This is a genomic window from Microcoleus sp. T3_B1, from assembly GCF_036700445.1.
GTDB lineage: Bacteria > Cyanobacteriota > Cyanobacteriia > Cyanobacteriales > Microcoleaceae > Microcoleus.
Genome location: NZ_JAUBOX010000006.1, coordinates 1 through 110,067, shown reverse-complemented (window position 1 = coordinate 110,067; position 110,067 = coordinate 1). Strand labels below are relative to the sequence as shown.

Sequence of the window (110,067 nt, the reverse complement as noted above, 5' to 3'; positions counted from 1 at the left end):
GATTTTAGATTTTAGATTGAAGCATTGACTTGCGCGAGATGAATCCGGGGGCTTGTATCCTGGATGCTTTCGGTCAATCGATTTTAGATTTTAGATTTTAGATTTTAGATTGAAGCATTGACTTGCGCGAGATGAATCCGGGGGCTTGTATCCTGGATGCTTTCGGTCAAAATAACTTTTCGGGCGATCGACTAGCTTTTTGTTTTAATATTTTTTAATATTTAGGGAGACAAATCCTGTACCGAAATTTTGAGGTCAGTTCGCTTTGATATTGTTAACCCTGCTAATTTTTTCTCTGATTGTAAGTACAGCTTACACTAAGAATTTGCGCCGATCGGTCAAAAATGCGCCTCGAACCGACAGAAGTTCCGCGAGGCCCTCACCGGACTCCGCCGCACAGTTCCCTAAAGTTTCGGTAATCGTACCAGCATACAACGAGGCAGAGAATATTCGGGATTGCGCGATCGCCATTTTGGAGAGTACACCGCTGTCTGTGGACAACTTAGAGGTTTTAATTGTAGACGATCGATCGACAGACGACACCAAGGCGCTCGGGCAAACCCTGCAACAGCATCTCAACGACCCCCGCCTAAAAATATTAGCAGGTCAGCCGCGACCAACCAACCAATATTGGGCGGGCAAAAACTGGGCCTGCGCCCAAGCTGTTCAAATAGCAACCGGAGACTTCTTGTTATTTATCGATGCCGACGTGCGACTCAAACCAGGGGCGATCGAAACCGCTATCGCCACAGCCGAAACCGAGAAAATAGACTTGTTCACCTGTATGCCAGCGCTGGTTTGTGAGTGTTTTGCCGAGTGGTTAGTGCAGCCGATAATGTTCAATCACTTAGCAGTTTGCTTCGACTTCACCGCCGTCAACGACCCCTCGAAAACAGACAGTGCTTTTGCGGGTGGCCCGTTCATGTTATTTAGGCGATCGGGCTACGAAAAAATCGGTGGTCACGAAGCAGTTGCAAGCGAAATTGTGGAAGATGTGGAATTAGCTAGACGCATCAAACGTGCAAGTTTAAAGCTCGGACTTTATTCCGGGTCAAATTTGGCATCCGTGCGGATGTATCGGTCTTGGAACGCATTGTGGGAAGGCTGGACAAAGAATTTGTATCTCGGCGCTAACCGCAGTTGGGGCATGATGGTTTACATGGCTGCAATTATGTTTTTTCTTTATCCGATGCCGTGGTTGGCATTAGCTATTTTGCTGGCAAACGGGGACTTCGCAGAAATTCTGACAATCACCAATTACCAATTACCAATTACCAATTACCAATTGCCAATTACCTGGTTAACTATCTGTTTATCCGTAATCGTAATTTGGCAGCATTACACTTTGCGCCGCTTGGGTGCCGAGATTTCTGAATGTCCGACGAAATACTGGTGGTTGGGAGGTTTCGGAGGTGCGTTCGTGGCGGCGATGGCGATCGCCTCTGCGATTAAAACTGAAACCGGTTGGGGATGGACTTGGCGCGGTAGAACTTTGCAAATTAAGAGTTAATAGCACCAAGCTCAAATCATTCGTGACAACCGATCGTTTGTTGGTAAGATTTATTGAGAAATATGATTTTTATGAAGTCAAAGTCATGAATTTTATGAGTTGACTTTCATATCTGTTTATTTAATAATATTAATCAACATCCTCTTGCCTCCAATTGGAAGGAACCTCATGTCTGTTTACACTCTGAGTGATTTAAGTAATAACAATTCAGATTTGTTGCAAGGTGCTTCAAAACATAGCTGCCCGATCTGTAGCAGCGGCGCTCAAACCTCAGATTCGGGCGCCGAACGATCGGCCGCTCAAGCTTCCGCCTTCAGCAACTCTAACGAGATCGATGCTCTGCTGACAAGAAGTAGAGCAAACCCCGGACAGCCAGCCAAATGGAACGTCGCTCCCGGCGGCACCATCACCTACAGTTTTGTGACTGCTGACAGCGCGGCCAGTTATTTTGCATCTAGAAACGAAACCAATATTGAGGAAGTTAACGATCGCATCAAACAGAATGTCCGCCAAATCTTGCAGGACAATTATGCAACAGTCTTGCCGCTCAACTTTGTAGAAGTTCCAGACTCGGCCCAAAGCAACATCAGAATTATGTTTTCTGATGGGGTGGGTGCTGAGGGCTATGCCTACGCTTATGATCCAGATAATTTATTGCGCGGTGGCGCCATCCACCTCCAAAAAATCCATGAAAACGATCCGGCAAGAGCTTTTTCCTCAGAGCCAGGCAGTTACGGCCACTCGACTTTAATTCACGAAATCGCTCACGCGATGGGTTTGAAGCACCCTGGCAACTACAGCTTCAGCAGCGATCGAATAGACAACCCCGGACAGCCTCCGTATCTTCCGTTTGACAAGGACAACACCAGAAATACGATCATGTCCTACAATCCCCAATTATCCATATCTAGCACCTCCCGTAACAAAAATCCCCGGAGTTTGATGCCTTATGACATCCGGGCATTGCAGTATCTTTACGGCACCCGCAGCGACTTTAACGGTGACAATAATGTTTACAAATTCGACAGCACTAATTTCAATACCGTTCAAACTATCTGGGACGGCGGCGGCAGCAGCGATACTTTGGACTTTTCGGCACTGCCTGCCAACAACGTTTATTCTTTGAACATGAATCAGGGTAAGCCGCTCACGGCAAAGAGCGCTCTGGGAGATCAGAGCTACTATCTACAAACTTCGCAGGTGGCGCTAGGTAGTGATCTCGATCGGCTTTATACAACTGAAACCTTTGGCACGTACATTGCTTTTGGTGCGGATATCGAAAATCTGGTAGGTTCGCCCGGAAATGACCAGGTACTTGGAAATGAATTAGCTAACAGTATTCTAGGCAGTGCGGGGATCGACACGATTAGTGGGGGGCGGCAAAGCGATAGTTTGGACGGTGGCGAAGGCGGTGACTATATTTACGGCGACAAAGGCATGGACTTGTTAATTGGCGGGGGCGGGGGGGATTTGCTGCGGGGCGGTCGGGCAAACGATACTATTATCACCGGTGTCGGTGTCGATGGCATTGTGTTGGAGCCGGATGGGGGTACGGATACGATTGTTGATTTTGCTGATGGTGTGGATTGGTTAGTGTTAGTTGATGGTTTGACATTCGACCAACTGTCGATCGTACCTTCAGGCAACGATACTGAAATTCGGATCGGCAGCACCGGACAAGTCTTGGCGCTGTTACCGGGAATGGCGTTAAGTTCGATCGGGCAATCTGATTTTTTAATTAGTTCAAGTACGTTGTTTACCTCCCCCAATTCTTGAAGAAAGCAGGTATCTGTAGTATTCGGTTTTTACCTTTCTGCATAAACAAAAGCAGGTACGCGCTTGTAAGCAGGCGTGCCCGATCGCTTTTCAATCTCCGGGTGAAAAATCACATTAACTTCAGGATAAAACATCAAAGCAGCACCCTCACGAACCGCCCCGTAAATCACCTCGACATTTTCCATTTTCCCCACATTTCCCTGCACCGTAACCCGCTGATGTTCTTGCAAACCAGCGCTTTCTGCATCCGCGCGATTCATCAAAATGCAGTTGCGGTGCGGCATTCCCCGGTATTTGTCATCAATTTTGTAAACCACAGTATTGTGCTGAGAATAGCTGCGTCCCGTCATCAATGCCACAACAATACCCTGTGTTGATTCCGATACTCCAAACTCTTTCGCTTCCGGTAATTTCAGCTTAGGTAAAGGCGTGACAAACATCTTCGCTTTCCCAGACTCTGTAGGGAATTTAGGTTCTGTAAAAATGCGACCGCTGATGGTAAATTCCTCTTGTGTTTCATCAATTGTCGCCATCTTTTCATAGCCAGGAATAGTTTTAGCAATCAATTGGCGAACGTATTTTGTGTCTTGAAGTTTGCGCCACTCAACAGGGAAATCGCCGTGAATTCTGCTGGCTAATTCTGTCAAAAAATAAACTTCAGGAATCAAATCCGAATTTTGGAGATGAGTTTCGCCCTCATCATTTAAACGCACAAAGTTATTGCCAGATTCCACCGTTGTTTTGTGGGGGTTTTCAAAGCGATTCAGGACGGGGATCACAATTGTATTGTGCTTTGCCAATCCGTGAAAATGCCCTAAATTCGGTTTGGTTGCGAGGTAGATAACGGTTTCAACATTGCTTAAAGCCTGTTTTGCCTGCGTTGAATCTGGATTCGCCCCATACAAGTTGCCGCCCAGACATATCAGCGTATCGACTTTGCCTGCTTCTGCTGCTTCAATGAGCGATCGAGTGTCGTAGCCCTTAACAGGACTGAGGGGACGATTCAATAACTTTTCTAAAGCTTGTTGAATTTCTTTTTTCAGCTTCACAGTGACGCCCATAGAGCCGAATCCTTGGACGTTTGAGTGTCCTCTCACTGGCATTAATCCAGCCCCTTCTTTGCCGACATTTCCTGTCATTAAGGCAGTATTGGCAATGCTGAAAACGTTATCTACACCGTTATCCTGTTGGGTAATTCCCATCGCCCAACCGAATACAACTCGCTGGGACGTGCCAATAATTCTGGCTGCAGCCTCAATTTCGGCTTGGGAAACTCCGCAGGTTTTAGTAATAGTTTCCCAATCGGTTTCGCGGGCGTGCTGTACTACTGATTCCCAACCTTCTGTATGAGCTTGCAAATAGCTTTCGTCCAGCAAACCTTGTTCGATTACAGATTTTTGAATGCCGACAAAGAGCGCCGTATCGCTGCCGGGAATTGGTTGCAAGTATAGCGAGGAAATATCGGAACCGGGGATGAGCGACTTGACCGGAAATGCGGGAGAACCAAACTTGACTAACCCGATTTCCATCACCGGATTGATTACAATTATTTTACCGCCTTTGTCGCGAATTTTAATCAATTCGTTCATCAAGCGGGGATGGTTGTAGGAAGAATTGCTGCCCGCGAGCACGACGCAATCTGCTTCCTTCAAGTTTTCTAGACTCACTAACGAGGTGCGGGTGGCAAACATTTCGCTTAACCCGATTGTCGAGGGAGCGTGGCAGAGATCGGAACAATCTGCTAAGTTATTGGAACCCATCGCCCGCATCATCAATTGCAACAGAAAAGCAGCTTCGTTGGAAGAGCGACCGGAACTGTAAGATGCCACTCGTTCGGGGGTTTTGCGAAAGGCAGCTTCCGCAATTTGATAAACTTCTTGCCAAGAAATGCGATCGTAATGAGATGAACCAGCCCGCAAAATCATGGGAAAACTCAGCCTTCCCAACCTATCGGCTTCCATTGAAGTTAATTGCTGAAGTTGTGCAATACTCTGCTGTTCAAAAAATTGAGTTGAGATAGCAGGCTTGATTTCAGCGGAGATTGCTTCGACGCTTTTCATGCACCGCTGAAGTTTTTCGCCCTCTTCATTCGTAAAACCTCCTTTCTGCCCGCCAGTGCCCCAAGAACAGGACAAACAAGCACTTTTGTGCAGCAAAGTTTTCCAAAGTTTCGGCCCTTCCGGGGACAATGTATGTTCGGCCCAATATTCAATTACGGGTAAACCGCCACCTATCTCTGGTGTTTCCTCGTTTGTCTCGTTGAATGGCGGGATTGGTTGGACATTTGGGGAGTTGACATCCATGTGGTTTACCTCGGATTTTAATTGCTGGTTAATTCTGTGGGGAATTGCCAAAAAGGTTAAGCTTGTCAGTCGAATTCTAGCGCAATTTTACTGCCAACACCATTAGCCAGTAGATAGATTTGTTTAACCTATCGGTTGAGCAACTCGACAGGCAGACGGGATGGCCTATTGACAAAAAAAATGTATCTATTATAATAATTCATATACTCATATATAAACACTACAAAATGCTAGAAATACATAAAAGTTATGTAATCGACGAAAATCAGCAGCCGATTGCTGTTCAAATCCCCCTTGAACAATTTGAGAAAATCGAGGAGATTTTGGAAAACTATGGTCTGGCTAAACTTATAGAAGAAACTGAAGGTGATGAGAGATTATCAAAAGAACAAGCACTAAAGTATTATAACTCAATCAAACAAAATAATGTGGCAAGTTGAATATACAAATCGGTTCCTCAAAGAACTAGCTGCTTTACCTGCTGAAATTAGAAGTAGGATAGAACCTATAGTTTTTCAATTCTTAGAATCAGACAATCCCTTTGCATTAGGATATCTGGAAAAAATGAAAGGTTATCCAGATAAATATAAAATTCGTGTTGGTGACTACCGTATTGGACTCACAGTTGATGCACCGACAAAAACTTTAATTTGTCAGCGAGTAGCGCACCGCCGAGACATATACAGAATTTTTCCATAAAATTATGTTGATGAGAATTAGCAAAATATAATTATGTAGGGTGTGCAGCCCGCAACTTACCGCTGTCAATTTCACCGCTTCCCCTTATTTAGGGCTTGCTTCCCAAATCCAAGACAAAGCAGTCGATCGCCCTCAGCAACATTCGGGTCATTCTGCAAATAATCTCCCAACCATTCGCAACTCCGAGCAATGATATTATTCAGTTGCAAATTCTCCACAGGCCACAAAATTACACTTCTATCCCTGCTAGCAAAAGCCAGAGTTTTGCTGTCCGAACTAAAAGTAACGCTCAACACGCGATCGCTCGATTCCAAAGTCTTCGATAGCAGCGCCTTCTTGCCGTCAAAATCCCACAGCTTAACAGTATTTCCCCCACTCGCCGCCGCAATCAACTTGCCGTCGGGACTAAAACTCACGCTTTCTACAGTATCGCTGTGGTCGAGTTTTTCAGTTAAATTCGCCACCTTTCCATCAAACTCCCACAAGTAAACTTTTTTGTCAGCGCAAGCAGCAGCAATAGTCTTACCGTCGGGACTAAAACTCACATTTTTAACGCTGTCCTCGTGGTCGAGAGTTTTCATAATTTTCGCCGACGAACCGTTAAATTGCCACAGGTAAACTCTCTTTTCTCCCGTAATTTCAAAAGCCTTTTTCTTCCCGCTTGCCTTGTCCTCAGCAGCAGTAGCAGTAGCAATAGTTTTGCCGTCGGGACTGAAGCTAACACTAATTACTGGATTGCTGTGATCGAGTTTGGTCAACAAAGTTGCTTTAGAACCGTTCCAGCGCCAGATGTACAATTTGCGATCGGCACTAGCGGCGGCAATTATCTTTCCGTCTGGACTAAAACTCACGCTTTTAACAATGCCGCTGTGGCTGAGAGTATCTAACAGTTTGCCGTTTAAACTCCAGACTTTCACGGTTTTGTCATCGCTGGCAGAAGCAACAGTTTTATCATCAGGCGAAATGCTCACCCAGGTAACAGAATCTTTGTGACCTTCTAAGGTTTTGAATAAACTGCCGTCAGCCCGCCAAAGTCTCACTGTTTTGTCGCCGCTAGCAGAGGCAATTGTTTTACTGTCAGCACTAAAACTGACTTTGTAAACCCAGTCTCCGTGTCCCGATAAAATCTTATTCAGCGGAGTGCTGTCCGGTTTCCAAATTTTCACTATTTTGTCCTTACTTGCGGAAGCAATAGTGCCGTCCCCGCTGAAACTTACGGCCCTCACGTCGTCTTGATGTCCTCGAAAAGTGTTGAGCAAAGTGCCGCTGCGACTCCAAACTTTCACCGTATCGTCTGCACTGCCGGTGACAATTTGTTTGCCGTCGCGACTGAAACTCGCGCTGACAACTTCATCGTTGTGTCCTTTGAGAGTTCTGATTTCCTCACCGTTTCGGTTCCAAACTTTTGCTGTGGTGTCGGCACTTGCTGAGACGAGTTCTCGACTGTTTGGACTGAACTTAATGCTGTAAACAATGTCAGAATGTTTGGTTAATGTTTTGGGATTAATTTTAAATTTCTGCGTTTTACTTTCTCGGTTCCAAAGTTTGACAGTTTTGTCAACACTTGCTGAGGCAATTGTTTGGCCGTCGGGACTGAAACTGACGCTGAGTACCCAGTCTTTGTGTCCGGTTAAGGTTTGCAGCAATTTTTTGTTCGCAAGGTTCCAGATTTTGACGGTGTTGTCGTGACTGGCGGAAGCTAGGGTTTTGCCGTCGGGACTGAAACTGACGCTGGTGACGATATCGCGGTGGCCGGATAAAATACCTATCGCACTTTTGTCGTTATCTACTTGCCAAATTCTAATTGTACGATCGGCACAACCAGTAGCGATCGTTTTCCCATCAGGACTAAAACTAACACTCGTCACGCTATCCGGGTGATTGAAAGTTTTTAATAACTTACCTTCTTTGGTCCACAATTTAACCGTTTTATCAGCACTTGCCGAAGCAACGGAATTGCCGTCGGGGCTGACACTCACATCCAAAACAAACTTGGTGTGCTGCTCGAAACGGTTGCGTTCTTGCACCCCGGAAACTGCTTGTCTGAGTCTTTCTGCAATTTTAGTTTTAGTGTCTACAGGAAGCGCTGTACTTTTCAGAGAATCACGACCAATTTTGATACTATTTTCCAACACTCCTAATTGATTTTTTTCATTAGAAATCACTAAAGATTCCGAAGCCGAATTTAGGGCATCAGCCCGACTTCTTTCTGCTTCTTGCCGCGCGCTTTCTGCTAATTTTGCTTGCTCGAATGCCATCGCCGAACCACCTGCGAGTACAAGCAGTCCTAGAAGCGCCGCCCGCCATTGCCATCTCCGATTTTGGTAGTAAAGTTGAGCTTCCGCTTGGCGCTGTTTTTCTCTAGCTTCCGACAGCAAAGCATCTCGCTCTCTGTCTTTGCGAATTTGTTCAATTTCATCTCGGTTAATTTGATTTTGCTTTCGCAGTTCCTCGAACTCGGCCTTTTTATCTAATGCCTGCTGCTGGCGGATGAAGGTAACTAAATAGTCGTGAACGAGCTGGTAAAGCTCGGCCGGCAGTTCCGTCCACCGAAAAACCAAACCAGAGTTTACTAACAGTTCTAAGACTAAATCTAATTTGTCAGCTTCGGCAAATGTCGCTAAATTAGAGGCTAATTCGGCGCGGGTTTTTAGGGGACGGATCTCATCTTCATCTGTGAGCAAATACAAAACTCGGCGCGCCGCTACTTCATTTTCCGGGCCGCAATCTTTGATGACTTCTTCGAGAAACCTTTCGACTAATTTTTGTTGCGGATTGTTGCCAAGTTCCTGATATTGAGTTAAAGTTCTAATGTTCTCTTGTTGCAGTTGAGCGCCGACAAGTTGTAGTTCGATCGGGCGGACTTCTCCCAATTCTCCAGCTAAATCATTGACTAATTCTTCGATCAGCTCCGGTTCTAAGTAAAACTGCGCTCGCTCAGTTAAAGTGCGAATTACCGATCGCGCATCGACCAACGAAAAATTTCCCAAATAAAACAGAATGTTTTTGCTGAGAATGTCCTCTAAAATATCATTGTTAACGAATCCTGTCTGGTTTTTGGGTCGGGAAAATTCCAGCAAATAGTGCAGGTAATCTTCCCGCAAACACAGGACGACTTTTAAATATTTGATTTTTAAGCAGTCCCGCAAAAAATCAAAAAATCTCTGCCTTTGGGCTGGCTCTTTCCACACGAAAAAGAATTCTTCAAATTGGTCAAATATCAGAACCGTCACTAGATGTTCTGAATTTATTTCCAGCTCTTTGATAATTTTTTCGTATTCGTTCGCCTGTGGTTCTCTAATTAATTCTACTGGCTGTGACTGCTCCCTTCTCTCCTCATTATTCCCAGCCAAGTCGTCGTTAAATCCCGAAATAAGATTTTCTTGAACTGCGCCTGCTTCTACTGGAAAATCTACCGGAGCAGTTTCCGGTACTGCTTCGGAAAGTTCCGGCTCGAATATTTCAGCTTTCCCAGCAGATAACTGTCTGGTCAATTCCCGCGGCCAGTTGTTGTAAACTTGCAGCACGATCGGCAAAACAGTCCGCCTTTCTATTTTTTTTTGTTTGAGAGCTGGTACTAATCCCCCGGTGACAATTGAACTTTTGCCAACTCCCGACTGACCGTAAATTACTGTCAGTTTGTCTGGGGTATTGTTCATCCTATATATTAAGCGGTTGAGGTCTTGCTCTCTGCCGGAAGCAGTAATTTCGTCAGCAATAGTAGCAGCGTCGGCAACAGTTTCGGCGACGGAATTAACCGCTTCTCTGTGCGGCTGCAACTTTCCGGCTCCAATAAAAGCTCGGAACCGATACGTGTGTTCCACCGCTCGATAATCTTGCTTAATTTGAAATGCTTCGAGATATTCTCCCCGCTGAAAATAGAGCGATCGCAGCATTTCTAAAACCCGCAAATACAGTTGCGGGTTGTAGCACGCTTCGGTTTCCGAGCGAGCAAGCTCTAAATGCGCGATCGCCTCCTGTACCTCACCCAACTGACTCTGGGCCTCTGCTAAAATTAACAGATACAAGCCTAAATGCTGCGACTTTACAGGGGTTCCCTGTCCCGTCACTTCTAAATTTGAGTTGAGAACGTTTAGAGCCACTAAAGCCCATTCTTTCGCCCCTTGCCAGTTCTTTTGCTCTAAGGCTACTCTAGCCAAAAAGCCGTAATCTTGAGCCAAATTAACTGCTGAATTTTCCATATTTTCATGTAACATCCGAGCTTTGATAGCTAAATTCCAGAGTGCATCCCAATCTTCTAAATGCTGCAATACTTCGCCAAGTTGATTGATGAATATACCAACGGCATCCGGCCGCCCCGCGCGTTCTAAAACATCAATACATTCCTGAAAATAATTCTTAGCTTCCGTCCAGTAAGGACGGTTGCCGCTGCGGTGTTTTTCTGCTTGGAAGCGGTAGCAAAGACCGATGTGGAATAGCAGAATTCCCTCTAACATCGGTGCAGGGTGAACGGTAAATAACAAATCGCTAAATTGTGTTTTTGGCCCAATAAATGCTACTTGATGCTTCCAAAAATTGAGACTTTTTTGATACAATTCAATAGCTTCATGGATGCGGTGACAAGCATATTCGTGCCTACCGCGAATAAATTGCAAACTCGCTTCAATAGCTGGTTCTAACCTCATGTTGCAAGTTTGCAAGTCTTGGCTAGCCGACTCTAGTTCACTCAAAGAATTGGCTCCGAGAATGGCAGAATTAGTTAAACGCCAATTGCCACTTTCTAAAATGTTGGAAAAAATGCGATCGGCACTTTTGCCCAGGAAATCCACCAAGTCGTCGGGGCCAATCACAAATTCAACACTTGTCGTCCACGTTTCGATATCTGTTACTAACCGAATCAGTTTTTTTAAGATTTTGTCTGTCACCCACAGCACCACCGGGAAGGGAAAATTATTCCGAAATTCTTCCCTCACGTAGTTGGTAGAAGTCAGCAGTCGATCGATCGCACTTACCGATTCCAAGCCAAACACCATTAAAGCTGCCGGATGGCTGCAGGAAAGTTTGGTTTCTATCGTCGTGTAAAGAGTTTTGACAGATGGCGGGAGGACAATTTCTCGAATCTCGATATCAGACTCCTCCCGCAATTGCCGTACAATTTTTTCTCTCATAGCGCTGTAATTGCACCGTACCAAAATCAGCGAAAATTGCCCCTGAGACATTCTCAGAGTCCGGGTGAGAGTTTGCAGCGAACTTTTGTTTTGTTGTGCTGCGGTGTCTTGCTGGCAGTGCGAATTAATCATAATTATTTTTTGAAAAACTTTCTCAGGATAGGTGCTGTCAACTGCCGAAAAAAGGAAGTTCGGCAACGGATTATTTAACGGATGTAACGGATGGAAGTTCGGCAACGGATTATTTAACGGATGTAACGGGTGTAACGGATGGAAGGAATCGATCGCAGGGGGAAAGTGCAATTAAGAACTTCCTAACCGTTTTGGCGGTTGCTCTAACTAAGTTTACTTTTACCAGTTTTTACGTTTGCCAATCACAGCGAAGAATCACATGATTAATTTTATTTTTGCCCTTTTCGGCGATTTCCCATCACTGGGAACTATCAATTAGTTAAGTTGCTTTCAGCCTGCATACTTATTATTTTAGCCGATCGCATTAAAGCATACCCAAAAAAATACATACTCTGTTATTCGCATATTCCCAGCAAAATCAACCAAATTTTACTGAAATCTTGATAATTGCTTTAATTCTACCCAGCAAATGAGTCTTTGTTTGCGGGACTCCCAGCCATCGCCCAAATCGCACAAATCCGATTTAGTTATTCGCATATCCCAGAAATCCGGCATTCCCGGGTTGACTGGCCCCTGGCCGCACTGAGATAAACTATCGGCGGCGGCTCATCAATTACAGCTTGAAGATTTTTTGTCATAAATTTACTAATCTCCATATCTAAAGTAGCTGCAAATTCAGGTTCATCCCAATCCTCGCTTTCTTCAATGCTGATGGTTGTTGGTGGCCCAATATCAAAATCTAGCTCATCGCCAAAATCCGAAACTTTCTTAATTGGATCTATTTTCTGACTGGTATCAGTGGCAAAAGCTTGAGTTGTATTGGCTATTAGTACGATCGGCAGTGCTACTATGGCACTTATTGTTTGTCGCGCCGAGATTTTACTCATGGTATCCTCCTGATATAAACTCAACTTTGGTGCTGCTATACATTCAACTTCTGCGGCTACTTTAGAGCGCTGTCAGTCGATTTTAGATTTTAGGTTTTAGATTTACTCCACAGATGAATCTGAGAGCTTTAACTAGGGTCTAAAATTGTGGGATACTTACCACCCCTGTAGTTCGCAAGTATCCGTTTTTGAGCAGATTCATTAATTAATAGTCGCTTGCTTTTCCATAGGATATAACGTGATCTGTGACTCTTCGTGGCAAGTTTGCTTAACGGAGCATATCCGGTCAAGTGTTTGCCTTTGTATTTACTACGTGAAAACTCTTAAACAGTCAGGTTTTCCCGTTAAGTAATTCCCCAGCCTTTGCGAGTGTTCTCTCAGACTCAAAGCAAAGTGGGTGAAAAGTTCGATCGCACACCAGTTTTCGCACACCAGTTTTCGCACCCCCGCGCTGCCACCAGCAAGCTGATGTGACATACCACAGCCACCGGATACCTGTCAATACTTATATCTTAACATTTCTAAGTTTTTTCATAATTATCGTTACCAGGAAGAACCTGGTAACGCCGATGGCCGAGGGAGAGCCTCCAGCCAAGTCGAGAGGGCCCCTATTTCGTCAAGCCGTGTTCGAGAGCGAAGCGAACCAACTCAGTACGGCTGTTAGTACCCGTCTTGCTAAACAAACGGCTGACGTACTTTTCCACATTACGCACGCTAGTTTCCAAGCGGCGGGCAATTTCCTTATTCATCAAACCTTGAGCAACCAAATCCAAAACACTTTGTTCTCGCGGAGTCAAATCAATTTTAATCGGCGAAGGACTTTGGGCGATCGAACTCCGCCCACTCAGCAAAGACTCAATTCTCGCCATTTGGCTTGTCAAAGCAGCAATATCTGGACTTTCAGCACTTTCGCTCGTCTCCTTAGCAGCCGCGCGGCGGGCGAGCAAATTCGTTACTATTGCTACTAATTCGTCGGGATCGAAGGGCTTAGAAAGATAAGCATCGCAGCCTGCTTGATAGCCTTGAATGCGATCGCTCGTCATCCCCTTAGCCGTCAAAAACACCACCGGCAAAGCCTTATAGCGAGGATCTTCCCGCACTTGCTTGAGAAATTGATAACCGTCCACCTGGGGCATCATAATGTCTGAAATCACCAAATCGGGATTAGTCTGCTGCAAGAGTTCCCACCCATCCCGAGCATTACTGGCAACCTCAACCGCAAAATCGCTATCTTCCAAATAAGCTTGTACTGCTTCCCGCAAGCCCGGTTCATCGTCTACCAATAATAATCGTGCTGACATCTCTGTTACCTTCTTAATAGTGTAAATATTGTAGGTTGGGTTGAGGAACGAAACCCAAATCTTCATTTTAAATAAGGTGTTGGGTTTCGCCATCGCTCAACCCAACCTACAGAATAAAAACTTTAGCTCAAAACTCAAAACTATTGTCTTTTTTTCCCCTTAAACTTTTGAACGATCGGTCAAAATTTCATAGCCAGTTTCTGTCACCAACACAGTATGCTCAAACTGAGCAGACATAGCATTGTCAACGGTTACAGCAGTCCACTTGTCAGAAAGCGTCCGAGTGTACTTAGAACCCGCATTCAGAATCGGTTCGATCGCCAATGTCATGCCGGCTCGCAATTTCACGTTCGGCATTTCCCGCGTGCGGAAATTGAAAACCGACGGTTCCTCGTGCAAATTTCGCCCGACACCGTGGCCGGTAAACTCCTCAACGATGTTAAAACCGTTGCTTTTGACATGATCTTCGATCGCACCCGCCAGATCGAGCAAATAGGCTCCAGCCTTCACTTGTTCGATGCCTTTGTAGAGAGCTTCTTCTGCGACTCGGATTAATTTTGCCGATTCGGGAGTCACTTCCACAACTGCGATCGTAATGCAAGAATCGCCGTGAAAACCTTGGTAATATGCCCCCGTATCTACCTTGAGAACATCTCCGGCCCGAATTACTTTTTTGGCGCTGGGGATGCCGTGAACAACTTCGTTATTAATGCTAGAGCAAATCGATCCGGGAAAACCGTGATAGCCTTTAAAACTCGGAGTTGCCCCCATAGCACGGATGCGTTTTTCGGCATAAGCATCCAAATCAGCAGTAGTCATTCCCGGTTTCACCATTTGGGAAATTTCTTTGAGTACCGTTGCAACGATTTTCGCTGCCTGTCGCATAATTTCGATTTCGCGTTCCGACTTAATTTCAATGCCTCGACGCTGTTTTTTGACTTGGGGTGCTTGAGTTGGGCTAGAAAGCAGACTGCTAAAAATATTCATGAATTGATGGGCGGGTAATTTTGTACTTTGACGGCAGGTTGAAGCAAAAAAAACGGTAAATATCCAGTTTTTTGTGGAAAAACGGGTGTCTTGTTCCGAACTGTCGATCGCGTTTCCTTTTAGCTAGCTTAATATTTTTCTCAGTAATCAGCACGGGATTGGGGGTCAACAAAGCGGTTTTAACCGCCGATTCCCTTGGAAATCACCGAATAGCACTATTGTCAATCAGCCTTCACGGACGGGCTCTCCTGCCCAACCCCTACTCCCCACAATAAAATCTAATCTTTGTGGAACAGGCATCTTGCCTGTTCTTGAGCATCCTGCAAGATTTGAGTTGGATCGGGATTTCCGAGGATTCCTGTGAGGTTAGCAATTGCGGCAATTAACTTACTTATGTCAACTGGTTTAGATAAGTGCATCTGAAAACCCGCTTCCAGCGCTTGTTTGCGCTCTTCCTCTCTCGCGTAGGCCGTCAGAGCGATCGCAGGCATCTTTCCACCCCTGAGCACTTCCATTTCTCTCACGCGCGCGATCAACTCATAGCCGTCTGCTTCCGGCATTCCAATGTCGCTCAGCAGCACATCCGGCCAATAACTCTCCAGTGCAGCTAGAGCCCCGGCCACCGATGATGCCGATCGCACCATAGCTCCTTCCTGTTCGAGTAAAGCAATTAAAAACTCCCGCGTGTCATCGTCATCATCCACCACCAGCAATTGCAAATTAGCCAGAGTGGGGAGAACCTCTGTCGCGTTATTGAGGTGTGACCAATCATCGTCAGCAGCGAGGGCCTTCCTCTGTGCCACAGGTAAAGCCACCGTAAATTTCGCACCCGCGCCCGGATTATTCTCTGCATACACCTTACCGCCGTGCAGTTCCACCAAGTGACGGACGATCGCCAATCCCAGTCCCAAACCCCCGTAAGACCTAGTTGTGCTGCTATCAGCTTGGCGGAAGCGATCGAAAACATAAGGCAAAAAATCAGGAGCGATACCAATGCCGCTATCAATTATCTGAATTTGAGCCTCATCGCCAACAGACTCTAACCGCACCTGTACTTTACCCTCTTGCGGACTAAACTTAATCGCATTTGACAGCAAATTCCACACAATTTGCTGCAAGCGATCGGGATCGCCGATAACTTCACCTACATTTGGACTGCACGTTAATTCTATGACTATTGATTTTTCCTCAGTCAGCGGCTGCAAGGAATCTATTGCCAGCTTGATCGCAGATTCCAACCGAATCGGATGCTTATTTAAATTTAGTTTCCCCCGTAGAATCCGCGAAACATCTAAAATATCTTCAATGAGTTGCGCTTGAGATTTAGCATTGCGCTCAATTGTTTCTAGGGCTTTCTCAATAGTGTCTTGGTCAAATTTTTTGGAACGAAGCAGCCTAGACCAGCCGAGAATGGCATTTAAAGGAGTGCGGAGTTCGTGAGAGAGAATAGCTAGAAATTCATCCTTCATCTGGTTAGCTCTCTCCGCTTCTTGCCGCGCCACTTGTTCGCGGATTAGTCTCCCGCGTTCTTCCTCTGCTTGCTTGCGGTCTGTGACATCTCTAACCGTGCCCACGTGACCGATCAGTTTCCCAAAATCCGAAAACATTGGCGACGACTGCACGTGAACCCAACGCACACTTTCGCTACCAGCTAATCGAAACTCGTTAGAATATTCCTGGCTTTCTTTAATCCAAGCTAACCAATCTGCTACTACGCGGTCGCGATCTTCTGGATGAACTTCCCGCTGCCAAACCTCTACCAAGCTTTCGTCCAAAGCTAACCCGCAAATCGCTTGACAACGCGGGTTGATGTAAGTACAGCGGCCTTCAACGTCAGCTAAGTAAATTCCCAGCGGCGAACAAGCACACAAAGTGCGAAACCGCTCTTCACTTTTACTTAGTTCACTATTAACAGCAGCTAACTGTGTTGCTTGCTGTTTCACCTCGACTGTTTTTTGGAACAATTCCACAAATACCTGCACCTTCGAGGTCAATATTTCCGGTTCCAAGGGTTTGAACAGGTAATCCACCGCACCCAGAGAATAACCTTTAAACACGTGAGTGTCATTACTGCTGAATGCTGTGATAAAAATAATCGGAGTCGAGCGCGATCGATCTCTAGAGCGAATCAATGTTGCTGTCTCAAATCCATCCATTCCCGGCATCTGCACATCAAGCAAAATTACCGCAAAATCTTCATTAAGCAGACATCTCAGAGCCTCCGCGCCCGAATTAGCTTGTACTAGATGATAAGAGGGGCTGTTGAGGATAGCTTCTAAAGCTACCAAATTTTCTGGGCGATCGTCAACTAAAAGGACATTTACTCGATGGGGGGACTGCAGATTCATAAATTTTTTAATCTTTAATTCTTAGCAAGTTGACTAAACAGGGAGCGATTTTAGAGAGGGGTAAAATCCAGTCTACTTCAACATTTGCGATCGCCGACGCTGGCATGGTCGCGCATAGGGCCGAAGCCGGTTCCTCCACAAATGTCAATCCTCCCTCAGCTTTAATTTTTGCCAGCCCTTTACTGCCATCCGAATTAGCTCCCGTTAAAATTATGCCGATCGCTTTCTCCCCAAAGGCATCCGCAGCAGACTCAAACAGCACATCGATTGAGGGCCGCGCGTAGGAGACAGGGCCCTCAGTTGATAGTGCAAATGTAGGAGCTCCGCCATTGGGGATTGGGGATTTTGAATTATGGGTTGACTCCACTGCCACGCCCCCCCATTCTGTAAAGTCGTTTTCATGCAGGCTAAACTCCTCCTCAGAGGGCGATTCTATTAGCAAGTGATAGTCAGCAGGAGCCAAGTAAACCCGTCCCGGTGCGATCGGCTCTTTGTCTTGGGCCTCTGTGATTTGGAGAGAGCTTTGCTTTTGTAAAAAATAAGTAAGCCTATTCTGAGAACTCTTATGGCGGTGTTGGACAATAACTACAGGCAAAGGAAAGGTTGGTGGCAGATTTGCCAGCAGCACAGTCAGAGCCTCTAGCCCTCCCAAAGACGTGCCAACAACCACTATTTCAAAATTTTTTTTATTTAACTCTTCGGTAGATTTTATCACTACTTTCAATTGGTTCATAGTATTTTTCATAAGGTGTAAAAGTCAGAGACTCCTGATGTCCTAGTCCTAAAACCCCAAACATTCCCAGGCTCTCATAAAAAAGCTTGTGTACCCGCTCTTGGAGGTGTGAATTGAAATAAATCATCACATTACGGCATAAAATAACATTGAATTCATTAAAAGAATTATCCGTTGCTAGGTTGTGGTGAGCAAAGACAATATTATCTTTAAGTGAAGACCGAAAAATCGCATTTTCATAGGCAGCAGTGTAATACTCAGAAAACGCTTTCGTGCCCCCCGCTTGGTGGTAGAGTTGCGTATATTCTTGCATTTGTTTCAGCCGGAATATCCCTGTTTTTGCGGTTTTCAAAACTAATTCATTCATGTCCGTAGCGTAAATCCGACAACGGTCATACAGTCCTTCTTCTTGCAGCAAGATTGCCATAGAATAGACTTCTTCTCCCGTTGAACATCCAGCGTGCCAAATCCGAATAAAAGGATAAGTACGCAGCAGCGGCACCACTTTATTTCTGAAACTAATGTAAAAGCTGGGATCGCGAAACATCGCCGTTACATTGACAGAAATGTCCAGCAGTAAACGGTCTAGGTAAGCAGGATTGTGAAGTACCTTTTCCTGAAGTGCAGACACAGTGGTGAGCCGTTCCGAGCGAATAGTGTTCCAAATACGGCGCTTGAGAGAGGCAAGAGCATAATTGCGAAAATCAAATCCGTAATAGCGAAACATTCCCTCTAGTAAGAGTTGAATTTCGATTGTTTCAAGTTCATGGCTTTCGGACATTTGTAATTGGTAATTGGTTATTGGGCATTGTTGACTGTTCACTGTTGACTGTTCACTGTTGACTGTTGACTGTTAACTGTTGACTGTTAACTGTTGACTGTTCACTGTTGACTGTTCACTGTTGACGGTTGACTGTTGACTGTTCACTGTTCACTGTTCACTGTTGACTGTTGACTGTTCACTGTTAACTGCTGACTGCTGACTAATGACTGTTGACTAATGACTGTTGACTGTTGACTAATGACTAATGACAACTGCCAACTGACAACTGCCAACTGCCAACTGCCAACTGCCAACTGCCAACTGACAACTGCCAACTGACAACTGCCAACTGACAACTGCCAACAGTCAACTGCCAACTGACAACTGACTTCATTATCGATAAAGCCAGACACGCAGCAGCGAGAGCAACTGTTCCGTATCAACAGGTTTGGTAATATAGTCAGACGCACCAGCTTCGATACATTTTTCCCGATCGCCCTTCATAGCTTTCGCAGTAAGAGCAATCATTGGCAAGGAAGCAAATTGAGGCATTTTACGAATTGCTTGCATTGTTTCGTAACCGTCCATCTCTGGCATCATCACGTCCATCAACACAATATTTATGTCAGGCGTATTTTGCAATTTAGCAATGCCCTCTCTGCCATTCTCAGCATACTCAATTTGCATTTTATGGCGCTCCAACATACTTGTGAGGGCGAAAATATTCCGCATATCGTCGTCAACAATCAAGACTGTTTTGCCCGCGAGCGTCGAATCTGTTTGATACAATTGCTCTAGCATTTGGCGCTTCGGTTCCGGCAAATCTGCTTGGACTCGGTGCAAAAACAAAGCTGTTTCATCTAACAAACGTTCCGGCGATCGCACATCTTTAACAATGATTGTTTCCGCCATGCGCTTGAGTTGAGTTTCTTCGGCTTTCGTCAACTCTTTGCCCGTATAAATAATAATCGGCAGACTTTTTAAAATTGCATCTTGCTTGATTTGCTCGATCAGTTCAAAACCAGTCATATCTGGCAGTCCCAAATCGAGTACAACGCAGTCAAAATGCCCCGATCTTAAAGTTGCTAGCGCCTCTGCACCACTCCCCACAGCCGTTGTACAAACATCGTGATTGCCGATTAAATCCACAATGCCCAGACGCTGCGTTTCGTCGTCTTCCACGACTAGCAGATTCTTGACTCGCCGATCGACAAAACCCTTAATATCAGCCAAAGCTTTGCTCAAAGCTTCGCTGCTAACAGGTTTTTGCAAATAGGCGATCGCCCCTAACTGCAAACTGCGCTGCCGCCCTTCTTCAACTGATACAATGTGAACCGGAATGTGGCGCGTACTTGGGTCGTGCTTCAAGCGATCGAGCACTGTCCAGCCATCCATCACAGGCAAATTTAGATCCAGCATAATCGCAGTTGGCTTGAACTCTCGCGCCATCGCCAAACCGATATCGCTCCGCAAAGCCACCAAACCTTTAAAACCCTGTTCCTGCGCCATATCCAACAGAATCCGAGCGAAGTTTACATCATCCTCGACAATCAACAGCACGCGATCGTCACTCTCAATATTTTCTCGGTCATCAGCGATAATAGGTGATGGATAAGGGGCGATCGGCAAGTGGAAATTCGGCGCAGGAACTGCGGAAGAAATAGCAGCCGGCAATTGAGCCGTTTGCTTGCCCCTTCCCGATCCCGTATCCTTCATTATTCGCGATTCTTGGTAAGTTTGCGGCAGATAAAGCGTGAACTTACTACCCTCACCAGGGCGACTTGTCAATTTAATTTCTCCGCCTAACAGATTAGCGATTTCTCTACTAATTGACAAACCCAAACCCGTGCCCCCGTATTTGCGGCTAGTGCTACCATCAGCTTGTTGGAAAGCCTCAAAAATAACCCTGTGTTTTTCAGCAGAAATCCCAATCCCCGTATCGCTAACTGAGAAAGCCAAAACAGTAGGGGAACTCGTTAAACTTTCTATTTCTAAATTCCACCCTGCCCGCGCTACTTCGACACGCAATTTCACCTCGCCCCGTTCTGTAAACTTAAACGCATTAGAGAGAAGATTCTTCAAAACTTGTTGCAGCCGTTTAGCATCAGTATAGAGACCTTTTGGCAACCCAGCCTCAAGCTCTAATTGAAAACTCAACTTCTTATCCTGGGCGATTTGGCGGAAAGTTCGATCCAAATGATCTCGCAAGTCCGTAAACAACACTTGCTCAATTTCCACTGACATCGTGCCTGATTCAATCTTAGCGAGATCCAAGATGTCATTAATCAGCCCCAGCAAATCATTTCCCGCCGAGTAAATTGTGCGCGTGTATTCAACTTGCTTCAGAGTCAAATTGCCTTCAGTATTGTCAGAAAGCAATCGAGCGAGAATCAACAGCGAATTCAGCGGAGTTCGCAACTCGTGAGACATATTTGCCAGAAACTCCGACTTATACTTAGAAGTTAGAGCCAACTGTTCCGCTCTTTCTTCCAACAACCCCCTCGCCTGTTCGATATCTCGGTTTTTCCGCTCAACTTCCTTATTTTGCAGCGCTAGCAATTCAGCTTGTTCTTCTAATTCTTCATTCGTTTGTTGCAACTCTTCCTGCTGACTCTTCAACAGTTCCTCAGATGCGCGGAGCGACTGCGCTTGTTGTTCGAGACGCTTGTTAGTTTCCGTTAGTTCCTTTTGCTGAGTTTGCAACTCTTCTGCCAAAGACTGCGACTGTTTCAGCAACTCTTCCGTCCGCATACTCGCCGCAATTGTATTTAAGACAATGGCAATACTTTCTGTAAGTTGGTCGAGAAATGTCAAGTGTATTTCGCTGAATCGCCGGAACGAAGCTAACTCGATTACTGCCGTCACTTGTCCCTCAAAGAGTACGGGTAAAACCACGACATTCAACGGCGTAGATTCTCCCAGTCCCGATCCAATTTTAACGTAGTTTTCCGGCACCTCAGTCAACAGGATTCGTTCCTTTTCCAGGGCGCACTGTCCTACCAAACCTTCGCCTAAATGGAATCGGTTTCCTAACTGTTTGCGTTCGCGGTATGCGTAGGTACTTAACAGTTTGAGAAACGGATCGTGTTCCACAGCTTCCATCATAAAGAATACGCCATGCTGAGCCGAAACCAGCGGCGTCAATTCTGAGAGAATTAGTTTAGAAACAGTTTCTAAATCCCGCTGACCTTGTAGCATTCGAGTGAACTTAGCGAGGTTTGTTTTCAGCCAATCTTGCTCAGTATTCTTCTGCGTCGTCTCCCGGAGATTGGCAATCATCTGGTTAATGTTGTCCTTAACAATGGCAACTTCTCCTTCAGTGGCGACGGAAATTGACCTCGTTAAATCGCCTCTGGTAACAGCAATTGCCACTTCGGCGATCGCCCGCAGTTGAGTAGTCAAATTCGCCGCCAATTCATTCACATTATCCGTCAAATCTCGCCACGTCCCCGCCGCACCCGGAACCTTCGCCTGACCGCCCAATTTCCCTTCAATTCCCACTTCCCGCGCCACTGTAGTAACTTGATCGGCAAACGTCGCCAGCGTATCAATCATCTCGTTAATCGTATCTGCCAGAGTCGCAATTTCTCCCTTAGCTTCCAGCATTAATTTTCGCTTCAAATCACCATTCGCCACCGCCGTCACAACTTTAGCAATACCCCGCACTTGCGCGGTCAAATTGCCCGCCATCGAGTTTACATTGTCAGTTAAATCCTTCCACGTTCCCGCAACTCCTTTCACCTCAGCTTGACCGCCCAATTTACCCTCAGTTCCCACCTCCCGCGCCACCCGCGTTACCTCAGAAGCGAAGGAATTAAGCTGATCCACCATCACGTTAATAGTGTCTTTCAGTTCAAGAATTTCGCCTTTGACATCAACGGTAATTTTCTTGGATAAATCCCCATTTGCCACCGCTTTCGTCACTTCCGCAATATTCCGCACCTGTGCCGTCAAATTCCCCGCCATCAAGTTAACATTATCAGTTAAATCTTTCCAAGTTCCCCCTACACCCCGCACATAAGCTTGCACACCTAATTTACCTTCCGTTCCCACTTCCCTAGCAACTCTGGTTACTTCAGATGCGAAGGAACTCAACTGATCCACCATGATGTTAATCGTGTTTTTCAGTTCGAGAATTTCCCCTTTAACATCTACTGTAATTTTCTTAGACAAGTCGCCATTTGCCACAGCCGTTGTCACTTCCGCAATGTTACGGACTTGGGCGGTAAGATTACCCGCCATCGAGTTAACTGAATCCGTTAAATCTTTCCAGGTTCCGGCAACTCCTTTAACTTCAGCTTGCACGCCTAATTTCCCTTCGGTTCCCACTTCCCTAGCAACCCTGGTTACTTCCGAAGCGAAGGAATTTAATTGATCCACCATCGTGTTGACGGTGTTTTTTAACTCCAGAATTTCACCTTTAACATCTACAGTAATTTTCTTCGACAAGTCGCCATTAGCCACAGCCGTCGTAACAGCAGCAATATTCCGTACTTGCTCTGTCAAACTACCCGCCATAAAATTAACTGAATCCGTTAAATCCTTCCAAGTTCCTGCTACGCCTCGGACATCGGCTTGACCGCCGAGTTTACCTTCCGAACCCACTTCCCTAGCAACCCTGGTTACTTCAGATGCGAAGGAATTAAGCTGATCCACCATCACGTTAATGGTGTTTTTCAGTTCTAAAATTTCGCCTTTAACCTGTACCGTAATTTTTTTAGATAAGTCACCGTTAGCCACAGCCGTCGTCACCTCAGCAATGTTGCGGACTTGTGCTGTTAAATTGCCGGCCATTGAGTTAACTGAATCCGTTAAATCTTTCCAAGTTCCTGCAACTTCCTGCACTTCTGCTTGTACGCCTAATTTCCCTTCCGTTCCCACTTCCCTAGCCACCCTGGTTACTTCAGATGCGAAGGAATTTAACTGGTCAACCATCGTGTTGACGGTGTTTTTGAGTTCGAGAATTTCCCCTTTAACATCTACTGTAATTTTCTTAGATAAATCGCCCTTTGCCACAGCGGTTGTCACTTCAGCGATGTTCCGCACTTGTGCTGTCAAACTGCCTGCCATGAAGTTAACGCTATCCGTTAAATCCTTCCAAGTTCCGGCAACTCCTTTAACTTCTGCTTGACCGCCAAGTTTGCCTTCGGAACCTACTTCTCTCGCCACCCGCGTTACTTCAGATGCGAAGGAATTTAACTGATCCACCATGATGTTAATAGTGTTTTTTAACTCCAGAATTTCACCTTTAACATCTACTGTAATTTTTTTAGATAAGTCACCATTTGCCACAGCCGTCGTCACTTCCGCAATGTTCCGTACTTGTGCGGTAAGATTGCCGGCCATTGAGTTAACTGAATCCGTTAAATCTTTCCAGGTTCCGGCAACTCCCCGCACTTCAGCTTGCACCCCTAATTTCCCTTCCGTTCCTACTTCCCTAGCAACTCTGGTTACTTCCGATGCGAAGGAACTCAACTGATCCACCATGATGTTAATCGTGTTTTTCAGTTCGAGAATTTCCCCTTTAACATCTACTGTAATTTTTTTGGATAAATCGCCATTTGCCACAGCGGTTGTCACGTCAGCAATGTTACGGACTTGGGCTGTTAAATTCCCCGCCATCGAGTTAACTGAATCCGTTAAATCTTTCCAAGTTCCGGCAACTCCTTTAACTTCAGCTTGCACGCCTAATTTCCCTTCGGTTCCCACTTCCCTAGCTACCCGCGTTACTTCCGACGCAAAGGAGCTCAACTGGTCTACCATTGTGTTAACAATTTGCGCTGTTTGGAGGAATTCTCCTTTGAGGGGTCTGTCTTCTATTTCTAGGGCGATGGTTTGCGATAAATCTCCTTTTGCTACGGCGCGAATTACTCTGGCGGTTTCAGAGGTTGGTTGCACTAAATCTGTAATTAGGGTATTGACAGAGTTGACGCTAGCTGCCCATGACCCCTCGGCGCTGCCGATCGTCGCCCGCTGGGCGATTTTGCCTTCTTTACCGACAACTGTGCCGATGCGATCGAGTTCGGCCGCCATTCTCTCATTGAGTTCGATAATTTCGTTAAGTTCGTCAGCAATTTTCCCCGCTAGACCGGTCTGGTCTATGGGCATCCGAACTGAAAAGTCCCCTTTTTTGACGGCCACTAAGGTTCTGAGTAACTGTTTGGCATAACCATTATTGGAATTGGGGCTTGTTATCTGTGCAGTTGACATGACCGTTACCTTTGACGAGTTTGAAGGGGAAGGGGGGAAGATTTTTGAGATTATTGATATTATCCAACTAAAGCAGTGTCTGATTGCTTCTATTGAAAGATGGATGACAAATTGCTGTTTATCAGCTATTTTGTGACTGGTTATTTTATACGGGTTAGCAGGCTCTTCTTGGTAACGAGTTAATTGTCGGGTGTCAGGAACAGGCCCGAAAGCCTGTTCCACCCTGTGCCACAAAGAGTGAATTTTATTGTAGGGCGGGCAGGATGCCGGCGCTACAGATTACCAAGTGCGATTATTTCCAATTTTGCCACGAACTATTGAAAATAGAAGTACCCGGAAAGGCGATCGGATTAGCATTTTGTTGCAACCGCAACTGCAACACTTCCAAGTTTGGCTCGCGGGACGGCAATTCGTCCACTAATTCATAAGGTAGAATCCCCTTTTCTAGGGAAAAAGCAGCCGTAACTCCCGCCGCCACACCGGCAGACCATTCAAAAGAATGCACTCGATAAGCAGCGGCCGCTGTGTGACTAACAGCAATACTTTTACCCGCCACTAACATATTGTCAATTTTCTGAGGAATCATTGCCCGCAGCGGAATTTGGAAGGGATAAGCTTGCCCTTGACCTTTGCGAGTGCCTTCCCGTTCGGTATTTCCCGGTGCTTCCGGCGGACTGTTAGTCATGCAGGGGTGAAAGTCGATCGCATAATGACCGATACCCACAGAATCAGGATAAATCGTAGCGCGCGATCGCGATTTTGTATCCTCAACAGATTGACTTCCCACAGCCAAAGCCGGCGCATTCAAACCACCCACAGCCAACCACAACTTCCGATACTCTTCCTCCGACAAATTCTCGCGATAAAAATCAGCCGTAAAGTCAGTGCGAGACATATCAACTTCCCACACCGTAAAACCTTGAGGCTGATTGAAACTCGGCCGCCCAATAATACGCCGGCCCTCCCGCATATAAGGATATTTAGAAAGTCCGTGCACCGTCCCCATCGGCGAATCCAAACCGCTCAAAAAACGATTGTTTGGATTAGGCTTTTTGACTCCCTCTCCTAGCTGCGAGTCAGTAGTTCCTGTTACCAGCCAGTAGAAAAATCCTTTGGCATTTTCCTCTCCTCTTCGCAAAGTTTCCGTTCGCAAACCGCCCATCCATCCCCCCGGTTGCAGTTGACCGGACTCTTGCAACTGCTCGCGAGTGTAAATTAAATTATCTTGAGAATTGCCGGGACGATAGTCATTGCCCCAAGTCCAGTTTTGCATCGAAATATCCCCCGGATAAATCGGGTATTGCTTCGGGTCGGAAGGTCGCTTTTGATCCGGTCTCATGCTCCTGATTTGGCGGTAGCTGAAAACTAAGGGAAAGCTCGCCAATCTCTGCAATTCGTAACTGTAGTAAGGAGCGTATTGTTGATAAAAAGACGGGACTTGATGCTGCTGCGGTTCCTTCGTTGCTTCCATCGCAAAGGTGTAGGTAAAACCTTGAGTGCAGTAAGGGTCGCCGGTGGGGCTGGCTGAGGAAGGTTCGAGAGGGGAACGCGGGTCAATTCCGAGGCGGTAGGGAACATCGGCAAGTCCGATCAATTCGCCTGTTTCAGTGGCATCTACAACGTACCAATCAGCACCCCCCCTACTGCCAGAAAGGGAGGAACTTGTGGAATTCCCCCCCCTTCTGGGGTTAGGGGGGGTTCCAGATGCTTTAGGAATAAACCGAATAATAGTTTTGTTAAATCGCGGAGAATTTTCGTAGCGATAGGCATCTTCGATAGTCTGAGAAAGAGTTTCGGTGTTGATTGGCGGGGTGTTGGGGGCGGGTTTGTGTTGAATGGCGATCGCACTTTTAATTTGTTGACCACCAACCGTATTCCCCGCCACAGCAGGAGTAATTGCTAGTTCTTTAATAACTGTATTGGGAAACCATTTCAGCGTGCCTTTGCCTTTTCTAGCGGCATCCTGCAAGATGTTAAATAGAATTTTGTGACCGTCGTAGGGCATGAAACACGAATAGCTAACCCAACAGCCTCCGGGATTTAGCCGGCCGTAATGTTCCTTGATCCGCTCCCGCAATTCTAGGTAGCCACGGGGGTAAAATAAGAGCGATCGCTGAGTATCTCTTTCATCGAGTGCGGAAGTTCCCTGGGAGGAAATTTGACCGCCTACCCAGTCAGTAATTTCAGTGAGACAAACTGTGCGCCCTGCCAGCAAACCTTCGTAAGCGGTAGCAGCGCCTGCAAGCCCGCCGCCTGCTACTAGAATGTCGCAAGTTTCTGCATTGTCTGGATTGCGACCCGGTGCGGCAAATACTGGCGAAATGTTCCCAATCGCGGAAATTATGCCGAGGGTGAGGCTAAGGATCGATCGACCTTTGAGCCAAAATAGATACTGTCGAAGTTTCATCGGAGATTGTGGAATTAATTTTGACATAGCGCGAAAAACACTCATCCCATCTAAATGTTTATTTTGCAGTATACTGGTATTTCGCGGTGTTGTCAGGGAAAACTTTTTTAGAGAAGAGGCATTAATACCAGCAACAACTATTGAACAGCCGGATGAACATTATGCTCAAAATAGTCAAATTTTTTAGGTTATTTATTCCTTTTGAGAGTTTAACAATTACCACCAGTTTGACTTATTCGGAAGTTTTACGCAGGTTGGACGAAGTTGTTACTCCTCCAAAAGTTTTTAGAATAATTATACCCTTTGGGCCGCCACCTGCGAAACCCTATGAAGGAACGATTTCTGGCAAAACCTTCAAAATCAATCGCATCATCATCGGGAGACATTTATTGTTCCCAATTATACAAGGAGATATACATACTCAACAATTCGGTTGTTCCATCAAAATTAGGATGAGTTTACATAAAACAGTTATAGGACTTCTGATTCTTTGGCTGTGGACAACTGGCAGTATTGGAATGTTTGCTTTATTTGCTTGGTTAGTAGAACCATCCGTGGGAGCCATATTTTTACCAATCTTAGGAATGTTTATTGTTGGCTGGCTTTTGTGCTTGATTCCCTTTAAGAGAGAAGCAAAAGCAGCTACAAAATTTTTGTCTATTCTGTTAACCTAAAGTAATTCATTACGACAATATTTTAGCTGTATTATTAAAAGCAATCTGGCTTCATCTGCGCTAAAAAAAACTCAATTTTCCGGGATTACCCATGCGTCAAAACCAACTGAAACAAAAAATTAAACAAGGCGAAACAGTCCTCGGTTTATTTATGAACTGCGCTTATCCCGCATTCATAGAAATATGCGGTCACGCTGGATTCGACTTTGCGGTTATCGATATGGAACACGGGCCCCTGAACCCGCTTGCTGCTGAAGATTTGTGTCGCGCCGCCGACTGCACTGGAATTGCACCGATTATTCGCGTCCGCAAAAACGACGGGCCGCAAATTCAACGAGCTCTCGACATCGGCAGTGCAGGCGTTCAAGTACCTCAAATTGAAAGCAAAATCGATGCCGAAACCGCTGTCAAAAGCGCTAAATACAGTCCTCTGGGCACGCGAGGCCTTTCCTTCGCTACGCGGGCGGGACTTTACACCGCCGCAGGTACAAATATCACCGACAAACTCAACGAAGAATCCTTAGTTGTGATTCATGTCGAAGGCAAAGCTGGCATCGACAACCTGGCAGAAATTGTTACTGTGCCAGAGGTTGACGTGATTTTTCTGGGGCCTTACGATCTGTCGCAGTCGATCGGCATTCCCGGCCAAGTCCGCGATCCCCGCGTCATCGACATGATGCAGGAGGCAGTGCAAACCATCCGCAAAGCAGGCAAAGCCGCCGGTACTTTTGCCGAAAACCCCGAAATCGCCCAGCAGTGGATTGATGCTGGCGTTCAGTACGTCGCACTTGGGGTCGATGTTGCCGTTTTCCTGCGGGCCTGTCAGTCGCTGGTGAAAGCAGTCAATCGATTTTAGATTTTAGATTTTAGATTTTAGATTTTAGATTGGGGATTTTGGATTAAAAGAAGAACCAGCCCCGGATTCATCTTGCAAGCTTTACGATATCTTTGCAATTTTTGTAGTGTCTTTTACGACACATACAAAAAACCTGCGCTAGAGTAGAAGCATACACCTCCTCCCGGCAAAATTAGGGAGGGGAGCAAGGCTTCAGGGAGTAAAATCTATGAAAACCGTATTAGAATCCATTCATTTGGATTATGCTTTCATGTTTACTTTCAAAAAAGTAAACTCGATTAAGCTAGAAGGTTTCAAGGAATTTTTTGACGATATGCCTGTCGATCCGTATGTGAAAGGTAAGTATCGTTCGAGAAGATTATCGCGGTTTGCAGTCAACGGAAATGAGTTAGTTAAGTTACCTCACGGCTATTTGTTTCAAAGCAAAACATACAATCCGCTAGTGGGTGATATCAGGCGGGAATTTGCCGAATTGGACGATCGACTAATTGCCCTCGATAATTTCAAACAGATGATTTTTGCTTTTTTCGATTCCTGCAAAATTCACCCGGAAGCTGAAATCGGCATCCATCAAATCAGGACGACTTGTTCACCAAACAATTTCGGCAACCCCGCACCGGAAGGCATTCACCAAGACGGTACTGACTTTATCGGAATTTTCTCGGTGGACAGAACTAATATTGTAGGCGGGGAAACGCATTTGTACTTGGCTAAAAGAGAGAAGCCTGTTTTTAATAAAATTCTGCATCCGGGAGAATTGCTGTTAGTTAACGACCACGAGTTTTTCCACTTTACTACGCCGATTAAACCGGAATCTGAAGGAGTGGGAACCAGGGATGTCTTTGTGCTGACTTCTCCGAGTTTGCTTACCGATTGAGGATACAGTCTGGGACGAATAACCTAATGATGTAATACCAATTTAATGTGAAGTTGCACATATCTCGATCCCCCTCGCATACCCCCTACTCCCCCTGATTGTTGGGGAGTAGGGGTTGACTTTGAGAAGAATCTTGTCCCCCCCTTAGTAGGGGCGGTGCGACCCCTACTCCCCGTGCCCGCCCTCTTGGCTAGGGGGGATCGGATTCTATGCAACCTCATAAAAAATTGGTATAAGGTGCGCGCCGCGCACCTTACTCCGATTACCCATTACTGCATCCAACATATCGCCTTTTGGTTGCGCCCCCACCCATCTCGATCGTGGTTAATGCTTGGGAAAATCGATTCCTGAAATTGATATTCCTTCCATCTTCTCCACATATCGTCCTTGAGCCGCTACACACTCTGCCATTTTTTGAGCTTGTATGGGTTGACTCCTTCGATCGGGCGAGATACCTCTATACTCCCATGTACCGCGAATGTCGCCAGAGAATGCTTTTCCATTGTTTTTTAATACTAGCTCTGTGCCAGTTGCATCAATATAGTATTTCCCATTTTCAACAGACACGCTGCTAATTGTGATAGATTCGACTCCTTTGTAGGGATTTGCAGGGCCATCAACGATCTTGATGCAGATTCTATTGTTTTGATGTGCAATCTCTCTACGGGAGTTATTGAACATTGTTCCTTGAGCGTAGTAAGCTCCTGTGGGTAGAATTGTAGACCCTTGTGGATTACTTTGAGCAGATGACAATGATGAGTTTGACAGAAGGAGAGAACTAACAATTAGTGTTTCGATCGCCAAAAATTTCATTTGCAACAAAACTCCATTAAAATTGTTTTTTAAGATTCTACACGATCGCAGATGCTCTATAAACTTCTCTAGAGTTCTTGCAAAAGTCAAATTCACCGCCCGCAAGTCCCCCCTTATTAATGCCTCTAACAACTCACCGATAAATCTTATCGAAACTTCCGTTCAGATTCTTGAATCGGAACATCATTAATGCTAGCTTCACGTCTTCGCATTAACCCATTTTCTGCAAATTCCCACTGTTCATTACCATAGGCGCGATACCAGTAGCCAGAATCATCGTGCCACTCATACTCAAATCGAACAGAAATCCGATTTTCTGTAAAACTCCACAGTTCTTTCTTTAAACGGTAATCTAGTTCCTTTCCCCATTTTCGTCTTAAAAAAGCCTTGATTTGTTCCCGTCCGCTGAAGAATTCGGCACGGTTTCGCCACTGAGAATCTTCCGTATAAGCTAAGGCTACTCGTTCTGGATCGCGGGTATTCCAGGCATCTTCAGCAGCTTGAACTTTGGCTTTAGCCGTTTCCAACGTAAAGGGCGGTAGAGGTGGTTTAGTTTCCATCAGCTTTGTTTTTTGTGATTATAAAAGATTAGGTGCGGGATGCTCGCGCTACAGAGATAGTTTTGGGACTTTGATATCAATCCTCAGCATCGGGATCGATTCCCATTGCTCGCAGTCGCTCCGCTAACTGGGTAACTTTTCGCTCTGCTTGTTCGGCTCTTTCTCGTTCTTTCTCGGTTCGAGCCCGCTCAATTTCAACTTGTTCGGAGCCAGTTAACAGCAAATTCCCCTGCGAATCCCACCACCGCAGCCAAAGCAGTTCTTGATTTTGATAGCTTCCCTGCCACAGTCCCAATTCTACATCTAGTACAGGAATCGGATAGTGACCGCGTTCGTTTGGCTCCATCCTTCGATACCCAAAATCTATCAGGTGATAGACTTCTAAATTGCCAGTTCTCATTTCATAAATACCGTAGTAAGGGATGCGGATAATTCTCTCGTACACCCAAAACTTACCGGGTTTAGTTGTTGTACCGTCGGCCGCCACAGAAAGCGGAGTACGTGAAGCGAAGCTATCCCGAAGGGAATCGCGCTCTTCCTCTCCATTACCGCTAGCAAATTCTAAAGCATTGACATACTCACCGACCTGAAGGTACGGTGATTCTTAAGCCTCGCGACTTAAGTTTCTGCTTCTTCGCAACTGCCTCCACCCTCAAAGAGTTTTGGTCTTATGTTCGCTCCACAGACTAACCCCGCAAGCCCTGCGGTTTTTACGTGTCGAATACCAAACGGAATTCTTCGTAGGTTTGATTCTAGGGTTAGACTTCCATTGCCCTATCCTATGCATCCCGGTCTACCGATTTTGCTTCGCCGCCAGCACCTCGGGCTGAACTTCGCTCGTATAGGCTGTTTGATCCATCGTCTCGGGTGGGTCGTTGACCAATTACATTCTAATATAAAGCCGTCCTAAAAGGACGGGGTTTCTACCCAAATTTGTGATGAACGGAGCCATGTGTTCCCGCCAAAGTACATAAGAACGGCGAAAACCATCGAGTGTTGCGGGTACATTCGGCACGTAAAACCAATCCGGTGCTTCTGCACCTCGCTCTGGCGGGTCAGTTTCTCGCCAGTAAATGCCGCAATCTTGCCCGATCGCATATTGTCCGTCTGGATGCAGTCGCTCTACAACAGGCCCGATCGAATCTGTCAAAATGATGCTCTGGGGATGCTCCTGAAAATTTTTCACAAATGTACCGTCTTCGTCTGGCAATTGGTTATGGTCGGGGAATGCAGGAGGCAGACCTGTAGCAGTTATTGTCTCATTCATAGCCGTTTCCGTGCAGTTATTGTTCATTGTACTGCGAAATTTTATAGCAATCTGATTTGAAACTTTAGCTAATATTCGCTAATATAAAAAAGCATCCTAAAAGGTAAGTCAGATGGTTGTCGCAATTTCTAAAGCAGGATTGGGTACAGGTGCGGCTTTCCTCTCAAACGTGACATGGGAGACTCTGGAAAAGTTGGATGCAGATTTGGCGGAAACTGGGGCGCATTTAACTTATTTGGATGGGTGTTTAGAAATTATGGCTCCTTTTTCTGAGGAACATGAAGAATCTAGAAACACTTTAGATCAGCTTTTAGAGATTTATATGCGGACGAAGAACATTCGTTTCTACGGGCGCGGCAGTACAACTATCGGGATGAAGGAGTTAGGTGCACGGAAGGAACCAGATGAGTCTTATTGTTTGGGTACGCGCAAGTCGGTTCCAGATTTGGCGATCGAAATAACAGTGACGAGTGGTGGAATTGATACGCTGGAAATCTATCGTCGGGTGGGAGTGCAGGAGGTTTGGTTTTGGGAGGATGGGGTAATTTCGGTTTATTGCTTGCGTCCAACGGGGTATGAATTGGTGAGTAAGAGCGAACCTTTGCCGGAGTTGGATTTGCGATCGATCGAGTTTTATTCGCGGATGGCGGATCAATATGATGCGGTGAATGCTTTTATGCGATCGATGTAGAAGTTGAGAAGTGCTACTATATAAACTGATTGATGCAGGTGAAGTTACAAGACACAATAAAGCCCCCTTAAGAAAACCAAACACAACAACTGCTGGCATTCAAACAAGCTTTTAATTATAAATTGATTTCTATAGGGAGTTTTTTCATTTTAGCTCCTATTTATTTCTCAAATAGAGACAAGATGAGTTTTCACATTTAGTAGATGACGAAAGAAAGGCGAGGCTATATGTATTTAATCGCTTGTTCTATTGTTGTTGCAGTTAAATTGTTTTGACTGTTATAAACAAACAAGTAATTTTTTTGGTTTCCTTGGACAAAAAATCCATTAGGCTCACGTGTTGAAGGAACAATTCGGATTTTACCTTGGAGAACCGTAGGAAGAAGGATTTCATCTTCTGTTCCAAAGTTTTTGATGCCATCTCCTATTAACCGCGAGTTTAAGTTGGCAGCAAATGAATCTGGATCTCCAGCAATGCCTACAAGTATACTGCTACCGGAGCCAGTCAAAGTATCAGATCCAGATTCTGAAGCAAGCTCGGAATTACGAGGGGCTGTGCGACCTACTCCTATTACTTCACTGCCATTAGAATAAGCAGCAACGCTATCTTGTCTTGGAATCACAGGGGTAGGGGTGGGAGTCGGAGCCGGAGCGGGTGTAGGAGTAGGCGTTGGGCTTGGTGTGGGAGTTGGAGTAGTTATAGCTTGAAGAACTCCGTTTTCGACAGAAAAGTTACCGATTAAAACATCTCCTTCTGCAGGATTGTAGTCTGGAAGTTGATCTCCTGCTTTGACATTGAAAGTATCGCTGCCATTACTCCCGTAAAGAATGTTGATACCTTCACCACCAAATATGAAATCGTCACCTTTGCCACCGTAGATGGTATCGTTACCTTCACCGCCGTAAATTGTATCGTTACCTTGATCGCCGCGGAGAAAATCATCTCCACCACCACCATACAAGATATCGTTATCTTTGCCAGCGTAAATGGTATCGTTACCACCATTGCCAGAAAGGGTATCGTTACCTTGGACACCAAAAATGATTCCAGATTATTGAATTGCGTCATTGCCGTTGGTTCCAACAATAGCGCCTTTGAACTCACCGTCTTGGATAATAGTCATTGTCGTTGTTTCCTTTTTTTGTAAAATGCCAAAACACCAACTTTTGGGTGAGTTTTTCTTGTACCTTGTTGGTTTAAATAAAACTTTTACCTAAAAAGTTATCCTAACGAGTTTTTATGCTTTTGTCAAGAAGTAAAACAAAGACATCTTTAGAATAGGTCTTTTAGTAGTAGGGTGCGTCACCTTGCCATTTTTCACCAAAACGATCGATTATCGCAGGTGACACACCTTACTTTTGTTGGTAATCAAATTGCGCTCGCCCCTCCCCTACCATCTCCAGTAGCAGAAGAAGCGCGATCGTTTTATTTAATATAATTGACAAAACCCTCTCAAGTTTAGAGGTTCTCCCAATCACTAATATCAACTTTAGCCTGTCGCAAAATCTTAGCTAAAAAGTTGGCACTGATATCACCTTGATGAGGATTGGGGATGGTAATGCGAAGGTTATCTTTCAACATGAACTGATGCCTTTTTCCCGAATAGGGGCCGTCAAATCCCAGTTGTTTCAGATAATAAATTAAGTCTCGACGTTTGACGGGTTTTAAAGGAGGCATCAGGCAACTTCCTTGGTAACTGTAAGGTCGATATTATCAAGGACAGGTAAAGGAAGTTTCAGGGTGAGACTAAGTAAAATCCAGTCTTCCAATACCTCTTGCAATTCTTCTCGACAAGCTTCGAGACTTACAGCATTTGCATAGACTCCCTCACAGATAGGAATTTCTCCGTAGAAAGTCCCATCATCAGGGAAAATTTCATACTTAGCTTGCTTCATAGCAGCTTGGATGTATTTAGTTAACATATTAAAGCAATCTCCTTTAAGGTGACAAAACGAATTGGGATGATATCAAGCCAACCTTGATTAGCAATAGAGCCAAACAAAATTATGGCCTGTCCGTTGAGATTACGATCGATCAAAAAAATTATGCTTTAGCATCAAGTTTGGCCTTAGTCGCTCGAAGTTTTTCCCAAGCAGCTTCGGTTCCTGGTTTTGGTGGCATGGCGGCTATTCTGGCAATGAGATCGCGATTTTTTTCTTCATAATACAGCCGCAATTCTTCAGCTTCCTTAAGCACCATTTGATACTCAGCTTCAACATCAGCGCGATTTGCCTCAATATAAGCTAAAGCTGCGTTAATTTGTTCCTCTGTAAGGTCAAACAATCCCTTGATAAACTTAGGCGGATATTGAGCCGTCACATAGTCCATGATGTCGTAGATGGTGATGCGCGTACCTGCGATCGACAGTCCTCTTTCTGTACGGATGATAGCTGTTTGTTCGTCGGATATGCTTGTCATGCCATAACCTCCTCGAAGTTATTTCTATATTATAATAATTATCAAAAACCTTGCAACAATCATTAGTTTTTGGTTTGTTTCCTGTTTTAGTAACACGATCCAAAATCCAAGAAACCGGGTTTCTGCGATAATTACGCATCTTTACCGAGATTTTGAAAAGAAACCCGGTTTCTGACTCCCCACAGACTCCAAGAAACCGGGTTTCTGCGATAATTTACGCATCCTTACCGAGATTTTGAGAAGAAACCCGGTTTCTAACTCCCACGCGCCCCAAAATCCAAGAAACCGGGTTTCTGCGATCGTCTTGGAATTCTCACGCCCGATTTAGTGAAGAAACCCGGTTTCTAACTCCCACGCGATCGCCCAACTTCAACTAAACCCAGCTAACCACAGCGGAAGCATCAACAGCAACCCGACAGAAGTGATGGCGATGCTGCTAGCTAACAAATCGCGATCGAGCTCGTATACTTCTGCTAAAATCAGCACCGAAAGAGCTGTGGGCGTTCCCGACATCAACACCAACACGAACCTCGGATCGCCACTCAATCCGAAATAACTAGCACCCAATCCGATTAGCACCGGCACAATTACCACTTTTAACAGCGACGGGATTAACGCCAGTTCAAAACTTTCCCATTTCTTAATAGACCTCAGCCGGATGCCAACCAGCAGCAAAGCACTGGCAATTACCACCCAAACAGCAGTCTGCAATCCCGATTCCACTGTCTCGGGCAGGGGGATGTTTCTAGTATAAAAACCAATTAAAAATGCCCACAGAGCGGGAACTGTCAGCACGTCCCGGATCTGAGTCCACCAGTGATTTTTTTGCTCGGAGTTCCCAAAATAGCTAGCAATAAATACACCGAAACAATAAGTTCCAATAACATTGTTAGTGACGCTGTACAATACAGCCCAGTTGTTGTTATCGCTGCTGATGATAGACGGGGTGATTGCTAATCCAACAAAGCCCGTATTCCCTAACATCGCAGCTAGGAGAAAACTGCCTTGGCTCGATCGCTTCAGGGAATTAAAATTTAATAAAAATAAGTTCACCAGAGAATTTTTGCCCTGAAAATAGGGCTTTTGGATGTGGGCCGCACTCAGCCTACGCAATAATACCCAAGTCAGCCAAGCACAACTCGTACTCAGAAATAACACGAATATGGCGATCGCCGGCGTGAATCCCACAGCACCCGAAAAATCGCTCTGACGGGCTAAAACTAGAATTTGCAGCGGTATCCCAATCCAGAAAAGAAAGTGGCTCAGCAGCTTGGGAAAATCAACTGGGATGTACCGAAACAGCAGCAGTCCCAAGCCCGTCCAGATAACTAGAGGGGTATAAGCGTGAAATAAGGTTTCAACCATAAAAATTTAACTTGACAATTGGAAATGCCTTTATGTATTAATAGTAATGCTAAAGTCCGTTTAAGAAATGCGAATTATCGTTAGCGGAGCCCTCGAAGAGGATCGCACTTGCACGCTTTTTCGTCCTAGCGTGTTCGTAGCACTGCTGTGCCGAAAATTTCCGCCCAAATTCCCGCACCTTCCAGGACACAATCCTCAGACTGGCCGCCCCAAATGCTTGCAGCTTTTTGCCTTCCGATTCACCAAACCTCTGTTAATTTGACCAATGTGCGATCGAGTTATCTTGCCTTTTCCGAACAGATGTCCCACGTTTTCCTGCCGTTTCGCTCTAACGGAAATACGGCGACACTAAAGCTGCTAATGACTTGCACTCATTAATTCAATTTCAAAGCATTAACAGGCACCTCATCCCAAGAACTAACAGTCCGCAAGGTAGCAACCCAGCCCTGCTGTTTTTGCTCGGCCGTCAAATTCTTCTCAAAAGATTCGTGGCAATCCTTCGCTTGAGTCTCATCGCAACAAGCAATACAAGAATAAAGAATGCCCGACGGATCGATTTGCTCGTTTACCCAAATAATCACGATCTACTCTCCCAATTAACTTAACTATTATCTAAATTTTCCTATATTTTTGTCAATTAAGTAGGTAGGTATTAATTAACCCTAGTGCGGCATTTTAGGTTAACAGGCAAGATGCCTGTTCCACACACAGGCAAGATGCCTGTTCCACACACAGGCAAGATGCCTGTTCCACAACAGATGAATTTTTTGTGGGGAGTAGGGGTTGGGCTTCTAGCCCGCCCTGAATTACGCAAGATGCCGTTCCAAACACAGGCAAGATGCCTGTTCCACAACAGATGAATTTTGGGTGGGGCGTTGCTCCTAGCCCGCCCTGAATTACGCAAGATGCCTGTTCCACTAACTAACAGGCAAGATGCCTGTTCCACACATAGGCAAGATGCCTGTTCCACAACAGATGAATTTTGGGTGGGGAGTAGGGGTTGGGCACGCGAGCCCGCCTGAATTACTTCGATGCCAAAGTTGCCAAAGACTCGCCCGCAACCCGGCAAATCCGCCAGTCGGGCATCACATCAGCACCGATACGCTTGTAAAATCCGATCGCCAATTCATTCCAATCCAAAACGCTCCATTCCAAACGCCCGCAGCCCCTTTCTACTGTCAACTGCGCTAAATAAACTATCAAAGACTTGCCAATTCCCCGCCCTCGAAACTCAGGCACCACAAACAAATCTTCCAAATAAATTCCCGGCTGAGTCAAAAAAGTAGAATAATTGTAAAAAAACAGCGCCCAGCCCACAACTCGACTCTCGCACTCGGCTAAAATCGCTTCAACAAAAGGTCGATCGCCAAACAAATGATTCTCCAAATCAACCGCATTGCCCGTAACGGCATGAGATAATTTTTCGTACTCAGCTAAAGCTTTAATCAAATCAAACAGCACCGGCACGTCGGCGCGGGTAGCTGGACGCAAAATTACCTCAGAAGACATAAATAAGTAAGTAGTACGCGACAATCAACAATTAAAAATACCACATCAAGACATTTTTAATTTGTAATTTTTAATTAATTTTTTCCACATTAAACCAGCATATTTACGGTGGCCTCGGAGTGCCACCCCACAATAATTTTAAGATTTTTCAAAATGCCAACTCAATGTTTTTTACTTTATTTCAACCAGCCCTTCAATCGTTCCGTCACTTGAGGGCGACGCAGCTTTCGCATTGCCTTATTTTGAATTTGACGGACTCGTTCGCGGGACAAATTGAACAAACTGCTGACCTCTTCTAAAGTGTAAGGTTCGCCGGTCAGCAAACCGTAACGCATAGCAACAATCTCTTTTTCCCGCTCAGTCAAAATACTGTCCAACACCTCCAAAATATCTTGGCGCATCATCATCTCATTCATCTGAGCTTCGGGAGATTGCGTCGCGTTATCTTCGAGAACATCCAAAAGTTCCGAACTTTCTTCTGAGCCGATGCGGTGGTTGAGAGACAAAGATTGCCGACGTACTTGCTGGAGGTAGCGAAGCTGTTCGCAAGTAACTTGCATTTCTCTAGCAAGTTCAGTTTCACTTGGATTGCGTTGAAGAGAACGCTTCAAATCTCGATAAACTTTTTTGAGTTTATTTAACTGTTCGACAATGTGAACAGGCAAGCGAATCGTCCGCCCTTGATTGGCAATTGTCCGGGTAATTCCTTGGCGAATCCACCAATAGGCATAGGTAGAAAACTTGTAACCCTTCTCAGGATCGAACTTTTCGGCGGCTCGATTTAAACCCAAAGCTCCTTCCTGAATTAAATCGAGAAAAGGCACGCCCCGATTAAGATAGCGTTTGGCAATCGAAACCACCAAGCGCAAATTCGAGCTGATCATTTTCCGTTTCGCCGACTGACACTGGTGGCGAAGCTGTTGCAGTTGAGTTTCGCTTATCCCCAAAGCCGCAGCGAGTTCAGCTTTTGTCGGCACTCTGTCCAATTCCTGCTGCAAACGCTGTTCAAGTTCATCCAGGGCTACCAATTCTTGAACGCGGCGCGCCAACTCTACTTCTTCGGCTGCTGTCAGTAGAGGATACCGAGCCATTTCCTTGAACAAAGCTCCCACTGGATCGTCGGCAGACCAGTTGTTGTATGCTGACGATCGAGTTACCGTCGGACGATCGATCTCGGTGTCTTCATCTTCTGTGATCGCGAACGAGGCGTCGGGTGCCACCGCAAAACTGCCTAGGTCAGATTCTGCCATATCGTGCTTGGTGTCGGTGGAAGGATTTGAAAAGTATCCCTTAACTTTAACCAATTTAACCGGAAATTTCCGAAATCCATCTAGAAGCTCGTGACAGAAATTAGATGGCCCCAATTTTATACCTTTCTATTGAGTTCGAGCCAGTAAAGGAGCTGCTTGCAATAATTGCTGAGTATAAGGGTGCTGCGGATTAGTAAAAATATCCCTAGTCTTACCGATTTCAACAATTTTGCCAGCATTCATTACCGCAATACGATCGCAAAAAAATCTCGCCACCCACAAATCGTGCGTAATAAACAGATAAGTCAAATTAAATTCCTGCTTCAACTCCAACATCAGCTCTAAAACTTGAGTCTGCACGCTGGCATCCAGCATACTCACCGGTTCGTCGCAAATTATCAGTTGCGGCCGAGTAATCAAAGCGCGGGCGATCGAAACTCGCTGCTGTTGTCCTCCTGACAATTCCCCCGGATAGCGACGAAAGAAATCCTCCCCTGGACTTAAACCCACCCGTTCTAACATTTGGATTACTTGTTTTTTAGCTTCGCTGCCATTAGCTAATTTGTGAATAAACAAAGGGTCAGCAATACTTTGCCCGACAGTCATCATCGGATTCAGGCAAGCATGGGGGTCTTGAAAGATCATTTGCATTTCGCGGCGGTGCTTCCTCACAGCATCGCGGTTCAGGGCAGTTATATCTATTCCTTGAAATTCCACTTTGCCACCTGTCGCGGTAATTAGCTGCAAAATCGTGCGTGACAAGGTACTTTTGCCGCAGCCGGACTCCCCCACGAGCCCTAGGATTTCTCCCCGTTGTAGCTCTAAACTAACGCCATCTACGGCTTTTATTACCTGGCGATTCCTGGAAAACAACTGATCTAATAAATTGCTTTCTAAACTGTAGTGTTGCTGCAAATTGGTTACGGTCAAAAGAGGCGCATTTGTTGAGTTTGCAGTAACCGCTTCAGTCCTGATTTCCTCGAATGCTAACCCTTTGTCAGAATCGGCTTGAATGTGCAAAGCTGCTTTGAGGAGCGATCGAGTATATTCGTGCTGCGGCTTTTCAAAAACGTTTTGCACCGGCCCTGTTTCTACGACTTTACCGCCGTACATCACTGCAATGCGATCGCAATACTCAGCCACCATCGCCAAATCGTGAGAAATCAACAAAATAGCCGTTCCCCGTTCCTCACAAAGTCTGGTTAATTCCTGCAAAATCTGAGCAGCTACAGTTACGTCCAAACTTGTAGTCGGTTCGTCCGCCACAATTAATTTGGGATCGAGCAAAAGAGCCAAAGCAATTGCTACTCTTTGCCGCATTCCGCCACTAAATTCGTGGGGAAATTGCGACCAGCGAGACGCGGGAATTTTCACAGCTTCCAAAATGTCGATCGCCCGTTTCTTAGCTTGCTTGCGATCCAAATTCGGTCTGTGAGCTTGCAAAGTCTCGATGCAATGTTCTCCTACAGTCATCAAAGGATCGAGACGAGTCATCGGATCTTGAAAAATCAATGCTACAGCTTCGCCCCGAAACCGTCTCAGCCGCGAAGCATTCATATCAAACACCGACTCTCCAGCAAAACTAACTCGCCCCTCAATCAGCGTTGAATCCGGCAGCAACCGCATCGCCGCCCTTCCCAAAGTTGACTTACCGCACCCAGACTCCCCAACTAATCCGAGCTTTTCCCCCGGTTTCAGCGTCAGGGAAACCCCGTCAACGGCCCAACCAGATTGGCCTCGCCGCTGAGGATAAGCTACTCGCAGATTGTCAACGGAAAATAGAGAAGAGTCATTAGTCATTAGTCATTAGTCCTTAGTCAATCGATTTTAGATTTTAGATTTTGGATTTTAGATTAAAGAATTAAAGCATTAACCCCACGGATAAATTCGGGGGCTTGTATCCTGGACGTTTTCGGTCAGTAGTCAGTGGTCAGTGGTCAGTTGTTATTTGTTATTTAATGGTCAATATACTGGCTGTTAGTTGTTACTTCTTAGTGTTTCAGAGTTATTAGTTATGGGCAAGAGACTGCTCTGCTGTTTGTAAATACAAATAAAAATAGCTACAAACAAAGCTTTTATTAGTACATCATTCACCGAGCAACTGATAACTGACAACTGACAACTGACAACTAACAACTGACAACTGACAACCATCAACTGACTAAATTTCCTTTCGCTTCAACTCAGCTCTCCGCAGTATGTAAGTAGCGGCACAATCTGCGTGAGGATGGTCTGCTAAAACTTCCGCGAGTTCCAATACATATCCGGCGATATCCGGCCCCAGCTTCTCAGTCAGCACTTGACGTTCCCGAGAGGCGAGTTCTTGCACGCGGGCCTTAGCTTGCCAATTCGCAGAAAACATCTTGTCAATCTCGGTGTGGAATCCCAGACTTTCGAGAATGTCCCACTCGCCGTTATCGCACCAAATGCCTCCGCACAACATACAGCGCTCTATGTAAAAGGGCACTCTGCTGAAAGGAACTTTCGCCCGCGACAGATAGTGACCGTCTTCGGGACACAGCGCTGCTTTGCTGTCGTAGACAGAGGGGGTGAATTCTATGCCGAGAGTCCCTGTCGCATCAGGCTTGTCGGATTTGTTGTACCACTGGCTTTGCTCTTTTTGCCAAGCTTCGTATTCTCTGCCTGGAATCCAGATACCGTAACAGTTGGGACACCACTGCACGGACATACGACCGGCTAAGGTACCGCCATCTAAATTGGGATGTTTACATTTTGGACATTCCACCGCTTTATTTCTCCTTGCCTTATTAATTCCCTGTTAATTCAATTATTAATTCTGTATCTGGGCGGGCCCTGAAGAACCAGAATTTTTTTGCAGCAGCGCGCCACAGTAGCCAATTAGCGTGTTAAGCCGCGCGATCGCCCCAGTTTGCCTCGCCTTTGCTGTCGCTGGCTGGCGCGACGCTTGCAAAAACGTGACATCTGTCCCCAATAACCGCAGTTGCTTGTGAATTTCCGTCAAATAGGACTGCTCTGGGGGTGTTTCTGAGGCGTCTAAGTCATCGCTTTCGGCTCTCATAATTTGGTTTCCGAAAAATTGTTGCACTTTTCTGTATTCGATCGCCAGCGCGGCCCGATCCAGATTATCCTGTGCAGCAGTTCTTTGTAGTTGTTCTAGCGCTTGCTGTAATTCTTGGTAGCACTGGCGGCGGTCTTCGGACAATATCATGATTTTGTAAACAAATTTGTATTTATAATCTAAGTAGATACTTACTTAAGTTTGCTCATAGGGAGGGAAGCTGTGCGTTTTTGGAGCTATTCCCTGTTTTGTGAGAACTTTTTTTGATTTTCTGCCCTAACTCTACCCTTCTGGCTGCTGCTTTTAGTTTAGCGTTGCCGGTAAATGCCGATCGCCCGCAACCTCAACGGCTACCGCCAAAATATGCTTATTTTACCCGATTTTCCCCGATCGACAGACTGCGGCGGTGGCAGTGGTGTCACTATATTTTCCTACCTCCGAGGGGGGGCGACTCGGAATTAGATAGGTAGAGTTAACAGAAAAATCGACTATTTTTTTGAATTGCCAATTGTGGCATTCAAGTAGTTTAGTATAGCTAAACACATAATTTCGGCAATTCAACCAAAAACTGGCTTTTAACCATTTGTATTTCTAAGTTTTAAAGGTGTACCCCATGAACGCGAACACTCTGACTCCCTCTCCTTCGATCGATCCTGCTGTAGTTCCCGATTGGCTGCAAGAATGCCTGAATGCTCGATCGGAGCCTGATGGGGGCTCTAACCCGAATTGCTCGACTGACGACAGCTTAATTTGTCGGGCCTTTGAATTTGCCCGCGACTTGCACGAAGGACAATACCGCAAATCGGGAGAACCTTACATTTGCCATCCGGTAGCTGTCGCTGGAATACTCCGGTATATGGGCGGCAACAACGTCATGATTGCCGCCGGCTTCCTCCACGACATTGTTGAAGATACAGATATTACTCTCGAAGAAATAGAACAGCGGTTCGGCGCCGAAGTGCGACAGTTGGTTGAAGGTGTCACCAAGCTTTCTAAGTTTAATTTTTCCAGCAAAACAGAGCGCCTTGCGGAAAATTTCCGCCGAATGTTCCTAGCAATGGCTAAAGATATTCGCGTCATTGTGGTCAAACTGGCAGACAGGCTGCACAACATGAGGACTTTGGAGCATTTGTCCGAAGAAAAGCAACGCAGTATTGCCCTAGAAACCCGAGATATTTTTGCTCCCCTAGCAAACCGTTTGGGTATTGGCCGCTTTAAGTGGGAATTGGAAGATTTAGCGTTTAAATACCTGGAACCCGAAGCTTACCGCGAAATTCAGGAATTGGTGGCCGAGAAGCGAGCCGATCGAGAAACTCAACTCGCAGAAGTCACAGATAGTTTGCGAGAAAGGCTTGACAATTTAGGCATTAAATGCTATGAAGTTAGCGGCCGTCCCAAACATTTGTACGGGATTTACGGGAAGATGCAGCGCCGCCAAAAAGGGTTTAAGCAAGTATACGATATTGCGGCGGTGCGGATCATAGTAGAAACCAATGATGACTGTTATCGGGCTTTGGCGATCGTCCACGATTCTTTCCGCCCAATTCCCGGCCGCTTTAAAGATTATATCGGTTTACCAAAAGCCAACCGCTACCAATCTTTGCACACCGGAGTAATCGGAACCAGCGGCCGCCCCATCGAAGTGCAAATTCGCACCGTAGCAATGCACCACATTGCAGAATACGGCATTGCCGCGCACTGGAAATATAAAGAAACTGGCGGTTCTAACACAAAAGTCACCGGCGACGACGAAAAATTTACTTGGCTGCGACAACTCCTTGAATGGCAAAGCGACCTCAAAGACGATCGCGAATATTTACAAAGCATTAAGGACAACTTATTCGACGAAGATATTTACGTTTTTACTCCTAACGGAGACGTGATTGCTCTCAATAGCGGATCAACTCCCGTAGATTTTGCTTACCGCATTCACACAGAAATTGGCAATCACTGCACCGGTGCCAGAGTAAACGGGCGAATGGTAACACTAGACAAGGTTTTAAAGAACGGCGATATTGTAGAAATCTTGACCCAAAAAAATGGTCATCCGAGTTCCGACTGGCTGAATTTTGTCAAGACAAACGGAGCAAAAAACCGAATTCGCCAGTGGTTGAAGCGATCGCACAGAGATGAAAATCTCGCTCGCGGGCGGGAATTGCTGGAAAAAGAATTAGGTAAAAACGGCTTAGAATCTTTGCTGAAATCTGAACCCATGCAATCGGTGGCTCAGCGCTGCAACTACCACAGTGTCGAAGATTTAATCGCCGGTTTGGGCTATGGCGAAGTTACCCTAAATCTCGTAGTAAATCGACTGCGAGATTTAGTAAAAGTGCAGCAAAAAATTGAAGCGGCTCCTGCAGGAACCCACGAATTGCCCCAGCTAATACCTGCATCGACGGCACCGAAACCAGTACCGAGTTCGTCTCCGAGCAAATCGCCGATCGCAGGTGTAGAGGGATTGCTCTACCATTTATCCGGCTGTTGTTGTCCGATTCCTGGGGAATCAATTATTGGAGTTGTGACTCGCACCCGCGGAATTTCGATTCACCGACAAGGATGTTCAAATGTTGAGAACGTGCCTGGGGATCGCTTGGTTCCTGTGAGTTGGAATTCCAGCAACCGCAATGAATCTCGGCCCAACACTTATCCGGTTAACATTCAAATTGAAGCCCTCGATCGAGTGGGAGTTCTCAATGATGTTTTATCGCATTTGAAGGACAACCAAGTGAACGTCCGCAGCGCTCAAGTCAAAACCTACCCCGGATTGCCGGCCTTAATTGACTTGTGCATGGATATCCAGGATAAACAACAGTTCGAGCGCACTTGTATGCAAATTAAAAAGATGAGCGATATTTTGAATTTGCGGAGGCTGAGTGAAGGGAATTAGAAATTTAATTTAGCGGCTGGTGCGGGAAATTGGTAAGTAGTAATTGAAAACAAACTTTTCTCTTTAAACTCTTAACAATTCCCCAACTAGCCGCAGTCTGCTGTTACCAAGCAGTAAGAATTATTTACGAGAAATAAGTTAAAGCATGGATGACAGTCAGTTAGAAACTCTCCTCAAAGACATTGAATCCGATCGAGTAGAGCGCAAGGCCTCAATATCTGATAAAGGTAAACTCCGTCAGGCTATATGCGCTTTTGCCAACGACTTGCCAAACTACCAACAGCCAGGGGTACTATTTATAGGTGTTAATGATGATGGAAGCTGTGCCAATTTGAGCATCACCGATCAACTTTTACTAACCCTCTCGGATATGCGTTCAGATGGAAATATACTGCCTTTTCCCGCGATAACCGTGCAAAAGCGAACGCTTGCGGGATGCGAGTTAGTAGCAGTCATTGTAGAACCATCAGATGCACCCCCTGTCCGCTATGACGGGCGAATCTGGGTACGGGTGGGCCCCCGCCGCACTACTGCCACAGCCGAAGAAGAGCGCCGTCTCTCAGAAAAACGGCGTTCCAGAGATTTACCTTTTGATATTCAATCTTTGCCTTCCGGGACACTAGATGACTTAAATTTAACTTTATTTCAACAGGAATATCTACCTTCAACATTGCCTATTGACATATTAGAAGAAAATCAAAGAACCGTCGAACACCAATTAGCATCAGTAAGGTTTATTAGCACTTTACCGTCAATTCAGCCAACAAATTTAGGTATATTGGTAGTAGGAAAAGACCCCCGGCAATTGATACCTGGGGCTTATATTCAATTTTTGCGAATTGAGGGAACTGAGCTAACTGACCCCATTAAAGACCAGAAAGAAATTGCTGGGCCACTTTCTATGATGCTGAGAGTGTTAGATGAAATACTGCAATCTCATATCTCAGTAGCTTCTGATATTACCGCTCAGTCAGTGGAAATCCAGCAGCCAGATTACCCGTTAGTAGCATTGCAACAGCTTGCTAGAAATGCGCTCTTGCACCGCACCTATGAAGGGACGTATGCACCAGTAAGAATTACCTGGTTTAGCGATCGCATTGAAATTCAAAACCCCGGCGGGCCCTTTGGACAAGTTAATCGGCAAAATTTTGGTATGCCTGGAATCACTGACTACCGAAATCCAAATTTAGCAGAAGCCTTAAAAAATCTTGGTTATGTACAAAGGTTTGGAATTGGTATCGCCATAGCTCGCAATTCACTGCAAAAAAATGGCAGCCCACCACCGGAGTTTGTTGTCGAAGATGCTCATGTTTTAGTAATTATTAGGAGGCATCCGTGACAGTACCCATTATTGCTTTTTTCAATAATAAAGGTGGCGTCGGTAAAACTTCGCTAGTCTATCATTTAGCCTGGATGTATCGCAATTTAGGACTGCGGGTGCTAGCAGCAGATTTAGACCCCCAAGCCAATCTGACTGCTGCTTTTCTAGATGAAGAACGTTTAGAAGAATTGTGGGAAGGCAATAACCGACCTAACACAGTTTTTCGCTGCGTACAACCTTTAATTAGAGGAATTGGTGATATTGCTACTCCAGAAGTAGAGCAGATTGAAGAAAGATTGGGACTCTTGGTAGGAGATTTATTGCTCTCTGGATTTGAAGATGAGCTCTCAGCAGAATGGCCCGGGTGCACCGATCGCAAGGAGCGTTCTTTTCGGGTCATCTCTGCTTTTTGGCGACTCTTGCAAGAAGCAGCAACAGTTCATCAAGCTGATGTAGTTTTGACAGACATCGGCCCGAATTTAGGAGCGATTAACCGGGCCGCTTTGATTGCAGCTAACTATGTAGTAGTTCCTCTATCACCGGATTTATTCTCACTGCAAGGATTGAAAAATCTCGGCCCAACTCTCAGACGCTGGCGGCAAGAATGGCTAGAAAGATTAGAGAAAAATCCTGCCCCTGATTTAAAGCTTCCTCAAGGTCAAATGCAACCTGTTGGTTATATTGTCCTGCAACACTCGGTACGGCTAGACCGCCCAGTGAAAGCTTATCAGCGATGGATTGCACGGATTCCTAATATTTATCGGGAAGCTGTGCTCAATGAATCGGAAAATAGCACGCTTTCCATCGCTGAAGATCCTCACTGTTTAGCTTTGCTAAAACACAATCAGAGTCTGATGCCGCTTGCTCAAGAAGCCCATAAACCTATGTTCCACCTCAAACCTGCGGATGGGGCAATTGGTTCTCACGTCCAGGCCGTGCAAAGTGTTTACCTAGACTTTAAAAAGCTAGCTCATAAAATTGCTGAAACCGTAGAAATCCCAATACTTACCAATTTATAATTCCAACTTTTAAGTAAGCTGCTACGGATATAAAGTGAACTTTTAGGAGAGAAACTGCCGATTACTTTGCGCTAGGTGCGGGCTGGGAACCGCCCAACTTTTGCTGCAAAAACTCCCGCGCCACTTGTCCGGCTTCCTGCTGTTTCCCGTCAACTTGATAGTTTAGTTTACGCATATCTTCTTCGGAAATTTTCCCGCCCAATTCTGCGAACACTGGACGCAATTCCGGGTATTTTTCCAAAATTTGCGATCGCACAACCGGAACTGCTTCGTAGGGCGGGAAATAGTTCTTGTCATCTTTGAGCACTACTAAACCTAAACTTTGAATCAAACCATCCGTCGTATTACCAGCAATCACATCTACTTCTTTTTGTTGCAGCGCTTGATAAAGCAATCCTAACAGCAATTCCTTCGGTTGTTCTCGAAACTTAATCCCGTAAGTTTTAGCCAATCCGGGAAATCCATCTTCTCTCTCGTTAAATTCTGGGCCGAAACCAGCCCGGAGGTTAGGTGCAGCTTTCCCAAGTTGCGAGAGAGTTTGTAAATTGAGTTTTTTGGCATCGTCTCCCCGCACAATAATCGCAAAACTGTTATTAAATCCCAGCGGTTCCGTCCATTCTGCTTTAAACTGTTTGGGATATTCTTGTTTGAGGTAATCGAGGACTTTTTTGGGGTCAGAAATCGGTTTCTGTTTGAGCAGGTTGGCGTAAGCAGTCCCTGTGTATTCGACGTACAAGTCGATTTTACCTGCTGTTAGGGATTCATGGCAAAGCGAACCTCCGAGATTCAGTTCTCGTTCTACTTTGATATCTGTTTTAGCTTCGATGTGCTGTGCTAAAATTTCTGCGAGAATGGCTTGTTCGGTAAAGTCTTTCGAGCAGATAACAACTTGCTTTTCGGGCTTAGAGGTACATCCTGCTACTGCAAGCAAGCAAAGCAGCCAGCAGGAATAGAAAAAAAAATCGTTCTTAGATATTTTCATAAGCGAACTCCATTGTCATTTCCACAATTATTAGCTTCTAATTTATAGCATTTCTCAATGATTTGTAAAGGCCAGACCCCCGACTTGTTCAATAAGTCGAGGATCTAACACCGATCGCACTTTACCCAACTTCCGTTTTCCTGTTGTAACATTTATTTATAGACATGGAGGACAAAAAATGGTAATCAGCGTCAGCGATATTATCCAGCAGCAGCGGCAATTTTTTGCGACTGGGAAAACGAAAGATGTGGATTTTCGGATCGAACAACTGAAAAAACTTAAAAGTGCGATCGTTTCCAATCAATCACGGATTGTGGATGCTGTCAAGGCTGATTTGAACAGACCGGAGTACGAGGCTTATTTTGAAATTGCTGCGATCGCAGAAGTTAATTATGCCATCAAAAACGTTAAATCGTGGGCAAAGCCGAAAAAAGTGCCTACTTCGATCGATCAATTCCCAGCATCGGCCCGCATTTACCCAGAACCTTTGGGCGTTGTTTTAATCATCGGGCCTTGGAATTACCCATTTCAGCTAATGATATCACCCTTGGTCGGGGCGATCGCCGCCGGCAACTGCGCCATCCTCAAACCTTCAGAAATCGCCTCGCACACGTCGGCAGTTGTCGCCGACATGATTACCAAAACCTTCGATCCCGCCTATGTAGCGGCCGTCGAAGGAGGAGTCGAAATCAGCCAACAATTATTAGCCGAAAAATTCGACCACATCTTCTTTACAGGCGGCACAAAAATCGGTAGAATAGTCATGGAAGCCGCCGCCAAACACCTGACACCTGTGACATTAGAATTGGGCGGCAAAACTCCTTGCATTGTAGACTCAGATATTCAACTTGAATACACTGCTAAACGCATTGCGTGGGGCAAATTCATCAATGCCGGTCAAACTTGTATCGCTCCAGATTACCTGTTAGTTGATAAAAAAGTTAAACCCGATTTGATGCAGGCAATTAAAACAGCTATTCACGGATTTTACGGCGACGACCCGCAGAAAAGTCCCGACTATTCCCGAATTATCAATCAGCATCATTTAGGACGTTTGGCAGAGTTTATCAAAGACGGAGAAGTTGTCGTCGGCGGTCAAACAAACCCCGAAGATAAATATATTGCACCGACGGTTATCGACAAGGTTTCCTGGGATGCGCCTGTGATGAAGGATGAGATTTTCGGGCCGATTTTGCCAGTTTTGGAGTATGATGATTTCGGGGAGGCGATCGCCCAAATCAACGCCCGTCCCAAACCCCTAGCTTTGTATTTGTTCTCGAAGGATAAAGAGAAACAAGAGCGAGTTTTGCGGGAAACTTCTTCCGGCGGAGTTTGCATAAACGACACAGTTATGCAAGTCGGAGTAACAAGTTTACCTTTTGGCGGAGTTGGCGACAGCGGCATCGGCACCTATCACGGAAAAGCAAGTTTTGACACTTTTTCTCATCAAAAAAGCGTGCTGCAAAAGTCATTTTTACTTGACTTAAAATGGCGGTACGCTCCCTATCTAGGTAAGTTGGATTTGATTAAGAAAATTATCGGTTGAGCGATCGCACTTGCAGGGGCGGGTTCACTAACGTTTACAATATCAGCGAGATAGCCAAATCAACCCGCCCCTTCCTGATATTATCGGTTAAGCGATTCCACGGTGAACGATAATTTCCAGAAATTTTAAATGATTGCTCATCTGTTTTATGAACGATTTCGATCGCAATGTCTGCCTTGCACCATTCTCAAGAACAGGCTTTCCGGCCTGTTCCACAAAGAGTGAATTGGGAGCATTTCATATTTGTAAAAACACTTCTTCTTGCTCCTGACTTCTTCCTTCTGACTCTTTTCTCCTGACTCCTGACTCCTAACTCCAATTTCTAGCTTGACTGCTTTCATTGAGATGCTCCCAGTGAATTTCTTGTGGGGAGTAGGGGTTGGGCCTCCTACCCGCCCATAAAAAGCTTATTGAAAATGGTGCAAGATGTCCATCCTAAAGGACAGTTGCCGTTCAAAATAATTCAGATTAGAAATGTCTATAATATCTTTGATAATCCGATCGCTAAACAGCAATTTATGGAACCTTTAGCAAAAGAACGCTGTGCCGCCGGCAGCCCAAACTCTGCCCGCCTCACAGCTTACGAAATTGTCCAGCTAAAACCTCAAATTCCCGACTGGAATTTGATCGAAAAAAATGGCATTCCCAAAATAGAACGCACCTACGAATTCCCGGATTTCAAAAGTGCGATCGCCTTTACAAACAGCGTCGGCGAAGCAGCAGAAACTGAAGGACATCACCCCGCACTGTTAACCGAGTGGGGAAAAGTTACCGTTACTTGGTGGACTCACGAGATTTCTGGACTGCATCGCAATGACTTTATTATGGCGGCGAAAACCGATGCGATCGCCAATCAATTCCCAAAATAAAATCAGACTTATAGACCGATCGTAGTCTAAGAAAGCACCGCTCTGGGCACGGGTGAATGTTGATTGGCATTATTCAACAACTCCAGATTCAGTCGGTAGCCGACATTCCGTACAGTTTGAATCAGGCTCGGCTGTCGCGGGTCGATTTCGATTTTTTTACGCAGAGAGAGTACGTGAGTGTCGATCGTCCGGGGGTTATCAATAGCATCAGGCCAGGCCCGACGCAGCAAATCCGATCGCGACAGCGGCACTCCTCCAGCTTGAGCTAGCACGTACAGCAGGCTAAATTCCTGGGGAGTCAGCTCAATATGTTCGTCGTACAACCTGACTCGGCGCTGCACCAAATCAATTTTCAGCAGCCCGCACTCCAGCGTCGCCGGCGGTAGCATCGTGCGGTTGCGGCGCATCAGAGCTTCCACCCTGGCCATAAACTCTTGCATCCCAAAGGGTTTAGTCAGGTAATCGTCTGCCCCCGCCTTCAAACCTTCAACAATATCCGATTCCGAATTCCGCGCCGACAGCATCAAAATCAGCGACTGCTGCTGCTGTTGCAGCCAATGGCAAAATTCCAAACCGTCCCCATCCGGCAATTGGGCATCCAGAATGACTAGGGTTGGCTGGCGGCTGAAAAATATTTCCCTAGCGTGACTGATATCCGCTGACTGGTGCACCCAGTGACCGACTTGCTGTAGATGCCAGCCCAAGAGCGATCGCAGGTGCGGATTCCCTTCAACAATTGAAATACTTGCAGATTCCACAGAGGCGAGCTTCCCATATCACTAATTGCTACAAGGTTAACAGAGCTTTTGTCAAGCTTTTGTAACCATCGCTACTCAAGCATTAGCTGCGTTTAAAGCAGCGGACATATCTAGGGTACGAATTTTAAAGATTAGGTTAATTTGGCAGGGTCAGCCTGCAGAAAGGTGAAATCATTCTGGCGGTAAGCTTACAATGAAAATAAGACAGTGTAAAGCCGATCGATCCCATGCCCCAACCGCCTGCCAAAAGCGATCCCCCCGACCCAGCCCCCATTCCCAGGAGGTTGACAAATCGCGCAAGTGAAACTAGAATTCCTCCAACCGTTCGCTCGGTAGCCGGAACACTCAGCCACTTTGACCGTCAAATTCAGCCACATCCCGACTCCATTAAACGCACAGCGAATTATCTAGGTGCGCGCAAAAAGTCGAGCAACTGCATTGCAACGAGTGAAATTTTTTATGGAGGGTAGCCTGTTGAGCAGGGTAAAAAGTTTTATTTAGAAATAGCCTCAAGCTGAGCCACTCAGCATCAATCGAGGCCGTTCCTAAATCCCGCCGTCATTATACAAACCACAAAGGATTTCAAGCTCATACCATGCTACAAGACACCCAAACAATCCGGCACTACCAAAAACTCACCGACGCCCTCGTCGAAATGTGGAATAGAGGTTATCGCTTCGATGACCTGCGGCTTTACTTAGACGGCTATTTAGCAGCCCTGCGGCACTCCAACAGTTTGGAACCCTATCTGATTCACAGACTAGAGGAAGAAGCAGCCCGTTACATTCACGACCCCTCCAATTTTGCAATGCCACAGACACAGACACAGGCTGAATCAGACTACTATTAAATAGCAAATTCGGTTTGATAAACCCTTGATGATTTGGGAAGTGGGAATTGGGAATTGGGAATTGGGAATTGGGAATTGGCAATTTTAACTGGTTCCCGGCTCAGCCTCGGAACCGATGTCCACAGGCTCGGCCTCGCTTTGGGAGCCTAAAAATTCGATGCCTAGCCGACTGCATTGCGTTCCTAGGCTTTGCCTGGTAACGAATAATTAAGTAAATTAACTTAATTCAACGTAAAACGCGATTGCTGTTATTTCCCCGACTTCTTTAAGAAGTCGGGGAAATGTTTTTTCTGTCTAATTTAAGAAGCCAAAGCCACTTCTACAACTTCTTGCAATTGGCCCTTTTGATACATCTCGATCATAATATCCGAGCCACCAATAAACTCGCCGTTGATATAAACTTGGGGAATTGTCGGCCAGTTGGAATACTCTTTAACGCCTTGACGAATTTCCTGGTCTGCCAAAACATCAACAGTTTCGTAAGGCACTCCCAAAGTATTGAGAATTTGCACCACAGTATTAGAAAAACCACACTGGGGCATTAACTTATTGCCCTTCATAAACACCATGATTTTGTTTTGCTTAACCAACTCGTCAATTCTTTCATGTGCTGCTGTAGTCATGGTAGCTCCTAATATTGTTTGAAAATTTTTAAACGTTGACTGACGCAGAAATCGGGTTTTTTACGAAAATCTTTCGTTACAGCCATAGATTCCGGTTAAAAAACCCGGTTTCTTTGGTTTTTGTGCGTAAGTGCAGCAGTTGTATTTCAAGCAACTATTGACAGAAGCACAAACTTGTGATACCCAATTGCCGAGCAACAATTAAGCAACTTGACTTTTCGCTTCCCATTCTGCGGGAGTTAAGGTTTCCAAGCCCAAAGCGTGGATAGCTTCACTAGCCATTGCCTGTTTGAGAGCGCCGTAGACCATTTGGTGCTGCTGTACTCGGCTTTTTCCTTCAAAGGCTGCAGAGACGACTCTCGCCTGGTAGTGGTCACCGCCACCGGTCAAATCGTCAACTTGTATTTTAGCGTCGGGCAACCCTGCCTTAATCATTTCTGCTACTTGAGACGGTGTAACCATTGGTTTCTGTGATAAACGGCTGTAATTTAGATTTTAGTGGAACTATTTTGTCGATGAGCTCGGTTGACTGCTGGCAGGTCGGGGAAAGGGCGAATCCACAAAACCCAATTCCAGTAACTGCTGGTAAGCTTTCTTGCCCAAGTCGCGAGTTGGCTGCTGCGAGCGAATAATCTGAATCAGCAGGGGCACAGCCAGTTCCGGTTTATTTTGCGCCCGGTGTACCAACGCCAGCCGGTAGGTAGCTTCGTCGCGCATTTGGGCTGTTTCTACAGCTTTGGTGCGGTGGCTTTCGGCCAATCGGATGTCAATTCCGGCAAAACTGCTACCCAGTTGTTGGTAGAAGTTGGACAGTTGATTGAAAATTTGGCGGGATTCTTGGAGTTTTTGAGTAGCCAGTGCGTAATTCTGAGAGGAAATAGCACTGCTGGCTTCTGTCATCAAACGCTGACCTCCTGGGACGCTCAGCAGACTGCTGTCTTGCGTCAGAGGGCGAAGATTGTTGGGGTCTGTGGGGTCGTCGGCGGGCTCGACTTGGGGTTGGTTCTCTGGCCCAGAAGGTTGTTGTGCTTGGACTTGGATCGGTTGCAATAGGGTAAAAGCTGCGATCGCCCCGATCGTAATCCGGGCAGTGGAGCGAAGCCAACAAACAGTTCCAGAGTATACCATGAAATTACTTTGCGCCTGTGCGCTTTAAAAAAATATTTAGCTTGAGCCGATCTTACCATTGGCGATCGCAACCGGCTAAGTGTAAACCAAATTTGTTGAAATGTCAAAGGGTGCGATCGATTTTGGATTTTAGATTTTGGATTTTAGATTTTGGATTGAACAAGGAAATCGCGGGGGATTGGACAGATCCCGGCAATCTAGTCCGGGACGCAGAAACCGGGTTTTTTTTACCTAAATACTGCCTTTGAGACTTTAAAAATGGTGGAAAACCCGGTTTCAATGGTTTTGATGGGTAAGTCCCGATCTAATTCAACAATCGAACGCACCATGAATATGGCAATTGAAAGAACAGCTTACGGTCAACTGCTGGCTAAATCTCAGCCTAAGCCAATCCTGAACGAAGAAGATAATGATCTTGCCCTCGCAGAAGTCGATTTTCTGATGTCTAAAGAAGAATTAACAGTAGAAGAAGAAACTTTACTGAGTCTCTGGGGGCTGTTGATCGAAGAATACGAATCAAAATATTACCCAGATCCAGAAGTGACTCCCCGGGATGTTCTATTGCATTTCATCGAAGTTCGCGAACTCAAACAAGCCGATTTGGTGGGTGTGATTGGTTCCAAAGGAGTAGTCTCTGAGGTGGTTAATGGTAAACGGGCGATTAGCAAAGCCCAAGCTAAGGCGCTGGGAGAATTTTTTAATGTTAATCCTGGTGTGTTTATCTGACTGAGATGTTGCACCATTCTCGCTTAACAGGCAAGATGCCTGTTCCACAAAAGATAAATTTTCTTGTGGAACAGGCATCTTGCCTGTTCAGAAAAGGCTTATTGACAATGGTGCAAGATGTGAGTTTGAGGGATTGGCTGAATCATTGTTAATAAGCCTTTTACGGGCGGGCTAGAAGCCCAACCCTACTCCCCACAAGAAAATTCAGTCTTTGTGGAACAGGCATCCTGCCTGTTAAGCGAGAATATAGTAAGACTGGGTTAAAATTAAACAAAGGCATTTCTGATGACACAACCGATCGAACTTTCCGCAAATACCTTACAAAATTATCAAGGTATCGGAGTTCCCGATGAAAGTCTCCCACTGATTTTGCAGCGCGGCGGCGATGAATTGCTGCTGTCAAAAGCGGACGATCGCTTTACAGTCCGCCCCTCATCAACAGCATCAACCTCAAACGATTGGACTGCAACAACTGGGGCAAAATTCACCCGTCGCATCGGCCAAAGCAATCTCGAAGAATATCTCGTTGCGCCCTCTAGCCTAGAAGCAGCAATGCAAGCAGCCCGCGCCAGCGATGCCGTAGCTTTTGCCAGCCACGTCTATTGCCCCGCGAACAATCCGAGTACATTCTTTTACCTGACAGACCAAATTACAATTCAATTTGGCGAACAAGTAGACGAACAATCGCGAACTGCGATCGCCAATGCAGCAGCTTTAAAAATAGTCCGGCCAGTAGAAGGAATTCCCAACACTTTCGTCTGCGAAGTCACAAAACAAGCAACAGAAAACCCGATCAAAATTGCCAACCGCCTGACAAGATATCCAGAAGTTCTCGTAGCAGAACCCAACATTTTAGTAGAGACGCAGCAGCATTATACGCCCCGCGATCCGCTTTATCCCAAACAGTGGTATCTCAACAACAAAGGCGGCAAGGAACTTGTCGGCGGTGCTCAAATTTATGCAGAACCAGCTTGGAACATGACTCGCGGAGTTCGATCGATCGTAATTGCCATCGCCGACGATGCAGTTGACATCACCCACCCAGATTTTCAAGGCCAAGGCAAAATCGTCTCAGCCATCGATTTAAAAGAGGGCGACACTTCGCCGATGCCAGTCGCCGACTCAGACAACCACGGCACAAGTTGTGCCGGCGTCGCCGTTGCTGAAGAAAACGGCAAAGGCATTGTCGGCGTCGCCCCCGGATGCGCCCTGATGCCCATCCGTACCAGTGGTTTTCTCGATGACAATTCTGTCGAAAAAATATTTAATTGGGCGATCGAAAAAGGTGCCGCCGTCATTTCTTGCAGTTGGGGGCCTGCGGCAGTTTACTATCCCCTTTCCCTGCGGCAGAGTGCCGTTATCACCAAAGCAGCAACCCAAGGGCGGGGCGGCAGAGGCTGCGTTATTCTGTTCGCAGCGGGGAATGCCAACCGCCCAGTCAACGGTACTGTTAACGAGAAAGGCTGGCCCAACAACGTCGTGGAGGGTCAAACTAGATGGCTGGCAGGATTTGCCGTCCACCCCGACGTAATTGCCGTCAGCGCTTCCACTTCCCTCAACAAAAAAGCAGCTTACAGCAACTGGGGCACCAGCATCTCGGTTTGCGCCCCCAGCAACAACGCGCCGCCGGGAACTTGGTTGCCAGAAACCGGATATATCAGCACGCCGCCGGAGGTGACGCAGTATTTGCCCGGTTTGGGGGTGTTTACTGCCGATCGAGTGGGCGATCGGGGCTACGACTGGGGGGACTATACGGATACTTTTGGCGGTACTTCCAGCGCCACTCCAGTAGTCGCTGGCGTTGCAGGGTTGATACTTTCGGCTAACCCCCGTTTGACGGCGCGGGAAGTGCGGGGAATTCTCGAACAAACTGCTGAGAAAATTGTCGATCCCGATCCCGATCCCCAGTTGGGCAATCGCATGGGAAATTACGATCCTAACAACGGCCGCAGCGATTGGTTTGGTTACGGGAAAGTGAATGCTTTTAAAGCTGTGCAAGCTGCGGTGAGAAAGGGCGGCGGCAATCCGAATATCGGGGGTGCGGTGTTCAGTGATATTTCTGGACATTGGGCACAGAAGTTTATTGAAGCTTTGGCTGCGGCGAATATAGTTACCGGTTTTCCTGACGGTTCTTTTAGGCCTGATGAGAGTTTAAACCGTGCTCAATATGCGGCGCTGTTGGTGAGTGCGTTTAGTCCGATTCCCAGGGTGCCGGCTACAAATTTTATTGATGTTTCTGCTACTTTTTGGGCGAGAAGTGCGATCGAACGGGCAAATCGGGGGGGGTTTTTGGCGGGGTTTCCCGGCTTGAAGTTCGGCCCGAATCTGAATTTGACTAAGGCTGACGCGATCGTGTCTTTGGTTAACGGTTTGGAACTTAAGGGCGGCAATCCTGATTCTTTGAAAGTTTACACCGATCGCTCTCAAATTCCTAATTATGCTTTGAGTGCGATCGGCACAGCAACTGCTTTGAAGATTGTAGTTAATTATCCTTCCCGCGATTGGCTTTCGCCACTTCGGGACATTACCCGCGCTGAGATTTCGGTTTTGATTTACCAGACTTTGGTGGCAACTAATCGGGCAAAGGCGATCGATTCTCCTTACATTGTCTAATGGCAATAGGTTCGTATTGATTAGAATCGGCGGTTGAAACCGCTACTACACAAACAAAGTCCGCCTGCGCGGACTCAAGAAATAACAGGATTTATGTCGCTTGTAGTCGAGTCTAGAGCCCCTCGAATCCCCCTTAATAAGGAAAATTTTGACGACATTCTTGTCCCCCCCTTGTTAAGGGGGGTTAGGGGGGATCGAGAGGATTGTGACTCAATTCTTGTCCCCCCCTTGTTAAGGGGGGTTAGGGGGGATCGAGAGGATTGTGAATCAGACAGAAGATTGATGCTATTAACTTACCCTCGAAAATCCCCCAAAGCTTTCAAGGCAAATTGTGGCAAAGCTAACATTCTGCGCCACCGCCAAGGTTCTTGATAAAGCCGGTACAGCCATTCTAAATGATTGTCGCAAAACCAAGCCGGCGCGCGGGTTTTTGTTCCCGCCCAAATATCGAAACTGCCGCCAACTCCCACCCAAATCGAACCAGGGCAAAGGTGTCGGTGTTCGGCAATCCAAAATTCTTGGCGCGGCACTCCCAAGCCTACAAAAATTAGTTTGGGCTGCATTTGTTTGAGGCTTTCACGGAAGTCTTTCTCTTCATCGGCGGAAAGATAACCGTGTTGAGAAGCAATCGACAATCCGTTAACTTTTTGCTGCCAAGTTTGGGCCGCCGCAGCCGCCACTCCAGGGGAACCTCCAAAGAAAAATAGTGGTTCCGAATCAGGCAATTTTCCGGCTTGTTGCAGCAGCGATTCTGCTAATTCAATCCCCGGATAGCGCTGGGCCGGTTTGCCACGCAGCCGCAAGTACAGCACCACTCCCGAACCGTCGGGAATCACGAGTTCCGCTTTGCGGATTACATCCGCTAATGCCTGATTTTGCTCGGCTTGCATCGCCATTTCAGCATTCAAAGTCACCACATGACTTCCTAACCCTTGATGCAGGCGCTGCATCAGCCAACCTGCATAATCATCTAATATGTGAACTGGTAGTCCCAGCACTGAAAATTGCGGCTGCGATCGATCCATATTTTTTTCTTTGAGATTCCTACACACCTAGTTATTTAAATTAGCTTAGATTGGCGATCGACGCTAGACCAGTTTTGATCGCAAAAAAGCCGGTTTGTGCCACCAACAGTCTGTTAAGTCATCGTTCCGTGGCCCAGAAACCGGTTTTTTTGTAAGCGACGGGTCGCGCAAGTTCATTAGAGTTTGCCAGCCAAGTGCGATCGAGCATTAGCGTTCGATTTTTTTGACAGAGCCGTCGGCGTACCATTCCATCGGTACTAGCTCAATTTTACCATTAATTTTCACTGTAGAGTAGACAACTTTCACGAAAGGGACGCTGTTGTTATTGTGGTTTTGGGTAGACATGGCAATTACCTTTTTGTGTTTGGATAACTTGAGAAATAATCTAATCTCTGATATATTTAAAAGTCTATTCACCCCAAATCTACTCGCATCAGGAAAAAGCAGGAAAACGAAATGGCGATCGCAAAAAACCAGCGGCAAACCAGGTTAGATTATTACTACGAGCAAATCAAAACCATCATCCTCAAGCGCCAGAACCCAATTACTGGTTTGCTGCCGGCGAGTACCGCCGTTAACGCCCACGGCGACTACACCGATGCCTGGGTGCGCGACAACGTGTACAGCATTCTCGCGGTTTGGGGTTTGGGTTTAGCTTACCGCAAAATAGATGGCGATCAGGGCAGGACATTTGAACTCGAACACAGCACAGTCAAACTGATGCGCGGCTTGCTGTTTGCGATGATGCAGCAATCGAGCAAAGTAGAACATTTTAAAAATACTCAGTCGCCGCTAGATGCCCTGCACGCTAAATACAATACTCAAACTGGAAGTATTGTTGTCGGGGATGACCAGTGGGGACATTTACAGTTAGACGCTACATCTATATTCTTATTAATTCTTGCTCAAATGACGGCTTCCGGGCTGCACGTAATTTTTACAATTGATGAAGTCAATTTCGTGCAAAATTTAGTTTACTACATCGGTAGAGCCTACCGCACGCCGGATTACGGAATTTGGGAAAGAGGTCATAAAATCAATCGAGGCAATGCAGAATTGAACGCCAGTTCTGTTGGCATGGCTAAAGCAGCGCTGGAAGCAATAAATGGGTTGGATTTGTTCGGGATTAAAGGCTCTCAAGCATCGGTGATTCACGTTTTGCCCGACGAAATTGCCAGAAGTCGCATAACTTTGGAATCGCTTTTGCCTCGCGAATCTAGTTCTAAAGAAGTAGATGCCGCTTTATTGAGCGTGATTAGTTTTCCGGCTTTTGCTGTGGAAGATCGAGAATTAATAGAACGGACTCGAAATAAGATTATTGACAAATTGCAAGGAAAATACGGCTGCAAGCGGTTTCTGCGGGACGGACACCAAACAGTTTTGGAAGATGCCGATCGCCTGCACTACGAACCCACAGAATTAAGGCAGTTCGAGCACATTGAATGCGAGTGGCCGCTATTTTTCACTTATTTATTGTTGGACGGCATATTTCAGGGAAATCAAGCCCAAGTGCAGGAGTACCAGCAGCGTTTGGAATCTTTAGCAGTCGATCGCTCTGGTTTGCCGCTACTACCAGAATTGTACTACGTCCCCGCCGAAAATATTGAAGCAGAAAAGCTAAATCCCAGCAGCCAGCAGCGCTTGCCCAATGAAAATATTCCCCTCGTTTGGGCGCAAAGTTTGTATTTTCTCGGTCAATTGCTAAATGAAGGATTAATCGCAGTGGGCGATATTGACCCGCTGGGAAGGCACCTGTCAGTGGGCCAACACAGAGAACCTTTAGTGCAAATTGCACTGTTAGCTGAAGACGAAGATTTGCAAGCAGAATTAGCAGCTAACGGCATTGCGGCGCAAACTCCAAAACAGGTAGAACCTATTCAAGTCCGCCAGACTAAAGAATTATCAGCTATTTACACGCAAATTGGACGCAACGACCCATTAGGCTTAACCGGTCGCCCCGTGCGCCGTCTGCGGAGTTTAACAACTTCTCGGGTGTTTAAAATTCGCGAAGAGGCGATCGTATTCCTCCCCTCATTTTTGAACAGACAAGAGTTTTACTTAACTTTAGATTACCATTTTTTAGTAGCTCAAATCAAAAGCGAAATAGCTCACATTCACCACCACTGGTATCAGTTGGGACGCCCTACGGTAACGCTGATGCTGACTCACACGATGCTGGAAACCGGGCGGGAAGCGTTGTTAGAATTAATGAAGGAATTCCGGGATGGACACTGTAACAACACGCCAGTTAAACTCGGAAATCTTAAGCAGTTAATGCTGACCGCTGGCACCGAAAGAATTGATTCCATGCACGATTTTGAATTTACCGAATCTCCGGTGACAGGTGCAGTAGAAACGCGCAGCTATCTAACTTACCATCCTGAAAAAACTTGGCCTTTGGGTCATACGCAAGAATTTAAATTAGAGTGCGAAACTAATACTCAATTCTTGCTAACTAGCCTACGCGATTCAGAAAACTTGTACGAACAAATTGAGTTGCTGCACACGTTAGTTCGCCTCAAAGGTTTAAACTTTGATACAGGATTTGGAGGGGCGGAAGAAACAGTTAAAGTTGTGGATTTGCTCAACGAAGTTTATACAAAAGCTGGAGAAAGTTCGCAATCAAAAATCCAATGGGCAGTCATCCGCCATGCCGCAGGTTTGCTGGACAAGGTTGATATCAGCTTGTCCGATGCGGTGACAGACATTTTGGTGCGGCAAAAACAGATTGCTGTGGGGAAAGCCTACAGCGAAGATTCGATAATTTCGCGACCGGGATCTTACACGGAAGTGATGGACAAAATTCGCCAATTCTGTGGAGAAGACATTCGCGATCGAGTTCTAACTCAAGAAGTTCTCATCTACCTCGGCTTGTTAATTAAAGCCGAACCCCAGTTATTTAAAGGCCTGCTGACGCTGAGAGTTAGCTACTTTATTTTGCTCTTAACAAGCGAATTAGCCCGCGAGTTAGGAGTTACGCAAAATGAAGCTTACGAATATTTAATGCAGCTAAGTCCCTTTGAAATCAAAAATCGCCTGCGCCAAGTGTTGACGGAATACGAGGAAATGAATCAAATCCTCAAACAGCAAGAATCCCTGCGCGTCAAACAGCCGGAAAAAGATATTGAATGGGTAGTAGCGCCAGTTTCTGAAGAACCAACAATGCCTGGGGGAGGATGGCGCCGGAAGCGGCAAATGGAAGGTACTGTCAATCGCGTACCGAAGGATTTTTATCCGAGTGTTTGGGGACTGCTGCGGCACTGCAAAGGCTTGATAATTGGCGACAAATTAGAGCGGCGCAATCGGTTAGATAGCCATATTATTTTATCGGAAATGACGCCGGGTGAAAAGAATTTCGCGCTACAAATTGAGCATTTGCTGAATAAAATTGTCGCACCGGAATACCGGCAAGTCAATATTGAGGCGCTGATGGAGTTGGCGGCGATCGCCCAGCGCAACCCAGAATTGCAAGTAGAAGAATACATCGTTTTAGATGTATTGGTCGGTCACGCGGTGCGGCTGAATTGGCAAGGAAAACACCCGGAAAGAGCGGGTAAATACGACGAAGATAAAGCGGCGGCTTGGCAAGCTTTTTACAATACTTCGCCTTACGTTTGTGCGAGTCATGTACTCGATGCTTTCCGATTCTTGACGAAGTTTGGATAGATCATTCGGCGGTTGAAACCGCAACTACACAAACGAAGTCCGCCTACGCGGACTAAGAAATAAGGGAGTAAGCTTGATTTTGTCTCACAGTTTTGTCACAAGTCTAGTCAACAGAATGTTTGCAGTAAAATAATGTCAGCCATTAGCTCAACTACCCGCGTCATAATCAAAGCATACTTAGAAGTTTTCATCGAAAATCTTGTCAATGAATACAGAGGACGGCTAATACCCAAACTTGATATTCCAGCAGCATATTTATCATGCAAATCCTCTAAAGGTCAACTGAAACCGTTTCAGGCTGCTATTATGCCCTCAGAATTGCTACGGATTAACGAGTTTGAAAGAGGTTTCAGCAGCAGCTTGGGGACAACATATGAAGAATGTGCAAAACTCATTGCTTTGGAACATCACCAAGAAGCAAGCAGAAGCTATGAAATTTCTGGCGAAGTTAGCATAGAGGCTATTAATGAAATTGAGCGTCAGATAGCACTATTTGAGCAGTCAGCAGACAAAAATGCAAATAAACCTGCTTTTGAAGAAATGATAGAAGCTGTTCTTGAGGCTCAAACAACTAACCATTTAGTTAGGCGATCCGTCAAAGCAGATTTGTACGTGCTATCCCATGACGGCAGGAAATTTTTCTTTGAAATTAAAGGGTCAAAACCCAACAAAGGACAATGCTTGGAGGTAATTCAACGACTGCTGAGATATCATTTACTGTGCGGACTGTCTCGACCCGATGCTCAATCTTATTATGCTATGGCTTACAATCCTTACGGGCCAAATCGTTCAGATTATAAATGGTCAGTGGCAAGGAAGTATACGCCTTTTGAACAAGCTGTCATTATGGGACATGAGTTTTGGAATATTATAGGGGGAGAGACTGCCTACGAAGAACTTTTGGATATATATCAAGAAGTTGGGCGGGAGAAGGGTAAGCATATGCTTGATGCTCTTGCTTTTGGATTTTAGTAAAGTATGAGTTTCTTCAGCTTTCTCTTTTCAGTTAACTAATATTTAAAATAGAGTTGAGGAGAAATAAAAGTGTCAGAGCAACTTCATGAATTATTAGCATTTGTTTTAGAAAAAGAAGTAGGACTGCCGGCCAGAAAGTCTCGCTCTTTCGCCGGTCATTTTGCGGAGTTAGAAGAATTTTTTAACTTACAAGCAGAAACACTCAGAAACGGCATCAGCAGCATATCTGGCAAAAGAGCGCTCAGATTTACTCCCGATGAGATTGAACGCATTTTAGCATTTATATCTTCAGGCCAACTGTCGCTGCAACTTACTATCGCTGAAAATTTTTTAGCCAGCATTTGTCGAGATTTTACTGGGCGACAGCTAGTTATGGTGGAAAATCTGACTTTAGGGAAAATTCATCCCAACCCATTTTTAATTAGGGCGTTAAATTTGGACACTCCCGAAGAAGTTGTCAGGCTCAATGTTTATATGACTGCTACTAGGTCTATTGTCACTTCAATGGGATTGTTTATTCAAAAACTATTGATATCTTGCTCTGAAAGTGCAGAAATTGCACCGGAAGAGTCAGGATGGGACGCAATTAAAACTACCAGTGATGGCGAGAAATGCTGGATACAGGTAAAAAGTGGCCCGAATGATATGGATAAAGACCAGATAGTATATTGGGCTGCCAAAATTGAGGAAAAAATGCAGGAGGGCGATCGCGCTTATATTGGTATAGCTTACGGCAAAAGAACTAATAAAACTGTAACACTTGGTTTACTGAAGCAAATTTTGCCCAATTCGGAAATGATAACTTTAATCGGTCGAGAACTGTGGGATTTTGTTAGTGAAGATACTCGCTATACTGTGAATCTGTTTGAAGTTTTGCGTCAGTCAGCTAGTCAAGTTTTAGCACAAAGTTCTATTGATGAAGCTATAGAAAGGTGTAGCGATCGAATCATCGCTGAATTTATCGGAAAGTACGGCGAGGGAAGTCAAGGCGTTTTTAACTATATAGCAGATATATTTTGATTGACAGGTTCGTAGTAGCGCCCAAACGCTACTACAAACCACATACTACAAAACTCCTTTAGAACTCGGAATCCGAGTAGCCCGCCGGGGGTCGATTTCTACCGCCATCCGCAGAGCTCGCGCAAATGCTTTAAACGCCGCTTCCACAATGTGATGAGAATTCCCGCCCTGCAACTGTCGAATGTGCAGTGTCATTTGAGTGTGGTTCACCACCGCCGAAAAAAATTCTCTCACTAATTCGGTATCGTAAGTTCCGATCCGCTGGTTGGGAATTTCTAAGCTGTAACTTAAGTGAGGCCGTCCCGAAAAATCTAGCACTACTTCAATTAAAGCTTCATCCAAAGGTGCGATGAAATGTCCGAAGCGAGAAATGCCCGATCGATCCCCGACAGCTTTTGCTAGGGCTTGGCCCAAGGTAATTCCCACATCTTCGTTCGTGTGGTGGTCGTCAATCTCCAAATCCCCGATCGCCTGCACATCCAAATCGATCAATCCGTGAGAAGCAATCTGGTGCAACATATGGTCTAAAAACGGAATCCCCGTAGACGCCTTGCAAGTTCCTACACCGTCGAGATTGAGGCTGGCAGTGACATCCGTTTCCAGTGTCGTGCGTTTCACCAAGGCGGCCCTAGCTGGTTGAACTGAAGTTGCAGGAGGCACAGAAGGGCGATCGATTATCTCCATAATTCGCAATTGGTCATTCATTAGTTATTGATAATTAGTAATTGAAGATTACAGCTTGATCAGCGCTAATTCTCAAGTGTTTAGTTAAGAGAATTATGCAAAACTCAAAACTATCGACAGGGGCGGCTTTTGCATAAAACTTACTTGTTAAAGTAAAAGTTTATTGTCTAAACCCGCCCCTACATAACTCAAAACTCTCGACTACCGTTATACCAATTTAAGGTGAAGTTGCACCTATCTCGATCCCCCTCACATCCCCCTTAAGAAGGGGAGTAGGGGTTGACTTTGAGAATAATCTTGTCCCCCCCTTATTAAGGGGGGTTAGGGGGGATCAGATTCTACGGGGCCTCATAAAAAATTGGTATTACATTCCCATGATTTCGTAACCGGCATCGACATACAAAACTTGACCCGTAATCCCGCTAGCGAGATTGCTGCACAGAAAAGCCGCAGCATTTCCCACTTCCTGCTGAGTCACCGTCCGCCGCAGCGGGGCCACTTCCTCAACGTGGTGGATCATGTCCAGAATACCGCCAACTGCTGACGAAGCCAGAGTCCGAATCGGGCCAGAAGAAATCGCATTTACCCGAATATTTAACGGGCCGAGTTCAGCAGCCAGATAGCGAACATTCATTTCCAAAGCCGCCTTAGCAATTCCCATCACATTATAGTTAGGAACTACCCGGACGCCGCCCAAATAAGTCAGGGTCACAATACTGCCACCCTCGGCCATCAGCGGTTTAGCAGCAGCACAAAGCCGCACCAGCGAGTAAGCGCTAATATCCAAAGCATTGGAGAAACCTTGGCGCGAAGTGTTGGTGAAATCTCCCGAAAGTTCGTCCTTGCCGGCAAAAGCCAGACAGTGGATCAGGACATCTAACTTGCCCCACTTGTCGGCGATGGTTTTAAAAGTAGACTCAATTTCGCTCTCGTCTTGGACATTGCAGGGCAAATACAGACTGGGATTGAGCGGTTCCACCAGTTCAGCGACTTTACGCTCGTGCTTGCCTTTCTCGTCCTTCAAATAAGTTATGCCGAGGTTGGCCCCAGCTTTGTGGAGCTGCTGAGCGATGCCCCAGGCGATCGAGCGATTGTTGGCAATGCCCGTAACAAGAGCATTTTTTCCGGTCAAATCTATCATCTGTATTTCTTCTAGAAGCAACTAGCACCGTTCTCATTGGCTCTCTGCGACAACCCCGCCAGTTTAGACACAACTGATTCAGATTTAACTGATTGAGACACAATTGAGACACAATTGAGACACAATTGATATTAATTTTGCTGTGGAGCTACATGGGGGGGAATTGAAAAAGTTAAGAGAAGGGCTAGATTTAATCATACAGCGTGTGTTTACCTTAATATTAGATGGAAGTAACCGAATCCTTGCATATTGGAGGTTGGGAAGTATATTTACTCAATAAGGTTAATCCGCAAGTTATAAAGTATTGATTAGTACAAAGGATCTAGTCGTGACGCATGATAGACCGCTAGCAGCCGTGTTCCGCCAAATCAGCGGCGGGGCGTTTCCACCCATTGTGGAAACCTTTGAACGGGGCAAGACAATTTTTTTCCCTGGAGACCCGGCTGAGCGCGTCTACGTTCTCATTAGAGGTGCTGTGAAGCTCTCCAGGGTGTACGAAGCAGGGGAAGAAATTACAGTCGCCCTCCTGCGCGAAAATAGCGTATTTGGGGTGCTGTCTCTGATTACGGGACACCGATCGGACAGGTTTTACCACGCGGTAGCCTTTACGCCGGTGGAATTGATCTCGCTGCCGATCGAACAAGTCGAGAAAGCGCTTAAGGAAGACCCGGAATTATCGATGGTGATGCTGCGGGGACTGTCGTCTCGGATTTTGCAAACCGAGATGATGATCGAAACGCTGGCCCACCGAGATATGGGATCGAGACTCGTCAGCTTTTTGCTGATTCTGTGCCGGGATTTTGGCGTGCCCGGTACAGAGGGGATTACGATTGATTTGAAGCTGTCCCACCAAGCGATCGCCGAAGCGATCGGCTCGACGCGGGTAACGGTGACTCGTTTGCTGGGCGATCTCAGGCAAGAAACCATGATCTCGATCCACAAGAAAAAGATCACAGTCCACAACCCGGTGGCTTTAAGCCAGCAATTCACTTGATGCCGAGAAAGTATAGGATTTTGGATTTTGGATTTTAGATTCAATCCAAAATCCAAAATCCAAAACCTAAAATCGGAATGACTGCTGGATACATCCTGGTATTTGTAATTTTAGTGTTGGGGGGTGTGATCGCCACTGTCAGCGATCGCCTTGGGACGAAAGTCGGCAAGGCAAGGTTGAGTTTGTTCAAACTTCGCCCCCGCGATACTGCTGTTGTTGTGACAGTGATGGCCGGCAGCATCCTGTCAGCAATTACTCTGGGCATTTTGTTTGCTACTAGCAAGCCGCTGCGAACGGGAGTTTTTAGAATAGACGAGATTCAAAAAAGGCTCAACAACGCCCGCAGAGAAATCAACCAAGCCACTGAAGAAAAAAATCGAGTTGAAACTGAATTAGCTCAAGCCAGAGCCGCTCAAGCGCAAGCTAGAGCCAATTTGGAGCAAATTAATCAATCCCTCCAAGCAGCTAATGCCGAGCAAGCTCGGACGCAAACAAAATTAAACTCGCTGCGGGCCCAGCTCAACAGCGTGCAAGCAGCCAAGTCTAAAACTGAAGAGCAGTTAAGTCAGGTAGAAGCGGCTAAATCTAAGACAGAAGAACAGCTCAGCAGTGTGGAAGCAGCTAAATCCCGCACCGAAGAACAATTGAAACTGGTGGAAACGATTCGATCGACTACACAAGCTCAGCTCGATCGCACCGAGAACCAATTGAAAACAGTTTCTGCTCAAAAAACGACTTTAGGCTCGGAAATCGCCCAACTGCAAGAAGAGCGCCAACAGTTAATCGAGCAGCGAGAGCAGGTAAAAACTCAAATTGCCCAGCGCGATCGAGAAATTGCCCAACGCGATCGAGAAATTGTCGATCGCAACGAACTAATTGCCCAGCGAGACAAGGAAATTGCCCAGCGAATGCAAAATCTGGCCGAGCGCGATCGAATAATTGTCGAGCGCGACAAAGTAATTGCCGAGAGGGAAGCACTCCTAGAAACCTTGGCACAGCAACAAGCTCAACTCGAACAGCAACAAACTGTCTTGCAGCAACAAGTGCAAATTTTGGAACGCGACTTTCAGGCAATCCGCGAGGGTACAGTTGCCATCAGGCGCGGTCAAATTTTAGCTGCTGGCGTCGTTCGCATTATCGAACCCGGTATGGCAAGTGGCGCGATCGATCGGCTTTTGCAAGAAGCAAATAAAACCACCGTCGGACTGATGCAGCCGGAAAATACCAAGGTTAGGGACCAGGTTATTCAAATTACTAAAGCAGAAATCGATCAACTAATTAGTCAGATTAAAGACGGTCAAGACTACGTGGTGCGAATTGTCGCTGGTGCTAATTACCTGCGGGAAGAAAAGCTAATTAAGGTATTTGCAGAAGCAGAAATAAATCGAGTTGTGTTCCGGGCTGGAGATGTGATTGCAGGGGTTGCTGTCGATCCGGTGACTTTGACCGACGAACAGGTGCGGCAGCAGTTGCTGCAATTGATAGAAGCTTGTCAATTTCGCGCTCGCCTGATCGGTGTTGTCGGCGGTAGAGTCCAAGTGGCCGACAATCAGGTTGAAACTTTAGCTGGTTTTATCGAGCGGTTGCAGCAGTACGATAAACCGCTGGATGTTCAGGCGATCGCCGCAGATGTCACTTACATTGCCGGCCCGCTTAAAATAGATTTAGTTGCTCGTGAAAACGGAGCCGTTGTTTTCCGCACCGGACAACAACCACCGGGCGGCCCAGATGTGAAAGTTAAATAATAAGTGCGATCGACATATCGAATTTGAGCAAAAATTTTGGGCGATCGAATTACAATTTTGCTTGACTTTTTCGCGCCCTTGACATATCATTAAATCATGGGAATCCGTGCCGCCATATATATAGCAATCGTAGGGTGCGTCGCCACCAAAAATCTGGAAGCACCACCAACAATCTCACAGCGACGCACCGCACCCAATTAGTAGGGTGTGTCGCCACCAAAAATCTGGAAGCACCACCAATAATCTCACAGCGACGCACCGCACCGCTAAGAGAGCAAAGTAGAAAAACTAAGAATCGAACCCTGAGATATTGGCATCACAAAACAAAATTTTGCTCAATTAAAATGCAGGAGCGTGCGGTGTAATGTCAGAGAATCAAAATGAACCCAGAGAATATGATGCCGTCCGTGGCGGTCAAAATTCAATTCCTGTCAATGCTGCGGTACTGGGAGGCATAGCCGGTGTTAAAAGCCGATTAGCCTCACCCATTGTCGAAGTGAGAACCGCCGCACTCTCCGAAGCACTCAAATATGGAGAAGCTGGCTTAGATGTGATAATGCAAGCTTTGCAGGATGAATCAATGCAGGTGAAATGTGCTGCCTATTCACTGCTGAAATATCGAAACGAGGAAAAGATTCAACGACAGTTACAAAACTATTTTCCTACATTTGAATTTGAGGTCATCACAGTCGATGCTGACGGAACAGAAAACAGTCGCATAAAGTCTTTTGCTCATTACTTCCCTGAAGACTTAGGTGATGGAGTTGTACTAGACATGGTTTACATTCCTGGCGGCACATTTATGATGGGTTCGACAGCAACAGAATCAGCTAGGCTCGATAACGAACGTCCGCAGCATCAAGTAACAGTACCGACTTTTTATGTAGGAAAATACCCCATCACCCAAGCACAGTGGCAAGCAGTGATGGGAAATATTCCATCATTCTTTAGGGGTGAAAAAAGTCCTGTAGAAAGTGTAAACTGGCATGATGCTGTAGAATTCTGCCGGAAACTTTCTGAAAAAACAGGCAAGATTTATCGCTTACTTTCGGAATCTGAATGGGAATATGCTTGTCGCGCCGGAACTACAACACCTTTCTATTTTGGCGAGACAATTACCACAGATTTAGCTAATTATGATGGGAATTATCCCTTTGGTGGTGAACCGAAGGGACTTAATCGCGCACACACAATGGATGTGGGGAGTTTTCCTCCGAATCCCTTTGGACTTTATGATATGCACGGTGAGGTTTGGGAATGGTGCAGCGATAAGTGGCCCAGTAACGATGACGGCGCACCGACTGACGGAAGTTCTTCGGAAACTGGAACAAGTGATTACCGGGTGCTGCGTGGGGGTTCGTGTTGGTACCGTGCGGTCCATTGCCGTGCTGCAAGCCGCTACTTCCGCTCTGCGGGCAACTCGTACTTGGACGGGGGTTTTCGTGTTGCGGTTGCTTTGGCTGTCCCTTCCTCCCCGTCTTCCCTGTGAGGACTCTTCTCTACTCTTTAGCCCTTTAGCCCTTTTCCCTTTTTCCTCTTTACCCTTTTGCGTGCGTCAGCGCACTTTAATTTTTTTTTGCACTCATCTTTACACGCGATTCAAAATAGTAGGGTGCGTCGCCATCAGCAATTTGCAAATCAAATCGACAATCTCACAGCGACGCACCGCCTGCACAGGGGTGAGAGAAACCGGGTTTTTGCGCGGGGAGTCAAAGAAACCGGGTTTTTTCGATAAATTAAAACGGGGGAGTAAAGATTGTGGCAAAAACCAGGTTTCTGATTTTAGGCATTATATGGCCGCACGGATTCCCATGATGATATAATATGTCACTCCTGCAAAAAAGTCAAGCAAAATAAGTACGATCGCCCGCAAAGATTTTGAGACATTCAAGAATGCAAGTGCCAGATTAGATATAGGTTGGCGATGGGTTTCCTCGACTACAACAGCGCAACTACAAACTTATTAACACAGAACTCATAAATATGATTTTAGGTTTCGATCCGGGTAAAGACAAGTGCGGCATCGCCGTCATGGGTAGAGACAGAAGCGTCTGCTACCATCAAGTTGTGCAGTCGGAAGCAGCGATATCTACTATTCAATCTTTGTGCGAACAGTTTTCGATGGAGTTATTGGTGATCGGAGATCAAACGACTTCTAAGAGTTGGAAACAAAAACTGACGCAGAGTTTGTCGCCTTTGATAAAAATTGTTCAGGTTGACGAGAGGTACAGCAGTTTAGAAGCGAGGGAACGCTACTGGCAAATGTACCCTCCGACGGGACTTTCGCGCTTGATTCCGAAGGGAATGCGGACGCCACCGAGGCCAGTGGACGATATTGTGGCGATCGTCCTAATTGAAAGATATTTGAACAAACAGTTGACAGTTGACAGTTGACAGCGAGGTTTTCAAGCAAGTTCTAAAAACTTTGGGTTTCGTGGGAAATCCTATTTTTTACTGCTTCAGCAAACCCTAGCTAATCTTGTTGAACCATCCACACCAAGAATCCTAAAATGGTTTCCACCGGAAGCAGCGGATAATCGGTAAGGTCGATCGTCACTGTTGTTCCTGAAAGCTTGAGAAAACGCCATTGAGTGCCGCTGCTGATACAGCCGTAAATAGTGGCGATCGGGTGTTCTGCTGCTTCGTTAAAGCGCTGTGCCGCTACCATTTCAGCAATACATTGACCGATACCTTCGTTCAGATCGGCTTTTTTTGCTTCCACAACTACGATCGCGGGTGCTTCTACGGTAAGCTGTTCGGGCGATCGGCTAATTAAAAAATCGACGTATCCGGTGAGCTCGCAACTGGGGTCAACATTGAATTCCCGTCCCGAAAATAAACTGATTTGGCGGTTCATCAAGCGCCGGACTTCTTGCAAAACTGGGTAGACAATGGCTTCCGATCTGGCTTTTTCTGAACCAACTGCGATCGTCCAAGGCAAATCTTCTAATTCGCTACTCAATCTCGGACTGGGATTAATTGATTCTACCTCCGGAAAAAACCGAGTTCCCTCCACGATAGTTAACTGAAAGTCTTTTTTAGCTCTAGTAATTGTGAATTGACTGTAAGGCATAATCCGATAGCTTTTTTGATAATACAGACTTTTATTCTTATAATTATGCCTAAATTTGAAAGAATCTGCAATTTGTTTGAGTTCAGCTAATAAAATGTACCCTAAATTAATCAGAGCGATCGTTGAATAACAGTGAGTGTTACTTGATGACAGCTTCGGTCAAAATTACCTTACCATTCTGCCGGACTTGTAGGCGTTGGGGGTTAATCGAGTAGATAATATTGCCGTTAGTCGCTTCATAACTTCCGTCATCACCTGCTGTTACTTGCATGACATTGATTTGGGTGCCATTTATTTTGCTGAGGCCGCGGTAAAAAATATCGCCTTCCTGGGTTTTGCAAATGTATATAGAAAAGTTGGGCGTTGCGAAAAATTGCACCATTTGATCCCTCGGACATCCCTCAACTTGAGCAATTTGCAGCGGTTGATTATTGCCCAAAGTGTTGGGTGCGGGTTGATTTAGTGCAGTTGCTTCTGCTGAGGCTGTCAAAAAGCCGTGAAGCGAAGCTATCCCGAAGGGAATCGCACTAATGCCTGCCATAACTAGAACTACTTCTTTAATGCCCTTAACTGTATCTTTATAAAACATCTTGTCACTCCTGGCTTTAACTATATAATTACATCTTAAGCGATATTTGCTGGATATTAATAATATTTAATATCAGAGGTGAGAGGTGCAGGGAAAAGGGTACACCGTCGGTTTAAGTAAGGTGCCAACTGTGCACCCTACACCAGTGAAAATACATAAGTATGTCAATGCGATCGCAGGAAAGCAATCTCTTGTATTTATGACATTTTTAAGGTTTTATGACTTGTCCACGCCGATCTGAGAAACCGGGTTTCTTCATATATTTCTCGTTACTAAACCTTTGATTTTCGTAGAAACCGGGAATAAGCGCCCCCATGTCGCGAACTGACTCTGTTATATCAATTCCGGTTGCATTGGAATGATTAAACCGCAGAGAACGCAGAGAACGCAGAGTCAGAGAACAGAGAGATGAATACAGGACGATGAAGGGCGGATTTGATATTACACGGTAATGTTTATTTACGCTTAGCTATTTATTGAATAATAAAAAGGGAAACAGAAAACACATTTTTTCTTCCATTTCCCCTTTTTTCACGGACGGTCGTCCTGACTGCGAACCTGGTAATTAATTAACGGCTGCCAACTGTTTATCTTTGATTTCCACCGGCGCGGTTAATGCCTCTTCCAAATCCGCACAGCCGAGTTTTTCCTCCAAAATTGCCATCACTTCGCGACCGAAATCATTGGAATTCCGCTGCCAAGCTTCTAAACAAATTTGTCCGAAAAACGAACCCAAAGGTTCGGGATTCCATAGCAATTTGCGCGCTGTCCAAGGCATCAAACTCATGGGATCGTAACCAGGTTGCAGAATATCCTTCTTAAAGGCGTATTCTTCTAAAATAGTGTGCGGCTGCAACCCGATAAAGAAAATCGCAGGTTCTACTTTATCGGCTCCGAAAATCCGCTCTAATTCTCGGTGATAAGCAATAGTTTGCCGGATGGTTTCAAAGGTTTCGTCAATGACGTTAAACGAGTAATTAACGGAAACCACATCGTTGTAACCTGCTGCTTTTAAATCGCGACAATTTTCCAAAACTACTCGCAAGTTGTAGCCCATCCGCATTTTGCGAACCAGTTCCTGGGAACCGCTGGTGATGCCGATTTCAAAGTAATTCATCCCCGTTTTTACCATCAAATCGCACAACTCTGGTGTGAGATTATCCGCACGGATGTAAGCGGCCCAGTGTATGTCAGTCATGCCGGCGGCGATGATTTTTTGCAATAATTCAACTGCATCATCAATGAATTTGCGTGCTGGGATAAATTGAGCGTCGGTAAACCAGAAATTGCGGATACCTCGATCGTACAATTGCCGAATCTCCGCCACCACCTCATCCGCCGGATTGATCCGCACTTGCTTCCCTTCAATCACCGTATAAATGCAGTAACAGCAATTGTGAGGACAGCCGCGCTTGGTTTGCACTCCCACGTAGAAGTCCATATCCTGTAGATAATAGGAAAATTCCGGCCAAATCGTTTCGATGTAGTTATAGTCGCAAGCACTTTTCTCGATGTTGGCTGGCTTTTCGTGAATTAGCTTCGCGCGCGGCACGGTTTCTCCCACCACATAACACCTTTCCTCGGCCAAATCTTCGCCCTTAATCAACTTCTCCAGCAAAGCTTCGCCTTCCCCCACCGAAACCACAGTTCCCGTGGGCAAACTGCGACCCAACTGCTCGTAAAACACGCTCACAGCACCGCCTCCGACCACTGCACGAGCTTCGGGGCGGTATTTCCGGGCCCGCTTCAATCCGCGCTTAATCAGTCCCAAATTGCGCCAGAGTTCGGTGTAGTAAGACGCGGCTAAACGCAGTCCTCCGAGTGCTCCCCGGAACTTGATCAGCGGATTTTTGGCGTAGTAAAACTCGAAGGCATTTTGCAACGGGTTGCCGCCTCTGCCGCCCACGGGCGCGTAAATTTGAATGTCCCGCCAAGAGAAAACCAGCAGAGTCGGCTTAAACTCGTCTATGCTGGCATCTAAAGCTTTAGCGAAATCCAGGGGGGGTACGGCACCTAAATCGAAAATGCGCTGTTCGACATCGGGAAACAGCTTGTGTACGTGATCCGACAGATACACAACTCCGATCGGGAAAATCGGATTGCAAGGGAGGCGAACGTACAGGACTCGGTTTTCTCGGTTTTCCATGATTGCCATATCCTAAAGTGGAACTTTTTCAGCTATGTTAATATTCTTTTAATATAACTTTACAATATGTCTAATTTTCGCAATTTGACATTAAATATTCTTAAATTTTTTTAAACTGGCTAAAAGCCGAGCTTGTTGGTGTCGATCGGCGAGAGCAGCAGAAAAAAGCTAATTTTTAAGCAAATACAGCGTAGATTGACCGAATATTTAACCAGGGGGTCAAAAAAAGTATAATTTTACGAATAAATTTTAATTTAAGTTCGATCGGTCTCTCATGTATTAGGGAGTTGGTAGTCGGCTTTACAGTAGGCGGGATCGCCTAGTGTTAGCCTGAGAAGATAACTAAAACTTTTAGGCAAGGCTCCCTCAGCAGTTATGGCTCAAATTCTTGACCCCGTACCCTCAGACACCGACAGCAAGATTCTGTGCTGCTACGTCAACGCCACCAGTCAGATTCAGATTGCTCGCATCGCCAACATTCCTAACTGGTACTTTGAACGAGTAGTTTTTCCCGGACAGCGCTTAGTGTTTGAAGCGATGCCCGCTGCAGCATTGGAAATTCACACCGGGATGATGGCCAGTGCAATTTTGTCGGATAAAATTCCTTGCGATCGCTTGCAGATTAACGAAGGCCCCTATTCAAACGTCCATCCTAGCAGATCCCCAGAGGCTGTTCAGGGCGATCGAACAATCATGGCCGGCCGCCCCAAATCCCGAGAAATCTCAGAACCTTTGACTGTACCGGCACTAACCGCCGTCGATTAATCGGAGTTGTGAGTTTTGAGTTATATAATTGTCAGTTAATTGATAACTCCGCGCTCAAAATTCCAACTTCTGCAAAGCGGTAAAAACTCAACAGTTAAGAATCAAAGTTTCTGAAATGAATTTTAGATCAAAACTCACAACTGCAAATATTGTCCGGTTTTTCGTATTTCCCTGAGTGTGCTTGGCTGCCTCGACAACTGTGCAAAAATATCATTAAACAGCTTCTCGACTTTCAGCCATGTCAGCACAACCTATTGCTTCTTCCCCATCTTCTGCCCCAGTATTTGAGCCGGCGGTATTCCGGCTTTCTCCCCTGATTAGAATCACGCTGTTGAGTTTGTACACAGCCCTGACAATTCCCTTGCCTTTTTTGTCGGAAGTAACGAAAGCAGCCGTTCCTCCCGCCGCACTCTGGGCAGGAATTGTTGTCGGGGCTGTGGGCCTTTACGGCGTGCTCAGTGAAAGGGTAATTTTGAGCGAGGAAGGGATTGAAGTCACATATCCCAAGTGGTTTCCGCGTTTGTTTCGCAAGGGTTGGTCGCTACCTTGGACTGAGGTAAAAGCTCTCAAACCTCGATCGACCGGTCAAGGAGGTTTAGTTTACTATTTTTTGAGTCATTCGGGTGAAGGTTATTTGTTGCCAATGCGAGTGGCTGGATTTGGTAAATTAGTCGGTTTGGTGGAAGCAAAAACAGGTATTGATACTAGAGATGTCCGCCCTTTGTCGCAGCCTTGGATGTATCTTATTTTGCTGGGATGTACGCTGCTTCTGCTGTTGGTAGATACGTGGACTATTGTCACGGCGATCGGGCTTAAAGGCAATCTGTAATATTATCTCCGCTACAACTCACATCTTGCACCATTCTCGCTTAACAGGCTTTTCGGCCTGTTCCACAAGAAAATTCAGTCTTTGTGGAACAGGCCGAAAAGCCTGTTCATAAAAAGGTAAGGATTCAGGTCTAAAAACTTGCGGCTCCAACGCTTGTCTGGCAAGGGTTTTAGGGCAAAATAAGGGTTTTTGTCTTTCGTGGTTAATTGTCAATAAACGAGGATAAGTGACAGTTTTTCGTGGTTTATTGAGAATAGAGATTGATTTAGTATCAAGCTCCATATCTAAAGTCTTTGCCCAGCAAGGAGTTTACTGACCTGAATCCTTACATAAAAAGCTTATTGAGAATGATGCAACATCTCCGGTACAAGAACCGTTATAGAGTTGGTAGTGAAGACTTCAGTCCTCATAAAACTTGCTCGGATTATTGACTCTTATTAGAAATCAATAACATTTTTTCTGATTTTATAAGATCGATTTCTATTATTTTTGATTCAGCCTCGACTTATTTTTAAGTTGCGTCCAAGACTAAAAAGCTAGTTGCCTGTCCGAACTCAAAAAATATTTTTTGTTTGTGGTGAACATTCTTGTTTAATTTTGTTTCTAGCGAACTTTTTGGGAGACAATTTGGCCAATATTATTAAGTTTTTATAAAAAAAGTTACCACTAAAAGTAATTGGTATAAGATAAACATCATTAAATTTTAGGGGATTCGACTTTCCTAAAAGAACCTTTCCAGCAAAAACTAATTTTATATTAGAATTAGTTTTGGTTTACCATGTATCTTTTTCATTAAATTCACGATGTGATGTGAATGTAAATAGTTATTAACGCATTTAATCTCATTGCTGAATAGCTCGACTAAAAGCTGGCAAATGTAGCGTGAATATATCTAGCAATTCCCAGCAAGTATAAGCGTTACAGCTTAGCTATGAATTCCTCTTAAATACTTTTAGTGAGAACATAGAGAATGAGTACCCAAAAGTCATTGTTTATACCTCGGCGTCAAGTAATTCGTGGGATTTTATCTACTACAGCGTTTGCAGTCACCTCGCGCCTTTGGACTGGATGTACTCCTGCTAAAGAGGTTCAAGCAAACTCGCCTGGAAAAGATAAGCCAATTGTGATGGGATTTATTTATGTTGGCCCCAAAGATGACTACGGCTACAATCAAGCCCAAGCCGAAGGGAACGCTGGGGTTTCAAAATTAGCCTGGGTAAAAACCGTAGAGGAAGCAAATGTTCCTGAAACTACGGCGGTACAAGAAACCATGAGGAACATGATCGAACAGGATGGGGCAACGGTTCTGTTCCCTACGTCCTTCGGGTACTTTGACCCCCATATTCTGAAACTGGCAAAGGATTACCCGGAGGTACAATTCTTCCACTGCGGTGGACTTTATCAGGAAGGTAAGCATCCAAATAACGTTGGCAGCTATTTTGGCTACATTGATGAGGGTGAGTATGTAGCAGGCATTGTTGCCGCCCACGCCTCTAAAACCGGAAAATTAGGATTTATTGCTGCTAAACCCATACCCCAAGTATTACGCAATATCAATAGCTTTACATTAGGGGCACGTAGCATTAAGCCAGAAGTTACAACTCAGGTGATTTTTACAGGAGATTGGTCTTTGCCTGTTAAAGAAGCTGATGCTGCTAATAGTATGGCTGACCAGGGTGTTGATGTAATTACCTGTCACGTAGATAGTCCCAAAGTGGTGATAGAAACCGCTGAGAAACGAGGCATTTTCTGTACTGGCTACCATGCGAGTCAAGCCCAACTTGCGCCCAAAGGATATTTAACAGGTGCCGAGTGGGACTGGACGAATGTCTATTCTAAGTATGCTGAAATGCTTAATGCTGGCAAGACGCTAATGAACGGAGGCATTCCCCATTTAGTACGTGGTGGTTTGAAAGATGGTTTTTTGAAGCTGTCGCCCTACGGTAGCGCCGTAACTGCCGAAGCGCAAAAGGATGCTGATGCTGCTAAGAGTAAGTTTCTTGATGGCAGCATGGTCATTTATAAGGGGGAAATAAAAGATAACACCGGGAAAGTTGTGATTGCTGAAGGTAAGGATTACAAGCAGCAAGACGCAGAACTAGAAAAGATGAATTGGCTGGCATCAGGCGTCATCGGCAAAGTTACGAGTTAATTAGGATCGCGAATTAAATAATTTACACTCTTGAAAGTGGGGAGTAGCGGTTGGGCCTAAGAGCCCGCCCTTTCTGGACGGGCGGGACGCCCATCCCACAAGAACTATCACGCATTGTAAGTTATTTAATTCTCATTCCTAAGAAAGTATTTCACGCTCGTCGGCAACTGCTATACAAGCAAGTTTTTCATTCAACACTCATCATTTTCTTAGTAATTCATCTTTTATTCTGATGATGATTAACCGTCAAAACTGGCGTACAACTTTGGAAGCGGTTGGTATCCCGATCGCCGCCATCCTCTTCTCATTGGTATTATTTGGAATTTTTTGTGCTGGGGCTGGATCTAATCCCTTTGCTGTCTATGCCTCAATCTACAAAGCAGCGTTTGGCAGTTGGCATTCATTCCAAAACACCCTGATCAGGGCTGCACCGTTGATGTTGAGTTCCCTGTGTACGGCTTTGCCTGCCCGTTTGGGGTTGATGATTATCGGCAACGAAGGCGCTTTAGTAGTTGGGGGTCTGGGGGCTGTCGCCGCTGGACTGGCTTTATCTTCTGCACCGCCGACGTTAGTCCAAATTGCAATGGCGCTGGCAGCAATTGTCTGTGGAGGTGTGTGGATTGGTGCAGTGGGAGCTTTGCGCTATTACCGGGCAGTGAATGAGACAATTAGCAGCTTGTTGTTGAACTATATTGCGATCGCCCTGCTGAATCATTTAGTAGGCGGCGTGATGCGTGACCCCAGCAGTGTCAATAAAATTTCTAGTTACCCGATTCCTGATGTGAATATGTTAGGAAATATTCCAGGAACCCGCGTTCACTACGGTCTAATTTATGGGTTAGTTGCTTGTGCGATCGCCTACTTCCTGATCCAACGTACTACATTTGGCTTTGCAGCTAGAACAGCAGGAGGTAACATCCGCGCTGCTCGAATTGCCGGACTTCCTGTCGGCAAGTTGACAATGGCAATCTGTTTCTTAGCTGGCTCTTGTGCGGGTTTGGCAGGCATGGTGGAAGTCGCCGCCGTGCATGGTCGAGCTAACGAATCACTTAATGCTAACTATGGCTACAGCGGTATCTTAGTTGCATTCATTGCTCGACACAACCCTCTTGCTGCGACTATTGTGGCAATTCTGCTTGGCGGCATTCTTGCTAGTGGTGGCATCTTGCAACGAGCACATGGACTGCCCGATGCAACGGTTTTAGTATTCCAAGGGTTGGTCTTTTTGGTAGTTCTGTATAGCGAATCGCTCTACGGACGTTTGCCATTTTTCAAAGAACAGTTAACCGATCGCCCTCAGCAGCCACCTTCTAGCGAGCAGCCATCAATAGCCACTGTCTAAGCAATAAGCTGTTACGCATTTAAACCACTAACGAGGCTTGTAGGGTGCGTCAGTTAGAAGACTTACGCTTACAAGGGCAACACTTCTGTACTGACGCACCATACTATCGTCTTTTAAATGCCGAACAGCTTACGTTAAGCCAAAATCTCAAATCGGAGGAATCTACAATGGCAGCAGAAGTATTAGGTTGGTGGGGAGTACCTTTAGGTATCTTGGCAGGAACTTTGCGGGGTAGCGCTCCATTTTTGTTCGTCAGTTTGGGCGAATGCCTGACTGAAAAAAGCGGCAAGATTAATTTGGGCTTAGAAGGGACACTGTTAACGGGTGCGATGAGTGCCTATGCTATTTCTTATCAGACTGGATCGCCTTGGTTAGGTGTTTTAGCCGCTGGTCTAGCGGGCATGGTACTAGGTTGTATCCACGCTTGGCTGTGCATACAACCAAAAGTAAACGACATTGCCGTAGGCATCGCCATGATTATTTTTGGTAGCGGCATTGCTTTCTTTTTTGGCAAACCTTTTATTCAACCAAGTGCCACCCAGTTGCCTAGTTTACCTCTGGGTGCTTGGAGTCATCTGCCTCCGGTGCAATCAGCGCTACAAATTTGTCCCCTATTTTTGTTAGGTGTAGCGATCGCCCCTCTAATGCAGTGGTTCTTTAAATCAACTCGTTGGGGGTTATTTATTCGTGCAGTTGGGGATAGTCCCGATGCTGCCAAAGCAATGGGAATCTCCATTAATAAAGTTCGTATGCTCTGCATTATCGCGGGCAGTTTCTTAGCTGGAATTGGTGGTGCTTATTTATCCCTTTACTATCCCGGTAGCTGGACAGAACGCATCTCTAGTGGTCAAGGACTGATGGCGGTAGCGCTGGTAATTTTCGCCCGTTGGAATCCAGTTCAGTGCTTATACGCCTCGTTGCTATTTGGGGGGGCGCAGGCGATCGGCCCCGCTTTGCAATCAGTAGGGGTCGATTCCTATTACTACTTATTCAATGCTTCGCCCTACATCCTGACGCTGGCGATCATGATTATTACTTGTTCGCCAAAACGAACTTTGACCGGCGCGCCTGGATCTTTAGGAACTAGCACATAAAACAGGAATTTATCGCAAGGGAGATAAACATGGGACGTTTTGTAGAAGCTGAACCATATCCTTATCCTTACAATGGCGATTTGCGCCCAGAAAATACGGTGCTGCTGATAATTGATATGCAAATTGATTTCTGCGGCATTGGTGGATATGTTGACAAGATGGGCTACGACTTGTCACTGACTCGCGCTCCTATTGAGCCAATCAAGCAAGTCTTAGAAGTCGCACGGGCGAAGCACTTCCATATCATGCACACCCGCGAAGGACACCGCCCCGACTTAGCAGATTTACCAGAAAACAAGCAGTGGCGATCGCGCCAAATTAACGCCGGAATTGGCGATCCCGGCCCCTGCGGCAGAATTCTCGTTCGAGGTGAAGCAGGCTGGGAAATCATTCCAGAACTCGCGCCTTTGCCTGGTGAGGCGGTGATTGACAAGCCTGGAAAAGGCTCCTTCTATGCTACGGATTTAGATCTGTTACTGAAACGCAAAGGCATTCAAAATATTGTTTTGGCTGGCATTACAACCGATGTCTGCGTCCATACTACCATGCGAGATGCAAACGATCGCGGTTATGAATGTTTGCTCTTATCTGACTGTACAGGCGCAACAGATTATGGCAACCATTTGGCGGCACTTAAGATGATTCAGATGCAGGGAGGAGTGTTTGGAACCGTTGCTGATTCAGAAGCATTTATCAAAGCTTTAAGTGTTTAATTCTGAGGAAACCAAAAGTAAATAGTTCAAGCATTGAAATGAATCCAGCCATCTAACTAAAGAATCAAATCTCATAAATAGCCGATAAACTGAAAACTTGACAGGAGATAAAAACATGACAGAAGTGAAAGACTCTCTAGCCAAAAACTCAGCACTAAATACTCAAAATTATCTAGACACTCAAAACTCAAACTTCACAATTCAAAACTTTCTGCAACCACCAGAACTAGAGGTGGTTAACATGACTAAGCGGTTTGGCACGATGACTGCACTTGATAACTTCTCTATGACGCTAAAACCAGGAACGTTTCATGCTTTGCTGGGCGAGAACGGAGCAGGCAAAAGTACCCTTGTTAAATGTGTCATGGGTTTCTATACTCCTACTTCAGGCCAAGTTTTGATTGATAAGCAGGAAACGACGATCGCAAGTCCTCGCGATGCTCATAAGTATGGCATTGGCATGGTTTACCAGCACTTCACCTCTGTGCCTGCGATGACTGTAGCCGAAAATCTGGTTTTGTCCCGCTTTGATAGCCCTAATTTGATTAACTGGAAAGCAGAGTACGATGGGTTAAAGGCTTTTATGAAAACGGCTCCTTTCCGAGTTCCTCTAGATACCCCGGTCTTTCAATTAGCTGCGGGGGAAAAACAAAAGCTAGAAATTCTTAAACAGATATATCTTCAGAGTCGGATCTTGATTCTGGACGAACCTACTTCGGTGCTGACTCCGCAGGAAGCGGATGAGGTTTTAGGTTTACTGCGCGCAGAAGTTACTGCCGGAAGATTAAGCGTCTTAATTATCAGCCACAAATTCCGGGAAGTGATGGCGTTTTGCGATAGCATCACGGTGCTGCGTAAAGGGAAGTTTGCAGGTCAGGGTTTGGTAAAGGATCTGACTGTCTCGGATATGTCTGAAATGATGATGGGTGAAAGGCGTGAGCCAACACAAGTTGAAAAGACAGCCCCGCCAACGACTATTCCTGTCCTTGAAGTTAAAGACCTTCATGCCAATAAAGACAACGGTATGGAGGTATTGACAGGAGTAAATCTCACAGTTCACAGCGGCGAAATTGTTGGGATTGCAGGTATCTCTGGCAATGGTCAGCGGGAACTGGTGGAGGTGTTGGCTGGTCAGCGTTCTGCTACAGGTGGAGATGTGCTGGTTAATGGCGAAGTTTATACGGCAACACGAGCCGAGATGTTTAAACATCAGGTCTTCGCACTACCAGAAGAACCCCTTCATAATGCTTGTGTGCCACACATGAGTGTGGCAGAAAATTTAGCGCTGCGGACGTTTGACCGCCCTCCCCAAGCTAAAGCAAGTATCTTACTCATCCTCAAAGAAATTAGACAGGCGGCTCAAAGCTTAATTAATACTTTCAAAATAAAAACGCCTTCGCCAGATACCCCTATCGGCAATCTGTCGGGGGGAAATGTACAGCGCACAGTGTTAGCACGGGAACTCTCTGCCGAACATATTAAGTTACTAATTGCCGCTAATCCTTGCTTTGGTCTAGATTTTGCTGCTGTGGAGTACATTCACGGTCAGATTATTGAGGCTCGCAACCGAGGTGTAGCTGTGTTATTGGTGAGCGAAGATTTAGATGAACTGCTGAAGTTGTCCGATCGGGTTTTCGTAATAAGTGGCGGGAATTTTACTTATGAAAGTGCGATCGCAGATGCAGATTTTGTTCAGATCGGTAAGAGTATGGCAGGACACTAATCAATTTTGGATTTTGGATTGGTTGACCAAGAGGACGCGGCCATGCTCCATAGTTTCTTGCCATTCTCCGCGTCCTTCTGTCTCCGTGTATCTTTCATTCGAGGCATACCTATGACTGAACTACTCAAGCAAGCTTTGCTCCTTAAAAACCTACATAATATCGCGGCGTGGCAGAATAAGTTGCCTTGGCAACCATTTCGTGATGGGGTTGAAATCTACCGACTTTATGGTGACAACCAAAGTGGATCGGCTGCTGCTCTACTGCGGTATGAGCCGGGAGCAAGTGTCCCAAGGCACACGCATACTGGTTTTGAACATATTTATGTACTAACTGGATCGCAAACTGACGAGAATGGCGAACACGAAGCCGGAACCTTTGTCATTAACCCCCCTGACAGTAACCACAGTGTTGTCAGCCAAGCTGGCTGCATAGTTCTAGTAATTTGGGAAAAACCTATATCGCTATGGTCTTAATATCTGCCCAACCTTATGATTATGAACTGCCAGTCTCAGGCGGTGTGGCTTTGGTTATCATCGATATGCAGCGAGATTTTTTGGAGCGTGGGGGATTTGGTGAAGCTTTAGGCAATGATGTCAGCCAACTACAGGCAATCGTGCCAACGGTAAAGCAGTTGTTAGAGGCATTTCGCGATCGTCATCTCCCTATTGTTCACACTATTGAAGGTCATCAACCCGACCTTTCTGATTGTCCTCTATCTAAGCAAAAGCGGGGTCAAAGTAAACTAAAAATTGGCGATCGAGGCCCAATGGGACGAATTTTAATTTTGGGGGAGCCGGGGAATTCAATTATCTCAGAATTGACACCTATGCCTGATGAAATAGTAATTAATAAACCAGGCAAGGGCGCTTTTTATCACACTAATTTGGAATTAATTCTTCGTGAAAAAGCGATTACTCACCTAATTTTTACTGGAGTCACGACTGAGGTTTGCGTTCAAACAACTATGCGTGAGGCTAACGATCGGGGGTTTGAATGTTTACTTGTTGAGGATGCTACAGCCAGCTACTTTCCAGAGTTTAAACAGAGTGCGATCGATATGATTCGCGCCCAAGGCGGTATTATTGGTTGGACTGCAAAGGCTGAAGTAGTAATACAAGCTTTGGAAAAATCGCAGTCTTAAATTTAAAAACTGTCGGCTATCCCGGATGTTTGGGGTAAAAACCAGTGGCTGATATATTTTTTCGTAACAGGCTTTCCGGCCTGTTCCACAAAGAAGAGACCTCTGGGTTTGGGGTGGCTTGTCACCCCTCCAGATGTGGAACATTTTATTATCAAACACGCGCAAAAAAGAAAAACCCGGTTTCTTTAAGAAGCCGAGTTTTTGCATATTCTATTGTTAATTTAAACTACTTAACTTCAGCAGATCGCCGACTGTTAGGTGATTCGTAGTAAACTCCAGAACCTGTATCGGAGACAAAATGACAATCCCAGTAAGAGCGAATAAAGCTCTTCCAAATTGGATCGGTTGACTTGCGATAATAATCGCCCAACACTGGTTTAATTGCTTCCGTTGCTTCCTTCAAGTGATAGTGCGGCATTGTCGAGAAAATGTGGTGGGCTACGTGGGTGCCGATGTCGTGATGGATGGAATTGATGATTCCGTAGTCGCGATCGATCGTAGACAATGCACCTTTCAAGAAAGACCAATCATCTCCGCGATACCAAGGAATATCGGCTTCTGTGTGGTGCAGGAATGTTACCAAATCCAGCCACATCACGAACACTACATAGGGAACTAAGTAGAACTTGAGTAAAAACAGCCAACCAAACTGATAGGTTAGCGCGCCTAAAAAGCCTACCATCAGTACCAAGGATGCGGAACTTGTCAACACATCCCATTTTTCGGACGGACGGAAAATCGGGCTACCGGGCATGAAGTGAGAACCTACTCGATCGGGCGATCGGCGAAATAGATAAATTGGATAGGCAAATAACATCAAATAAAAGCGTCCCAGCTTTTCGTACCAAGGCATTTGATTGTATTTGCTTTCCGATACCGGATACCAGCTTTCATCGTTATCTAAGCTGCCTGTATTTGCGTGGTGGGTTCTGTGACTAATCCGCCAACCGTGGAAGGGCACGAGAATTGGAGCGTGGGAGAGGTGTCCGATCAGGTTGTTGAGCCATTTGCTCTTAGAAAATGAACCGTGTCCGCAGTCGTGGCCCACTACAAACAATGCCCAAAACATGGTTCCTTGCATCAACCAAAAGATTGGATAAAAGAGCCAGGAATCGAGGGTGTAGGCGATCGCATACAAACCTGCGATGATGCCAATATCTAAAAAGAAATAAGCCAGAGATTTCCATGCCGAGGGCTCAAAACAGTGGGCTGGAATGGCTGCCTTGATATCAGCAAGAGTAAAAGGTAACTCTGTTGTACGAGAGGATGAGCCTGGATTGCTCGCGGGATTGAGAACAGTATTTGATTGCACGAAGTTTCCGATTTAAGCTGACTTGAGAAACCGCATTCCGCCTTCTTTTAACAGTCAATCGATTTTAGATTTTAGATTTTAGATTTTAGATTCACTCCACAGATGAATCTGGGGGCTTAACTAATATCTAAATTTTTTGGCTCTCCCGGACATGAGTCGGGGGCTTGTATCCCTATACAGGTGAGGTAACATTCAACCTGCAAGGAGCCATACTTTTTACTCTGCAAGGGTTCCTAAAGTTCTTTAGTTCGCATGAATAGCCCGTCCGCGATTCTCAAGCAAGTTGGCTTGTGGAATACTTGTGTGGGAAAAATTAGTGCGATCGACCCTGTTATCTGAAAAAATCTCATGTGCCCGTTGTTGGTGCGAAATGCGACTTCCATCTGAGAGTGGACATCTGGAGGAACTACCTCCAGTCTGCAGGTAGCATACAGCGTTTCGAGCAGGAATTGTGAACGAGAGTGTAGGGAAAAACCATCGATTTTAGATTGGCGATTTTAGATTCAAGCACAAATCTCAAATCTCAAATCTCCAATCTCCAATCCGAGTGTTGGGTTTCACGCAAGTGATACCCAAGCGACTGTTCACTACAGTTCACCAATTCTGCAAGAATTGCTAAAGCTAAGTTAATGTAACATTTCTACACACATTCTGGCAATGACTTACCAGAAAAACTTGAAAATCCCTAAATAGCGGAAAGTGACGGGCGATCGCTTTCTCGCTTTTAGATTTTCTAGGTTCCAGCTTTTTCTAATATGAGCTTAGACCGTTTTACCATTTCTGGAACGTCGATCGGATAATCACCAGTGAAACACGCCGAACAAAAACTCATCGGGTCTTCGTTAGTCGCCCTTAGCATTCCATCCCAACTCAAGAAAGCCAAAGAATCTACCCCTATTTGGATGCCGATTTCTGCGACTGACTTAGTAGCCGCAATCAACTGATCTTGATTGTCGGTGTCGATCCCGTAGAAACAAGGATGTGTCACCGGTGGCGAAGAAATTCTCATGTGAACTGCGGTTGCGCCAGCATCCCGCAAGGCTTTGACGATTTTGCGACTGGTTGTACCGCGCACGATCGAATCATCGATAATAATTACCCGCTTCCCTTCCAAGACATCTTTGAGAGGGTTGAGTTTCATGCGGATTCCTGACTCGCGCATTGTCTGAGTCGGTTGAATAAAAGTGCGCCCCACGTAGCGGTTTTTAATCAATCCTTCGGCGTAAGGAATGCCGGAAGCTTGAGAAAAGCCGATCGCGGCGGGGATTCCAGAATCGGGAACGCCGATGACTATATCAGCATCAGCGGGAGATTCTGCTGCCAACAAACGCCCGATCCGCAGGCGGTAGCTGTACAAACTTTCACCTTCCATTTGGCTATCGGGGCGAGCAAAATAGATCATTTCAAAGATGCAAAGTTTGCGCTTCTGCTGCTGACTCCAGTGGAAGGAAGCCATACCTTCCTCTGTAATCCAAACTAATTCCCCCGGTTCTACGTCCCGCAAAAATTCAGCACCGATAATATCCAAGCCACAAGTTTCCGATGCTAAAACGTATCGTACCGGAGTTGTGGGGAGGATGCCAATTACCAGCGGGCGGACGCCCTGGGGGTCGCGGACTCCCATCACGCCTTTGGGAGTGGCGATCGTCAAACTAAAGGCTCCTTGGCACATAGCAAACGCACTGATCGCTGCTTCCAGCCAGTCTTTGCCCTTGTCTACCTCGGAACCGATCGCCACTGCGATCGCCTCTGAATCCGTCGTGCTGACAAATTCGCACTTCCGAGACAGCAATTCTTCCCGCAATTCTTTGGTATTGACAAGATTCCCGTTATGTGCTAACGCCAGACTTCCCAAACGAGTTTCGACAACCACAGGCTGAGCGTTGACCACGCGCGACGAGCCGGTAGTAGAGTAGCGAGTGTGTCCTACGGCTAAGTTACCGGGCAAGTGACCTAAACTCGATTCGTTGAAGACTTGGGAAACCAGTCCCATATCTTTGTGCAGGTGTACTTTTTCACCGTCAAAGGTGGCAATCCCTGCTGATTCCTGACCCCGGTGCTGCAAGGCATACAAACCGAAGTAGGTCAACTTGGCGACATCTTCACCCGGTGCGTAGATACCGAAAACGCCACAAGCTTCCTCGGGCTTGTCGGGTTTGCTAGAATGCTCGTCAGCCGCGAAGGAATGGTTGGGAATCATAGATGGGTGGGTTCCTAATGGGGAAGGTGGGTTAGGGGGACAGTTTCAGCGGGAAATCTTGTTTGCGAAGGCGTCGCATAACTTAACATTCCCTTAATCTTGCCACGGATCTGTCATTATTTCCAACTCGTGTAGCATTTCAGACAGAAGCGATGCGGCGTTCAATGGCATTGTAGTATCGATCGCCCCCTGATCCTATATTAACCTTGATTAATTGTGGGCGAGGGATTCGGCGATTGAAAAATACTGTTGGCGAATTCACCAAGGGTGTTACCCCTCACATCACGAATGCAGCATTTTCTTTCGTTCTGGCTACTTAATAGCTATATGGTTAATTAAATATTTAGTCCAAAGCCACTATTTTTAGGGGGTAAGGGGTGAAACAATTTTTAAATTCGCCAGCAGTCTCTTGAAATCGCTTAAAAGTAAAACTCTCGTCTCAGGAGAGGGGAACGAAGAGATAGGCGATCGTGCAATGGAAAATAAATTAGAAACTTGCTTGATGGGCTTTTTCAAATATTAGGATTTAAGGGCGATCGAGCTTGACTTTTCTGTGAGATTGACATACTATATTATCATGGGAATCTGTGCGACCATGTAATGTCAATTTTGGGCGCGATCGAGTATTAAGTAATCTCGACAGGAGTTAACGGTGGGATGGAGAGTTTGCAGCCTGAAAAATTTTCCTACTCTACAAAGTCAATCAGCTTCATCTCCTGACAAAACTTCCTCTAAATCTCTCGCGGCGTGCAGAATTCTCACTACCTTAATATAGTTATCAAAAGACAGATAGAAAATCAGATAATTCTCAAAACCCCTAACTGACAATCTTCGCAAACCCTCCAACCGTGGATTTTGAACCGGATACAGGCGACCCATTCCCGACATTTGAGCCAATCTCGCAAAGGTCTGACGTGCTGCATCAAAAAAACGCAATGCAGCATCAAGATTATTTTGAGCAATATAAGCAAAATTTTCGTCTAAATCTTGACTCGCTCTTGGTGTAATGACAATCCGTTTAGTCATTGCTGCTGTGGGTCAAGTTTCTGCACCAACTGAGCCCGTTTTTGCTCCCACCAATCATCGGTAATCTCTAGAGAATTGCCACTATCCAAACCAGCCAACAATAACGACTCAACCCGCGCGGATCTTGCTTGTTCTTGGCGAATTAGGTGCAAGATGTATTCCGCTGCATTACTGTAGCCTCCGATTGCCACTTGTTCGTTAATAAAATTTTGAATTGAATCGGGAAGAGGAAGATTGAGGGTCATATTTTTTATCCTTCCTGATGTGTGACCTTGGCATATTTTAACGAAAATAAACCAGGTTTGATCGATTTCCGTTATTGTAGGGTGCGTCGCTGCGAGATTTAAGGGTGGAATTTACAAATTTGAGATGGCGACGCACCTGACTGACTCTCGCGGTGCGTCGCTGCGAGATTGTCGATCGAACTTGTAGATTGTTTCGGGCGACGCACCCTACGGCTTCAACCGGCTACGCGGAAACCAAAGCCACGCGAAAACCGATGTCCGAGTAACCATCGCCCGCCAAATTGCTAAGACGATACGCACTGCGACAATTCACCGCAGCGTCCTTCCAGGAACCGCCACACCGCACCCGGCGATCGCTTCGATCGTTATCGAGATCACTGCACCATTCCCAAACATTTCCGTGCATATCATAAAGTCCAAAAGCATTGGGTAAAAAATTCCCGACATCAGTTGTTTGTTTGCGGTAAAGTCCCTTCGATGCCCCAGCGTAGGGATTATTGCCATTATAATTAACTAAATCTGGGGTAATTGTTTCACCAAAATAGAAAGGTGTTTTAGTTCCGGCGCGGCAAGCATATTCCCATTCCGCTTCTGAAGGTAAGCGATAAGTCTTGCCTGTTTTTTTAGAAAGCCGCTTGCAGAATTCCACAGCGTCATTCCAGCTTACTTTTTCGACAGGAAGTTTCGCACCTTTGAACTCAGAAGGGTTATTTCCCATCACCGCTTGGTATTGTTCTTGAGTGATCTCATATTTACCCATAAAAAAAGCAGGGATATTCACGGTACGCTGCGGCCCTTCATAACTACTTCGTCCGGCTTCCGTATCGGGCGAACCCATCACAAAACTGCCACCAGGAATTGCTACCATGTCTAGAGTAATACCATTCCCCATATTTTCTATAAAAGCCTGTGCTTTTCCTTGACGGCGGTTGGCAATTTGCCCCGTTGAGTTGACTGTCACTGTTTCAAAAGTAAAGCTTTTTAAAGCATTGGAAGATGGCGTAGGTTTTGGAGTTTCTGGTGCGGGTTTTGGAGATGGTTTTGGAGATGGTTTTGGAGATGGTTTTGGCGATGGACTTTCTGCTACAGATTGTGGAGAGGGTTTGGGCGATGAACTTTTGGCTGTAGTTTTTGGAGATGATTTTTGAGCTGATGATTTAGGAGATGGGGCCGCATTTTTGGATGAAGGTGGAAGATTTGGTGAAGATGAAGAAGTTTTGTTGTTCAACAAACTTTGACTCAGCACAGCTAATGCAAATCCTCCCCCAGCAAAACCCGCTAATTGCAAGAAACCTCGCCTTGTTGTGTTAGTTCGTAACGGCAAAGAGTGCTGTGGAATCACAGGAATTGTGGGAATTGGTGTCGGTGCGGGAGATTGTCCAGACTGACGTTGAAAATCTCTGAAAACTTCCTCTGCTGATTGATAGCGCTGCTGGATATCTTTTGCCAACAACTTAGATAAAATTAATTCCAATTCCTTGTCTATGGGACTCTTCAAATGTTGCTGCCAATTTCCAGTCCAGCTATAACCGTGTTCCGTCCACAAACCATAAGGATGTACCCCCGTCAGTAGATGAAAAGCCGTCGCCCCCAAGCTAAACAAATCGCTGGCTGCATAAGCTTCACCCCCTTGCATTTGTTCAAGCGGTGCATAACCATGCGAACCAATTTGCGTTCCCTGTCGCGATATCACTGTTCCCGACAACTGTTTGGAAACTCCGAAATCAATCAGCATTAACAAACCGTCGCTGCGACGGCGCATAATATTCTCAGGCTTGATATCTCGGTGAACAATTTTTTGTTCGTGAATAAACTTGAGAACAGGTAGAAGTTCGAGTAATAGTTGCTTAACTTGGCTTTCTTGCCAAATTCCCTGATTTTGGAAAAGCGTCAACAAATTATCCCCATCCACAAACTGTTGTACGAGATACAAATATTTGTTGTCTTCAAAGTAGGCATCAAGGGATGGAATTTGGGGATGTTGTCCTAGCTGTTGCAGTTGTCTAGCTTCTAGCTGAAATAATTCTACCGCTTTGTTAATCGCCCAAGTTCCCTGGACATCGGGTGCTAATTGTTTAACGACACAGGGTTGATTTAGTCTATCAATATCTTCTGCTAAATAGGTTCTGCCGAAGCCACCTTGACCGAGAAGTTTGATCGTGCGGAAACGATTTCGCAGGATGGGTACGAGTTGAAGGCCACAACTGATGCAATATGTTTGCCCGTCGGGGTTTTGAGGATTGGGGCAGTCGGGATTGATACAGCAAATCATTTATTTTAGGAATGATATTGTTTATATTGTATAGGACTTACGCATGGGGCCCAGAAACCGGTTTTTTTTTATGAAAATACTTCGTTCGCTCTCGTAGATTCGGTAAAAAACCCGCTTATGAAGGCGGAGTGCGTCCAGTAGTCTAATTTGTAGGGTGGGGATATGTGAGATTTGCATCTTACTTGGAGATTGTAGATAGAATTATTAAATTCAATTAAGATATGGACGGCGGCCCAGAACGATAGACACGAATCACTTTCCCCGTCAGTATCTCAGCAGTAGATATCGCATCATTAATATTCGCACTCAGTCTAGGCATATCGTCATCTCGCGTGCAGGCAATAATACCGCAATGGTCAGGTTTCAGCTTGTGCAGTTGAAAGAAATCGCGCCGATTGATGGTCAAAACAGCTCGATTGTCACTGATGGCAAATACTAATACATCCTCATCAGGTAGTCCAGCATTTCCTGCTTCTTGAACAGTCAGGATATCATGGCCCAAAGATCGCAGATTTTGCACAACTTGTCGGGGAAAGTGTTCGTCTGCATAGAGACGTGCCATAGGTTTATTTGATATTTTCCGGTGTATCTAAGATTTCGTCAGCATCATCTTGCTGTCGAATTGCTGACTCAATTTCGTCAGGATAAGCTTCAGTATAAGCCCAAACATTTACCAAATCAGCAGCACTGAGATGGGGGTAGCAGTCTAGAATAAAAGCATCGGTAGCGCCGTCATTGCGATAGCTGGCGAGCAACCAAACGGGAATGCGAGTTTTGTCAATACAAGCATCACCGCCCATTACGCCGGGAGTTTTGGTTATCGGGCGGCCGCTGTTTTTCAGGCTTTGAGTTAAGATGCCGATCGCCTCAGCTTTTTCGATCGCCGTTAAGGCCAGGAGTTGTACTTCTAATTCTTCGATTGTCATATAAATTTGGGGATTTATGAATTGTGTAGCTATTTGATATTGTAAGGCGATATGTCTATCAGTTATCAAGCTCGATCGAGAAGAGCCCTCGTGGGAGACTACAACACAAAACCGAAAAAAGGTTAAACAGTTACTGGATGCACTGGTTTTCCCGAACTCTTTTCAGATGAACCCCTCTGAAAGGTAGTTTTTGATTTTTTGTCTCAGATTCCAAGTGTCCGCGTGTTCGAGATGCGCCACCCAACTTTGAACTGACCGAGACAATTTTGCTAACTCTATTTCACCATTCGCGTATTCTTTTTGCAAGCACCTCAACCGACGACTGCCCCGACGCAAACTTTCTTGTCTGACGCGGATGGTATCTGGAAACACCCGAAACCCAAGAAAGTTGGCTCCCTCTTTTGTCTCGAATAACTGACTTTTGATCGGATGAATTGTTACCCGCAAGTTAACCAAATATTCCTCAAGCGCTACTCTAGCATCTTGCAGCAGCAAACGGTCATCGCCAAACAAGGCAAAATCATCTACATAGCGGACATATTTAGAAAATTTTAACTTTTCTTGAATAAAATGGTCAAACCCGTTTAGATAAACATTAGCAAAAAACTGACTCGACAAATTGCCTATTGGCAAACCCCTGCGTCTCGACAGTGGCGATAGCAAATCATCTCCTGGGAAATATTCTACTACAGATTGCTGCGGGTTGCTATTATCGATAATTGTATCAATCAACCATAATGTATCGGGACATTTAATTTTATGTCGCACCAATAACTTTAAAATTTCATGGTCTATGCTGGGGAAATATTTTTTGATATCGCACTGGAGAATATAACGACTAGAACGGGCAAAATCCGTGAATCTCCTTAAAGCGCGGTGAGTCCCAAAACCGATGCGATTTGCATAGGAATTGTGAATAAAAGTGCGTTCAAAAATGGGGACTACTATATTGCACAAAGCATGGTGAACCACTCTATCTCGATAAGGTGCGGCCGATATCATTCGTCGTTTGGGTTCGACAATTTCAAAGGTTTTATAAGGGCCTGGTCGATAAGTTTTTGATTCTAATTCTTCTTTCAGTTTAGACAGTTCTCGTTCTAGGTTGTAATTGAAAGCAAGGACGTTGGGGCGAAATCTTTTTCCTTGCTGTGCTAGCTTGGCGGCTGACAGCAAGTTGCCAAAATCTACAATTTCTTGCCAAAGGTTCCCGTAACGTTTCATTGCTCTTATTTCTTTTGTCGCTGCTGTTTAATCCAGCCGCCGAGTTCCGCACCGATTTCGTTGAATAATTTTCCTACATATTCGTAACGTTCTGTTGACATGACGTTAAAATCTACTAGCAATCTGGTTTGATGGCGCAAGATATCGAGCTTAGCATTTAATGTTGTCAGCAGTGATAGTTTATCCGAGGCATATCTGGCGACAATTAAACCTTCGAGAAAATCGTACATTCCCTCAATTATTCTGTTACCTAGCGTAAACTTGTAATCTCTGGGAAGTCGGTTTAAAATGGGAACATACCATTTAATCAAGTCATAGGTTTTTTGAATAATTGGCAATTCATTCATTAAAATCTTAACCCGCGCCGGCGGGTTTTGTTTGTGTAGACGCGGTTTCAACCGCCGGGTATTTTAATAATTGTAAATTAAAAAACTTGTAAATCGGGAAACTGTTCGGAATTCCTACCAAGCTCCCCGATTCGGTTTTATATTCGGATAAAATTGCTTTCATCACGGGAACAGGTCTGGACTCTTCTTACACGCCTAACACATTCCCATCTGCTAGTTCTGATAGCGAAGAGTGCTCGCGGGAGACTACAGCACAGAACCAAAAACCGGAGACTACGCGGAAACCAGAGCTACGCGAAAACCGATGTTCGAGTTACGATTGCCCGCCGAATTCCTGTTACGATTGGCACTACGGCAATTGACCGCATTGTTGTTCCAGGAACCGCCACGCTGCACTCGGAAGTGCCTGTCCCTTCTCCATTCTCTCGCTTGCACGAGAAAAATGAATACTCTTTAATAATCTCAAATAAATCGCCACTTAAATCAAATGTAAGAAAAGTTTACGCAAGGTCCAGAAACCGGGTTTTTTCCACAATATTCAATTCCAACCCTCAATCTCCCGAAAAACCCGGTTTCTTTAATCCTCGTGCGATAATCAGAAACCGGGTTTTTGCCAAAATATTTGGTTCAAACCTTAGATTTTGCGGAAAAACCCGGTTTCTTTAGTCCTTGTGCGTAACCTTGTTCTGATTCACCCCATCCCTCATTTTCCCCAAAAAAAATTTAAAGGGCGCTGACGCGCCCAAGAGGGTAAAGAATCAAGAGGGAAAAGAGCAAAAGGGCAAAAGAGAAAAGAAGAGTCCTCGCGGGAGACTACAGCACAGAACCAAAAACCGGAGACTACGCGGAAACCAGAGCTACGCGAAAACCGACGTCCGAGATACGACTGCCCGCCGAACTCCCGTTACGACTGGCACTACGGCAATTGACCGCATTGCTGAGCCAGGAACCGCCACGCTGCACTCGGTTATTATCTGTTCCAGTTTCCCAAGAACTTCCGTCAGTCGGTGCGCCGTTATAATTATCGTGCCATTTATCGCTGCACCATTCCCAAACATTGCCGTGCATATCATATAAACCAAACGAATTCGGCGGAAAACTCCCCACATCCGTTGTTTGTTGACGATAAAGTCCCTTCGGCGCACCACCGTAGGGATGATTGCCATCATAATTAACTAAATCCGGCGTAATGGTGTCACCAAAATAGAAAGGCGTTGTAGTTCCCGCGCGACAAGCATATTCCCATTCCGCTTCCGCAGGTAAACGATAAGTCTTCCCTGTTTTTTCAGAAAGTTTCTGGCAGAATTCCACAGCCTGATCCCAGTTAACATTTTCCACAGGACGTTTCGCACCTTTGAAATTAGATGGGTTATTTCCCATCACCGTTTCCCACTGTGCTTGAGTAATCGGATATTTGCCCAGATAAAAAGGTTGCACAGTTACTTGATGCACTGGTTGTTCCGAACTACTTTCAGATGAACCCATCGGGAAGCTACCACCGGGGATATAAACCATTTCCAAATTTACCCCATTGCCCAAATCTGCAACTTTCTGATAAGATTTCCCCGGTTTGCGACTAACTTCTTGACCTCGATTGTTAACAGTAACAATCTCGAACTGAAATTCTTTCCCCTTAGATTCCTCTTCGGCCCGACGTTTTTGTTCTTCTGCTAATTTCCGCTGACGTTCTTGTTCAACGAGGCGTTGGCGTTTTTGTTCTTCTGCTAATTTCCGCTGACGTTCTTGTTCAGCCCGAAGCTGCTGTTTTTCTTCTTCTTCTCGCCGCAGCCGTTTTTTCTCATCCCAAACACCTTGAGCCACATCGCGGTTGTGTGCGACACCCGACAAATTTGGATTAAGATTTAAGGCTTGATTGTAATCAGCAATTGCCTGCTCGTATTCTCCCAACTTATAATAAGCATTACCTCGATTGTTCCAAGCATCAGGATTGTTGGAGTCCAGTCGTAAATATTGGGTGTAATCTTCAATCGCAGCTCGATACTGCTCTAATTTTGCATAGGCCAATCCCCGATTGAAATTAGCCTTAGCAAAATTAGCATTAAGTTGCAGAACTTGATTGAAATCGACAATCGCCGCTGCATAGTTTTCCTGTTTGCAGCGCGCCATAGCTCGGTTGTAGCAAGATTCAATCACGCTAAATTGGCGAGTTTTGCCCACAGCCACCAAACCGCTATTCAGTTTTCCCACATATTTCAAATCATCGATTGTCAAAACTGCATCGAAGGCATCTAAGATTTCCTTGTTTCCTTCCGGTACCGACAAACCGCGCAATTGCAGCCAAGCTTTCACCGACTCAAAAATTTGTGCAGCCGCCCAACGCTTATCGGGCAAATCGAGCAAACCTTCAGCTAAATCTAACTTCAGTTCGGGAATCCATGCTGATTCTGATTCGCCAATAATATTATACAACATTTCGTAGAAATTAATCGCTATTTCTACTAAGTGTGCCTGTTCCTCCGAGGGCATATCTCGCAACAAGTTAGGTAATAACTGAGGCAATAGAGGCCGCTGTCGCACTTCTGAGGAGACGTGGAGTAAAAAGTATTCATCGGCTAGCAATCCGGCAATCAAACAGTGACAAACACCGATAAATTGCTGAAATCTTTCATAATCTTTCTTGTGAATGCTGTAGGGACGCGGGATGTCTGTGGGATCTGTTCCGATTGCTTCGCACTTTTTTTCTCTTTCAATGATTTTGAGGTTGTGCAAGAAACTATTAACAGCTTCAGTACCATAAAGTTCATCAAATTCTTCACCGCTATTGCCCTCAGCAATGTAGGCTTGTCGCTGAGTTTGCCACTGCAATGCCCGCTCTTTAGCGAAGTCAAAAAGTACCTCGCGCCAAGGTAGCATGGGAATCGGGGATTTGTAGCGATAAGTTGCCCAATTTAAACCCCAATAACCAAAGTTGAGGTTAAAAATATCGCCTTCAGCAACGGATTCTAAAATTAATGTCGGCTCGGTTTTTAAGCCGTGAAACATGGTTTTTGTGGCTGCTTGACTGTGAAAGAATTTGCTTGTCCAAGCACCAGATAAAAATTCAACTGGCCTTTTTTGGGCGGAATATTTTTCAAAGAATTGTTGCAGGTAAATTCCCAGAAATTTTTCCATGTCTGGAAAGCCTTTGGCCGCATCGTTGCTATCGCCGGAACGGTCAAATTGCAGGCTGGGAGGGGAGAGAAAAACTCGCAGGGGAATCGGGTTTTGAGCGGGATTGGAGTTCACAATATCTTGGGCGACTAGCCAAATGGGGGAGTTGTTTTGTCTTTTCTGTTCTTGAATTACTTCGATGCTACTTTGTCGGTCATAAATTCGGAGTTCGCGGGCGAGTTGAGCGTCGAGGTTTTTGAGGTGCAGTTGCAGTTCTTTTTGCTGTTGGATGCACCATTTTTGGAGTTCGGCTCTAAATATTTCTAGTTGGATTTGGTGTTCGCGATTGAGTTTGCCTTCGTTGGCTTGAAATTCGCGGTTTATTTTTGCAAGTTGTTCTTGCATTTGACGGTTTAGCATTCCTTCTTGGGTTTGGGATTCGCGGTTGAGTCTTGCTAGTTCTGATTGTAAGGAGCGGTTGAGATTGCCTTCTTCGACTTGAAATTGCAGGTTTGCTTGTCGCTGAAATTCTTGTAATTTAAGTTCTTGGATTCGGAGTTCTTGCCTGCTTGCTTCGATTTCTTTGTTGGTTTGTATTGTTATGTCTGTGTTTCTGGCTTGGGTTTCGGAAATGCGGTCTGCGCTATAAACTGCGGGCATGAATGCGGCTTTGAAGAAGTCGCCCGTTTTGGCTAGCAATCCTTTTTTTCCGGGTAATGCTTTTGTCATTTTTGTATTTCTTTTGGTAGGTGAATTGGGAGTTATTCACGGGGCTGAGAAACCGGGTTTTTTCGAGATTTGGGGTTTGAGTCGTAGATTTTGCGAAAAACCCGGTTTCTGGAGATTAGGCACTAATAAGTCCCGCCACGAACGGCAAATAGCATATGGGCTGCACCTTCTAAATCGGTATCGGCCCGACCGACTTCTTTGCCGTTTTCTCGATAAATGTGCCCTGATTCTACTCGTCCTACGGATGTGTCATCGGCCCACCGACAAATGTGTCCGTTTTTACTAAGATATCCGATATGTTCGCTGGCTGAGTTGTAGAAATCTCGTCCGTGTACGTGACCGACTACTTGTGTGGTTCCGTCGAGTTTGTGTAGGTGCACGTCGCCACTGCGGTCTATGTGAATGAATGGGCCGTCTCCTGAATTAGAATAGGAGGAATTGACGACGTGGGGCGCTGCATTTGTGTGGTTGTCGTGATGATTTGTGGCCGATGCAAATCCGGTTTCGGAATTGTGTTGGTGAGTATCTTGGTGGTGAATATCGTGGCTGTGAGTCCAGTCGCTTTGGTAATGTTGCTGGTTGAAATTGTGGGAAGTATCGGCCCAATCGCTGTTAGTTGCTGACATTTCGGTTGCGAATCCGCTTTCGGGATTTTGCCACTGATTGTCTGTGTGGTGAATATCGTTGCTGTGAGTCCAGTCGCTTTGGGGATGTTGCTGGCTGAAATTGTGGGAAGTATCAGTCCAATCGCTGTGGGTGATGTCTGATATTCCTAGATGGTTTAGGTTTTGGATTTGGCTGCTGTCGTGTAAGTTGTTGTGGGAATGTTCGATGTTGTGTGGTTGATGGGCATCGAGGCTTAGGGATTGCATGAAATCGTCTAACGGGGAATTACTGTCAGAGGTGTGATTCATGGGTTTGGGGAATGCTGGGGATTTTCTCTATTTTGACAAATTTTTCTGAGAGTTTCCGGAAAGGGCGATTTGTAGAAATTTTTGTATTGTGCGTCGCTATGAGATTGTCGATTTGGTTTGCAGATTGCTGCGGGCGACGCACCCTACGGCTAATTTGTAGGGTGCGTCGCTGCGGGATTGTCGATTTGGTTGACAGATTGTCGATGCGACGGGCCCCCTAGGGCTGATTAGGCAGATGCAATCCGACGCTCGATCGCATTATAGAATCGATCGCCCATCTCACCCATCGCCACCTCAATTAACACTTGATTGTCAGCACTCACAACCCGCAAAGGTGATTCAGCACAGCAAACTAAACCAATTTTGTGCCACATTTTGGTCAAATGTTCTTGCAGGTAAGCTTCCCAAATTTCTTGATTTTTCGGTGCGACTGAAACTACAATGCAGTTGCCCATTTCACCAAACAAAATTTCATCCCAGCGGCCGACATTTTCCGAATTGAAACTGAGATGTATTTCCGCACCCATTTTAGCAGAAATACAAGATTCCGCCAGGGCGATCGCAATTCCACCTTCTGCACAATCATGGGCCGAACATACCCAACCTTGGCGAATTCCATCGCGACAAACCGATTGCACTTTTCTTTCCAACTCAAAATCTATCTTTGGCGGTTTCCCAGCTACAATCCCGTGAATTGCCGCTAAATATTCCGAACCTCCCAAAGTAGGAGAAGTTTCGATTTTTGAGCTTTCAGATAGCGAAGATTCACCCAAATCCATGCCTGTATCCGTGTCATCATCCGTGTCGTGCGCTTGGGAATTTTCAGATAGCGAAGATTCACCCAAATCCATCCGTGTATCCGTGTCATCATCCGTGTCGTGCCGCCCCATTCCCAGCACATAAATTAAATCACCTTTCTTTAGCCAAGCTTGACCAGCAAGCCTCGTCAAATCGGGAATTAACCCCACCATTCCGATTACCGGAGTCGGATAAATTGGTTGAGGATTCCCCTCAGCATCAACCGTTTCATTGTAAAGAGAAACATTGCCGCCAGTAACAGGCGTTCCCAACTCCCGACAAGCATCAGCAATCCCGCGACAAGCTGACGCTAACTGCCAATATCCGATCGGCTTTTCGGGACTGCCAAAATTCAAATTATCAGTAACTGCGAGAGGTTCCGCACCCACACAACTTAAATTTCTCGCTGCTTCCGCTACGACTGCTTTTGCACCTTCATAAGGATCGAGATAAACATAACGAGAATTGCAATCAACCGTTGCAGCAACTCCGGGAATAACCCCCTGCTGCGGCACTTCCTTCTTACTAAGGGGCGGAGAAAGTTTGGGAGTTTCCCTACCTTGTGCCTTTGTAAATAGAGGAATTACCTCTTCTTCCTGTTTGCTTTCAGAAACTTCAGAAACAGCATCTTCTCTCTTTAGCCCCCCCTTAGCAAGGGGGGGTTGGGGGGGTTCTGCCAGCCCGTTAGCAAGGGAAGAGTGGCAGGGTTCTAGCGGACGCAATCTGACAACCGCAGCATCAGCGCCTCCCGGTAAAACAACAGTATTGTTTTGCACTTGATGGTCGTATTGGCGATAAACCCAGCGTTTAGAAGCGATGGTGGGAGTATCTAAAAGCGTCAGCAAAATCTGATTCCAAGTTTGGAAAATGCCGTTAATTTCGATACCTTTAACTGTGGATTGTGGCAGGGAATCCGCCGTCCATTCCCATGCTTTTTTAGCATATTCGGGCGGCTCTGTCAACAATTCTCGGTGATAAATTGGTGTGTTATCTGCCAAAGCAGTTGCGGTAATTTCGGCAGCGATTTCGCCTTTAAAGAGAATTCGGACGATCGGCTCTTCAATCACTGTACCCGCTACAACCGCGTGCAATCCCCATCTGTGGAAAATATCGATTAATTCCTGTTCGCGTCCTTTTTGGGCAACAAACAACATCCGTTCTTGGGATTCCGAAAGCAGGTATTCGTAGGGAACCATACCGCTTTCTCGAACGGGAACTTTGTCTAAATCGAATTCAATGCCGACGCCGCCTTTGGCTGCCATTTCTGATGTGGAACAGGTGATTCCGGCGGCACCCATGTCTTGGGCGGCGACGACTGCACCGGTTTTGAATGCTTCTAAACAAGCTTCAATTAAGGATTTTTCTAAAAATGGATCTCCTACTTGGACTGCGGGGCGATCGTCCATTGATTTGTCGGTCAATTCGGCACTGGCAAAACTTGCTCCTCCCATGCCATCTCTGCCAGTAGTTGAACCGACGTAAAGCACCGGATTTCCGATGCCGGATGCCCCGGATTTGACGATTTCTTGAGTTTCCATTAAACCCAAGGCCATGACGTTAACTAATGGGTTGCCGGAATAAGCAGGATCGAAATAAACTTCGCCGCCAACTGTGGGTACTCCGATGCAATTTCCATAATGGGAAATTCCCGATACTACGCCTTTGAACAATCTCTGAGTTTTAGCATCGTCTAAGTTGCCGAAACGCAGGGAATTTAAAAGTGCGATCGGGCGAGCACCCATTGTAAAGATATCGCGGAGAATCCCGCCGACACCGGTTGCTGCACCTTGGAAAGGTTCGACTGCTGACGGGTGGTTGTGCGATTCAATTTTGAAGGCGAGTTGCAAGCCGTCTCCCAAGTCTACGACGCCGGCATTTTCTCCAGGCCCGACGAGAATTCGATCGCCCTCTGTGGGAAACTGTTTTAATAGTGGCCGCGAATTTTTGTAACAGCAGTGTTCGCTCCACATGACGCCGAACATTCCCAATTCAGCTTTATTAGGATGGCGGCCAAGACGCTGAACGATTTCTTCATATTCTTCAGGTGTGAGTCTTTCACCGGCAATTTGTTCGGGGGAAAATGGGGATTCGGAGATGGGAGACATGGAAACTCGTTATAAACCACAGGCTTTATTTTAAATGCCCTGTGGTTGCTTAATCTAAAATCTATAATCTAAAATCTATAATCCCACCCCTTTGGTTGGTTAATCTAAAATCTAAAATCTAAAATCTAAAATCGAATGACTCAACCTCGAAATCTCAATTTTGCTAACCAAAACTTGCGGAACCGTTCTTTTAAAGGGCTTGACTTGTCAGGGGCGAATTTCAGCGGTTGCGACATTCGAGGCTGCAATTTCACCGGGGCGATTTTGAGGGGGGCAAATTTTCAGGGTGTCAGAACCGGACAAAGCCGCAGGCGGGTGAGAAATTTGATTGCTAGGGCTGGGGTGACTGCGGTGACAGTGACGACGGCTGGGGCTTTGATTGGACTGATTGCCGGGGCAGATGCGGGGGCTGTGGCGGTGGCCGGAACCGCTGCGACGGCGATTGCTGCGACTCGGTGCGAGGCTGGGATTGTGGCGGGGGCTGTGGCTGGGGCTGCTGCGGCGATCGGCGCTAGCGGTATTGTGACATTTTTGGGGGGAGATACTCTCAGGGGAATTGTCTTATTTTTGGTTTCTGGGGTAATTCTTGGGTTAACTGCGATCGGATTTTTTATCGCTGTTGAACAGATAGAAAAATTGTCGATAACGTCATTTAGAAAGGCTGATTTAACTGATGCTGTTTTCGATCGAGGGGCGGTTCTAGATGCAGATTTTTCCGATGCGCGAGGAGTGCCGTGGTAGACTACACAATTACTGATTTTTTACCCATTCCCGGAATTCTCGCACTGCTGCGGTTGCGCCTGTAGTTTGACAGCGATCGATAAATTCGTCAACTTTTGCAGTCGGTAGCATCGGGAAAGCCAGGGAAAAATTGCACTCGGCATATTCACCATTTTGCAATTGATAAAACTTGATGCTTCGTCCGTCGTACCGCCAAATTTCTGGTACGCCTAAATCTGCATATAAATCGAATTGATTTAAGGAACTGCTGGTAATATCAATTTCCAGTGCTAAATCTGGCGGCGGATCTTGAGCAAAGTCTAATTCAGTTCTCCCTCTGACCAGTGCTTCATTCTGGATATAATAGCATGAATCTGGTTCTTTACCCGCTGCTTTTTTGCGTTTTTTTATAGTCATCGAGCCAAAGGGGTTGTACTCAAGATTGAGTTCTTCTATGAGAGTTACAATTAAGCGATCGATCAGCCTGTTGCGATTTTCATGTTCGGGTAGTGGCACCATAATTTCTAATTGACCTTGATGATAAGCAATTCTGGTGGAACGTTTGTTGCCCAGTTCCCCTAGGAGATTTTCATATAAGTGCCAACTGATATTGGGGAGTAAAATTCGCTGTTCGGGGGGCGTTGATATTGTTAGCATTTTACTTGGTTTTAGATATTGAGAATATTTTATTTTAGCCTTTTTTTTTTGCGAACCGCACAAAAAGTATCTGCCGATAGCCACGGTTATGCGCTACTCTATAGCGGTTCTCAAGCGTGGTGAGGTATGGGGGCAAGTCCTATGCCCTATGCCCTATGCCCTATGCCCTATGCCCTACGAGCACCTCATTTACTGAGAAAGGCTATAGTTAATAATAGACTGTGGTCATTAGTCCTTGTTGTATGAAGTTGCGATCGTTCTTTTCTTTCCTCATTGCTGGCGTCTTGGCACTCTTAGGCTTGAGTGCCGGTGGTTTTTACTGGCTGACAACTCACACTCCCCTGAATTTGCTCGCCGGCGGGCCGACAACTACTCCGGCTGCGGCTGTGTTTGTCTCGAAACAAGCACCTTTGTTAGCTTCAATGCTGGTAAATCCCGATCGCCTCGAAGCATTGCGACAAGTTTTTGCCACTCCCGAAGAAAGAAGTCGATCGCACGCAGAATTTGAGCAAATCAAAAAAAGTTTCCTCGCCAATACAGGTCTGGATTACAGTCGAGATATCCAACCTTGGATAGGTGACGAAATTACCCTCGCCGTCACAACCCCTGATTTCGATGGCGACAGCAGCAACGGCAAACAAGCCGGGTTTTTGCTGGCGGTTTCCTCCCAAAAGGTCGATCGCAGCCAAAAATTTCTCGACTCCTACTGGCGCAAACAATCTCGTGGCGATAAAACAGTGCAGTCGGAAATATATAAAGGCGTGAAAATTAATTATAAACAAGCACCCATAGCCAAGAAAAAATCTGCTTCGCTTTCGCCTTTTAACCCGTTTTCTCTGCCGACTTCCAAGTTGCCATCCAGCTTCGCAACAGCAGCCATCGGCGGTAATTTAAATTATGGGAATAACCAAAGTTTTGTTTTATTTTCCAATAGCCCAATTGTGATTCGAGATGCAATTAATAACGTTGAATCAGCCAACCTAAATCTCGACAATACCCCGGAATATCAAAAAGCTTTGCAGCAGCTAACTCAAGGCAGAATCGCTTTAGCATTTGTCAATCTCCCGCAATCAGCAACCGAGCAAAATCCCCAAGTTTCTCTTAATTCCCTCGCAGTTGCTGTCGGAGTCAACCGACGGGGATTGCTGGCTCAAACTGCTTTAGTGACATCGCGAGAAAACACAGCTTCTCCCACACTCTCCGAACCTGTGCAAGCCTTGCAATACATTCCCTCAGCGAGTCCTTTCGCGGTCGCCAGCACCGACTTAAGGAATTTTTGGGCTGATTTGTCATCGGCGGTTTCCACTAACGCTGAAGTCTCAAATTTAGTCGATCGCACTCTGGCAGATATTCAACAACTTTGGGGCGTCAACCTGCCGCAGGATATATTTGGCTGGGTACAAGGAGAATACGCTTTAGCAGTGCTTCCGAATTCGTCAAATAGTGCCGATTGGATTTTTGCCGCCGAAAAATCTGCTGATTCCCAAAAGGATCTCGACAAACTCGATGAAATTGCCCGCAGCAAAGAATACAGCATCGGCAGCTTCACTCTCAGAAACCAGAAAATTACCGCTTGGACGCAGTTGACAACGAACCCCAATTATGGTAAAGAAAATAATAGAAAAAGTGCGATCGAAACCGAGGCAAAAGGAGTCCGAGCCACCGTCGGCAAATACGAAATTTTCACCACTTCAGTAGAAGCAATGGACGCAGCACTAGAAGCAGCAGAAACAGGCTCTTTAGTTGCCAATCAAGATTTTCAAACCAGCATTGAACCGCTACCGCCATCTAACGACGGCTATTTTTATTTAGACTGGCCCTCCAGCAGGGCAATTTGGGAAAAACAAATCCCGCTGTTGAGGTTAATTGAACTTTCGGCAAGACCATTGTTCGACCACTTGCGATCGCTCACTGTCACCAGTACGGGAGAAATAACAGGAATTCGCAAAGCTACTATATTTATGCGGCTCAATTAGTTAGGAAGAAGGAAGAAGGAAGAAGGAAGAAGGAAGAAGGAAGAAGGAAGAAGGAAGAAGGAAGAAGGAAGAAGGAAGAAACTATGCCCAATTCCCAATGCCCAATGCCCAATTCCCCATAACTAAGGACTAATAACTACTGGCTGCTTCACCTTTTTCTGTGGCCCAAAATAAGCTTGAAATACCTCTTTGGCGATCGGGGCTGCTGCAACTGAACCATAACCGCCATTTTCCACAACCACGGCGATCGCAATTTCCGGCTTCTGGGCAGGCCCGAAGGCCACATACAAAGAGTGATCCTCCTGTCCGATGACCTCCGAAGTCCCTGTTTTGCCCGCTGTCAGCGGAATCGAACCGTCATTCAATCCCTGTCCAGTACCCTCGGCAACTACCGCGATCAGTCCTTCCTTAATCACCTGAACTGTTGAAGGTTTCATCCCCGTATGTACCCGTTGAGTCTCCGCTGTGCCGGTCATAGAAGTCAAAAGATGAGGCTTCACGCGATAACCCCCATTAGCGATCGAACTCACCATCACCGCCCCCTCCAAAGGAGTCATCAACACCAACCCCTGCCCGATCGACATCGTTACCGTATCACCCGCATACCAAGGTTCTTTATAAAGTTTCTCCTTCTCCTCCGGCGTCGGGATTTGACCGTAATCGCCACCGCCTAGCCCCAAAAGATTCAAATCCGTATCCTTGCCAATTCCCAGGCGGTGTCCCCACTTAGAAATTGGCTCCGGCCCGGTACTAATCCCCACTTGATAAAAAAATGTATTGCTGCTGAAAGCCAAAGCATCCCGAAAGCCGATGTCGCCGAAACCGCCACTGTGTTCGTTAAAATCAATTCCCCCCACAGTAATGTAAGACGAAGTACCCAGAATTGAGTCCGGCGAAAATTTGCCCGACTCCAGGCCCGCGACGGAAGTCACAATTTTAAAGGTACTGCCGGGGGGATAGCCTTGCGTGGCCCGATTCAAAAATGGATTTTCCTCTTGTTGAAGAGTTTTCCACTCATCCTTAGTGATTTTTCGCGTAAACAGATTGGGGTCAAAAGTCGGGTGGCTGGCCATAACTAATACCGCCCCGGTTTTGACATCCAACGCCACTACGGCTCCCCGGCGGTTCCCCAGGGCTTTTTCGGCTGCTTTTTGCATGGACAAGTCTATGGTTAGCTGCACCGCCTCACCGGGTTTGGGCGGTGTCTCTCCCATCAGCCGCAATTCTTGATTTTGGGAATTTACCTCGATCAGCCGATCGCCCCAAACTCCGGCAATCTTCTGGTTAGAGCTCGCTTCTATGCCCATTTGACCGACAATCATCCCCATCGGATATTCGGGATGAGCTTCCAAGTCTGCTGCGGTAGCTTCGCCGATATATCCGATAACGTGAGCCGCCAAACTGCCTTCGGGATAGTAGCGGTTCGCTTCTGGCCGCACTTCCACTCCCCGCATTTGTCCCACCTCTTCTGCTAGTGGCACAAACACCTCTGGCGGCATTGCTTGCTTGAGCCGCACCGGTCTATAGGATTGAGGATCGACCTCTTTTATTTTTTTTAAAATTTCTTCGACCGGGATTTTAACCAGCGGACTCAACTTTTCTGCGGTCGCTTTCCACTGTTCCGGCGTTTGTTCTTTCGGCCACAAATATACCGATCGAGCTAAATTGTTTGCCGCTAGCAACTTGCCTTTGCGATCGATAATGTGTCCGCGATTCGCAGGCATGGGCACTAGGCGAACCCGATTGTTTTCGGCTCGTTCCCGGTGTTGCTTCCCTTGTATCAGTTGCAATTCCACCAGCCGACTAGCGTGCAGGCCCAGCAAACCTGTTGCCACCAGCATGAACACGAGCGCCCGGTGTATCGGACGATCCTGTTTTTTAGGAGTTTCCCCCAGGGTTTTGTCAGAAGAGTGAAATGCTGAGATTGAATAAACTTGTCGTTGCATCATTCTATAGGTAGATGTCAAATCCTAGATTTTAGGTTTCTGATTGTCAATTGTGAAGTATACATCATCAAACCGGGCCCAATCGGGCCTTGACCATTGGGGGAAGCCGAATAATTGATCGTTAACTTTTGACTAATCACTAATAACTCATGACTGCTGACTAATCCCCCAAGCACCAAGAAATAGCCAGCAAAATCAAGGCCAGGCTCAGCCAATTAGGGAGGTGAAGCCAGCCAGATAGACCTATAGGTAACAATACCAAGGCCTGTGTCAATAGGGAACCGATCGCCAACAGCAACGCTAGCAGTATCAAATTTATCATCGTGGCACCGTACAATTTCGGACATGAGTCGATCGCCTGTGGCAGAAATCCGAGTGGCACAAGCGAGCGCGATCGTACAGGGATTGTCCTGATAGACATAAGGAAGAGAAGCGAGGAGGTTTTGAACTAATTTAAAAAAAATTATTCTTCCTCCCAAGTTTGGATTCTAGGGGCTGCGATGGGTAAATTCTGAGTTGTGATTTTAAGTTCTGACGCCTGGAGTATTGCCATGTTGTTTAATCAGGGAGCCAATTTCAAAAACGGTGCGCTCTTGGGTGCGATCGCGGCGATCGCCGCCCTACCAGTTTTAGCAGAAACAGCCAATTTCGGCACTTTAACTTTATCGCGAGGTTTTGCAGCCCCAACAGCAGTTTTGAGAGGTTCCACAGGCGGATCGTACTCTCTATCTGCCATAGCCAACGCCGATCGCCACAAAAACAAATGTTTGGGTTTTGCCACCCCAACTCCCGACCACATCATAGTCTTGCAGCAAAAATTTTCAAAACTCACACTCCAAGTCAACAGCGGAGGCAAGGACACAACCTTACTCGTACAAGGCCCCGGTAATGCGGTGCGCTGCGGAGACGATATAGGTCAGAATAAAGATGCTGCCATACTTGATTCTGAGTGGCAAGCAGGGTCTTACAGGATTTGGGTAGGTACTCTCGAACCCGGAGTCAAGTCTAACTATACAATCTCAGTACAGGAATAGTCAGTAGTCAGTAGTCAGTAGTCAGTAGTCAGTAGTCAGTAGTCAGTAGTCAGTAGTCAGTAGTTAGTAGGAAGAATTAGCAATTGCCCATGCCCCATGCCCAATTCCCAATGCCCCATGCCCCAATTTCCCCAATCTCCCACTCTCTTAATCTCCCACTACCCAATCTCCCGATCGACCGCTCACTTCCGCCATCCAGTAAAATGTAAAATCGAAAGTGGCGTGTTTAACCAAAATAGGTAACTCCGAAAGTGCTAAAGACTCTTATAGCTGACTTCAGTATAATTTTCGATCGCGACCCTGCCGCTCGCAACTGGCTGGAAGTTTTGTTTTGCTACCCCGGTCTTCAGGCCCTAGTGCTGCACCGTTTCGCACACTGGCTTTATGTGTTGGGGCTTCCCTTCATCCCCCGCTTGATTTCCCACCTGGCTCGTTTTTTGACCGGAATTGAAATCCACCCAGGGGCAACCATCGGCAAAAGCGTATTCATCGACCACGGTATGGGGGTTGTGATCGGCGAAACAGCGATTATCGGCGATTTTGCCCTAATTTACCAAGGTGTCACCCTTGGCGGTACTGGCAAGGAAAGTGGCAAACGTCACCCTACCGTCGGCGAAAACGTAGTTTTCGGTGCCGGCGCCAAGGTACTCGGCAATCTGCAAATTGGCAATAACGTCCGCATCGGCGCCGGTTCCGTCGTGCTCCGCGACGTACCATCTGACTGCACAGTGGTAGGGATTCCCGGCCGCATCGTCTATCGATCGGGAGTGCGCGTCAATCCCCTAGAACACGGCAGTTTGCCGGATTCCGAAGCTGTGGTAATTCGCTCTTTGCTCGATCGTATCGAATCCCTCGAACAGCAAGTAAAAAGTTTGCTTCCTCAAGCATCTGTCTCCTTAACTTCTGATCCCAATTCCCACAATTTCCACTCAGTATCAGAAGCTTTAAACCAAGCCAGCAATGTAGCCTTAGCCGAAAAAACACAGCTAGTTACAACCCCTAGCTGCAAGTTAAAAGATAAAGCAATTCAAGAATTTTTCGACGGCAGCGGCATCTAAAATTTGAATAGGGCATTGGCCAAACAGAGCATTGGCCAAACAGGGCATTGGCCAAACAGGGCATTGGGCATTGGTGAATGTTAACTGTTAAGTGATGACTAATAACTAATGACTACTGACTAATGACTACTGACTAATGACTACTGACTAATGACTTCTTTTTCAAGGATTAACCGATCGCACAGACCAATTTCCCTCCCCGTCGCGCCGATAAAGCGATCGATTTTGCGGTTCCCCCCGCAACTCCAACAAATCCACCGTTTCCGGTTCCAACAACAGCAAGCAAAAATTAGGTAGCGGCTCGATCGCATTTGGGGAAGCAGAATCAAAAGCACTAGCCTCGGCTTTGTCATCCCCCGGATGCGGCCAAGCAAACTGTGCTCTAGCCGCCTCAGACAGCTCCTGCCAAGTTGTGCACCGCGATGAACACAACTGGGCCTCTGGATAATCTGCCCCTACCAAAACTAGCTTTCCAGCAATCCGAAATTGTTCGCGAGTTTTCGGGAAATACCAGCAAATTTCCCCCCAAGGATAGAGATTAATCTCCTCTGCCTTTTGACTGCGAATATCTGTAATAAACTTTAACTGATTAGTATCTGCTAAAAAGCCTCGAAACACCACAGTGCGGTTGGCCGGACGCCCGGTAGCCCGAACCGTTGCTAGTTGCAAGTAGCGGGCAAAAGCAAGACTCCGGTTGCGGTGGAGCGCGCGAGCTAGGGGCGATCGCCAAAGTGCTAAAGACATAAAGGAAGGAAGAAGGAAGAAGGAAGAAGGAAGAAGGAAGAAGGAAGAAGGAAGAAGGAAGAAGGAAGAAGGAAGAAGGAA

General features: G+C 45.9%; 94 protein-coding genes and 1 pseudogene. 39 read left to right on the top strand and 56 right to left on the bottom strand.

Going from position 1 to position 110,067, the window contains the following annotated elements:
- The first annotated feature begins 265 nt into the window (after positions 1-265).
- Together QT990_RS05870 and QT990_RS05865 are read left to right on the top strand one after the other, a co-directional pair.
- A complete protein-coding gene (locus QT990_RS05870; protein ID WP_333465022.1) occupies positions 266-1,510 on the top strand; it encodes a glycosyltransferase family 2 protein in 1,245 nt (414 codons plus the stop codon).
- Positions 1,511-1,678: 168 nt separating this feature from the next.
- A complete protein-coding gene (locus tag QT990_RS05865; protein WP_333465021.1) occupies positions 1,679-3,286 on the top strand; it encodes a M10 family metallopeptidase in 1,608 nt (535 codons plus the stop codon).
- Positions 3,287-3,315: 29 nt separating this feature from the next.
- Here the strand turns inward: QT990_RS05865 and QT990_RS05860 are convergent, their stop codons facing one another.
- On the bottom strand, positions 3,316-5,589 hold the full coding sequence (locus tag QT990_RS05860; RefSeq protein ID WP_333308055.1) for an FdhF/YdeP family oxidoreductase: 2,274 nt from the start codon (positions 5,587-5,589) through the stop codon (positions 3,316-3,318).
- A gap of 227 nt (positions 5,590-5,816) precedes the next feature.
- On the opposite strand from QT990_RS05860, the gene QT990_RS05855 reads away from it, so the two are divergent.
- Together QT990_RS05855 and QT990_RS05850 are read left to right on the top strand one after the other, a co-directional pair.
- Positions 5,817-6,029, top strand: a complete 213-nt coding sequence (locus tag QT990_RS05855) for a hypothetical protein (RefSeq protein WP_333140163.1) — start codon at positions 5,817-5,819, stop codon at positions 6,027-6,029.
- Positions 6,016-6,288 carry a type II toxin-antitoxin system RelE family toxin gene (locus QT990_RS05850; RefSeq protein ID WP_332980082.1) on the top strand — a complete coding sequence of 91 codons (273 nt, stop codon included), beginning with the start codon at positions 6,016-6,018 and terminating at the stop codon, positions 6,286-6,288. Before QT990_RS05855 ends, QT990_RS05850 begins: the two co-directional genes overlap by 14 nt.
- 71 nt (positions 6,289-6,359) lie before the next feature.
- Here the strand turns inward: QT990_RS05850 and QT990_RS05845 are convergent, their stop codons facing one another.
- From QT990_RS05845 to QT990_RS05795, 11 genes are all read right to left on the bottom strand, one after another.
- Positions 6,360-11,549 (bottom strand): nSTAND1 domain-containing NTPase, encoded by a 5,190-nt coding sequence (locus QT990_RS05845; RefSeq protein ID WP_333465020.1) that lies wholly within the window; start codon positions 11,547-11,549, stop codon positions 6,360-6,362.
- 527 nt (positions 11,550-12,076) lie between these two features.
- Positions 12,077-12,436 carry a hypothetical protein gene (locus tag QT990_RS05840; RefSeq protein WP_333308053.1) on the bottom strand — a complete coding sequence of 120 codons (360 nt, stop codon included), beginning with the start codon at positions 12,434-12,436 and terminating at the stop codon, positions 12,077-12,079.
- A 309-nt stretch (positions 12,437-12,745) separates the two neighbouring features.
- Complete coding sequence (locus QT990_RS05835; protein WP_333308051.1) at positions 12,746-12,913, bottom strand: hypothetical protein; 168 nt, start codon at positions 12,911-12,913, stop codon at positions 12,746-12,748.
- A gap of 131 nt (positions 12,914-13,044) precedes the next feature.
- Complete coding sequence (locus QT990_RS05830; RefSeq protein WP_333140172.1) at positions 13,045-13,737, bottom strand: response regulator transcription factor; 693 nt, start codon at positions 13,735-13,737, stop codon at positions 13,045-13,047.
- Positions 13,738-13,896: 159 nt separating this feature from the next.
- Positions 13,897-14,724 carry a type I methionyl aminopeptidase gene (gene map, locus QT990_RS05825; protein WP_333102021.1) on the bottom strand — a complete coding sequence of 276 codons (828 nt, stop codon included), beginning with the start codon at positions 14,722-14,724 and terminating at the stop codon, positions 13,897-13,899.
- A gap of 278 nt (positions 14,725-15,002) precedes the next feature.
- Positions 15,003-17,072: a response regulator gene (locus tag QT990_RS05820; RefSeq protein ID WP_333465019.1), complete on the bottom strand. Its 2,070-nt coding sequence runs from the start codon at positions 17,070-17,072 to the stop codon at positions 15,003-15,005.
- 7 nt (positions 17,073-17,079) lie between these two features.
- Positions 17,080-17,805, bottom strand: a complete 726-nt coding sequence (locus QT990_RS05815; RefSeq protein WP_333308048.1) for a chemotaxis protein CheB — start codon at positions 17,803-17,805, stop codon at positions 17,080-17,082.
- Positions 17,759-18,586 (bottom strand): protein-glutamate O-methyltransferase CheR, encoded by an 828-nt coding sequence (locus tag QT990_RS05810; RefSeq protein WP_333140179.1) that lies wholly within the window; start codon positions 18,584-18,586, stop codon positions 17,759-17,761. The genes QT990_RS05815 and QT990_RS05810 overlap by 47 nt, the downstream gene beginning before the upstream one ends.
- A 143-nt stretch (positions 18,587-18,729) precedes the next feature.
- Positions 18,730-18,981, bottom strand: a complete 252-nt coding sequence (locus QT990_RS05805; protein ID WP_333308046.1) for a hypothetical protein — start codon at positions 18,979-18,981, stop codon at positions 18,730-18,732.
- Positions 18,962-24,778, bottom strand: coding sequence for a HAMP domain-containing protein (locus tag QT990_RS05800; protein WP_333465018.1), 5,817 nt, complete (start codon positions 24,776-24,778; stop codon positions 18,962-18,964). Before QT990_RS05800 ends, QT990_RS05805 begins: the two co-directional genes overlap by 20 nt.
- 292 nt (positions 24,779-25,070) lie before the next feature.
- Positions 25,071-27,185, bottom strand: a complete 2,115-nt coding sequence (locus tag QT990_RS05795; RefSeq protein WP_333140185.1) for an FAD-dependent oxidoreductase — start codon at positions 27,183-27,185, stop codon at positions 25,071-25,073.
- Positions 27,186-27,337: 152 nt separating this feature from the next.
- On the opposite strand from QT990_RS05795, the gene QT990_RS05790 reads away from it, so the two are divergent.
- The 3 genes from QT990_RS05790 to QT990_RS05780 all read left to right on the top strand — a co-directional run bounded on the left by QT990_RS05790 (position 27,338) and on the right by QT990_RS05780 (position 29,592).
- Positions 27,338-27,859: a hypothetical protein gene (locus tag QT990_RS05790; protein WP_333300254.1), complete on the top strand. Its 522-nt coding sequence runs from the start codon at positions 27,338-27,340 to the stop codon at positions 27,857-27,859.
- A 91-nt stretch (positions 27,860-27,950) separates the two neighbouring features.
- Positions 27,951-28,715, top strand: a complete 765-nt coding sequence (locus tag QT990_RS05785; protein WP_333140189.1) for an aldolase/citrate lyase family protein — start codon at positions 27,951-27,953, stop codon at positions 28,713-28,715.
- Between the two features lie 208 nt (positions 28,716-28,923).
- Positions 28,924-29,592, top strand: a complete 669-nt coding sequence (locus QT990_RS05780) for a 2OG-Fe dioxygenase family protein (RefSeq protein WP_333140191.1) — start codon at positions 28,924-28,926, stop codon at positions 29,590-29,592.
- 324 nt (positions 29,593-29,916) lie between these two features.
- Here QT990_RS05780 and QT990_RS05775 read toward each other — a convergent pair whose 3' ends face one another.
- From QT990_RS05775 to QT990_RS05760, 4 genes and pseudogenes are all read right to left on the bottom strand, one after another.
- Positions 29,917-30,345 (bottom strand): hypothetical protein, encoded by a 429-nt coding sequence (locus QT990_RS05775; RefSeq protein WP_333465017.1) that lies wholly within the window; start codon positions 30,343-30,345, stop codon positions 29,917-29,919.
- 206 nt (positions 30,346-30,551) lie between these two features.
- On the bottom strand, positions 30,552-30,965 hold the full coding sequence (locus QT990_RS05770; protein ID WP_333140194.1) for a nuclear transport factor 2 family protein: 414 nt from the start codon (positions 30,963-30,965) through the stop codon (positions 30,552-30,554).
- Positions 30,966-31,041: 76 nt separating this feature from the next.
- A pseudogene (locus tag QT990_RS05765) lies at positions 31,042-31,533 on the bottom strand (Uma2 family endonuclease); the annotation flags it as partial.
- 315 nt (positions 31,534-31,848) lie between these two features.
- Positions 31,849-32,232 carry a hypothetical protein gene (locus QT990_RS05760; RefSeq protein WP_445252005.1) on the bottom strand — a complete coding sequence of 128 codons (384 nt, stop codon included), beginning with the start codon at positions 32,230-32,232 and terminating at the stop codon, positions 31,849-31,851.
- 112 nt (positions 32,233-32,344) lie between these two features.
- Between QT990_RS05760 and QT990_RS05755 the strand changes: the two genes are divergently transcribed.
- Positions 32,345-32,923 carry a Uma2 family endonuclease gene (locus QT990_RS05755; protein ID WP_333140196.1) on the top strand — a complete coding sequence of 193 codons (579 nt, stop codon included), beginning with the start codon at positions 32,345-32,347 and terminating at the stop codon, positions 32,921-32,923.
- A 223-nt stretch (positions 32,924-33,146) separates the two neighbouring features.
- Here QT990_RS05755 and QT990_RS05750 read toward each other — a convergent pair whose 3' ends face one another.
- The 5 genes from QT990_RS05750 to QT990_RS05730 form a co-directional block, all read right to left on the bottom strand.
- A complete protein-coding gene (locus QT990_RS05750; RefSeq protein ID WP_333307421.1) occupies positions 33,147-33,965 on the bottom strand; it encodes a hypothetical protein in 819 nt (272 codons plus the stop codon).
- 416 nt (positions 33,966-34,381) lie between these two features.
- Positions 34,382-34,600, bottom strand: coding sequence for a type II toxin-antitoxin system HicA family toxin (locus tag QT990_RS05745; RefSeq protein WP_333102003.1), 219 nt, complete (start codon positions 34,598-34,600; stop codon positions 34,382-34,384).
- The gene (locus tag QT990_RS05740; protein WP_015178899.1) at positions 34,600-34,845 is read right to left on the bottom strand and encodes a type II toxin-antitoxin system HicB family antitoxin; all 246 of its coding nucleotides are present in this window, start codon (positions 34,843-34,845) and stop codon (positions 34,600-34,602) included. The genes QT990_RS05745 and QT990_RS05740 overlap by 1 nt, the downstream gene beginning before the upstream one ends.
- A 121-nt stretch (positions 34,846-34,966) precedes the next feature.
- A complete protein-coding gene (locus QT990_RS05735; RefSeq protein ID WP_333140199.1) occupies positions 34,967-35,341 on the bottom strand; it encodes a DUF433 domain-containing protein in 375 nt (124 codons plus the stop codon).
- A 369-nt stretch (positions 35,342-35,710) separates the two neighbouring features.
- Positions 35,711-36,706: an AEC family transporter gene (locus QT990_RS05730; protein ID WP_333465016.1), complete on the bottom strand. Its 996-nt coding sequence runs from the start codon at positions 36,704-36,706 to the stop codon at positions 35,711-35,713.
- Between the two features lie 147 nt (positions 36,707-36,853).
- Here QT990_RS05730 and QT990_RS05725 point away from each other — a divergent pair, with 147 nt between their 5' ends.
- Positions 36,854-37,084 carry a hypothetical protein gene (locus QT990_RS05725; protein ID WP_333465015.1) on the top strand — a complete coding sequence of 77 codons (231 nt, stop codon included), beginning with the start codon at positions 36,854-36,856 and terminating at the stop codon, positions 37,082-37,084.
- On the opposite strand, the gene QT990_RS05720 is transcribed toward QT990_RS05725, so the two are convergent.
- The 6 genes from QT990_RS05720 to patD form a co-directional block, all read right to left on the bottom strand.
- Entirely contained in the window at positions 37,081-37,287 is a 207-nt protein-coding gene (locus QT990_RS05720) for a glycogen debranching protein (RefSeq protein WP_333038077.1), read from the bottom strand. The genes QT990_RS05725 and QT990_RS05720 overlap by 4 nt on opposite strands.
- Before the next feature lie 442 nt (positions 37,288-37,729).
- Positions 37,730-38,215: a GNAT family N-acetyltransferase gene (locus QT990_RS05715; RefSeq protein ID WP_333465014.1), complete on the bottom strand. Its 486-nt coding sequence runs from the start codon at positions 38,213-38,215 to the stop codon at positions 37,730-37,732.
- Between the two features lie 176 nt (positions 38,216-38,391).
- The gene (locus tag QT990_RS05710; protein WP_333465013.1) at positions 38,392-39,465 is read right to left on the bottom strand and encodes an RNA polymerase sigma factor, RpoD/SigA family; all 1,074 of its coding nucleotides are present in this window, start codon (positions 39,463-39,465) and stop codon (positions 38,392-38,394) included.
- 126 nt (positions 39,466-39,591) lie between these two features.
- The gene (locus QT990_RS05705) at positions 39,592-41,265 is read right to left on the bottom strand and encodes an ABC transporter ATP-binding protein (protein ID WP_333465012.1); all 1,674 of its coding nucleotides are present in this window, start codon (positions 41,263-41,265) and stop codon (positions 39,592-39,594) included.
- 361 nt (positions 41,266-41,626) lie between these two features.
- Entirely contained in the window at positions 41,627-42,211 is a 585-nt protein-coding gene (locus QT990_RS05700) for a zf-TFIIB domain-containing protein (RefSeq protein ID WP_333307402.1), read from the bottom strand.
- A gap of 45 nt (positions 42,212-42,256) precedes the next feature.
- Positions 42,257-42,655 carry a heterocyst frequency control protein PatD gene (patD, locus tag QT990_RS05695; RefSeq protein ID WP_333140213.1) on the bottom strand — a complete coding sequence of 133 codons (399 nt, stop codon included), beginning with the start codon at positions 42,653-42,655 and terminating at the stop codon, positions 42,257-42,259.
- A 174-nt stretch (positions 42,656-42,829) separates the two neighbouring features.
- Between patD and QT990_RS05690 the strand changes: the two genes are divergently transcribed.
- From QT990_RS05690 to QT990_RS05675, 4 genes are all read left to right on the top strand, one after another.
- Positions 42,830-42,967: a hypothetical protein gene (locus QT990_RS05690; RefSeq protein WP_333140215.1), complete on the top strand. Its 138-nt coding sequence runs from the start codon at positions 42,830-42,832 to the stop codon at positions 42,965-42,967.
- Between the two features lie 151 nt (positions 42,968-43,118).
- Positions 43,119-45,392, top strand: a complete 2,274-nt coding sequence (locus QT990_RS05685; protein ID WP_333409222.1) for a bifunctional (p)ppGpp synthetase/guanosine-3',5'-bis(diphosphate) 3'-pyrophosphohydrolase — start codon at positions 43,119-43,121, stop codon at positions 45,390-45,392.
- A 145-nt stretch (positions 45,393-45,537) separates the two neighbouring features.
- Positions 45,538-46,731: an ATP-binding protein gene (locus tag QT990_RS05680; protein ID WP_333140219.1), complete on the top strand. Its 1,194-nt coding sequence runs from the start codon at positions 45,538-45,540 to the stop codon at positions 46,729-46,731.
- Positions 46,728-47,732 (top strand): AAA family ATPase, encoded by a 1,005-nt coding sequence (locus tag QT990_RS05675; RefSeq protein ID WP_333140221.1) that lies wholly within the window; start codon positions 46,728-46,730, stop codon positions 47,730-47,732. Before QT990_RS05680 ends, QT990_RS05675 begins: the two co-directional genes overlap by 4 nt.
- Before the next feature lie 61 nt (positions 47,733-47,793).
- Here the strand turns inward: QT990_RS05675 and QT990_RS05670 are convergent, their stop codons facing one another.
- Entirely contained in the window at positions 47,794-48,714 is a 921-nt protein-coding gene (locus tag QT990_RS05670; RefSeq protein ID WP_333140223.1) for a glycine betaine ABC transporter substrate-binding protein, read from the bottom strand.
- Between the two features lie 178 nt (positions 48,715-48,892).
- On the opposite strand from QT990_RS05670, the gene QT990_RS05665 reads away from it, so the two are divergent.
- The gene (locus QT990_RS05665; protein ID WP_333409221.1) at positions 48,893-50,260 is read left to right on the top strand and encodes an aldehyde dehydrogenase; all 1,368 of its coding nucleotides are present in this window, start codon (positions 48,893-48,895) and stop codon (positions 50,258-50,260) included.
- A gap of 146 nt (positions 50,261-50,406) precedes the next feature.
- Here the strand turns inward: QT990_RS05665 and QT990_RS05660 are convergent, their stop codons facing one another.
- Positions 50,407-50,601: a hypothetical protein gene (locus QT990_RS05660; RefSeq protein WP_333140227.1), complete on the bottom strand. Its 195-nt coding sequence runs from the start codon at positions 50,599-50,601 to the stop codon at positions 50,407-50,409.
- Positions 50,602-50,676: 75 nt separating this feature from the next.
- Here QT990_RS05660 and QT990_RS05655 point away from each other — a divergent pair, with 75 nt between their 5' ends.
- Positions 50,677-51,129, top strand: a complete 453-nt coding sequence (locus QT990_RS05655; RefSeq protein ID WP_333140229.1) for a 4a-hydroxytetrahydrobiopterin dehydratase — start codon at positions 50,677-50,679, stop codon at positions 51,127-51,129.
- A 26-nt stretch (positions 51,130-51,155) separates the two neighbouring features.
- Here the strand turns inward: QT990_RS05655 and QT990_RS05650 are convergent, their stop codons facing one another.
- Positions 51,156-51,887: a response regulator transcription factor gene (locus QT990_RS05650; RefSeq protein ID WP_333140230.1), complete on the bottom strand. Its 732-nt coding sequence runs from the start codon at positions 51,885-51,887 to the stop codon at positions 51,156-51,158.
- A gap of 595 nt (positions 51,888-52,482) precedes the next feature.
- Here QT990_RS05650 and QT990_RS05645 point away from each other — a divergent pair.
- Entirely contained in the window at positions 52,483-52,737 is a 255-nt protein-coding gene (locus tag QT990_RS05645) for a DUF6761 family protein (RefSeq protein ID WP_333101986.1), read from the top strand.
- 299 nt (positions 52,738-53,036) lie between these two features.
- Here the strand turns inward: QT990_RS05645 and grxD are convergent, their stop codons facing one another.
- The 3 genes from grxD to QT990_RS05630 all read right to left on the bottom strand — a co-directional run bounded on the left by grxD (position 53,037) and on the right by QT990_RS05630 (position 54,488).
- Entirely contained in the window at positions 53,037-53,360 is a 324-nt protein-coding gene (gene grxD / locus QT990_RS05640; protein WP_333140233.1) for a Grx4 family monothiol glutaredoxin, read from the bottom strand.
- A 201-nt stretch (positions 53,361-53,561) separates the two neighbouring features.
- On the bottom strand, positions 53,562-53,822 hold the full coding sequence (locus QT990_RS05635; RefSeq protein ID WP_333042760.1) for a BolA family transcriptional regulator: 261 nt from the start codon (positions 53,820-53,822) through the stop codon (positions 53,562-53,564).
- A 42-nt stretch (positions 53,823-53,864) separates the two neighbouring features.
- On the bottom strand, positions 53,865-54,488 hold the full coding sequence (locus QT990_RS05630) for a hypothetical protein (RefSeq protein WP_333140235.1): 624 nt from the start codon (positions 54,486-54,488) through the stop codon (positions 53,865-53,867).
- A 258-nt stretch (positions 54,489-54,746) separates the two neighbouring features.
- Here QT990_RS05630 and QT990_RS05625 point away from each other — a divergent pair, with 258 nt between their 5' ends.
- Together QT990_RS05625 and QT990_RS05620 are read left to right on the top strand one after the other, a co-directional pair.
- Positions 54,747-55,214: a transcriptional regulator gene (locus tag QT990_RS05625; protein ID WP_333300261.1), complete on the top strand. Its 468-nt coding sequence runs from the start codon at positions 54,747-54,749 to the stop codon at positions 55,212-55,214.
- A gap of 285 nt (positions 55,215-55,499) precedes the next feature.
- Positions 55,500-57,827: a S8 family serine peptidase gene (locus QT990_RS05620; RefSeq protein WP_333140238.1), complete on the top strand. Its 2,328-nt coding sequence runs from the start codon at positions 55,500-55,502 to the stop codon at positions 57,825-57,827.
- Between the two features lie 293 nt (positions 57,828-58,120).
- Here the strand turns inward: QT990_RS05620 and QT990_RS05615 are convergent, their stop codons facing one another.
- Entirely contained in the window at positions 58,121-58,852 is a 732-nt protein-coding gene (locus tag QT990_RS05615; protein ID WP_333140240.1) for a WecB/TagA/CpsF family glycosyltransferase, read from the bottom strand.
- Between the two features lie 207 nt (positions 58,853-59,059).
- Positions 59,060-59,197, bottom strand: coding sequence for a hypothetical protein (locus QT990_RS05610; RefSeq protein WP_333038037.1), 138 nt, complete (start codon positions 59,195-59,197; stop codon positions 59,060-59,062).
- A gap of 111 nt (positions 59,198-59,308) precedes the next feature.
- On the opposite strand from QT990_RS05610, the gene QT990_RS05605 reads away from it, so the two are divergent.
- From QT990_RS05605 to QT990_RS05595, 3 genes are all read left to right on the top strand, one after another.
- Positions 59,309-62,518, top strand: a complete 3,210-nt coding sequence (locus tag QT990_RS05605; RefSeq protein ID WP_333140242.1) for a glycoside hydrolase family 15 protein — start codon at positions 59,309-59,311, stop codon at positions 62,516-62,518.
- A gap of 132 nt (positions 62,519-62,650) precedes the next feature.
- A complete protein-coding gene (locus QT990_RS05600) occupies positions 62,651-63,490 on the top strand; it encodes a TdeIII family type II restriction endonuclease (RefSeq protein ID WP_333140244.1) in 840 nt (279 codons plus the stop codon).
- Between the two features lie 72 nt (positions 63,491-63,562).
- A complete protein-coding gene (locus QT990_RS05595) occupies positions 63,563-64,513 on the top strand; it encodes a PmeII family type II restriction endonuclease (RefSeq protein ID WP_333140247.1) in 951 nt (316 codons plus the stop codon).
- Positions 64,514-64,558: 45 nt separating this feature from the next.
- Here the strand turns inward: QT990_RS05595 and hisB are convergent, their stop codons facing one another.
- Complete coding sequence (gene hisB / locus QT990_RS05590) at positions 64,559-65,197, bottom strand: imidazoleglycerol-phosphate dehydratase HisB (RefSeq protein WP_333289160.1); 639 nt, start codon at positions 65,195-65,197, stop codon at positions 64,559-64,561.
- 364 nt (positions 65,198-65,561) lie between these two features.
- Positions 65,562-66,338, bottom strand: a complete 777-nt coding sequence (fabI, locus tag QT990_RS05585) for an enoyl-ACP reductase FabI (RefSeq protein WP_333101974.1) — start codon at positions 66,336-66,338, stop codon at positions 65,562-65,564.
- 328 nt (positions 66,339-66,666) lie between these two features.
- Here fabI and ntcA point away from each other — a divergent pair, with 328 nt between their 5' ends.
- The 4 genes from ntcA to QT990_RS05565 all read left to right on the top strand — a co-directional run bounded on the left by ntcA (position 66,667) and on the right by QT990_RS05565 (position 71,471).
- Complete coding sequence (gene ntcA / locus QT990_RS05580; RefSeq protein WP_006634020.1) at positions 66,667-67,332, top strand: global nitrogen regulator NtcA; 666 nt, start codon at positions 66,667-66,669, stop codon at positions 67,330-67,332.
- Between the two features lie 77 nt (positions 67,333-67,409).
- Complete coding sequence (locus QT990_RS05575; protein WP_333140251.1) at positions 67,410-69,077, top strand: DUF3084 domain-containing protein; 1,668 nt, start codon at positions 67,410-67,412, stop codon at positions 69,075-69,077.
- Between the two features lie 364 nt (positions 69,078-69,441).
- Positions 69,442-70,566: an SUMF1/EgtB/PvdO family nonheme iron enzyme gene (locus tag QT990_RS05570; RefSeq protein WP_333140253.1), complete on the top strand. Its 1,125-nt coding sequence runs from the start codon at positions 69,442-69,444 to the stop codon at positions 70,564-70,566.
- A 494-nt stretch (positions 70,567-71,060) separates the two neighbouring features.
- The gene (locus QT990_RS05565) at positions 71,061-71,471 is read left to right on the top strand and encodes a pre-16S rRNA-processing nuclease YqgF (protein ID WP_333140255.1); all 411 of its coding nucleotides are present in this window, start codon (positions 71,061-71,063) and stop codon (positions 71,469-71,471) included.
- 79 nt (positions 71,472-71,550) lie between these two features.
- Here QT990_RS05565 and QT990_RS05560 read toward each other — a convergent pair whose 3' ends face one another.
- The 3 genes from QT990_RS05560 to QT990_RS05550 all read right to left on the bottom strand — a co-directional run bounded on the left by QT990_RS05560 (position 71,551) and on the right by QT990_RS05550 (position 74,885).
- Entirely contained in the window at positions 71,551-72,150 is a 600-nt protein-coding gene (locus tag QT990_RS05560) for a hypothetical protein (RefSeq protein WP_333101970.1), read from the bottom strand.
- A 139-nt stretch (positions 72,151-72,289) separates the two neighbouring features.
- The gene (locus tag QT990_RS05555; RefSeq protein ID WP_333140257.1) at positions 72,290-72,739 is read right to left on the bottom strand and encodes a hypothetical protein; all 450 of its coding nucleotides are present in this window, start codon (positions 72,737-72,739) and stop codon (positions 72,290-72,292) included.
- 565 nt (positions 72,740-73,304) lie between these two features.
- Complete coding sequence (locus QT990_RS05550) at positions 73,305-74,885, bottom strand: photosystem II high light acclimation radical SAM protein (RefSeq protein WP_333140259.1); 1,581 nt, start codon at positions 74,883-74,885, stop codon at positions 73,305-73,307.
- Positions 74,886-75,260: 375 nt separating this feature from the next.
- Between QT990_RS05550 and QT990_RS05545 the strand changes: the two genes are divergently transcribed.
- The 9 genes from QT990_RS05545 to QT990_RS05505 all read left to right on the top strand — a co-directional run bounded on the left by QT990_RS05545 (position 75,261) and on the right by QT990_RS05505 (position 84,645).
- A complete protein-coding gene (locus QT990_RS05545) occupies positions 75,261-75,650 on the top strand; it encodes a DUF1830 domain-containing protein (RefSeq protein WP_333140261.1) in 390 nt (129 codons plus the stop codon).
- Between the two features lie 238 nt (positions 75,651-75,888).
- On the top strand, positions 75,889-76,479 hold the full coding sequence (locus tag QT990_RS05540) for a hypothetical protein (protein ID WP_333307395.1): 591 nt from the start codon (positions 75,889-75,891) through the stop codon (positions 76,477-76,479).
- A 970-nt stretch (positions 76,480-77,449) separates the two neighbouring features.
- Positions 77,450-78,631, top strand: a complete 1,182-nt coding sequence (locus QT990_RS05535; RefSeq protein ID WP_333307393.1) for a BMP family ABC transporter substrate-binding protein — start codon at positions 77,450-77,452, stop codon at positions 78,629-78,631.
- A gap of 232 nt (positions 78,632-78,863) precedes the next feature.
- A complete protein-coding gene (locus QT990_RS05530; protein WP_333465011.1) occupies positions 78,864-79,973 on the top strand; it encodes an ABC transporter permease in 1,110 nt (369 codons plus the stop codon).
- 44 nt (positions 79,974-80,017) lie between these two features.
- Positions 80,018-81,067: an ABC transporter permease gene (locus tag QT990_RS05525; protein ID WP_333465010.1), complete on the top strand. Its 1,050-nt coding sequence runs from the start codon at positions 80,018-80,020 to the stop codon at positions 81,065-81,067.
- Between the two features lie 29 nt (positions 81,068-81,096).
- The gene (biuH, locus tag QT990_RS05520; RefSeq protein WP_333203546.1) at positions 81,097-81,780 is read left to right on the top strand and encodes a biuret amidohydrolase; all 684 of its coding nucleotides are present in this window, start codon (positions 81,097-81,099) and stop codon (positions 81,778-81,780) included.
- A gap of 115 nt (positions 81,781-81,895) precedes the next feature.
- On the top strand, positions 81,896-83,503 hold the full coding sequence (locus QT990_RS05515) for an ABC transporter ATP-binding protein (protein ID WP_333465009.1): 1,608 nt from the start codon (positions 81,896-81,898) through the stop codon (positions 83,501-83,503).
- Between the two features lie 111 nt (positions 83,504-83,614).
- Positions 83,615-83,977, top strand: a complete 363-nt coding sequence (locus QT990_RS05510; protein ID WP_333465008.1) for a cupin domain-containing protein — start codon at positions 83,615-83,617, stop codon at positions 83,975-83,977.
- Positions 83,968-84,645, top strand: a complete 678-nt coding sequence (locus tag QT990_RS05505) for a cysteine hydrolase (protein WP_333465007.1) — start codon at positions 83,968-83,970, stop codon at positions 84,643-84,645. Before QT990_RS05510 ends, QT990_RS05505 begins: the two co-directional genes overlap by 10 nt.
- A gap of 226 nt (positions 84,646-84,871) precedes the next feature.
- On the opposite strand, the gene QT990_RS05500 is transcribed toward QT990_RS05505, so the two are convergent.
- The 13 genes from QT990_RS05500 to purL all read right to left on the bottom strand — a co-directional run bounded on the left by QT990_RS05500 (position 84,872) and on the right by purL (position 101,851).
- The gene (locus tag QT990_RS05500) at positions 84,872-85,957 is read right to left on the bottom strand and encodes a DUF3474 domain-containing protein (protein ID WP_333289140.1); all 1,086 of its coding nucleotides are present in this window, start codon (positions 85,955-85,957) and stop codon (positions 84,872-84,874) included.
- 733 nt (positions 85,958-86,690) lie between these two features.
- A complete protein-coding gene (gene purF / locus QT990_RS05495; RefSeq protein ID WP_333409210.1) occupies positions 86,691-88,157 on the bottom strand; it encodes an amidophosphoribosyltransferase in 1,467 nt (488 codons plus the stop codon).
- Between the two features lie 699 nt (positions 88,158-88,856).
- Positions 88,857-89,183 carry a type II toxin-antitoxin system RelE/ParE family toxin gene (locus tag QT990_RS05490; protein WP_333106495.1) on the bottom strand — a complete coding sequence of 109 codons (327 nt, stop codon included), beginning with the start codon at positions 89,181-89,183 and terminating at the stop codon, positions 88,857-88,859.
- Positions 89,180-89,428, bottom strand: coding sequence for a type II toxin-antitoxin system ParD family antitoxin (locus tag QT990_RS05485; RefSeq protein WP_333144911.1), 249 nt, complete (start codon positions 89,426-89,428; stop codon positions 89,180-89,182). The genes QT990_RS05490 and QT990_RS05485 overlap by 4 nt, the downstream gene beginning before the upstream one ends.
- Before the next feature lie 223 nt (positions 89,429-89,651).
- A complete protein-coding gene (locus QT990_RS05480; RefSeq protein ID WP_333144912.1) occupies positions 89,652-91,700 on the bottom strand; it encodes a bifunctional serine/threonine-protein kinase/formylglycine-generating enzyme family protein in 2,049 nt (682 codons plus the stop codon).
- A 214-nt stretch (positions 91,701-91,914) separates the two neighbouring features.
- Positions 91,915-92,262 (bottom strand): DUF5615 family PIN-like protein, encoded by a 348-nt coding sequence (locus QT990_RS05475; protein ID WP_333144913.1) that lies wholly within the window; start codon positions 92,260-92,262, stop codon positions 91,915-91,917.
- 4 nt (positions 92,263-92,266) lie between these two features.
- On the bottom strand, positions 92,267-92,626 hold the full coding sequence (locus QT990_RS05470; protein WP_333080638.1) for a DUF433 domain-containing protein: 360 nt from the start codon (positions 92,624-92,626) through the stop codon (positions 92,267-92,269).
- A gap of 162 nt (positions 92,627-92,788) precedes the next feature.
- Positions 92,789-93,847 carry an RNA-directed DNA polymerase gene (locus QT990_RS05465; RefSeq protein ID WP_333144916.1) on the bottom strand — a complete coding sequence of 353 codons (1,059 nt, stop codon included), beginning with the start codon at positions 93,845-93,847 and terminating at the stop codon, positions 92,789-92,791.
- Between the two features lie 5 nt (positions 93,848-93,852).
- Positions 93,853-94,194: a diversity-generating retroelement protein Avd gene (avd, locus tag QT990_RS05460; protein WP_333144917.1), complete on the bottom strand. Its 342-nt coding sequence runs from the start codon at positions 94,192-94,194 to the stop codon at positions 93,853-93,855.
- Positions 94,195-94,467: 273 nt separating this feature from the next.
- On the bottom strand, positions 94,468-94,629 hold the full coding sequence (locus QT990_RS05455; protein ID WP_333144918.1) for an SUMF1/EgtB/PvdO family nonheme iron enzyme: 162 nt from the start codon (positions 94,627-94,629) through the stop codon (positions 94,468-94,470).
- A gap of 405 nt (positions 94,630-95,034) precedes the next feature.
- Entirely contained in the window at positions 95,035-98,034 is a 3,000-nt protein-coding gene (locus tag QT990_RS35780) for an SUMF1/EgtB/PvdO family nonheme iron enzyme (RefSeq protein ID WP_445305435.1), read from the bottom strand.
- A gap of 122 nt (positions 98,035-98,156) precedes the next feature.
- On the bottom strand, positions 98,157-98,948 hold the full coding sequence (locus QT990_RS05440; RefSeq protein ID WP_333144919.1) for a hypothetical protein: 792 nt from the start codon (positions 98,946-98,948) through the stop codon (positions 98,157-98,159).
- Between the two features lie 227 nt (positions 98,949-99,175).
- Positions 99,176-101,851 (bottom strand): phosphoribosylformylglycinamidine synthase subunit PurL, encoded by a 2,676-nt coding sequence (gene purL, locus QT990_RS05435; RefSeq protein WP_333144920.1) that lies wholly within the window; start codon positions 101,849-101,851, stop codon positions 99,176-99,178.
- Positions 101,852-101,986: 135 nt separating this feature from the next.
- On the opposite strand from purL, the gene QT990_RS05430 reads away from it, so the two are divergent.
- On the top strand, positions 101,987-102,592 hold the full coding sequence (locus tag QT990_RS05430) for a pentapeptide repeat-containing protein (RefSeq protein WP_333465006.1): 606 nt from the start codon (positions 101,987-101,989) through the stop codon (positions 102,590-102,592).
- 9 nt (positions 102,593-102,601) lie between these two features.
- Here QT990_RS05430 and QT990_RS05425 read toward each other — a convergent pair whose 3' ends face one another.
- Entirely contained in the window at positions 102,602-103,228 is a 627-nt protein-coding gene (locus QT990_RS05425; protein WP_333307358.1) for a Uma2 family endonuclease, read from the bottom strand.
- A 242-nt stretch (positions 103,229-103,470) separates the two neighbouring features.
- On the opposite strand from QT990_RS05425, the gene QT990_RS05420 reads away from it, so the two are divergent.
- Positions 103,471-105,204: a DUF3352 domain-containing protein gene (locus QT990_RS05420; protein WP_333465005.1), complete on the top strand. Its 1,734-nt coding sequence runs from the start codon at positions 103,471-103,473 to the stop codon at positions 105,202-105,204.
- Positions 105,205-105,326: 122 nt separating this feature from the next.
- Here the strand turns inward: QT990_RS05420 and mrdA are convergent, their stop codons facing one another.
- The gene (gene mrdA / locus QT990_RS05415) at positions 105,327-107,153 is read right to left on the bottom strand and encodes a penicillin-binding protein 2 (protein ID WP_333144924.1); all 1,827 of its coding nucleotides are present in this window, start codon (positions 107,151-107,153) and stop codon (positions 105,327-105,329) included.
- A gap of 264 nt (positions 107,154-107,417) precedes the next feature.
- Here mrdA and QT990_RS05410 point away from each other — a divergent pair, with 264 nt between their 5' ends.
- From QT990_RS05410 to cysE, 3 genes are all read left to right on the top strand, one after another.
- Positions 107,418-107,564, top strand: coding sequence for a hypothetical protein (locus QT990_RS05410; protein WP_333144925.1), 147 nt, complete (start codon positions 107,418-107,420; stop codon positions 107,562-107,564).
- A 104-nt stretch (positions 107,565-107,668) separates the two neighbouring features.
- Entirely contained in the window at positions 107,669-108,184 is a 516-nt protein-coding gene (locus QT990_RS05405; protein ID WP_333144926.1) for a hypothetical protein, read from the top strand.
- Positions 108,185-108,435: 251 nt separating this feature from the next.
- Entirely contained in the window at positions 108,436-109,242 is an 807-nt protein-coding gene (gene cysE / locus QT990_RS05400) for a serine O-acetyltransferase (RefSeq protein WP_333144928.1), read from the top strand.
- A gap of 162 nt (positions 109,243-109,404) precedes the next feature.
- On the opposite strand, the gene QT990_RS05395 is transcribed toward cysE, so the two are convergent.
- Positions 109,405-109,986 (bottom strand): Npun_F5749 family FMN-dependent PPOX-type flavoprotein, encoded by a 582-nt coding sequence (locus QT990_RS05395; protein WP_333144929.1) that lies wholly within the window; start codon positions 109,984-109,986, stop codon positions 109,405-109,407.
- Positions 109,987-110,067 lie beyond the last annotated feature (81 nt).

Coding starts and splice junctions, on each gene's coding strand:
- QT990_RS05865 (WP_333465021.1), top strand. CDS start 1,679: ATGTCTGTTTACACTCTGAGTGATTTAAGTAATAACAATTCAGATTTG.
- QT990_RS05860 (WP_333308055.1), bottom strand. CDS start 5,589: ATGGATGTCAACTCCCCAAATGTCCAACCAATCCCGCCATTCAACGAG.
- QT990_RS05855 (WP_333140163.1), top strand. CDS start 5,817: ATGCTAGAAATACATAAAAGTTATGTAATCGACGAAAATCAGCAGCCG.
- QT990_RS05850 (WP_332980082.1), top strand. CDS start 6,016: ATGTGGCAAGTTGAATATACAAATCGGTTCCTCAAAGAACTAGCTGCT.
- QT990_RS05845 (WP_333465020.1), bottom strand. CDS start 11,549: ATGATTAATTCGCACTGCCAGCAAGACACCGCAGCACAACAAAACAAA.
- QT990_RS05840 (WP_333308053.1), bottom strand. CDS start 12,436: ATGAGTAAAATCTCGGCGCGACAAACAATAAGTGCCATAGTAGCACTG.
- QT990_RS05835 (WP_333308051.1), bottom strand. CDS start 12,913: ATGTCACATCAGCTTGCTGGTGGCAGCGCGGGGGTGCGAAAACTGGTG.
- QT990_RS05830 (WP_333140172.1), bottom strand. CDS start 13,737: ATGTCAGCACGATTATTATTGGTAGACGATGAACCGGGCTTGCGGGAA.
- map (WP_333102021.1), bottom strand. CDS start 14,724: ATGAATATTTTTAGCAGTCTGCTTTCTAGCCCAACTCAAGCACCCCAA.
- QT990_RS05820 (WP_333465019.1), bottom strand. CDS start 17,072: ATGAATCTGCAGTCCCCCCATCGAGTAAATGTCCTTTTAGTTGACGAT.
- QT990_RS05815 (WP_333308048.1), bottom strand. CDS start 17,805: ATGAACCAATTGAAAGTAGTGATAAAATCTACCGAAGAGTTAAATAAA.
- QT990_RS05810 (WP_333140179.1), bottom strand. CDS start 18,586: ATGTCCGAAAGCCATGAACTTGAAACAATCGAAATTCAACTCTTACTA.
- QT990_RS05800 (WP_333465018.1), bottom strand. CDS start 24,778: ATGTCAACTGCACAGATAACAAGCCCCAATTCCAATAATGGTTATGCC.
- QT990_RS05795 (WP_333140185.1), bottom strand. CDS start 27,185: ATGAAACTTCGACAGTATCTATTTTGGCTCAAAGGTCGATCGATCCTT.
- QT990_RS05790 (WP_333300254.1), top strand. CDS start 27,338: ATGAACATTATGCTCAAAATAGTCAAATTTTTTAGGTTATTTATTCCT.
- QT990_RS05785 (WP_333140189.1), top strand. CDS start 27,951: ATGCGTCAAAACCAACTGAAACAAAAAATTAAACAAGGCGAAACAGTC.
- QT990_RS05780 (WP_333140191.1), top strand. CDS start 28,924: ATGAAAACCGTATTAGAATCCATTCATTTGGATTATGCTTTCATGTTT.
- QT990_RS05770 (WP_333140194.1), bottom strand. CDS start 30,965: ATGGAAACTAAACCACCTCTACCGCCCTTTACGTTGGAAACGGCTAAA.
- QT990_RS05760 (WP_445252005.1), bottom strand. CDS start 32,232: ATGAATGAGACAATAACTGCTACAGGTCTGCCTCCTGCATTCCCCGAC.
- QT990_RS05755 (WP_333140196.1), top strand. CDS start 32,345: ATGGTTGTCGCAATTTCTAAAGCAGGATTGGGTACAGGTGCGGCTTTC.
- QT990_RS05745 (WP_333102003.1), bottom strand. CDS start 34,600: ATGCCTCCTTTAAAACCCGTCAAACGTCGAGACTTAATTTATTATCTG.
- QT990_RS05740 (WP_015178899.1), bottom strand. CDS start 34,845: ATGTTAACTAAATACATCCAAGCTGCTATGAAGCAAGCTAAGTATGAA.
- QT990_RS05735 (WP_333140199.1), bottom strand. CDS start 35,341: ATGACAAGCATATCCGACGAACAAACAGCTATCATCCGTACAGAAAGA.
- QT990_RS05730 (WP_333465016.1), bottom strand. CDS start 36,706: ATGGTTGAAACCTTATTTCACGCTTATACCCCTCTAGTTATCTGGACG.
- QT990_RS05715 (WP_333465014.1), bottom strand. CDS start 38,215: ATGTCTTCTGAGGTAATTTTGCGTCCAGCTACCCGCGCCGACGTGCCG.
- QT990_RS05710 (WP_333465013.1), bottom strand. CDS start 39,465: ATGGCAGAATCTGACCTAGGCAGTTTTGCGGTGGCACCCGACGCCTCG.
- QT990_RS05705 (WP_333465012.1), bottom strand. CDS start 41,265: ATGACTAATGACTCTTCTCTATTTTCCGTTGACAATCTGCGAGTAGCT.
- patD (WP_333140213.1), bottom strand. CDS start 42,655: ATGATATTGTCCGAAGACCGCCGCCAGTGCTACCAAGAATTACAGCAA.
- QT990_RS05690 (WP_333140215.1), top strand. CDS start 42,830: ATGCCGATCGCCCGCAACCTCAACGGCTACCGCCAAAATATGCTTATT.
- QT990_RS05685 (WP_333409222.1), top strand. CDS start 43,119: ATGAACGCGAACACTCTGACTCCCTCTCCTTCGATCGATCCTGCTGTA.
- QT990_RS05680 (WP_333140219.1), top strand. CDS start 45,538: ATGGATGACAGTCAGTTAGAAACTCTCCTCAAAGACATTGAATCCGAT.
- QT990_RS05670 (WP_333140223.1), bottom strand. CDS start 48,714: ATGAAAATATCTAAGAACGATTTTTTTTTCTATTCCTGCTGGCTGCTT.
- QT990_RS05665 (WP_333409221.1), top strand. CDS start 48,893: ATGGTAATCAGCGTCAGCGATATTATCCAGCAGCAGCGGCAATTTTTT.
- QT990_RS05660 (WP_333140227.1), bottom strand. CDS start 50,601: ATGAAAGCAGTCAAGCTAGAAATTGGAGTTAGGAGTCAGGAGTCAGGA.
- QT990_RS05655 (WP_333140229.1), top strand. CDS start 50,677: ATGGTGCAAGATGTCCATCCTAAAGGACAGTTGCCGTTCAAAATAATT.
- QT990_RS05645 (WP_333101986.1), top strand. CDS start 52,483: ATGCTACAAGACACCCAAACAATCCGGCACTACCAAAAACTCACCGAC.
- grxD (WP_333140233.1), bottom strand. CDS start 53,360: ATGACTACAGCAGCACATGAAAGAATTGACGAGTTGGTTAAGCAAAAC.
- QT990_RS05635 (WP_333042760.1), bottom strand. CDS start 53,822: ATGGTTACACCGTCTCAAGTAGCAGAAATGATTAAGGCAGGGTTGCCC.
- QT990_RS05630 (WP_333140235.1), bottom strand. CDS start 54,488: ATGGTATACTCTGGAACTGTTTGTTGGCTTCGCTCCACTGCCCGGATT.
- QT990_RS05625 (WP_333300261.1), top strand. CDS start 54,747: ATGGTGGAAAACCCGGTTTCAATGGTTTTGATGGGTAAGTCCCGATCT.
- QT990_RS05620 (WP_333140238.1), top strand. CDS start 55,500: ATGACACAACCGATCGAACTTTCCGCAAATACCTTACAAAATTATCAA.
- QT990_RS05615 (WP_333140240.1), bottom strand. CDS start 58,852: ATGGATCGATCGCAGCCGCAATTTTCAGTGCTGGGACTACCAGTTCAC.
- QT990_RS05610 (WP_333038037.1), bottom strand. CDS start 59,197: ATGTCTACCCAAAACCACAATAACAACAGCGTCCCTTTCGTGAAAGTT.
- QT990_RS05605 (WP_333140242.1), top strand. CDS start 59,309: ATGGCGATCGCAAAAAACCAGCGGCAAACCAGGTTAGATTATTACTAC.
- QT990_RS05600 (WP_333140244.1), top strand. CDS start 62,651: ATGTCAGCCATTAGCTCAACTACCCGCGTCATAATCAAAGCATACTTA.
- hisB (WP_333289160.1), bottom strand. CDS start 65,197: ATGGAGATAATCGATCGCCCTTCTGTGCCTCCTGCAACTTCAGTTCAA.
- fabI (WP_333101974.1), bottom strand. CDS start 66,338: ATGATAGATTTGACCGGAAAAAATGCTCTTGTTACGGGCATTGCCAAC.
- QT990_RS05575 (WP_333140251.1), top strand. CDS start 67,410: ATGACTGCTGGATACATCCTGGTATTTGTAATTTTAGTGTTGGGGGGT.
- QT990_RS05570 (WP_333140253.1), top strand. CDS start 69,442: ATGTCAGAGAATCAAAATGAACCCAGAGAATATGATGCCGTCCGTGGC.
- QT990_RS05565 (WP_333140255.1), top strand. CDS start 71,061: ATGATTTTAGGTTTCGATCCGGGTAAAGACAAGTGCGGCATCGCCGTC.
- QT990_RS05560 (WP_333101970.1), bottom strand. CDS start 72,150: ATGCCTTACAGTCAATTCACAATTACTAGAGCTAAAAAAGACTTTCAG.
- QT990_RS05555 (WP_333140257.1), bottom strand. CDS start 72,739: ATGTTTTATAAAGATACAGTTAAGGGCATTAAAGAAGTAGTTCTAGTT.
- QT990_RS05550 (WP_333140259.1), bottom strand. CDS start 74,885: ATGGAAAACCGAGAAAACCGAGTCCTGTACGTTCGCCTCCCTTGCAAT.
- QT990_RS05545 (WP_333140261.1), top strand. CDS start 75,261: ATGGCTCAAATTCTTGACCCCGTACCCTCAGACACCGACAGCAAGATT.
- QT990_RS05540 (WP_333307395.1), top strand. CDS start 75,889: ATGTCAGCACAACCTATTGCTTCTTCCCCATCTTCTGCCCCAGTATTT.
- QT990_RS05535 (WP_333307393.1), top strand. CDS start 77,450: ATGAGTACCCAAAAGTCATTGTTTATACCTCGGCGTCAAGTAATTCGT.
- QT990_RS05530 (WP_333465011.1), top strand. CDS start 78,864: ATGATGATTAACCGTCAAAACTGGCGTACAACTTTGGAAGCGGTTGGT.
- biuH (WP_333203546.1), top strand. CDS start 81,097: ATGGGACGTTTTGTAGAAGCTGAACCATATCCTTATCCTTACAATGGC.
- QT990_RS05515 (WP_333465009.1), top strand. CDS start 81,896: ATGACAGAAGTGAAAGACTCTCTAGCCAAAAACTCAGCACTAAATACT.
- QT990_RS05510 (WP_333465008.1), top strand. CDS start 83,615: ATGACTGAACTACTCAAGCAAGCTTTGCTCCTTAAAAACCTACATAAT.
- QT990_RS05505 (WP_333465007.1), top strand. CDS start 83,968: ATGGTCTTAATATCTGCCCAACCTTATGATTATGAACTGCCAGTCTCA.
- purF (WP_333409210.1), bottom strand. CDS start 88,157: ATGATTCCCAACCATTCCTTCGCGGCTGACGAGCATTCTAGCAAACCC.
- QT990_RS05490 (WP_333106495.1), bottom strand. CDS start 89,183: ATGACTAAACGGATTGTCATTACACCAAGAGCGAGTCAAGATTTAGAC.
- QT990_RS05485 (WP_333144911.1), bottom strand. CDS start 89,428: ATGACCCTCAATCTTCCTCTTCCCGATTCAATTCAAAATTTTATTAAC.
- QT990_RS05480 (WP_333144912.1), bottom strand. CDS start 91,700: ATGATTTGCTGTATCAATCCCGACTGCCCCAATCCTCAAAACCCCGAC.
- QT990_RS05475 (WP_333144913.1), bottom strand. CDS start 92,262: ATGGCACGTCTCTATGCAGACGAACACTTTCCCCGACAAGTTGTGCAA.
- QT990_RS05470 (WP_333080638.1), bottom strand. CDS start 92,626: ATGACAATCGAAGAATTAGAAGTACAACTCCTGGCCTTAACGGCGATC.
- QT990_RS05465 (WP_333144916.1), bottom strand. CDS start 93,847: ATGAAACGTTACGGGAACCTTTGGCAAGAAATTGTAGATTTTGGCAAC.
- avd (WP_333144917.1), bottom strand. CDS start 94,194: ATGAATGAATTGCCAATTATTCAAAAAACCTATGACTTGATTAAATGG.
- QT990_RS35780 (WP_445305435.1), bottom strand. CDS start 98,034: ATGACAAAAGCATTACCCGGAAAAAAAGGATTGCTAGCCAAAACGGGC.
- QT990_RS05440 (WP_333144919.1), bottom strand. CDS start 98,948: ATGAATCACACCTCTGACAGTAATTCCCCGTTAGACGATTTCATGCAA.
- purL (WP_333144920.1), bottom strand. CDS start 101,851: ATGTCTCCCATCTCCGAATCCCCATTTTCCCCCGAACAAATTGCCGGT.
- QT990_RS05430 (WP_333465006.1), top strand. CDS start 101,987: ATGACTCAACCTCGAAATCTCAATTTTGCTAACCAAAACTTGCGGAAC.
- QT990_RS05425 (WP_333307358.1), bottom strand. CDS start 103,228: ATGCTAACAATATCAACGCCCCCCGAACAGCGAATTTTACTCCCCAAT.
- QT990_RS05420 (WP_333465005.1), top strand. CDS start 103,471: ATGAAGTTGCGATCGTTCTTTTCTTTCCTCATTGCTGGCGTCTTGGCA.
- mrdA (WP_333144924.1), bottom strand. CDS start 107,153: ATGATGCAACGACAAGTTTATTCAATCTCAGCATTTCACTCTTCTGAC.
- QT990_RS05395 (WP_333144929.1), bottom strand. CDS start 109,986: ATGTCTTTAGCACTTTGGCGATCGCCCCTAGCTCGCGCGCTCCACCGC.